Origin of the sequence: Anabaena azotica SJ-1 (assembly GCF_047275885.1) — a bacterium.
GTDB lineage: Bacteria > Cyanobacteriota > Cyanobacteriia > Cyanobacteriales > Nostocaceae > Trichormus_B > Trichormus_B azotica_A.
In genome coordinates this window covers 2,824,732-2,940,074 of the sequence record NZ_CP178454.1, presented here as the reverse complement: position 1 = coordinate 2,940,074, position 115,343 = coordinate 2,824,732, and the positions used below count along the sequence as shown (strand labels likewise).

Sequence of the window (115,343 nt, the reverse complement as noted above, 5' to 3'; positions counted from 1 at the left end):
CCGCCCAGACGCAGAGAGTGCAGAGAGAAGAAGGTCAAGGGAAGAGATAATTTGACAATCTCCTTTTACTTCCTTGGCGCTTGCTGTTTTCTTCGCCTCATGCGCGGATAGGTAGGTGTAAAAAATCCCAGTCAGCAAAAAATGGCTGAAATCTCATCTAGACAAGGTTTTCCAGGCTTTTATTTGGTTCATCCATCCGCGCACCTTACACAGCAAGGGTTTCAGCTATTTTCACCCTTGACAGAATTTCTGAAATGGACTATTATGAGACCATCCGCGCAACCGCACCTTGAAAACTACATATATATAGGTTTTCAGCCTCCCACAGTTGAAATTTCAAATAATCCCTATTAGGGATTGAAACATTATATAAGGGTAAAGAGTTAAGGAGTTCGAGAGTTGAAATTTCAAATAATCCCTATTAGGGATTGAAACGTTGTAACCAGCTTGACACTATGGTTTACCATGAGTTGAAATTTCAAATAATCCCTATTAGGGATTGAAACGCAAGATTGGTTTGGACCCAATCCGCGACACACCAGGTTGAAATTTCAAATAATCCCTATTAGGGATTGAAACGGCATGGGTAGCCAACCTAACAGGATCTAAGCAGCGTTGAAGTTGAAATTTCAAATAATCCCTATTAGGGATTGAAACACCATGCTGCACAGCCCCGGAGATATTCAAGAGTTGAAATTTCAAATAATCCCTATTAGGGATTGAAACTTAAGACTAAAAGGGAAAGGACTAAAGAAAGCTCGTTGAAATTTCAAATAATCCCTATTAGGGATTGAAACAGCAGCAACTTAACCATTTCCTGGGTACGCCGGAGTTGAAATTTCAAATAATCCCTATTAGGGATTGAAACAGCCCGTGCTAAAAGTGCGGCTATAAAAGATATTATTTCATGTTGAAATTTCAAATAATCCCTATTAGGGATTGAAACTCTATCTATCACCCAGTTGATATCATCTACAGTTACTCGTTGAAATTTCAAATAATCCCTATTAGGGATTGAAACCACAATGAATGCGGGTACATTAGCGGGATAACTGTTGCTGGTTGAAATTTCAAATAATCCCTATTAGGGATTGAAACCTTGCATTAGTGCCATCACCCTTGAGAAATAAAACTACAGTTGAAATTTCAAATAATCCCTATTAGGGATTGAAACATTGAAATATGTTGGCACCGTCGCCAACCAAAGTAATCAAGTTGAAATTTCAAATAATCCCTATTAGGGATTGAAACAGAAAACGTCAACACCCTGATAGGAGTGTTAGCAGGGCTGAGTTGAAATTTCAAATAATCCCTATTAGGGATTGAAACTACCGTGACCTTGAGGAAGAATCAACCGAAAAAGGGTTGAAATTTCAAATAATCCCTATTAGGGATTGAAACAATAGTTTTCTCTGTTTGGAAGTCTTGTAAAGTCGTTGAAATTTCAAATAATCCCTATTAGGGATTGAAACCTATGGTGGCTGGCTAAGAAGGATTCAACTTCCTGTTGAAATTTCAAATAATCCCTATTAGGGATTGAAACATCAACCTATTCACTGGAGATTACTGATTATGCGGAGTTGAAATTTCAAATAATCCCTATTAGGGATTGAAACTTAGAACCAAACCAGGATGATATTTCAACCCAAAAGTTGAAATTTCAAATAATCCCTATTAGGGATTGAAACGCGTTCCCCTAAACCCCAATAAACGAGAATATTTATTTTTCGTTGAAATTTCAAATAATCCCTATTAGGGATTGAAACAACTGGTAGAGGTGAGAAGATAGACCGTATAGAGTCACATAGCTAGTTGAAATTTCAAATAATCCCTATTAGGGATTGAAACGAAGCAAATCACGACATCATTAACAAACAATTGGAGTTGAAATTTCAAATAATCCCTATTAGGGATTGAAACTTCCCCGCTGTCCCTTCCTAGTCCCGGCGATGATTTCGTTGAAATTTCAAATAATCCCTATTAGGGATTGAAACACCAAACTACTAAGACATGAACTTATAGAGAGAAGTTGAAATTTCAAATAATCCCTATTAGGGATTGAAACCTTTTTAAAAACCCAATAGCGGGGAATGCTTTTCTCTGACTCAAGTTGAAATTTCAAATAATCCCTATTAGGGATTGAAACAGGTATTCAACTGCCAGAATAGATATCGTGTATGGTTGAAATTTCAAATAATCCCTATTAGGGATTGAAACTCACCCCTGCCGCTTCTACTGCTGGCGCTTTGGTTGTTGAAATTTCAAATAATCCCTATTAGGGATTGAAACTCTAGCTATTTTTGATTTTGGTTTATCATCTTCATCCGCTTGTTGAAATTTCAAATAATCCCTATTAGGGATTGAAACTTCAACAGCGATTTGACCGCTGTTCAAGCTTTTGGGGGTTGAAATTTCAAATAATCCCTATTAGGGATTGAAACGTCTAATCGCTGCCTCTGACATTCTTAATTCATTCGTTGAAATTTCAAATAATCCCTATTAGGGATTGAAACACCAGATGTTTTCTAATCCGGTCTTTACCCATTTTGTTGAAATTTCAAATAATCCCTATTAGGGATTGAAACGTAAATCTCAAGCATTTTAGCTTTAAAAGCTATACTACAAACTAGATACAGCCAAATTATTATACTAATTCAATAAAAGAATGCGACAGATGCGTAGGTTGGGTTGAACAAAGTGAAACCCAACATCCACAAAGTTTTGAAGTGTTGGGTTTCGTCCCTCAACCCAACCTACATCTGTAAAAATCATTTTTCAAATTGGTATTATTTACCAGAAAATCTTCTGCAATTTGTTGTATTTGTTGGCGGTTAATTTTACCTTGGGCGTTATAGGGTAAGTTTTCTAAGGGAATCCAATATTTTGGAATTTTGAATTTACTTAGCTGATTTTTGAGTTGAGTTTCAATTTCCAAAGCAGATGTATTTGGATGTTTAGGAATATAAATAGCTGTTAATGCTTGTCCCCAATATTTATCAGGTATACCAATTACACAAACATCAATAATCAGGTTTGTTTTTCTGATCGCCGATTCTATTTCTGCTGGATAAATATTTTCACCACCTGTAATAATTTTGTTGCTGCTGCGTCCAATAATATGTAAATATCCCTCTGGATCTAAAAAACCAATATCATCAACTGAGAAATTACCTGGATTTTTCCAAAGTTGGGGATAGTAACCTAAAGCCAATGATTTAGCTTGAATATGGAGATTTCCTGTTAAATTATCAATGGTGATTTGGGCATGGGGAAGAATATGACCACTGTTAATTTTACCATGTAGAAAATCATCAGGTTTCAGAGTCGCAATTTGAGAAGCCGTTTCTGTCATTCCGTAGGTAGGTGCTAACCTGATCTGATAAAATTTCGCTTTTTCTAACAGTTCATCCCATGCCGGCGCACCTCCTAAAAGCACAGTTTGAAATTGAGATAACCACTGGGTTAATGGGGGATTTTGCAGCAATCTTTGTAACTGGGTAGGAACTAAAGATATAAAAAAATCTGAAACATTTATATTTAGTAATTGATAAGATTCTATTTCTTTAAATGGAGTAATAACTAATTTACCACCAGTAATAAAGCTTCTCATGAATTGCATTAAACCACTAACATGATATAGGGGTAAAATACAAAATGAATTAACTGTATTTAACTGAAAATATTCTGTAAATCCTTGCACAGATGCCATTAATGTTTCCCAGGTGTGAATAGCAAATTTAATCTTACCCGAAGAACCACCTGTAGGAATCATAATAGCATTGGTAATTGGTAATGGGTAATTGGTAATTGATGGTTGTAAATTAATATTATCCAGTCCCCAAACTATATCTGGTTGAACTAAATCCAAAACTTGTTCCCATTCATCTTTTCCCCAATCGGGATTACATAAAAAAACTGGACATTTAGCAGCACAAGCAGCGATGAAACTGGCTAGGAATCGCACTGGTTCACGTTCAGCTAAAATTATTTTTGGTGGTTTTTCCTGTGTTGATAATTGGGATAATTGTAAATATATTTCTGTGGCTATTTTGTAAAAATCTTGGCTATTTTTACTAATTAACCAATCGTGATTTTTAAGTTGTTCTAAATATTTTAATGGTTGTTCCATAAACTTTTCAGCCAGTTTGAGTCTTTCTCTGTAAAAAAGTGATTGATGCCAAAACCAACAGCGCGGTTATTTTGAGATAATTCTGCTGCTAATTTTAGTGCTGCTTCTCTACCAATTGCAGTTTCAAATACAGATGAAAATACGACATCAATTTGATGCTGTTGACAAAACTTTCTTAACTGTGATGGTGAACCAACTATACCAGGTTTAATCACAAAAATTCCTGGCCAACCTTGTTTATAACAGTCTTCAAGTTGTTGTAATGTGGCTACAGATTCATCTAAAGCGATTTTTGTATGATAAGCATTACTTAATTCCAGCATTTCTGAAAATTTATCAACAGATAGAGGTTGTTCGATAAATTCAATTCTATTGTTTAGAGTTTCGCAAATTTTTAACCATAATTTAGCTGATTCATAGCTAAGTCCACCGTTAGCATCTAAACGCAGTTTTGCTGATTTGGGTAATTTCTGAATCAGTGAATTGAAAATTTTTATTTCTTTGGATATTTCATCAACTCCAATTTTCCATTTAAATGTTTGATATCCTTGTCTCCATAAAGTTTTCCATTGGTCTAAAGCTGCTTTTCCTGCTGGTAATAAGCCGCTATAGGTAAGATTTTGGTAGTTTATAGATTCGTGGGTTTCTGCTAAATTTTCTAATGCTGATTCAAATCCAAATTGACAAGCTGGTAATTTATCTGGAATATCGAAAATTATTTCTGGTGTAATTTCTGCTGGTAGTTGATTACAAAAATCTAAAGCTTGTTGTAGGGTTTCAGAACCAAACCAATGAATGGGTGAAATTTCACCCCAACTAACTTTACCTGTAGTATCTACAAGTCTGATAATTACACTTTCACGAATTTCCCAAATTCCATGATTGGTAATTACAGGACGAGTGAATTTTTTGTTAAGAGGACGATAGGAAAATTGATAAACCATTAACCCAGCATAAATCCTGTTCCCAATAATAAGCAACTCCAAAAATGTACAGCAACGGCAATGAATTTACAGTTACTGACTTTATCTGGTATATCATGATTTTCTAAAACATGACGACATAATTTGAATGCAAATGGTAAACTTACCCAACTTAATAGCGTCCAAATTGGGAAAATTCCTAATCCAACTAACAACAAATTTAAGGGGTAAATACTAGCTGTAAACCAAACTAGGACTTGTGCGCCTTTTTGTGTACCTAAGCGAACAATAGGCGATCGCTTTCCTGCCGCTATGTCATCCTTAACTTGGTGGAAGTGTGAGCAAAATAAAACTAAGCTGGTGACAATACCGACAATCACAGAAGCTGCTAAATTGGTGATAGACCAAGTTTGAGTTTGACTGTAGTAAGCTGCTGTCATTCCCAAGGGTCCAAACGCAAAAAAACAGAGAATTTCGCCCAAACCCTGGTATCCTAGACGGAAGGGAGGTCCTTGGTACATATAGCCCAAACCGCAGCATAGCAAAATTATACCAATTACAGTCGGGTCTTTTTGCAAAAGAGCGATCGCAATTATCCCCAACAAACCCGAACCTAAACACAAATTTCCTAACCAAAACATCAACTGCTTGTTACCAGTTAAATTCACCAGCGAGTGATGTTTATTTTTATCAATCCCTGTTTCTGCATCAAAAACATCATTACTGATATTTTCCCAAGCCAGAATTAAAATCGCCGCAGTCATAAAAACTGCAAATATTACGCCATTAAAAATTTTAGTTTCTGCAAAAGCTACCGCTGAACCTACCCATATAGGCATAATAGCAACACTATACATCGGCGGTTTAATAGCCGCCATCCATAATTTGTTTTTGGGGATTGATATCTGATTTGTAGTCATCAGTCGTGATGAGTTAAATTACAAAAAATTTACTTATCAATTAGATTTTATAGTTTAGTGAGACATTTAGCAGTGGTGAATTGCCAAAAAATGCTAATTTTGTGATTGCTGGTTTACCTCATGGTCATAAAACTTGGCTTGACATTTTGCAGCCACCAAACAGCATCAGTTCTGGGAAACCCCCGAACCAAGCAAATTTGAGGCTGGTTAATTGGCCACTGAATATGTTACCTATAGAAATACGACCACAACTTATTACGCTTTAGGAAGATAACTTAAAAAAAATTAACTTACACATCCATGACAATTTCACCATGTCGCAGCCGTTTCTTTGTAGACTATAAAGATTTGCATCAATTGCTGTTAACAGTTCAAGAAAAGTGCTGTGAAAGTCATAGCCAGCAAATTGTTAGTATTTCTCTACAAATTGACTTCATTGATCCTTTAGTTGTATTGGATAAATTTTCCCAAGCTAATACATTAAATTTTTACTTTGAAAATAAAAGTAAAGGTGAAGCTATTGCCGCCATTGATGCTGTAACCAAATTAGAAATTACTGGTAAAAACAGGTTTAGTAAAACCGAGGATTTTATCAAAAATTGCCTCAAAAATGTCATCAACTTTGGTAATACAAATCAACCATTTGCAGGAACACACTTTTTTTGTTGTTTCAGTTTTTTTGATCAGCATTACCAAGCAGATTATCCATTTCCAGCCGCTACTATTTTTCTACCTAAATTACAAGTAGCTGTCAAAAATTCATCCTGCACCTTAGTGGTGAATAATTTGATTCATGCCGATATTAATATTCAAACCATATTACGAGAATTACAAAACCAAGTTAAAACTCTCCAATCTTTAACAGATTACTCTCCCAGCATGGAAATTTCTCCATCTAACTTTATCAAAAATAAGATTACCAATTCCCACACTTTTAAACATTCAGTATCATCAGCTTTAGAAAAAATTGCCTCTAATCATTTAAGAAAAATTGTTTTAGCAGATGCCTTAGATGTCAGATCATATAATTCTTTTAACTTATTCAAATCTTTAAATAATTTGCGACAATTACATCCTAATTGTTATGTGTTTTCTACCAGCAATGGTAAAGGACAAAATTTTATTGGTGCTAGTCCAGAACGCTTAATTAGTATTCAAGAACAGCAATTAATTACCGATGCTTTAGCCGGTTCAGCACCCAGAGGAAAAACACCCAATGAAGATGCATCTAATGCCAACAATTTAGTTAATAGCAACAAAGAAAAACACGAACATTCCCTAGTCATTGATTTTATCACTCAACGTCTATCACAATTAGGTTTATTTCCGCAAATTTTAGCCCCACGTCTGCGACAATTATCTAATATTCAGCACTTATGGACACCAATTACAGCTGTAGTCCCTGTTAACATCCATCCTTTAAAAATCGTCGCCCAATTACATCCTACACCAGCGGTTGCAGGTGCAGCCAGAGATGTTGCTTGTGCAGAAATTCGCCGTTATGAAAATTTTGAAAGGGGTTTATATGCTGCACCCCTGGGTTGGGTAGATGGAAAGGGAAACTGTGAGTTTATTGTGGGGATTCGTTCAGCCTTAATTGATGGCGATCGCGCTAGACTATATGCAGGTGCTGGTATCGTCGCCGGTTCTGACCCTGATAAGGAGTTTGCGGAAGTACAACTGAAACTGCAAGCATTACTCAAAGCCTTAGTTTGAAGGAATATTTATGGAAACTTACAAACAACAGGTCATAGAATTTTACAATGCCAGAACCAATTATGATCACGAAGAAAATACTCAGCACCCACGGGAAGCCAACTTATTACTTGAATATGTACCAATTCAACCAAGACAAAAAATCTTAGATATTGCCACTGGAACAGGTTTAGTTGCTATTCCCGCAGCTAAAAAAGTCGGTTCCCAAGGCCATGTAATTGGTGTAGATATGTGTCCAGGAATGCTACATCAAGCCAGAGAAAAAATTGCAGCCCAAAACTTAGAGAATATAGAATTAATAGCCGCAGATGTAGAAGAGATCAGTTTTAGTGAAGATAGTTTTGATGTGATTTTTTGTTGTTCAGCAATTGCACTATTGACTGATATTCCGGCAATTTTGCAAAAGTGCTATCACTACCTCAAACCAGGAGGATATATGGCATTTACTTGTCCTCCAGAAACCGCTTATTTAGCATCTGTTTATATAGCTACTTTGACTAAAACTTTTGGTATTTCTTTACCACATCTTCTATCTACTCTTGGTACTCCTGAAAAATGCCAGAGTTTGCTAAAACAAGTCGGTTTTAAAGACATTGAAATAGCAGTTGAACCACGGGGAAGATATCATAATTTACAAAATCATCAATTATCTTGGCCGTTGATTAATTTAAGTTTTAAAGGTAATTCATTATTACCACAACCATCACCAGAGAAATTAGAGGAGTTACAACTAGCATTCACATCAGAAGTTGAAAAAATAACCACTGATAAAGGTGTTTGGGAGGATACAACAACCTTCTTTGTTCGCGCTAGAAAATGAATTATTGTTTCCATCCCCTTGCGGGGAAGTTGGTTTGTAAAGGAGGTGGCAAAAATGCTGCCCCCACCACTCAATCTAGTTTCCATCCCCTTGCGGGGAAGTTGGTTTGTAAAGGAAGCAAGGGAAGCTGTAGTATCAATCTGTTGGGTTTCCATCCCCTTGCGGGGAAGTTGGTTTGTAAAGAAGGTTCTCGTTGGCCCTTTTGATCGGGAGTCAGATGCAATGTTTCCATCCCCTTGCGGGGAAGTTAGTTTGTAAAGGAGTGACAGTGACTGCCATTGGAGTAAGTGACTTAGAGTTTCCATCCCCTTGCGGGGAAGTTAGTTTGTAAAGCCCCCAAAGGTAATCTGAATCCACCCCTTGGATTCAGTTTCCATCCCCTTGCGGGGAAGTTAGTTTGTAAAGGCCAACTCTAAACACACCTCCAAAAAGGCCTTCTAAAGTGTTTCCATCCCCTTGCGGGGAAGTTAGTTTGTAAAGCCTCTAAAGATCACAAGATCTTTACCAACTTTTCAAAATAGTTTCCATCCCCTTGCGGGGAAGTTAGTTTGTAAAGAGCTCATCGTACAGTCCCTAAAGGATGGGACCTTGGGTTTCCATCCCCTTGCGGGGAAGTTAGTTTGTAAAGGAATCTTTGAGGCAACAAGGTCTCATAATGTTTAGTTTCCATCCCCTTGCGGGGAAGTTAGTTTGTAAAGAGTTCACTTCTAGAAACCTTACAGAGCAAGGGTTTCAGATACCCAAATCGACACCACTTTTTTTATTGAGAAAAAACAGTGCTTATTGAGAAAAAACTGACTACTTTAACAGTCGAAACCCTTACTACAAAAGCAATCGACACCAGTCAACGAAGTTATGCGGTTTTCAAGGTTCTGACGAGTGGTGTCGATGACCTCGACACATTCCATACACATACAGCAAATCACCATAAATGTCAAGTTTTTGACAGATTACGAGCCACTTTTATAGGCAATACTCCAAGTCAGGAGAATAAAGGCTTTTTTAGTCAAATTTGATGATTTTGATAAAATCTCACTTCTGGACTATTCTTCATTTCATCAGCATTCTGACTCCTGACTCCTGACTCCTGACTCCTGACTCCTGACTTCTGACTCCTGACTCCTGACTCCTGACTCCTGACTCCTGACTCCTGACTCCTGACTCCTGATTTCTTACAAATTTTCTAACCAACGAATTACATCAGCTTGATTAGAAAAATCTAAAATTGCTTCTGCTAAACTTTCTAATTGAGTTGTAGACAACTGATTAATTCTCTCTTCAGTCTCAGCATCAACCGCACCAAAGCGACGAGAAAGTAAACGGAGAATTAACAACACCTCTCCTTCCTGTTTACCTTCCTGTTTACCTTCCAGCTTTCCTTTTTGCAGAATATCTTGATAAATCACAGATTCTTGCATAATTTCCTCTCGAAATAGTTGTCGAATTACGTCCTTTTCAAACCGCAAACCCGCTAGAAGCTGTACACAGGTTGAGATATTGACTCGTTCCTGGTTTTCTTCGATCATATCTAACTGGTCTGCGACTTGCTTTAACAAAGTATTTGGTGAATCGGTTTTTGCTAATGTCGCTAATGGTAAAAGACCAGGATTTGTCAACAATGGTGCGGGATCTTCTTCCCACAACTGATGATAACGATGATAAATCACGGATAAACAGACAAAATCTTACCAGAAATTTATCATTGCTATTTTCTTGAAAATTATTCCAAATCTCGATGGGTAAATGATTTCGCGTTTGCACCGGTGTAGGTTTTCACAATATGACCATCACCACACATTTGATATTTATATGTCACTAAACCCTCTAAACCTACAGGTCCGCGAGGTGGCATTTGTTGGGTACTAATTCCCACTTCTGCACCAAAACCATAACGGAAACCATCAGCAAAACGAGTAGAACAATTATGATAAACTCCCGCTGCATTTACTAAAGCTTGAAACGTTTCTGCTGCTACTAAATCTTCTGTCACAATTGCTTCTGTGTGCCGAGAACCATAATTATCAATATGGTAAATTGCCGCTTCTAAAAAATCAACAATTTTAATTGCTAAAATCAAATCGCTGTATTCTGTTTCCCAATCTGTTTCTGTTGCTAAACCAATATTAGGTAAAATTTCTAAAGTGCGTTCATCACCTCTTAATTCTACATTCTGTGCGGCTAAAGCTTCAGCAACTTTTGGTAAAAACTCAGACGCAATGCTGTTGTGAACTAATAAGGTTTCAATGGCGTTACAAGCTGCTGGATATTGAGTTTTAGAATCAACTGTAATATTAATTGCTTTCTCAATATCAGCTGCTTTGTCTACATAAAGATGACAAATTCCATCAGCATGACCAAGTACAGGAATACGGGTATTTTCTTGTACAAACCTAACAAAAGAATTTGAACCTCTGGGAATAATTAAATCTACATATTTATCTAATTGCAAAAGTTCAAAAATTTCTTCTCTGGTTGTTAGTAATTGTACCGCATCGGGGTTAACAGCCGTTTGAGATAATCCTTGTTTAATGGCTTTAACTATGGCTTCACAAGAACGTAAAGCTTCTTTTCCACCTTTGAGAATTACACCATTACCTGATTTGATTGCTAAGGAAACTATTTGAATTGCGGCTTCTGGTCTAGCTTCAAAAATGATTCCTAAAACACCTAAAGGACAGGTGATGCGTTTGAGAATTAAACCAGTATCAATTTCTCGGTGAATTTGCACCTTACCCACAGGGTCATCTAATTTACCCACATCACGCACACCTGCGATCGCATCCCTTAATTTATGTTCATCTAACTGCAACCGTTTGTACAGAGGCTTGGCAATGCCTTCAGCCACAGCAGCTTGACAATCAGCCACATTTGCTGTCAATATTTCCTCTTGAGCAGATTCTAACGCCAGAGCGATCGCATCAATAGCTTGATTTTTCTCCTCAGTGGAAAGCAAAGCTAACTTACTAGCCGCTAAACGAGTTTGTTGGGCAATCTGAACTAACGGAAAAACAGCTTGCAAAGTAGTCATAACAAAAATAGCGTTAATTATAACAACCAAAACCAATATAGAATACTAAAATCCTATCTATACCAATTTTTGCACAGATGAGGTAATGGTGATTAATTTTGGTTTTTGATTACCTTACCAGGACTGGTAAAAGAAATTCCTTGCTGAGAATCAGTACCAATCATAATCGCTTCTACTATCGGTTCAGAAACTTTTGTTGCGGCTACCCACTCGACAATAAAGTTTGCACCTAAACCACCACTGGTATCATTTTTATTAATAAAAAAATCTGTTGAAGCCAGCGCATCAAGTTGGATAGGATTCTTTAAATATTGTTTCACTAATTTCCCATCTGAGTCATAGTAGCGTACAGAAGTAATGATCAGAGGCTTTGCCAAATCTGTATTACGAATACTCAGTGTTGCTGCTAAATTAAAAATCCCCTGTTGATTATGATGATAAATATGGGAATAAACGGGTACATAAATGGTTTGACCCATTGCTATCTGGAAATTTTGATCTAAAGTCACAGTTTTTGGGGATGAGATCCCTCGATTAGTATGAGGTAGTGACTTACTTGGAATCTCTGTTAATTTACAAGACGTAAGCAAAATCACTACAACTACTAAATAAATGTGTGGATACAACTTTAGCAAGTGGTGACGCATAAGGGATTTAAGGTGAAGAAAAGGATATAGGAAAAAACGTAATTCTGACTTCTGCCTCCTAAACTCCCTTTTCTTTAACTTTTACAAAATTCTGATGACGAATCCGAGATTATTGGGTATTCATGGAATAAAATAACACCCTTTTGTTCAGGGATATCATCATGTCATTGCAATCGGGCTTAGATGCCTTTCAACAGGGGCGCTATCAAGACGCAGTATATCTTCTAGAGGAATTTTCCGAAAATTCTTTTGAACTCAATTCTCTAGATTATCTAACAGCCCAAATGTGGCTGATGAAAGCTTATCAAAAAACAGGCGAAACCGAACAAGCCAAAATTCTGTGGCAAAAGTTAATTAATAGTGACAATCAACAGGTGCGAGAATGGGCAGAACAAGACCGTCCATTTTTCTCATCAGTCCCCAAATCCAAAGCGGGACGTGCAGTAACAACAGGTGTCAGCTTGGCTATGGCAGGTGTAGGAGGTAGTTTAGCCCTAGCATCTGGTGTTACCATCGCCTTACTATTTGGCATGGTTTTTGTTTTAGGTTTAAGCGTAGTATTAATTTACAATAGTAGCGATCCTTTAACCGGTTTAGCGATCGCAATTGGTATTACCCTAATATTCAATCTAGCAGCATTTTTCCTCTCACCCTTCCTGATGGACTTAAGCCAAAGCTGGCTTTACCAAACTCGTTGGGTAAATTTAGCAGACATTGAAAACCTCAGCCCAGAATCAGGGAAAATAATTCGCCAAGTCTGTCAACAAAAAAATATCACAACACCCAGACTAGGAATAATAGACGACCAAAACCCCACCGCTTTTACTTATGGTTCTTTACCTAACAGCGCCCGGTTAGTCGTCAGCCAAGGACTTTTCACCTATTTAGACGATGATGAAGTTGCAACCGTCTACGCCCACGAACTAGGTCACATCGTCCATTGGGACTTTGCTGTCATGACCGTAGCTTCTACCTTAGTGCAGATTTGCTACCTAGTTTACAGCACCGCCAGAAGATTTACCCGTGGTGGTGGAGACAGCAAAATCAAAGATGCTTTGCAAACAGCCAGTATGGTTGCTTACATCTTTTACATCATCGGTACTTACCTACTTTTATATCTCTCTCGCACCAGAGAATACTTTGCCGACCACTTTGCAGCGGAAACCACAGGCAACCCCAACGGACTTTCTCGCGCCTTAGTCAAAATCGCCTATGGCATAGTTGAAGAAGGTTCACGTTCCCAAGAACCCAGCCGCTTAATTGAAGGAACTCGCGCTTTAGGCATTTATGACCCCAAAGCCGCAGCTTCCACAGGTACAGCCTACCGCATCTCCTCCGACCCGCAAAAAATCGGTCGCGTCTTTTTATGGGATATGTTCAACCCTTGGGGTTGGTGGATGGAATTAAACTCAACCCATCCTCTCACAGGTAAACGAGTCCGCGCCCTCAGTACCTACGCTGAACAACTAGGTTTACCCACAGAATTTGACATGGGAAAAGTCATGGGTGAAGGTAAAACCTTAAATAAAAGCAAACTTTATGGCAACTTCTTTTTAGATGTCGTCCTTTATGGTGCAGAAACCATCGGTTTCGTCCTGGGTTTAATTATCGGCCTATTCATGTTGTCCACTTCCAACAACCCAGGCTTACTGCTAGGTGCGCCATTCATTGGTTTAGGAATCGGAATTTTAATCAAAGCTTTTGTCATGTTCCCCGACTATTCCAAAGCAGTACCCACTGACATTCTCACCTTAATGTCAGACCCCTATGCTAGTCCTTTACGGGGACAACCAGCCATCTTAGAAGGGGAATTAATTGGTCGTGGTAACTCCGGCTATAAATTTGGTTCTGACCTCAAACTGCAAGACTCCAGCGGAATGCTTTATTTACATTACGCCTCCCGTTTTGGACCCATTGGTAATTTCTTGTTTGGTATGAAACGGGTAGAAGGCTTGATAGGTCAACAAGTGAAAACTGCTGGTTGGTTTCGTCGCGGCATTATGCCTTGGATGGATTTAATTCAATTAGCAGGTGAAAATGGCACAGTTGTCAATAGCTATCATCGCTTTTGGTCATTTATACTCAGTGGCGGATCTATTATGCTGGGAGTGGTATTGATTGGATTTCTGAACGGCAAATAATCTGCTGTCCAAGCATTTCTAATTTATCCAAGCTGTGTTTTTTTTATTCCCCACGTCTATCGTGGGGTTTCTTTTTTTGGGTTTGCGGGTAAATGCACCAGATTTGATCAAGGTTTCATGCAGAGACGCTACCCTTATTCCCTTATTCTCAAAGAAGTCGGAAATATTGCTTTTCCCATTTGTATCTGTATGGGTTGTTTGGGTGCAAAAGCACATCAGATTTTGTGATCAGGTGAAAATCGAAAAATATATGCTCAAAAACTCCTTAGTCAATCAAACCTCTACAGTTGTCTTTATTGATTCCTCTATTTACGACTACAAAACTCTACATACAGGAGTTGTTGAGGGAGTAAAAGCGGTCATTCTTCCCTTAAATAAAGATGGTATTGAGAAAATTAGTGAATTTTTACAACGAAATCCCCAAATTAGCACAATACATATCGTTTCCCACGGTTCACCGGGATGTTTGTATTTAGGCAATAGTCAACTGAATTTAGACAATATCAGTAAATATGCTGCTTTATTACAGCGTTGGCAAAGCAAAAGTATCTTACTCTATGGTTGTAACGTTGCTGCGGGGGATGCAGGGGAAGAATTTATTAGCAAGTTATATGAGATTACCAACGCAACCATTAGCGCAACCGCAACAAAAACTGGAAATGCAGCTTTAGGGGGAAATTGGGAGTTAGAGGTGACATTCCCCGTTACAGAGAAAATCAAATCTCTACCTCTCCCTAACCCTCTCCTACAAGGAGAGGGAACAGAAACAGATGTGATGATGAACATTCCCCATTCCAGCAACAAAAGTTTTTCCGCTTCCCTCCCCTCAAGAGGGGAGGGTAAGGGAGGGGTAGGGAAGGGGTTTAGGGGGTTAGGTTCTGTTTTTCGTGCAGACACCCTCAACACCTATCAGGGAGTATTTGCACCCACTCTCGTCGGCAATTATGATACGAATGGCTATGCTTATGATGTGGAAATAGTCGGCAACTACGCTTATGTTGCTGATTATTATTCAGGACTCTCTATCATCAATATGAGCAACCCAGCCGCTCCCACTCTCATTGGTAATTATGATACGAATGGCTTGGCTTTGGATCTGGCAATAGTAGGCAACTACGCTTATGTTGCTAATTCTTTTTCAGGACTCTCTATCATCAATATCAGCAACCCAGCCGCACCAACACTCGTCGGCAATTATTATAGGAATGACTCTGTTGGAGGTGTACAAATAGTAGGTAACTACGCTTATTTAGCTTGTCAGTCTTCAGGACTCTCTATCATCAATATCAGCGACCCAGCCGCTCCCACTCTCGTCGGTAATTATGATACGAATGGCTTGGCTTTGGATCTGGAAATAGTAGGCAACTACGCTTATGTGGCTGATTATGATTCAGGACTCTCTATCATCAATATCAGCAACCCAGCCGCTCCCACCCTCATCGGTAATTATGATACGAATGGCTATGCTTATGATGTGAAAATAGTAGGCAACTACGCTTATGTGGCTGATTATGATTCAGGACTCTCTATCATCAATATCAGCAACCCAGCCGCTCCCACCCTCATCGGTAATTATGATACGAATGGCTTGGCTTTGGGTCTGGCGATAGTAGGCAACTACGCTTATGTTGCTGATGGGCAATCAGGACTCTCTATCATCAATATCAGCAACCCAGCCGCTCCCACCCTCATCGGTAATTATGATACGAATGGCTTGGCTTTGGGTCTGGCGATAGTAGGCAACTACGCTTATGTTGCTGATGGGCTATCAGGACTGCAAATCATCAATATCAGCAACCCATATACACTCACTCTTATTGGTAATTATGATACGAATGGCTATGCTTTGGGTGTGGAAATAGTAGGCAACTACGCTTATGTGGCTGATGGGCTATCAGGACTCTCTATCATCAATATCAGCAACCCAGCCGCTCCCACTCTCATTGGTAATTATGATACGAATGGCTATGCTTGGGATGTGGAAATAGTAGGTAACTACGCCTATGTAGCTGATGAGGTTTCAGGACTATCTATCATCAATATCAGCAACCCAGCCGCACCCACTCTCATCGGTAATTATGATACGAATGGCTTGGCTTTCGATGTGGAAATAGTCGGCAACTACGCTTATGTAGCTGATGACTATCGAGGACTATCTATCATCAATATCAGCAACCCAACCGCACCCACTCTCATCGGTAATTATGATACGAATGGCTATGCTTTCGATGTGGAAATAGCAGGTAACTACGCTTATATAGCTGATGAGTCTTCAGGACTATCTATCATCAATATCAGCAACCCAGCCGCACCCACTCTCATCGGTAATTATGATACGAATGGCTTGGCTTTGGATCTGGAAATAGTCGGCAATTACGCTTATGTAGCTGATTATGATAAGGGACTCTCTATCATCAACATCAGCAACCCAGCCGCACCAACCCTCGTCGGCAATTATGATACGAATGGCGATGCTCAGGATGTGAAAATAGTAGGCAACTACGCTTATGTAGCTGATGGTTATTCAGGACTCTCTATCATCAACATCAGCAACCCAGCCGCTCCCACTCTCGTCGGTAATTATGATACTTCTGGCTATGCTTATGATGTAGAAATATTAGGCAACTACGCTTATGTGGCTGATTTTGACGGTGGCTTAAAGATTATTGACGTGAGTGAGTTTACTGTTAACGCCATCACAGGTACAGCAGCTAACGAAAACTTCACTACCACACCCCAAACAGATATCATAGATGCTCAAGGTGGCAACGACACCATCACCAGCACCTTTGCTAACCTGCAACAAAATGACACACTCTATGGTGGTACAGGCACGGATACCCTGATCATTACCGCTGGAACAGCAACCGATAATATTCTCATTGATATCGGCAACATTACCAATCAATTAAATATCCCCGGTACAACCATCACCGAATTTGAACGCTTTGATTTAAGTGCATTTGCTGGTACAGTCAGCATTTCCGGTACTGCTGCGAACGATTGGATTAAAACTGGTGCAGGAGAAGATGATTTATTTGGTGGAGATGGTAATGATTACCTGAACGGAGGAACAGGTGCAGATTTATTAGGTGGTGGTGCTGGCAATGATACTTATGTGGTAGATAATGTTGGTGATGTCATTGCCGAATTTTTAAATCAAGGTATTGATACTGTTGAATCTTCCATCACTTGGACATTAAAAGCCAATTTAGAAAACCTGACCTTGATAGGTACTGCCAATATTAACGGTACAGGTAATACCTTAAATAATATCCTCATTGGTAATAGTGCTAATAATGTCCTCAATGGTAAAGCTGGTGCAGATTCCATGACTGGTGGTGCTGGTAACGATTCCTACCATGTGGATAATGTCGGAGATAGCATCACTGATGCCTCTGGTACTGATACAGTTTTAAGCACTCTTAGTTATACATTAGGGACGACATTGGAAAATCTGACCTTACAAGGTACATCTGCAATTAATGGTACTGGTAACGCCCTGATTAATAAGATCACAGGTAACACCGCAGCTAATACTCTCATTGGTGGTGATGGTGCAGATACCCTAGATGGTAAAGCCGGTGCTGATACTTTCACGGGTGGACTTGGTAACGATAAACTCAGCTTGGGTTTAAATGACGGTGCTGTAGATATCGTTAATTATGCCTCTGGAGATGGTGCAGATACCATTACTCAGTTTGTCCGTGGTGTCGGTGGTGATAAAATCCAGTTTACAGGCATTGGCATTACTAATATTGATGTGGTGACATCTGGTAGTAATACTTTACTACGCATTAGTGATGGGACTATTGGTAATTCTGGTTTTGGAACTGGTCAGTTATTAGCTACTTTATCGGGTACATCTGGTTTTATTGCTGCTGATGTGAATGTCAACCTATTAGGTGCTAATTTCTTGTTCAGTTAATTGGTGGTTAATGATTTTGGTGGGTGGCGCTGTTGTTAACCCACCCTAATGTTAGCCTGACGCAAAAAGAGTAAGAGTAGGATTGACATCGGGTTGTAGATGTGCTATACTGATTTCGATAAGGAAGAACTATCTTGCAATCTAAAATTGAAGAAATGATTGTTTCATCTGTCTGCAAACCTCACGCTATTAGCTAGATGAAGTTTGCAAAGTAGATTAACTGTGCATGACGGCATCTAAGAGTAATCCACCACCAAACCGCACGGTATCTGTACAAGGTAGACCTGTTTGAGTTATGGTTTGAGCGATCGCATCCTTAGCCCCAGATTCATCTAACTCCCTAGTATTTAAAGCTATCCCCACCACCGGAACTTTAGCAAAAGCACCCGCAGCACTAGCTACCATTTCATACATCTTAATGACTTCTGGTAGCGGTGGAATGGGAACATGAGGATTATTACGGTTATGAGTTTGTCCGGCTTGATGAACTAAGATCAAATGGGTTGGTTGAGAACCACGAATCAACGGTAAAGTTGCAGTTGAACCAGGATGCAACAGAGAACCTTGTCCTTCAATTTGCAGAATATCGTAGTGTTTACCAAAACGCATTACCAACTGTTCCACCGCACCAGCAGCAAAGTCTACCCGCACCGCATCTAAAGCAACTCCATCTCCTTCTAACATCAAACCAGTTTGACCGGTGGCTAAAAATTTAGAACGCCAACCGCGCAACTTAGCCGCCCAATGTAATTCTAAACTAGTAGACATCTTGCCAATAGCCATATCCGTTCCCACCGTCAACACTCGACGACAGGGAAGAGTCCGCGCTAACCCGGAAGCAACTTCTAAATTAGGTGGTTCTTTGCGGACATCCCAAATTAACTGTCCTGGTTTCAATAGTGCATTTAAATCTGGGATATTAGCCAAAGGTGTATGTAAACCATTAACTAAAGACATTCCCCCCTTCAGCGCATCCTGAATATCTGGCCAATAATTATCTGGTATGATTCCACCTTTGGGGGCTATACCAATTACTAAAACTTCCGGTTTATACTGTAAAGCTGCGGCTACAGAGGCGACAACGGGAACATCGCGCTTGATACCTGTTAATTCTGGTACAGATTTACCTACAGATTCCCGATCTATAACTGCAACAACTGGGGCTTCACTGTAGCGTAAAATTGATAATCCTGTTTTCCCCTGAGTCCCACTCAGTCCTTCATGCAGTAGAATTGCTATCTTTTTATTAAGGGGCAGACGCACTATATTGTACTCCCAAACCAGGTAAATCGTTAGGTAAAACTCGTCCTGCTTTTACTGATGCACCGCTAAATGGATCATCAATTAAATTCAGGTGACTATCTAAGTCTAAATAATCAGCTAAAGGTGCAAGTTGTGCAGCTGCTGTATTAGCTAGAGAACTATCAGAATAACAGCCAAACATCACTTTTAAATCATGCGCTTTGGCTGTATGTACCATTCGCAAGGCTTCACTTAAACCCCCAGATTTCATCAATTTAATATTAACCCCATCTACATAATCAGCTAATTGGGGAATATCAGCACTGGTAAAGCAACTTTCATCAACAAAGATTGGTAAAGGTGAATGTTCTTTTAAGGTGGCTAAATGGGTTTCTTGACCTCTTGGTAATGGCTGTTCTATATACTGTATACCCAAATCTGCTAACCACAGGGACATGGCGATCGCATCTGCTAAACTCCAACCCCCGTTAGCATCAACAAATAAATCAATTTCTGGTGCTGTGTCTCGCACCGCTAACAGCATTTTTCTGTCTGCTTCTATCCCCTCGGTTGAACCTAATTTCACCTTCAACAGACGTACATCCATATATTCTAACCAGTCTCGTGTCCGAGTTGCTGCACCTGCTGGGGTATTAATGCCAATTGTCACCGAAGTTGGTGCGATCGCATTTCTATCCAGTCCCCAAAGTTGCCATAGAGGTAAACCCACACTTTTACCCATCCAATCATACAGCGCCATATCTAACGCCGCCCTAGCTGCGGAAGGTATTTGATATTGTCTTAAAACAGCCTCAATTTCCTGACGTTGCCAAGGGTGGAATGATTCTAACACAGGGGCTATTTTTTGCAATGCTGTGGTCATTATATCCGTAGTTTGACGGTGATTACCAACACCAAAGGGAGATGCTTCTCCCCATCCTTCTATGTCATTTTCAATAATTTTTACACAAATATTTGTTGTCTGTGCTGTTGTTCCTCTACTAATTGTTAAGGGAAATCGTTTATTGACTGTAAATAGATTGACTAGTATTTTCATGTTAAATGTTTATGCTCACCCAAAGGCGCTGCAAGAAGAATGAAAATGTTATAATTTTAGCTTGTTTAATGTCTATTATAACTAAAAAATGAATAATTTACATAAATGGAAAATTTTAAGTTCTCAAATGTTAATAGATCATCCTTTATGTCAGGTGAGACAAGATGAAATAGAGTTACCTAATGGTAAAGTTATAGATGACTATTTTGTCAATATTAAACCAGATATTGCTTTAATTTTACCTATTACTAATAATCAAGAAATTGTCTTTGTCCGTCAGTACAGACACGCTGTAGGTGAGTTTTTTATTGAACTTCCCGCAGGACGTTTTAATGCTGATGAAGAAGGTGCAGAAGCCGCAGCATTGAGGGAGTTAAGGGAAGAAACTGGTTATATGGCTGGAAATGTGCAGAAAATTGGCACTCTTTATGATAAACCCAGTAAAGACACTAATCAAATTCATTTGTTTCTCGCTGAAAATGTGGTGAAGGTTGGAGAACAGGAAAATCTTGATGTGACTGAAGAAATTGAAGTTATTTTAATTCCTATAAATGCAGTTTTTGATAAAATTATTCAAGGAGAAATTTCTGTTGCCGGAACTGTAGCGGCACTGTTTTTGGGTTTGCGTTTGAGAGGAGTTTTTTAAACGCAGAGGAACGCGGAGGTAACGCAGAGTATATGGAGGATTTAGAAATGGATGAGTTTATGCAAGCGGCTATTTTTGAGGCTAAACAGGGTAGAAATGAAGGGGGAATTCCTATCGGTTCTGTTTTGGTGAAGGATGGGAAAGTGATCGGGAGAGGACACAATAAACGGGTGCAAGATGGTGATCCTGTCACCCATGCGGAAATTGATTGTTTAAGAAATGCTGGGAGAATTGGTAGTTATCAAGGTACTACATTATATTCTACTTTGATGCCTTGTTATTTATGTGCCGGTGCAGTGGTGCAGTTTGGCATTAAAAAAGTCATTGCAGGAGAATCAAGAACCTTTCCCGGTGCAAAGGATTTTATGGTTTCTCATGGTGTAGAAGTAATTGATTTAAACCTCGATGAATGCGAACAAATGATGAATGAATTTATTACAGAAAAACCAGAATTATGGAATGAAGATATAGGAGTTTAAAGGAGTCAGGAGTCAGGAGTCAGGAGTCAGGAGAAATTTCTCGTTCCCAGTCTCCGACTGGGAATGCTATCATAGAGTCTCTGACTCTAATTTTAATAAAGGCAGAGCCTTTAATCATCCATTCCCATACAGAGTATGGGAACGAGTAAAACGAGTAAACCTTTTTTCCCTATTCCCTATTCTCTGTTAAAAACTTTTCTAAAGTAATTCTATCAGGTAAAGAACTCTGCGCTCCTGGTTTTGTGGTTGATAAAGCCCCTGTTGCTGCACCCCAAATCACAGCTTCACACAAAGGAAGTTTATGAAAAAGTGCTGCTGCTAAACCACCATTAAAAGCATCACCAGCCGCAACTGTATCAACTGCATGAACTGAAAAAGCTGGTATGAAGAAAGCTGCTTCCGCAGTGGCACAATAAACACCTTTTGCACCTAATTTGATAACTGCACATTTTACTCCTCTTTCTAATAAAACTGCTGCTGCTTTAGCTGCGGTTTCTTCTCCATTTACTGGAAATCCTACTAATTGACTAGCTTCTATCTCATTGGGTGTGATAATATCAATTAGTGGGTAAAGTTCATCTGGTAAGTTCGTTTGTGCTGGTGCAGGATCAAGAATAATATTAATATCTAAATCTTTCGCGGCTTTAGCGGCTGCAACGACGGCTGTAAGAGGAATTTCTAACTGTAAAAGTAGGGTTGTTGCGGTTGGTAATAAATCAGATAATCTCTTGACATCTTCTTGATTAACTTGCCCATTTGCACCTGGAATCACAATGATATGATTTTCTCCCATATTATCTACGGTGATGACAGCAACTCCAGAACTGACACTTTCATCAATTAGGATATTCTCAGTTTGTACACCAGATATTTGTAAATTTTTGATTAGTTCTGTACCAAAGTTATCATTACCAACACGCCCTATCATTTGAGTAGGAATTCCTAATTTTGCTAATGCTACTGCTTGGTTTGCACCTTTTCCTCCTGGAGTTGTAAAAAAGCTTTCTCCTAGCAATGTTTCACCAGCAACTGGTAAGCGAGAGGTAGTTGCTACTAAGTCTATATTGATGCTACCAAATACAATAATACTCATATATAGCAAGGTGACAGGTGACAGGTGACAGGTGACAGTGGTAAAAGTCTTTGAGTGTCTAAGTCTTAGTTTTGGTTAGTGTCCTAACCGCTTTGTCTAAGTCCATAGAAATCATATATTATCGAGCGTTGTGATTATTTTAGTCCCCTTGCGGGGATTAGTAGTTCAGAAACTTAAGTATTTGAACTTAGATATATTCGTGGCAATAACGAGTTTCAGTCCCCTTGCGGGGATTAGTAGTTTAGAAACCCTGCCATCTGAAACCAAGTCTACGAACAGACTCTAGACAGGATTTTGGCAGACCTCTGAAAAAACCTCATTTCAGGCTTTGGATCAACTGCCATCTGAAACATTGGAAACGCTCAAACTATTCAGTTATCAAGGTTCTGGCGATTTGGCAGGTCTCCAGGGTTTTTGCCCTCGCTTTGCTTTGCCAAAATCATATTGTTTTAAGATTAAAATTTGATACCTTACCTGTCAAGACAAATTCAGTTAAGAATCATCAAGGAACAATTTACGTTTTTATTCTTATTTTTGCTGAAACTGGTTCAATAACCAAGTGCAAACTTCAGATTGGCTCATTTCACGACTACGGTGTAAAGCTTCCTCTAAAACGGCAATGATCAATCCAGGTAATACTTGTGATTCTTGAATACGTTTACTACCTTGGTCTACCATAGTATATGCGATGATTTGGGCATTTTGTACATCTACCACCCAGTATTCAGCCACGCCTAATTCTTCGTAAAGACTGCGCTTTGTACCCAAGTCATCCAGCAAGGATGTTTTAGCAATCTCAATAACTAAATCTGGTGCTGGATAACGATCTAGGTTGACGATTCCTGTACCAGTGGGGATAATTTGGGCGCGTTCTTGGAGATAATACGCTACATCAGGCTGACAGTCTTGAATACCAGTTTTACGAAAAGTCGTGGTGTCTAAACCTGTTGCGAGAATACCTTTAAGTGTGGCAAATAGAGTTACAGCAACAATAATTACTACATGGTCTTTCCCATGATCAAAACTAACTGGTGCCATTTCCAGCCTCATGTGTCCTTTGTAGTAGTAACTTTTTCCGTTCTTGTTGAGCAAGTTGGTGATTATCTGCTCATACTCGTTCCAAGAAGTGTAAATCCATGTATCTGTGGGTAACTGGGTTTGTAACTCAATCATTTTCTCACCCTCCCGCCAAAAGGCAAACTTGATGGTGGGCAATGCCCACCCGACAGGTTAATATTTACCTGTGAATACCCGTTCTGCTGGCCCAGTCATGTAAATTCGTTGGTCTATTTCTGACCATTCAATTTCTAGGGAACCACCTGGTAATTCTATCGTGGCTGTGCGATCGCACTTATCATTCAAAACTCCAGCTACTAACACAGCACAAGCACCAGTACCGCAAGCTAAAGTGATTCCTGCTCCCCGTTCCCATACCCGCATTTTCAAGTAATTACGGTTGACAATTTCGATGAATTCTGTATTAATTCTTTGGGGGAAAGCGGGATGATGTTCAAATTTGGGTCCGATGGTTTCTAGGGGAATAGCTGCTACATTTTCGACAAAGGTGATGCAGTGAGGGTTTCCCATGCTGACACAGGTAACATTCCAAGTTGTGTCTGCGACTTCTAAAGGGACATTAATTACTTTGCTGTCAGCAGGTGCCAAAGTGGTGGGAATTTCTTGTGCTAGTAACCGGGGTAAACCCATATCTACTTTAACTTGACCATCATCTGTGAGTTGAGGTGTAATCACACCTGCTAAAGTATGAATACGATAATAGTCTTTAGTACGAGATATACCTTCTAACTCAGTTAAAAATGCTGCTAAACAACGAATGCCGTTACCACACATTTCTGGTTCTGAACCATCGGAATTAAAAATCCGCATTGTGTAGTCAGTATCTTTTTGTCCCGGTAATGCGAAAATGACACCATCAGCCCCAATACCAAAATGGCGATCGCACCACTTCACAGCTTGCTCTGGTGTTATAACTGGTGTCAATGAAGAACGGTTATCAATGAGGATAAAATCATTACCTAAACCGTGATACTTAGTAAATTCTATTGCCATTTTTTCCTAGATGAATTATCAAAGATAAGTTACTACTGATTTAAACATTGTCCAACAGGATTGGTGATTGGTAATTGGTGATTGGTAATTGGTAATTGGTAATTGTCACCTGTCACCTGTCATCTGTCACCTGTCACCTGTCACCTGTCACTTTTCACCTATCACCTGTCACCTATTCCCTATTCCCTATTTCCTAAGAAAAATGGCAGCAACTCAATTTGATACGACCTTACCTAGCATTCGACAAGTGCAGAATTGGATTAAACAAAAAGCCACGATTGAAATAAAATTGGTGACTGGCGATTTAATCATAGGTAGGACTTTTTGGCAAGATCACAATTGTCTATGTATTGTAGATGCTAACAATGAACAAATGATTATTTGGAAAACAGCGATCGCCTATATGAAATTTAGCAGTGAAGGAGTAGTAGAAAGGGGATTAGTCCCACGAGATGCTAATGTCGAAGCTGCCCATTTCGATTCTTAAGGATTTGGAGGAACAGGGGAGCAGGGGAGCGGAGGAGCAGAGGAGCAGGGGAGCAGGGGAGAGGGGGAAAGATTAATTCTTTCTTTTTTCTTCTTCCTGCTGAACTCCTGAACTCCTGAACTCCTGACTCCTGACTCCTGACTCCTGACTCCTAAACTTCTGCCTTTTCATCTGCAATGATGGGAATTGCTAGAGGCAGTCCACAGGAAGCGGTAAACAATTGTTGGAGTTGATTCAGGATGGAAAAGCTACCACACAGTAGGACTTGATCACCCATTTTTAACTCCATCTGTCCATGAGGAAAACGGATAAACTTGCCATCTCGCCGAATAGCCTGTACTTTAATTCCATACTTTTCATTAGTGGTTAAATCTGCCAAATTTTTACCCAACATAGGGCAATTAGCTTGGACTGTTACCCACTGACAAGCGTTACTTTCTCCTGGAACTGCTGCGTTTCCTTGAGCAAACTCAGCTAACGCGGCTAATTCTTCACTTGCACCGACAACTAACAAGCGATCGCCTGTTTCTAGTTTAATTTGACTATTGGGATAATCAATCTCTTCCCCATTAGCGCGACGAATAGCCATTAAACTGACCCCAATCAGATAGCGCATATCCGCTTCTTCCAAGGTCATGCCAATTAATGGAGAATCAGTCGGTAAGTCATACCAACGACGATTTAAATCGCGGGTTGCTTGTTGTAAATGCTGGGAAACCTCCAAAGCAGAACGTTCAGGACGCAAATCTAAATAATGGTCTTTGCGAATTTCCTGCATTTTCTGTTGTACCACCTCTGGGGATAATCCCACATCTGTAAGTAAATAGGTGGCCATTTCCAGACTAGCTTCAAATTCTGGTTGTACAACTTCCCTAGCACCCAGTTGATAAAGCAATTCAATATTTTTATCTTGGGTAGCGCGGACAACCAAATCTAATTCCGGTGATAATTCCAAAGCGCGTTTCAGGCATAGACGAATACTAGCAGGATCTGGAAGTGCGATCGCCATCCCCTTAGCATGATTCACACCAGCAGTCTCCAACACATGAAAACTCACCCCATTTCCATAAACATAAGGTATTCCCGCATCCCGTAATTGCTGAATTCTACTTTCTGACTGATCAATCACCACCACAGGTAACTGGTTTTGCTGCAACAATCGCACTAAATTCTTACCAATGCGACCATAACCACAAACCACAATATGGTCTTTCCGAGGTAAATCTTCCGCAAAATCACGCGCTTGTTCTTCCACCAAATACGGTTTTAACCAAGGCATCGACTCAGCAAAATTAAATAAAAATGGTACCAACCGCAACACAAAGGGAGTCAACATCAAAGTTACAGCGGTAGTCCCCAAAATTAACAAATATATCCGTCGCGAAACCAACCCCAAAGCCTGACCTTCACTAGCCAGTACAAAGGAAAACTCCCCAATTTGCGCCAATCCTAACCCAGCAATCAAAGCTGTTTTCAACGGATAGCGGAATAACTTCACCAGCGGAGTGATGATTAAAAATTTACCGACAAAAACCAAAGCCACCAAACCGAGAATCAATTCTAGGTTGTTCCACAAAAACACCGGGTCAATTAACATCCCAATGGCAGCGAAGAACAAACTAGCAAAGATATCTCGCAAAGGTTCCACAATCGTCAGGGTTTCGTCTGCATACTCCACTTCCGAAATCATCAACCCCGCGACAAACGCCCCCATTTCGATAGAAAGACCTAAATATTCAGTTAGCAGGGCAATACACAAACATAAAGTCACCACCCCTAACAAAAATAACTCCCGGCTTTCCGTGCTTGCCAGCAGTCGCAACAAAGGCGGAATTAACCAAATACCCGCCACCACCGCACCCGCAGCAAATAAACCAATGCGTACCAAAGCCGTCAACACTGCGACACCAATGACTTCTCCTGGTTCATGCAGTGCTGGTAATACAGCCAGCATTAATCCCAGTGCTAAATCCTGGACTACCAAAATCCCCAGCATCACTTGGCCGTGCGGTGTTTCTGTTTCATTGCGTTCCATCAAGCATTTGAGAACCACAGCTGTGGAAGACAAAGACAGAATACAACCCAAAAATACACCCTTAGCAGGTAAAGCTCCCCAAGCACCAGTTAAGCCACACACCACAACGGTAATGAGAATGGTGAGAAGGATTTGTAGTCCTCCACCACCCAAGGCTATAGCTTTCACCTTCTTCAGTTCTGCTAGGGAAAATTCCACACCCAAAGCGAACAGCAAAAAGGCTACTCCAAACTGCGCCAAGGTTTCTACTTGGACGACTTCTTTAATTAATCCCAGTCCCGCAGGACCAACAACCATGCCACCAATTAGATAACCGAGTAAAACAGGTTGTTTTAACAATGCGGCCAGCAGTCCACCACAGGCAGCGACAGCAAAAACCGAAACCAAATCGACAATTAACCGGAAATCCTCTTGCACCAGCTTTAATAAGAAATATAAAGACCTTTATTAAACCAGCATACAAACTTTTCTCTCTTTCAGGACAGGAGTAGAGTTATTCTACGTTATTTCTCAATTGCTTGAGCGATCGCTAACCCAAATCTAGTTTACCCAGTACGATGCGATCGCTTTGTCGTCAAGGATAAATAAGTCAAAATTCCCATATTTGATTAATTTAAATTTTCCACTAAAGAGCGATATAAGTTGATGACGTGACTATCAGCCAAACTATAATAAACATTTCGACCTTCTCGACGATAGCTGACTAAACGCATAGCTTTCAATAACCGTAACTGATGACAAACTGCTGATTCGCTCATTTTGGTTAATGCAGCTAGATCGCAAACACACAATTCACTAGAAGCCAAAGCTGATACTAAGCGTATACGGTTTGTATCTGCTAACACACCAAAAATTTCCGCCATTTGTTGTGCTTTATCTGTCGGTAAAATTTGTGCCTGAGATGAGCGTACATTATCTAGATGCACCAAATGAGTATCACAGATAGGAGTATCAGAACTTGGAATTAAGTCTAAGTCCTGCTTTTTTTTGTGCTTATTCATAGCGAGTTTTACTTAGCAATGGTTATCAATCTCAATCATACCTAAAATGATAACCATTGTACAGTTGAATAGTTGTTCAATTGTTGTATTAGAATATTGGCAGTTAAGATTCTCAAGCTGCTGTCAGTAACCCAGCCCTAAAGGGACTGGGCTTGCAAGAGTAATCAAGTAAGCCGTACTGACCAGACCACCCTGAGTTTACTCTCACGGTAGCCGTTATTTGAGTCACGACACCCTGTGGATGCGTAGCTAGTCCCCTGCTCTGTCGCTTGTGATTAAACAGTTCTAAGGTCACTGGAACAGTATTGCAAGCCTAACAAGCTCTGATAACTGGTCAAAGCTAACATTACCCCAGAAATGGGAGGCTTTTCGGAGCAATACATTATGCGTACAGAGTTGGAAAATTTGAATCGGTAATTGTCCCGTTGAAAGTACATCACAAAAGTACCCCGAATTTTCCGACTCCAAGGCGGTAATAAAAAAATATTCAAAGCGGTTAAAACCGCTTGAGTCGCTTCCCTCTCAGCACTAATACCAATTCCATAAAAGAATGCGACAGATGCGTAGGTTGGGTTGAACAAAGTGAAACCCAACGTTTACAAGGTTTTAGAGTGTTGGGTTTCGTACCTCAACCCAACCTACATCTGTAACAATCATTTTTTAAATTGGTATAAAGTGACTGATTTTCCCACTTACCGCGAGGTCTTATGACTCAAACTCCTTCCCTCAAAACCCAAACTTTGCAAGTTGGCGGTATGGACTGCGGAAGCTGCGCCAAGACAATTGAAGTCGCTTTGCAACAGTTACATGGTGTGACAGAAGCAACGGTAAACTTTACAACTGCTCAGGCTAGGGTTTCTTATGATTCAGAGGTATTGAGTGAAAAGAGTATCTATAACCAAATTAAAGGTTTGGGTTATACGATAGAGCAAAGTTATGAGGGGCAATCCCATCAGCATACTCATTCCTGTGGTGATGAAAACGACCATGACCACCAAAATCATGATCATAACTATGAGCATTCTCAGCCAATAAACAAGTCTAAACAAAAATCCGACCTCACCAGCTGGAGATTCTGGATTGAAAATCGTCGGGGACAGAGTGTGATACTTGCAGGTATAGGCTTAGTTTTAGGTTTACTTACTCAGTATTTAGTGCTACCCATCTGGATTGCACGAGCTTTTTATGGCATTGGTATAGTAATTGCTGGTTATCCGATCGCACGGGCTGGTTTGTTTGAGTTGCGCTTACGTCGTGCGGATATGAATCTGCTCATGACTATTTCGGTGGTTGGGGCAATGATTTTAGGGGACTGGCTGGAAGGGGGGCTGGTTGTCTTTTTGTTCTCTTTAGGCACAACATTGCAAGTTTTTACCTTTGGTCGTACCCGCAACGCCATTCGCTCACTGATGGATTTGACTCCACCTACTGCTACAGTGAAGCGCGGGAATCAGGAATTTACAGTTCCCGTAGAAACTATTCAGCCAGGTGAAATTTTGACGATTCGACCAGGAGGGCGAGTAGCGTTGGATGGTGTGGTGGTTTCTGGTAATAGTGCCATTGACCAATCTCCAATTACAGGAGAATCAATTCCAGAAGATAAAGCCGTTGGGGATACTGTCTTTGCCGGCACGTTAAATCAGACAGGTTTTTTAGAAATTAAAGCTACGCACACTTATAATGATACAACCGTAGCCAAAATTATTAATTTGGTGGAACAAGCTCAAGAAAGCCGCGCACCTTCACAGCAGTGGGTGGATAAGTTTGCAGAGATATACACCCCGATAGTAATTTTAGCAGCGATCGCCATTGCCCTCATTCCGCCCTTGGCTTTTGCTCAACCGTTTAACGTCTGGCTTTACCGCGCACTGGTCATGCTAGTAATTGCTTGTCCCTGTGCCTTAGTCATTTCTACCCCGGTTTCAATTGTCAGCGCCATTGGTGCTGCAACTCGACGAGGCGTTTTATTTAAAGGGGGTAATGCACTGGAAACAGCGGGACATCTAACTACCCTGGCTTTTGATAAAACTGGCACAATTACCCAAGGGCTACCCATTGTGCAGCAGGTTTATGACTTGGGGAAAGTAAGTGCAGATATGGTATTAGAGATTGCCGCTTCCTTAGAACAACAGTCTGAACATCCCCTAGCAAAAGCTATTGTAGCAAAGGCTCAAGATTTGGGGCTAGAGTTAGTAACGCCTCTAGATTTTACCGCATTCCCTGGTAAAGGGATTCAGGCAAACTTTGGTGAGCAGCGCGTTGTGGGGGTTCCCCCCGTTGTAGCGACTGCGAACCCGGAGGGTGCGATATTATATTTGGTTGGTAATCGGCGGTTGTTTTCAGATCAAGGTATTTGCTTGGCTGATGAAGCCGAATCTTTGTTAACTGAAATTGAACAACTTGGTCACATTCCGGTGTTAGTAGGGACGAACAGAGAGTTATTAGGAGCGATCGCACTCTCTGATGGTATCCGATTGGAAGCAACAGAAGCCCTACATCAGTTAAAGCGAGTTGGACTGAAACGGTTGGTGATGTTGACAGGAGATCGTACTGTTGTGGCCAAGCAAATTGCCCAACAAGTGGGAATTACAGAGTATCAGGCAGAATTGTTACCTGAAGATAAACTGCAAGCAATTCAACAGTTGCGTCGTCATGGGGTAGTAGGTATGGTTGGAGATGGCATTAACGATGCACCTGCTTTAGCTACAGCAGATATTAGTTTTGCTGTAGGTGGAATTGATATCGCTTTGGAGACAGCGGATGTGGTGCTGGTAGGTGGTGACTTGAGACAGCTTGCTTATGCAGTAGATTTAAGCCAACGTACTGTATCAGTGATTCAACAGAATGTGGCTTTTTCTTTGATAACTAAGGCTTTATTTTTGCTATTGGGGACGTTTGGGTTTGTTGGTTTAGCGATCGCCGTCTTAGCTGATACAGGAACTTCTCTGCTAGTGACTGCAAATGGAATGCGGCTGTTTAAAACCAAAACTTTAAAACCAAAACGTCTGTCGTCTATTCCATCAATAACTGCTTGACACTTCCCAGACTAAAACCAAGGGGATTCTTGGCTCAATCACCAAAAATTACGCCCGAAAAGTCTTTGAGTCCAAAATGTGCTGTTTGCCATTATAAGCGATCGCTTACTTGCCTTTATAGCATTTTTCAATGGCATGATCACTCCTCTGTTACCTGACATTTCTCACCAAAAAATTTGCTTGACCACAGCTTTTCTGAGAACGCTTTAAAATTTCCGCACTACAAATACCAGCTTTACCATCTTTGGAATAACAGAAAAAGACCTCTTGTAAAAACCTACCAGAATCAGAACAATAAGGTGCAATGCCGTCAGCGGTAAATTTGCTATTAGCACTGACAAATGAGCTTTTCAAATCTTTAATTGTTGTGCGGAATGGTTTCTCAGGACGATTATAGGCTGTGGGGATAACGAGAGAATATTTTAATTGTTTACTGAGTGCGAGATAATCCGTAGGTTGTTTACCAGAACAAGTACCGTGCTTTTCCCATTCATGATCATAAAGTCTTTCATTGGGAAACAAACCCCGGAATTTCTGTTTTACTAATGCTGGTAATTTTTCAGTTGAACAGTTAGCGGGATAACCTTTCTGGTATTGTGGCCATAGACCATGTAGAACAAAACCATATTTTTTCCCTGGGTTACACTGTTGCGGGTCACGCTTGGCATTTTTGGCACAATAATCAGGAGACCAGGAAAGGGTTAAAACATAAAAATCAAATTTACCTGGTGTTCCAGAACTTTGAGCAGCCGCAACATTAGGTAAAGCTAGGCTGGTTATTAATAGGGAAGATGCGACGACAAATTTCTGAATCTGCATATTAACAACGGGTTGCCTTGAAACAAAAGTGTGCAAATTTACATTACCGCATTTTGGTAACAAAAAAATATTTTTGTAGCTGCTGGTTTTATTGATTCTCCCGCGATGAATAGTTTTCATAGCCAACTAACGGGACTTAGACAAAAAATACCGATGAAATACCCTCAAATTTATATCCTCAAATACCTTGACATCGTTTTGATTGGTTTGTTGCTATATCTGGATTACAGGCGTTTTGAAATCAACACAGCAACGGTTATATTTAATTTTTCAGTGATTTATTGAGGTGGATAAATGCTATCCTTAAATGATATATATGTGAAAATCTCACAAATATGTGATTTAAGTAGGAGGTTGCAATGCTCATAGAGGTTAGTATTGGTAATTACAGATCATTTAAGGATAAAGTTACTTTTAGTATGGTTGCAGCTAATATAGTTGCCAAAGAAAAAGAACTTGATGAAAATAATGTTTTTGCAGTAGATAATGAACTCAAATTACTCAAAAGTGCCGCAATTTATGGTGCTAATGCTAGTGGTAAAAGTAATCTAGCAAAAGCAATAAAGTTTATGAAATGGTTTATGATTAATTCTTCTAAAGAAACTCAAAGTACAGAAAAAATAGGAGTTGAACCATTTGGGTTAAGTACGGAAACAGAAAATCAACCATCTTTTTTTGAAATCGTTTTTATATTGGATGATAAAAAATATAGATATGGTTTTGAAGCTACCCAGGAAAGTATAGTTTCAGAATGGTTGTTTTATGTTCCCAAGACAAGAGAAACTAAACTTTTTGAACGGGTTTATGATGGAAAGACTGATAAAATGGAATATCTATCTAAAACATTCAAAGGTGAAGGTATTCACCCTAAAACCAGACGAAACGCGCTTTTTATTTCTGTAGCTGCTCAATTTAATGTAGCAATAGCTGATCAAATCCTAAATTGGCTTACACACAAGTTAAATATAGTTTCCGGTTTAGAAGATAGAGAACATTTAAATTATACAATTAATTGTTTAACAGAAGGTAATGAAAATCAAACAGAAATTATTCAATTAATTAAAAAATTAGATTTAGGTATTAAGGAAATAAAGTTAGACCAACAAATAGGAATTGATATTGATTCTTTACCTACAGATATACCAATTATAATTAAAGAGTTAATGCTTAAAAGAGAAGCTAAAAAGAAAAAAGCTAGTTCATTGCAAACACTACATCAAAAATTTGATAGTCAAGGCAATTCTATATCTATGGAATTATTTGATTTAGAAGTTCAAGAATCTGAAGGAACTAAAAAAATAGTTGCTATTGCTGGACTTTTAGTAGATACTCTTAAAAACGGCAAAATTTTGATATTTGATGAATTGGACGCGAGACTTCACCCTTTAATCAGTAAAGCAATAGTTGAATTATTTAACTCAAAAGAAACAAATTATAATCATGCACAACTAATATTTATGACTCACGACACCAATCTGCTGAGTAATAAACTCTTTCGTAGAGATCAGATTTGGTTTACGGAGAAAAACAAATATGGTGCAACAGATTTATATTCCCTAGTTGAATATAAAATTAGAAATGATGCTTCCTTTGAAAGTGATTATATCAAAGGCAAATATGGCGCTATTCCTTTTATTGGAAATTTAAGTCAAATAATGGGTGAATCTAATGCCTAGAAAAACTTCACAGAAAGCGTCATCTCGTGGTTATTCAGAAAGAAAAGTTGCGACTAGAGATATCAGAGAAAGATTTTTAATTGTCTGTGAAGGTGACAAAACTGAACCAAATTACTTTAGATGTTTTCGTGTTCCTAAAGATGTGATTGATGTGAGAGGTTTTGGATATAATCCCAGTAAGTTAGTAGAAAAAGCAAAAGAATTAAGTCTTCAAGATGATTATAACCAAATTTGGTGTGTCTTTGATCGAGATGATTGGCCTAAACAGGATTTTAATAATGCTATTGCTAATGCTAGAAGAGAAGGATTTAAAATTGCTTATTCTAATGAAGCCTTTGAATTATGGTATGTCTTGCATTTTGAATTTTTAAATACTGGACTTCCTAGAAAAGATTATATTACTAAATTAGAAAAATGGCTGAAACATAAATATAAAAAGAATAGTGATATAATTTATGAGGAATTAGAGAGTTTCCAAAATACAGCTATCAAACACGCTAAAAATCTCTTGAATCAATATGATCTTCAAAATGCTGAAAGTGATAATCCTTCAACAACTGTACATCAGTTAGTTGCAGAGTTAAATAGATTTGTTAGATAATGCTTGGATATATATTTGTAAATTCTTCCAAAGCCTGAAAACTTCCCACCTGCCAACTGCGCTCAACAGTATCAGGTATTATTTTAATAATATCTACATCCTCAAAATATTGACTTTTTTCAGACTTGATATATTTCCCAACTTGCAACAAGTAAATAGACAACTTCCCACTATCAAAAATCCATAATTCAGGAACTCCAATAGCTTCATAAGCATCAAGAGTTGTTTTTGATGTCACATCAGTTTCTATAGCTAAATCTGGTGGTGGATCATCAGGTTGTAAACGCCGTTTACCTATCATTTGTTGATAATTTTTAATATAAAAACAAGCATCTGGTTCAACTCCTGCTGTACCTTGTTTTTTATAAGTTGTTGAACCAAAAGGTTGATATTTAATTCCTTTTGCTTTCAATAATATTTTTACAATATCTGAAATTAAATCTCTGGGAATTTCATGTTCAGGTAGAGGAACCATAATTTCTAAATTACCTTGACTATAAGCAATTCTGGAATTTCTTTTTTCTCCTAATTCTTTTAAAATCGCTTCAAATTCATCCCAGCTAACATCGGGAATAGTAACTTTACTACCGGGTGTTAGTTGTATTTGACTAACGGGTTTAAAAACGGGAATAGCTACACTCATATAATAGGGATAATAGGAATTTTAGATTACTCATCAAGTATCTATTATAACAAATCTTTTAAATCTATTCTAATTTCCGTTTCACTGTCAATACCTGGGTGACAAGAACACTTAATTTTGATTTTATCTTCCTTATTTAAAATTGTTTCACAAGTTAAGATGCCTGATTTATTATCATTTTTGATAATTTCTAACAATTGACTATCATTATTTTCTTCTAATTTCTTCCTCGCAGAAAATGTTCTATAAAATAAAATTCCTTTAAAATCTATATATATTTCTTTTTCATGGAAACCTTGTTTGGGATTTAAGTGATTATTCAAAACAAGTAGCATATATACTCTAGACATTGCACAACTAAACTTTTCCTCAATATTTGGTAACTCCTCATTGTCTATACTAGACTTTAACTCAATTAACAAAATATTCAATCTATAGCTACTATCATACTTTTGTAAGACTAAAATAGCGCATTCTGTAGTTTTGCGGTCATTTTCTATACCACGTATACGTTTTTCTAAGTCAATTTTCCAGATTCTTTCTACTGTTGACTTTGCATCAACATAATTTAATCCTTGAATAAATACCTTCTTCAATTTTGCATCTTTATTTTTTTCTTTAATTTCAATAATTTCATCTTCAGCTATGGATTTTTCTTGAATGAATTCTTCATCTGATAAAGCTTTATGAACTTCATCTCTCAAATCAAGCAAATCTCGTTTATGAGGGTTATTTAAAAAATATTTACTCTTATTACTTTTACTCATCATCACCCTCTTCTTCCTGAACATAAATATAATCAGTTAGAATACGAAGTGACTTATCTAAGTTATTTTCGACTTCTCTAAAGTTCCTAAAATAAATACCATAGTTACGACTTTCATAGTCTATAATTTTATCACCTGTGAAGAAATAAACACCGACTTTTTCTTTTGCTATAGATACAGATGAATCAACATAGTACAATTTATTATCTTCGATAATTTTTTCTACATTAACTCCATGTTGATTTTTCAGAACATCCAGATATATATAGTTATTAATAGCATTAGCTAAAATTGAACTATGGGTTGTGATTAATACTTTATTTCTGGTTTCGTTTTGGATAAACTGTATCAAGATATTTAATAATTTAATCTGATTTTCAGGATGTAAATTAACTTCTGGTTCATCTATCATTAAAAAATTATTTTTTTCTTCTGCCCAATATTTTAGATATAAATAAAGAAGTGTTAATTGATTAACAGATGAAGATGCTAAATACATCGGCAAAGGTTCATCAATAGAATTAATTTGAAAATAAAATTCCCCTGGACCAATTCCTTCTCTACGACTAACTTTTATCTCACCCCCAAGAATTTCTTCTAGTTGTTGGACAAGATGTATATATTTTTTTTCAATGTTATACTCATCAATATTAAGAAGTTTTTCAAAGACTTTATTTATAGGTTCAGTATATGGTCGTTTGAAAACATCTAAATCTTCAAAATCAGATAAGTTAATTTCCCCTTTATTACGAATATTGTCAAGTAAATCAAAAATTTTCTTGCGATCTTGTTCACTTTTTTTTCTTTCAATATCAATAACATATAGGTAGAATATAGGAAAGAAAATTCTACTAGCTGGTAAGAAAAAAGTCTTATGCTCATGTTTCAACATTACTGTAATGATTGTCGCAATTAGAATAAATTTTTTTTCTTCAAGGAAATTTCTATCCAAGAATATTTTAGGAATTATTTCTTTAATAGTATCTGGCAATTGTTTTTCTTCAAATTTATATATCAAATCACCTTTTTCTTTTTTGATTTCTATATACTCTAGTGTATTTTCTTCTTCATGTTGTATCTTTACAGATGATTTAATTTCTCGTTCTTTTAATTCAGATATTTGATAATCAAAATCAATAACAATATTATTCAGTAATTGTGATTGTTTATCTATATTAAATATTTGTTTTTTTGTTTCTTCTTGCAAAAACAAACTATATCTATCCAAAATTTGTCCTACTAACTCAGAAGTAACTTCGACTTGATTTACATTTTCTACTATTTTAGTATCAATAATTTCTACATTTTTACGTGCAAATTTATGGATTATATCTTGATTAAAAATCGCCCATAATAATTGAGCAACATAACTTTTACCACTGTTATTTCTACCAACAAATACAAAAAAATCCTTATCTAAATCAATGGCTTGAGTATTATTTTTAATAGGTCCCAAATTTTTGATGATCAATTTCATATAAGTTCACCTCTAAACTAATATACTCATAGCTCAAGTCTAACAAAAATTAGGGTGGGCAATGCCCACCAAAACCTACTAAACCTTAAACTTCTCAGTGATCCGCTTCATTGCTTCTTCCACATTTTCCCGACTGTTAAACGCAGAAATGCGGAAATAACCTTCACCCGCAGCACCAAAACCAGAACCAGGAGTTCCCACAACGTTGACGGTTTGCAATAATTTATCGAAAAATTCCCAACTGGTTAAATTATTAGGTGTTTTCACCCATACATAGGGAGCATTGACTCCACCGTAAACTGATAAACCTGCGTTGGTGAGTTGTTCACGGATAATTTTGGCGTTTTCTAGGTAGAAACTTACCAAAGCTTTGATTTGTGCTTGTCCTGCTTCTGAATAAACTGCTTCTGCACCACGTTGTACGATGTAGGAAACACCGTTAAATTTGGTAGATTGACGACGGTTCCAGAGTTTCCACAGTTCGACATCAGAACCATCTGCGGCTTTTGCGGTGAGGTTTTTGGGAACGACGGTTAACGCGCAACGAGTTCCGGTGAAACCTGCGTTTTTGGAGAAGGAACGAAATTCGATCGCACAATCTCTAGCACCTTCAATTTCATAGATAGAATGGGGTAGGGTAGGATCGGTGATGTAGGCTTCGTATGCAGCATCAAAGAAAATAATTGATCCGTTGGCTTTGGCGTAATTTACCCACGCTTGTAAATGTTCCTTGGTTGCGATCGCACCTGTGGGATTATTGGGAAAGCAGAGATAAATTAAGTCAACTTTTTGGGTAGGAATTTCGGCTGTGAAGTTGTTGTCGGCGGTGACAGGTAAATAAACTAAACCCGCAAATTCACCTTTTTCATTGGCTTCACCAGTGTTACCTGCCATGACGTTAGTATCCACATAAACGGGATATACAGGGTCGGTAACAGCGATAACGTTATTTTTGCCAAAAATTTCTAAAATGTTTCCTGTATCGCATTTAGAACCGTCAGAAATGAAGATCTCATCGGCTTCTATAGCTGCGCCCCGTGCTTGGAAATCTTGGACGGCGATTTTTTCCCGTAACCAAGCATAACCTTGTTCTGGGCCATATCCTTTGAAAGTTGAGCGATCGCCCATTTCTTCTACTGCTTTAATCATTGCAGTCCGGCAAGCTTCTGGCAAGGGTTCGGTAACATCACCGATACCTAAGCGGATGATTTTCGCATCTGGGTTAGCTTGAGCAAAAGCATTTACCCGTCTTGCAATTTCGGGAAATAAATAACCCGCTTTTAGTTTCAGGTAGTTGTCGTTAACAGTAGCCATCGTAGTTTATGAAGAAACGCATTAAAATAGCTTACTTGACATCCTTGAAACCAGGGAATAAATTAAGAGTCTAAAAGCTAAAGTCGGTTAAAATCGACTATTTAACCTGATGATGATCAGAGTGCGTTTTAACGCACTTGAGCTATTAGCCCGGAAATGAATTTCCGAGTGAGAGAGGTTTGGAAAGGGTCAAAAAAATCAGCCGCTACAGGTATTAATCCTATAGCGACCTTATCATTATTATTAGACTACACTATTTAACAGTGTTGCTAAATTTTGTGGCGTATTAGTTGTTAGCAAAATTGCGACGACGACGAGCCATTGCCATGCCACTAGCTACTAAACCTAGACCAAACATGGTAGCAGGTTCGGGAACTTTTGTACCTCCACCACCACCATTTGTACCACCAAAGGATGGTTCAGTTAAATTTGTACCGTATTGGAAGCGAATGTTACTAATTTTTGTAACATCAAAATTAGATGGTAAACCAGATAACACAAATGTAGCAAAGTCTTTTACATAAGGATTGGTCGTGATTGCGTTATTAGCGCCACTACCATAGCCACTGATGATACCGTAAGCAGGACTACCTGTACCTCCAGCACTATTGAAAAGACCTAAACCGGTGCTGCTAAGACCATACTTTTGGGTGACACCACCACTTGGTAAAGTGACATTTGGTAATTTCCATTGTGCTGGAGAGGGAGAGAGAAGATTAAAATTATTGGTAACTGATCCATTATTAATAATGTTACCAACTGCTGAATCCAAGTTGAAGCTTATAGGTGAACCATCATAGTCCCAGAAAACCGTTGTTAGAACGTCAGATGGGGCTAAAGCACCGGGACCTTTATTTTCCAGCTTGATTGTTAACTTACCAGCATTAACAGCATCATCAAATGTTACTGATGCTCCCAGTGGATTATTACTACCAGAATAGGTATTTGTTCCAGCCCCGGTAAAAGTAATAGAAGCTGCCTTAGCTTGAGGAGCTTGTAATGCTACAGTTAAAGCTACTGCCGAGGCTACTGATAAGTAACTTACTAACTTTTGTGTGTACTGTTTGGTCATTGGTAAGAAGCTCTTTTTGTATTTTTGTCTAAAGTTTGATAGATTACAATGTCTAAAATCTCTAGAGGTTTATGGAAGATTGAGTTGTTTTGCATATTTTTTTACAGCTTATAGGGAATTTCCCCAATCTCCAATAAGCAACCTAGTATTTTCACTATGTCTTTAAAGAAAGTGCGCCAATTTAAAGTAGAGATGAAGAAACTAACAGTATTTTCCATGATAACTACTTAATCTGCACATCTGCTCTATGGTGCTGATAGATTACTGGTAATATCAGTATTTTCCGTTTTTTTGATTTTCATCTCATCTTGTTTTGATATGGTGCTTCAAGATATTAACACTGCCCGAATTTCAATTATTATTCCAACGCTCAACGAAGCGAATAATATTCAAGCCGCAATTAACAGCACTCAACCCAGTCATAATGTAGAAGTAATAGTTGTTGATGGTGGCTCAAACGATAATACAGCAGTATTAGCCCAATCATTAGGTGTAACTGTTATTTCTTCTGTTCCCGGTCGCGCTGTACAAATGAATACAGGTGCAGCAATAGCTAGTGGAGATATTTTGGTATTTCTCCATGCTGACACCCGCTTACCTGCGGGATTTGATGCCATGATTCGCACTGCATTACAACCTGCGGGGATTATTGCTGGTGCTTTTGTATTGCGGATAGATTCACCGCATTGGGGGTTACGGTTGGTCGAATGGGGAGTAAAATGGCGATCGCACCTTTACCAATTACCCTACGGTGATCAAGCTATTTTTTTAACCAAATCAGCATTTAACGAAGTTGGCAATTTTCCCCAAATGCCTATCATGGAAGACTTTGTACTAATTAATAAATTAAAATATCTAGATAAAATTACCATTTTGGATGTTCCTGTAACCACATCACCACGAAGATGGTTAAAAAAAGGAATTTTCAGGACTACCATCCTCAACCAAATCATCATCATTGCCTATTTACTTGGTGTTTCACCAGAACGCATTTGTAAATGGTATCGTCGAGAAAAATTCAGCAGAATTTAAGCTATTTCTCATTTAAATTCCCTATTGTGGCAGATAATAAATAAATAATCGGTAAAAATTAGCTTAACTCCATCATGCCACAGCACAAATCCCGATTAAAGAGAAAACTCCAGCTATTACTGCTAGCTTTCCTCATTGCGACGCTGATAATTATTGCCCAATTTGTGAACATTCAAGAATTTTTGCAACTCTCAATTATTTGGGTACAAAATCTGGGTATCTGGGGACCAATTGCATTTATTATTCTCTATAATTTGGCAACTTTGCTATTTATTCCTGGTTCATTATTAACCTTAAAAGGCGGTTGCTTATTTGGTTTATTTTGGGGTTCTGTATATGTATTAATTGCTGCTCTTATGGGATCTATTTTAGCTTTTATGATTGGACGTTATTTGTCACGTGATTGGATTTGTCAACAGCTTGACAAACATCCTAAATTCCAAGCTATTGATCAGGCTGTCGCCAAAGAAGGATGGAAAATTGTTTTATTAACTCGTCTTTCTCCAATCTTTCCTTTCAACTTATTAAATTATGCTTTTGGTGTGACACAAGTTACCCTCAAAGATTATATACTAGGTTCTATTGGCATCATTCCTGGTTCTGTCATGTACGTTTATATGGGTTCTTTAGCCAATAATATAGCAATAATTAAAATCCCTCATCAACCAGCCAGTCCAGAAATGCAAATTGGTCAATGGATGATACAAGCAGTTGGACTAATAGCCACAATTACCGTCACCGTTTATGTTACTAGAATTGCTCAAAAAGCACTCCAACAAAGTATTCTAGCCGTAGAAAGTAAGCAAAATGCAACTTCTTCCAATCATCTATTTTGAATAATTAAAATTAATTAATTAAAATCAATCAAAAAAAATTAGCATCCCCAAAAAAGCAAAAATTACACAACTAATTCAAAAATCCTTCTTCTCTCTCTTTCCTTCGCGTGAACGCGGTTTAATTATCATAAATTTAAAACTATGAATTATCACTTAAAAATTAGAACCTTATACAAACTTCTCAAACTGACCGCCTTAACTACTTTTACATTATTGATAATTGGCTTATTATATCCAGATATAACCTTAGCACAGCCATCTATCAATACATCTACCTTTAATCCTCAAGGAATTTTAAGAAATGCTTTGCAGTGGATTGATAGTTTAGGTACCATTGGAGCAATAGCCTTTATTGCTATTTATATTATTGCTACCATCGCCTTTTTACCAGGATCGATTTTAACTTTAGGTGCGGGAGCGGTTTTTGGCGTAGTTTGGGGTTCTATTTATGTATTTATTGGTGCAACTCTCGGTGCTACAGCAGCATTTTTAGTAGGACGTTATGTAGCTAGAGGATGGGTTTCTCAGAAAATTGCAGACAACAAAAAATTCGCGGCTATCGACCAAGCAGTAGGAAAAGAAGGATTAAAAATAGTTTTATTAACGCGACTTTCTCCCATCTTTCCTTTTAATTTATTAAACTATGCTTTGGGAATTACTGGTGTTTCTCTCAAAGATTATTTTATTGGTTCAGTAGGAATGATTCCCGGAACAATTATGTATGTTTACATCGGTTCTTTAGCAGGAAATTTAGCACTGATTGGTACAGAATCTCAACCGACAAATCCCACTCTCACATGGATAATCAGAATAGTTGGGTTTATAGCTACCGTTGCAGTTACAATTTATGTAACTCGGATAGCCAAGAAAGCTTTAGATGAGGAAGTATCATAAAATCATTCATAATTCGTGATTTCTTGCGGATGATTTCCAAGAAAATGTTAAATATAGAACTGACAAAATATTGCTAAAGCTGTATCTCTTGTAAAGAGAACATCCTGAATATTTTAACTAAAGACTGTCAAAAATCTAGTTTATACTTGAGAATACAGAGGTAATACTAATGTCTAATTTAGAATTTGAGAGAATCACAGTTCTACCAATGGATGAATATAATCAAAGGCTGGTAGCTAATGTTCATCCTGAAAATTGGGTGAATCCTCAACCTGCTGATTGTTATGATTTAGTAGTCATTGGTGCGGGTACAGCAGGATTAGTTGTAGCAGCGGGTGCGGCGGGTTTAGATTTGGGTTTAAAAGTAGCATTAATTGAAAAAAATCTCATGGGTGGAGATTGTTTAAATGTTGGTTGTATACCATCTAAATCTCTGATTCGGTCTGCGCGTGTAATTGGTGAAATATGGAAAGCCAAGGATTTAGGCGTGCATATTTCCCAACTTATTAATGTAGATTTCGCTACAGTAATGTCCAGATTACGACGAATTAGAGCAGGTATTAGTCATCATGATTCCGCAGCCAGATTTAAAAATTTAGGAGTTGATGTTTTTTTAGGTAACGGTAAATTTGCTAGTAAAAATACTATAGATGTTGATGGTCAAATCCTCAAGTTTAAAAAAGCTGTGATTGCAACTGGTGCAAGAGCAATTAAACCAGAAATTCGTGGTCTTGAAACAGCGGGTTATTTAACTAATGAAAACGTTTTTTCTTTAATCCAAAAACCGGAAAAATTGGCGGTTATTGGTGGTGGTCCCATTGGTTGTGAATTAGCACAAGCCTTCCGACGCTTGGGCTGTGAGGTGACATTATTTCATAATAGTTCACACATCCTCAATAAAGAAGATAGGGAAGCAGCGGATATTTTGCAACGAGTTTTTACTGATGAAGGTATTCGCTTGGTGCTGAATTGTCAGTTAGAAGAAGTTGTGACAGTGACGGAAGGAAAACGACTTTATTTTTCATCTCATGGTAATCGAGATTCGGTGACTGTAAATGAAATTTTAATAGGTGCAGGACGTGCGCCAAATGTGGAAGGTTTGAATTTAGAAGCGGTGGGTGTGGAGTATGACCAGAAAGTGGGTGTGAAGGTGAATGATTATCTACAAACTACCAACTCTAATATATATGCAGCGGGTGATATCTGCATGAATTGGAAATTTACCCATGCAGCTGATGCGGCGGCGAGGATAGTCATTAAAAATACACTGTTTTCTCCGTTTGGTTTGGGACGTTCTCAACTAAGTAGTCTAGTGATGCCTTGGGTAACATATACTGACCCAGAAATTGCTCATGTGGGGATGTATGCAGATGAGGCGGAAAAGTTGGGAATTGAGATAGAAACGATTAAAATTGATTTTAATAATGTAGATCGTGCGATCGCAGATAGTCAAGAAGCAGGATTTTTGAAGATTCACCACAAAAAAGGATCAGATGAAATTATCGGTGCAACAATTGTTGCTAGTCATGCAGGTGAGATGATTTCGGAAATTACTACAGCCATTGTGAATAAAATTGGTTTAAGTGAATTAAGTAGTGTCATTCATCCTTACCCAACTCAAGCCGAAGCCATTAAAAAAGCAGCGGACGCTTATCGACGCACACTACTAACACCAAAAACTAAAAAACTTTTGAAATTTATAACAAAATTATCCTAATTACGTAAGTATTCAGGATAGAGAATACTCCAAGTCAGGAGAATAAAGGCTTTTTTAGTCAACTTTGATGATTTTGATAAAGTCTCACTTCTGGACTATTCTTCATTTCATAAGCATTCTGACTCCTGACTTCTGACTCCTGACTCCTGACTCCTGACTCCTGACTCCTGACTCCTCCTTTTTAAAGTTCTGATGCTGTATCAGGAGCAATAATTTCTCCTGTCCCCATTGTCAAAATCATATCCTGGTCGGTAATCAATTCGCTGAGTTCTTTAACTTTTAAATTCATGGTTTCACAAGCTTGACGTAACTCTTGAGCAAACGTTTTAATATCATCACCATAGCCGCATTGAGAAGCAGCCATTTTAATTCCCTGTTTGGCATTTGCTCTAGCACAATCTACTAATTCTGTACCATGCAATTGTGTTGGGGATACCATAGATGTAGTTATTATTGATAATACTTTCTTCCCTAGATAGATTATCAATCATCATCAATTAACTCATCCCTCTAATGGAGGAAAAGAGATACCGTAGTTTGTGTAGTTAGGAGGTACAACATCTAAATTCAAACCTATACACAAAGCCAGTTTTATTCCTGAATTCTAACTCCTGACTCCTGATAGCGTGGCGTAAGCCATATTCTGCTGTAAGAGGTTTATATCCTCAAAAAATCAACCGTTGACTATTTCACCACCATTAGGATGTAAAACTTGACCAGACATATAGGAAGAGTCATCAGAAGCTAAAAATACAAAACTTGGTGCTACTTCTTCCGGTTGTCCGGCTCTTCCCATTGGTACTTGCGAACCAAAACTTTCTACTTTTTCTTCTGGAAAAGTTGAGGGAATTAAAGGTGTCCAAATTGGCCCTGGTGCTACAGCATTGACACGAATTCCCTTGGAAACTAGATTTTGTGAAAGGGAACGAGTAAAGGCTACAATTGCACCTTTAGTAGAAGAATAATCTAATAACTGAGCATTGCCTTTATAAGCTGTGACTGATGTTGTATTGATGATAGAACTTCCTTCATGCAGATGCTTCATCGCTGCTTTAATCAGGAAAAACATCGAAAAAATATTAGTTCTAAAAGTCCGTTCTAATTGCTCTTGGCTAATATCTTCAATGTTGTTTTTAGGGTGTTGTTCAGCCGCATTATTTACGAGAATATCAAGTTTACCAAACTCACCTACAGTTTGTTCTACCGCTCGTTGACAAAACTTTTCGTCAGTAATATCACCTACAATAGATAGTGCCTTGCGTCCCTGCTGTGCAACTAAATTTGTGGTTTCCTTTGCATCTTGATGTTCTTGCAGATAAACTATTGCTACATCTGCACCTTCTTTAGCAAATGCGATCGCCACAGCACGGCCAATACCACTATCTCCACCTGTAATTAAGGCGATTTTATCTTTTAATTTACCACTACCCCGATATTGTTCATTTTCTGCTTGGGGTTTTGGTTTCATCTCAGACTCCAAACCAGGTGCTTCCTGTGTTTGTGGTGGTTGTAATGTTTTTTTTGCTGGCATAATTAATAATTCACCCCAAATTTGAGTATTGTAAATCTCATGCTCAATCATCTATCAGCAATTATTAAAAATAAACCTTGGATAGAGAATTTCGACCCAAGGTTTACTTTCTGCTTTCGCTCCCAATTAATTCTTTGCAAGTGCAGACTTTTCGCCCCCGGATATTTGCAAAACGCGCTCATTTATGGCAAATGGGCGCGACTTTCTAAGCTTCCTCCTCACATCTCACACGCTCTTAATCCAACCACTGAAAACAAGTACACAACTCTCTGTTGATGCAGGATTTTTCCTTAGCATCTGCTCTCAATTTAGCTATAATTATGGTGTTATTTATCGTTCTCTAGAGATAAACAAATAATAAGTTTTTTCATTCTTTGGAAATAGCAATTTTAAGTTTTAATTTATAGATTTTGAAAGATGAATTATCCAATATATAAAAATCCTATATAAAAGCGTTTCATATCTATTTATAATTTGTAATTGCAAGACATAAATTTACAAAAAGATACATAACAAATCTCCATCTCAAGTCTTTCTTAGGATATACCTAAGATAAGATGAGGAATAATTGGGGTCTAGTGAGGGTATGGGATATGGTGACAATAAATATTTCCGAACTAGAGCAGATTGATCAGTTTCGCAGTTTACAATCAACTTTACGCGATCGCTGGAAAACTAGTGAGTTATTTGACAACAGCGAAGCAGATATTTTAATTATCCCTTCTTTGAGTATTGACCAGCGGGAACTACAAAAAATTGAAGGATGCGAACATTATGAAGAAAGATTACTATTTTCTTTGATGCGGTTACGGAATCCCCGCAATAGGTTAATTTATGTAACTTCAATGCCACTTCATCCCAGCATTATTGATTATTATTTACAACTATTACCTGGAATACCATTTTCCCATGCCCGTCATCGCTTATTATTACTTTCTACCTATGATGCTTCCCTTAAACCCCTCAGTCAAAAGATTTTAGAACGTCCTCGTTTATTAGAAAGAATTCGTCAAGCTTTGCGATTAGATAAAGCTTTTATGGCTTGTTATAATTCCACATTTTGGGAAGCAGAACTATCACTAAAATTGGGTGTACCCTTATATGCTGCTGCACCAGATTTACAGATTTGGGGGACAAAAAGTGGTAGTCGGCAAATTTTTGCTCAAAGTGGAGTCCCTCTTCCAGATGGTAGCGAACTAGTTTGGAATTCCGCAGATTTAGCCACAGCAGCGGCTGATTTATGGGAACGTCAACCGACTTTACAACGGATGGTTGTGAAACTAAACGAGGGAATTTCTGGAGAAGGGAATGCACTTTTGGATCTCCGTCCGTTGACAGATGTTGCTCCAGGCCAAAGTTCTCATGCTCAAAGAGTAGCAGCAATTAGCGATCGCTTCTCAAATATGCGCTTTCAAGCCACACAAGAAACCTGGACGAATTTTTCCCAACGCATCCCAGAATTAGGTGCAATAGTAGAATCTTATATTGAAGGTGAAATCAAATTTTCTCCCAGTGTCCAAGGACGCATAACACCAGATGGAGAAGTAGAAATTCTCTCCACCCATGATCAAATTCTCGGAGGTCCAGACGGACAAATTTATCTTGGTTGTCGCTTTCCTGCTGATGAAAGTTATCGAGTGCAATTACAGCAATTAGGTTTAAAAGTAGGTAAAAAGCTGGCAGAAAAAGGAACATTAGAAAGATTTGGTGTAGATTTTGTCACCGTTGATCAAGGTGATGGTAAATGGGATATTCAAGCAATTGAAATTAACCTCCGCAAAGGTGGTACAACTCACCCATTCATGACCTTGAAATTATTAACCAACGGACGCTATGATCTTCCCACCGGTTTATTCTACAGTCAGCAAGGAAAACCTAAATATTACGTCGCTACAGACAACTTACAAAAAGACCGCTATCGGGGATTATTACCCAACGATTTAATGGATATTATCGCCCATCATAGATTACATTTTGATAGCGGAACTGAAACAGGGACAGTATTTCATCTGATGGGTTGCCTTTCTCAGTTTGGTAAATTGGGATTAACAAGTATTGGTAATTCTCCCCAACAAGCAGAAGATATTTATAACAAAGTTGTCCAAGTTCTTGATCAAGAAACCGGAGGCGAACATAATAATTATACTCTGTTTTCCGATTATGCTTTTCCCATTGCTGGAGATACATCTGGTTATTAATAGATTGTCATTTTTCAGTTATCAGTAATCAGTCAGTTAAGCTAATGAGTATTCCATGTTTCTCTAATAAATTTTTTGAATGGGCGAATATTGCTGATCATCGCCCTGAACAACGTACCATCTAATCATTAGATGTAATAGCATTGAGATATGTCGTCATGGCATGATTATCAGTTAAACTACCTTTATTAATAGTAAACGCAATATTTCCCCCAATGTGTTCAAACTCTTCCAGCAAATCTGCCTCAATACCACCCAAAATTATTCTCAATAAATTCAGTTTTCTTTGTACATCTTTGATATTACTGTCTGTGATTTCAAGAGTTGCAAAAGGTATATTTGTCACCAAATCTTCAGTATTAGCAATGCGCCAAGCTTTGATTTTTGCTAATCTATAGGCTTGAGCAAAGATGATATTTCCAGTACGTGGACTAGCAAATGTGTATAATTCTGGTTGTATATCAGGAAAATTGGTAATTACGTCAGGAACGCAAAGATTCGCCAAAGCTGAACCTAAACTATGTCCAGTCACATAAATCTTTGTAGAACGAGAAACATTTTTTAAATCATTGAGAATAGTTGGTGCAATAGCCCGATAAATTTGCGAAAAACCACGAGTTGTTTTTCCCCAACCTTTGAGGTAGTCCACTTGTTTTAGTTGAGCATCTCTTAACCATTCCAATGGTGTTTCAGTTCCCCGAAAGACTATATAAAAATTATTGCCTTTAGTGGCAGTAAACCCAAAAGGTACAGTATTTTTCTTGTAAGTAAAACAGAGAATTTTTTTATCTTCGGTGTAATAAAATTGGCTTTTAAGACTGTATGGTTCATCAAGTTTCCATTCTTCTTGTTTGGTATAGTCTTCATACTGGGTGTAAGCTTGCGCGACTAAATTACCCAGTTCTTTAGCAAGATCAAGATTAAATTCTGGAGGAAAATACATCAAAACTACTCCTGTTAGTGTTAAAGACGAGTATCACAGCAATCTCATAGCTGACTGTGTAATCACTTCCTCATTTCCAGAAAATAGTTTAAATTGTTACCTCACTGTTAGTAATTACTTCTACAAAAATCTTTAAATAAAATAAGTGCTTACTTACAAACCTTAGCAAGAATTACACCTAACTGGACACTGAGAATTCCCAGAATGGCACTACCAAGCCAATAACCAGTTGCAGTTAATAAATTGCCACTACGCATTAAAGCAAGAGACTCTAAACCGTAAGTGGAAAAAGTCGTATATGCACCTAAAAAACCGGTTGCAACCATCAACCGTAATTCTGGCGGAATAATTGCTACCTTCTCCACAGCCCAAGTAGAGAAGAATCCCATTGCTAAACAACCGCTGAGATTAATGAAAAAAGTTCCATAGGGAAAATTGACACCAAATCTTTGAGCAAACCACAATGTTAAATAATAACGACTTAAAGCACCTGCGATCGCACCCAAGCTAATAGCTAATGATTGACGCAGATTGGGATCTTGTAACATATTAAAGATTTGATTGGTGAATCAGGTGATAAATTATCCCCGGAATTCTCACGTTTTCAGCGATACCATAATCTAAATTAAAATCTTTATTCCAGGAGAACACAAGATTGGATTAAAGCTAATACTCTATATATGAAGTTAGCCATTATATCATATATTTTGCTCAAAATAACTATATTAACGGAACAGGATACTTTTTGATAATATAGATAGAGAAATCATCCTGTGTTAACGAAACCGATAATAATGACTAACATTGCCAGAGCGGGAAGATATGTAGAGCAACCTGGAAAATATAAAGCGTTTATACCTAATCCACTCCCTCCAGTGCCTGAAATTAATATAGATCAGGAGATGTGGCAAATACTATCTCAAGCAGATTTAGCATTAGGTCGTTTAGATGGTTCCACAGATGCCTTACCTAACCCAGATTTATTTGTATTTATGTATGTTCGTAAAGAAGCTGTTCTTTCTAGTCAAATTGAAGGTACACAAGCTTCACTAATGGATGTTTTAGAGTTTGAAGCTAAAGCAATAGAACCAGATAATCCTCAAGATGTGGCTGAAGTCGTTAACTACATTGCAGCTGTTAACTATGGTCTTGAAAGGCTGGTGGAGTTACCTGTATCTTTAAGGCTCATTCGGGAAATTCACAAAAAGTTAATGAATGGAGTTAGGGGATCTGAGAGAGATCCAGGAGAATTTCGCCGTACTCAAAATTGGATTGGGTCTGGAGGTTGTTCTTTAAATAATGCTACTTATGTTCCCCCTCCTCCTTATGAAATGAACCAATCACTAGACAATTTAGAAAAATTCCTCCACGATTCCACACCAATACCTGCTTTAATTAAAATTGGGTTAGCTCATGCCCAGTTTGAAACAATTCATCCTTTTCTTGATGGTAATGGCAGAACAGGTCGGTTACTAATAACTTTTCTGCTGTGTGAACAAAATATACTAAAACGACCATTATTGTACATCTCTTACTATTTCAAGAAACATCGTACTGAATACTATGACCGTCTTCAAGCTGTGAGAGATAGTGGTAACTGGGAAGGTTGGCTTAAATTCTTTTTATGTGGAGTTTGTGAAGTAGCTCAAGAAGCATCTGCAACTGCTCGCAAAATAGTTAGCATGAAAGAAGAACATCGACAGTTAGTGCTAAATAAAATGGGGCGTAAATCAGGAAATGCCATAACTTTACTAGAAAGTCTTTATTTCAGACCAATTGTTTCTGTAGAAAATGTTCAGGAAATAATTCAATTATCATATCCCAATGCAAACACATTAATTAAGGAAATGTGTGACTTAGGTTTGCTACAAGAAATAACAGGACAAAAGCGTAATCGAGCCTTTGCTTATAAACCATTTTTAGACGTTTTTAAGGAATCTTAAATACATAAATTAGCAGCTAAACTCTATTGTATTTTTACAAATTTAGCGTGAAATCCGTACCCCCTAGATAGGTTTTCATCACTGTACCTCAAAGTTGAACTCGATACAATCAAAACATGGTTAAAGAATGCTGTTATCTACCAAAAGTAAAACAAATTAACACAGCATTAACAGGAGATAACTATGGGAAACCAAATGAAAACCGCTGCTTTATTAGCCGCACTGAGTGGTTTGTTAATTGCAATTAGTTATTGGGTAATTGGTGGTACTAGCGGCTTAATCGTCGGCATTGGATTAGCGGCATTTACAAACCTATTTTCTTGGTATCAATCTGATAAAATTGCCTTGGCAGTTTATAACGCCCAACCTGTTAGTGAAGCCCAAGCACCGGCGCTTTATCGCATCGTAGAAAGACTGTCAGCCCGTGCCAATATTCCCATGCCTGGAGTGTACATTGTTCCTGGACAAACTGCCAATGCTTTTGCGACAGGAAGAGATCCAGAACACGCGGCGGTTGCGGTTACTGAAGGTATTTTAAACATATTACCAGAGGAAGAATTAGAAGGCGTAATTGCTCACGAACTCACCCATATTATTAATCGTGATACCTTAACTCAAGCTGTTGCGGCTACTGTCGCCGGTGCGATTTCTTTCCTTGCACAAATGTTGAGTTACAGCCTGTGGTTTGGTGGTGGTTCTAGAGATAATGAAAGAGGTGGTAATCCTTTAGGAGTGCTGGTGACAGTCATGCTTGCACCCATAGCCGCGACAATTATTCAGTTAGCAATTTCCCGCACTAGAGAATTTTCTGCTGATGCTGGTGCAGCTAAATTAACAGGTAATCCCCGTGCTTTAGCTAGGGCTTTACAAAGATTAGAAGCTACTGCAAGACAAATGCCTTTAAATGCTAATCCAGCTTTTGAACCATTGTTAATTATTCATCCCATTTCTGGACAGTTTTTAGGTAATTTGTTCTCCAGTCACCCTGCAACTGAGATGCGTGTGGAAGCATTACTAAAACTAGAAAGAGAATTGGCAAGTAATTATTAATTTGAACCATAGATCCCCCTAAATCCCCCTTCAAAAGGGGGACTTTGAACAATTTGAATAATTTCTCCCCCCTTTCTAAGGGGGGCAGGGGGGGATCTAAACATTTATATATTCAACTAAAAATTGGTTGCAAATCTAAAATAAAACCTGGTAATACATCTTCTCCAGATAAAGTTTTAGGAGATTGTAAAACCTCTACTTCTTGATTTTGGCGATAAATTTCAACTTGTTTATCTTTAGGATTAATCAACCAACCTAAACGCAAACCATTATTAATATACTCACGCATCTTCGCTTGCGTATCTTCTAAATCATCACTTTCAGAAACTAACTCAATTACAAAATCAGGACATAAAGGCAGAAACTTTTTTCTTTGTTCTGGTGTCAGTGCATTCCATCTTTCTATTTTTATCCAAGACACATCAGGGGAACGAGTACCACCATTAGGTAATTTAAAACCTGTGGAAGAATCAAAAGCTTTTCCTAAATTATTTTTACGATTCCAAAACCAAACTTGTCCACTTAATTCTAAGTTTCTCTCTCCCGTTTCTCCCCCCGTTGGTGACATAACAATTAATTCCCCTTCCAAGGATAATTCTAAACGCAAATCTTTATTAGCATCTACTATTTCCACAAATTCATTATCTGTGAATTTTAATGATTTTGGTATTTGTACAGTTACAGAAGTCATGATTCATACCTCGTGACTATAACATTATATTTTGATCCTCCTAAACCCCCTTAAAAAGGGGAATTAAAATTCTCGTTCCTAGTCTCTGACTGGGAATGTTCTCTAGGAGGTTCTACCTCCCATCATATCCCTATTTGGGATATTCTAAAAGATAGACAAAAAGACAATCTACATTATCTAATTTAGTCTTACTTTCAATACTAGTCACCCTGTAACTGAAATACCTGTGGAAGCATTGCTAAAAATAGAACGAGAATTAGCAGGTAGTTATTAATTAATCTGCACAAAAAATCCCCGATTTCTTCAGGAAGTCGGGGATATGAACATTTTAACATTGACATATTTAACTAAAAATCGGTTGTAAATCTAAAATAAAACCTGGTAAAACATCCTCTCCAGATAAATTTGTAGGAGATTGTAAAACCTCTAATTCTTGATTTTGGCGATAAATTTCTACTTGTTTATCTTTAGGATTAATTAACCAACCTAACCGCAAACCATTATTAATATATTCTTGCATCTTCGCTTGCGTATCTGCTAAATCATCACTTTCAGAAACTAACTCAATTACAAAATCAGGACACAAAGGTAGAAACTTTTTTCTTTGTTCTGGTGTGAGTGCATTCCATCTTTCTATTTTGATCCAAGATACATCAGGGGAACGAGTACCACCATTAGGTAATTTAAAACCTGTGGAAGAATCAAAAGCTTTTCCTAAACCTTTTTGGCGATTCCAAAATCCTAAATCCAGACACATTTCAAAATTGCGATTTCCCGTTTCTCCCCCAGTCGGTGACATAACAATTAATTCTCCTTCCAAGGATAATTCCAAACGCAAATCTTTATTAGCATCTACTATTTCCACAAATTCATCATCTGTGAATTTTAATGATTTTGGTATTTGTACAGTTACAGAAGTCATGATTCATACCTCGTGACTATAACATTATATTTTGATCCCCCCTAAACCCCTTAAAAAGGGTGGCAACGGAATTAAAATCCTCGTTCCCAGTCAGAGACTGGGAATGTTCTCTAGGAGGTTCTACCTCCCATCATATCGACATTTTTAACCTAAACCCAAAAATCCAGAAATTTTGGCGATCGCTCTCTTCTGTTACAACTACAGTGTATTTTACCTGGCGCGAGATGCGATCGCTCTCTTGTGTTACAACTACAGTGTATTTTACCTGATGCGAGATGCGATCGCATCTTAATCTTATGAAAAACTAGGAATTTCTGGGTTAGGTTCTGATATAGGAATATTAATCTGCTGTTCTTCTTGATTTATTTGAGTTTTTTTAGCAGCACTAATCATAGATAATAATTTAGGTAAAACCAAACAAACAACAGTATTGAACAGCGTTAAAAGTACACCATCTCTTAAACTCATAGATATTCTTCCTTCTTGAAAATTGATTTGTAATATTAGTTTTTAGTATGGACTAAAACGGTTGTCTTGGTATAACTGTTAGTTTTTGAATTTCTTTTATTAGATATAAGTTAACTAAATACATGATTAATATTTATTTATATAAAGATATATAAAGTTAAATAACTTAAACTTCTTTATCAACATCATAAAAGTGAGCAAAATAGAAGGGTAAAAGGTGAATAGTAAACCTCTTACCCTGATTGTGATTAATTTCTCCATCAAAAATATCAAATTTGCCTGCTATCAATGTCAATATTCCCTTCAATTAGGGGAACATTTAGGACAAAAATGAGGACTAAATTTACAGAAATGGCGGCCAGTCAAAGCATAAGCTGTACAATAGGGAAAACTAGTAATTTCTATGCTGGCTTTTTGCAACCGAGAATCCACAGATAATGACTTAGGAAGATTGGCTTGAGGAGGCAAAAGCATAGATAAAAGCCTGGGCAATGCTAGACAAGCAGCGGCATTAATGACCGTCATGAATAAAGCATCCATTAAACCTATAGGGAATCACCTCCTTGAGAAATTATCGCAGAACAATTAATTCGTAATTTAAGAGTGTAGAGATTCCTTATTTTTAGTCAGAATTCAGAATCAACAATGCTTGTAGCTATTGAAGTGATGAAAAATAAAAAACGGCTATGATTGAGATTCTCGTTTTGACAAGCATTCTGATTTCTGATTGCTGATATCTTGCTGTTACTAGATTTCTGGGTTTACGCCTTAGATAATTACGAATTAAAAATTCTCCATTATTTGTCCATTGAGTAACAGGCTTTGCAAAATGCACAGAACAGCAATCAAGCTGAATCATTTCATTTTGTTTAGATAAAACCAGTTTAACATAAAGTTTTGTAAATATGGGCGTGATAATTGCGCTATTGTTATACACAGTAGCCAAGGTGCATATTAAATACTGTTTTAGCAAAAACAATCCATTTCCTACTCAATCATTGCGTTATGACAACAATACAACAACCAACCGCTTCTTTTTTATCTAACGTCACCGAGCAAGAATACCGGGAATTACAGCGTTTGGTAGATTATACCAATGTAGATTCGCTGCCAGAAATTTGGCCGTTAGCTGCCAAAAAGTTTGGCAATACTGTTGCCCTCCATAACCCCCATGCTAAACCAGAAGTTAAGATTACTTATAGTCAATTAGCAGGTCAAATCCAACGATTTGCAGCAGGCTTGCAGTCATTAGGAATGAATATGGGTGACAGTGAAACACTCAACGTTGGAGAACGCATTTCCCTAATTGCTGATAACAGTCCGCGCTGGTTTATTGCTGACCAAGGTATTATGACTGCTGGGGCTGTGAACGCAGTACGTAGCGCCCAGGCCGAACGAGAAGAACTATTATTTATTATTGCTAATAGCGGTAGTACGGTGCTGGTGCTTGAAGATATCAAAACATTCCAGAAACTAGAGAAGGGTCTGAAGGACTTGCCTGTTAAACTGGTTATTCTTCTTTCTGATGAAACACCGCCAACAGCAGAAAATTTGCAAGTGGTGAACTTTTCCCAGTTACTAGAAATTGGCAGCAACCACACCTTAGCAGCAATCAAACAAAGCCGTGATAGCTTGGCAACCTTAATTTATACATCTGGTACTACTGGTAAGCCCAAAGGTGTAATGCTTTCCCATAGCAACTTGTTACACCAAGTTACAACCTTGGGAACAGTAGTGCAACCCCAAGCTGGAGATGTAGTTCTGAGTATTTTACCGACTTGGCACAGTTATGAACGGAGTGGAGAGTATTTCTTGCTTTCTCAAGGTTGTACTCAAGTGTATACAAACTTACGCTCTGTCAAAGATGATTTAAAAAAGTTTAAACCTAATTATATGATTGCTGTACCCAGATTGTGGGAATCAATATATGAAGGAGTGCAAAAGCAGTTTCGTTCCCAGCCTGAGAAAAAACAACAGTTGATTAAATTTTTATTGGATATGAGTCAGAAATATATCCAAGCGAGGAGGATTGCGGAAGGATTGAGTTTAGATCATATTCATGCCTCAGCTGTTGAGCGATTAGGAGCAAAAATACTAGAATTAGCTTTGTTGCCATTCCAATTACTGGGAGAAAAATTAGTTTATGCCAAAGTACGGGAAGCTACAGGTGGCAAAATCAAGCAGGTAATTAGTGGTGGTGGTGCGCTTCCCCGACATATAGATAACTTTTTTGAAATAATTGGTGTAGAAATTTTACAGGGCTATGGCTTGACGGAAACCTCCCCAGTTACAAATGCCCGTCGTCCTTGGCGAAATTTGCGCGGATCATCTGGGCAACCAATTCCGGGAACAGAAGTTAAGATAGTTAGTCCTGAGACTCGTCAGCCACTACCGGTAGGAGAACGTGGTTTGGTGTTACTCAAAGGTCCACAAATTATGCAGGGCTATTATCAAAATCCAGAAGCGACAAAAAAAGTTATAGATGCGGAAGGTTGGTTTGATAGTGGTGATTTGGGCTGGGTGACACCCAAAAACGACTTGGTGCTAACTGGTAGGGCAAAGGATACGATTGTTTTAACCAATGGGGAGAACATCGAACCGCAACCGATAGAAGACGCTTGTTTGCGATCGCCCTACATTGATCAAATCATGTTAGTGGGACAAGACCAGCGCAGCATTGGAGCATTAATTGTTCCCAATTTTGAAGCCTTGGAAAAATGGGCAGCAAACCAGAATGATAATATTACTGCCTCCAGCGGTCAAAAAATTGACTTAGAGAGTAAAATGATCCAGGATTTATTTCGGCAAGAATTGAATCGGGAGGTAAAAAACCGTCCCGGTTATCGAGCCGATGACCGAATTGGCCCATTCCAATTGATTATCGAACCCTTTTCCATTGAAAATGGCATGATGACACAAACTCTAAAAATCCGTCGTCACGTCGTCACGGAACAGTATCACGATATTATTGACGGAATGTTTGCCAAATAATTCCATCTGCAAACTATACAAAGTGAACGCGAAATTTTTATGGATGTCTCCAACCCTCAATTGCTTTTAAAACGTGGTGTTAACGTTAAAGTCATCGTTACTCCCCTCTGGAAAGATGAAGTGCAACAGCAACTACAAGCTCAGATTAATCAACTTGATCAGCAACTGCAACAACTAGATGTAGAAGGACAAAGGGCAATTTCCGCAATTCAAAAACAAAGTTTACAACCACCAGGACCCCAGACTCTCCAACAAATTGACAATATCCAACTTCAGGTTAATCAAAAGAAAAGTGAATTTTTAGAACAAAAAAATCAATTGCTGCAAAATCTCCAGCAAGTGCAGTTTCTAGAGTTAGATCAAGAAGTTAACCAATTTCAAATGGAAGGCTTTTTTCGAGTAGAACCAGGAGACAACTTGATTAGCAAAATGCAAGTTGAAGTAGTTTTACGTGATGGTATTGTCGAAGAAATTCGCGGTGATATCTAGAATTTGAAGGGAACAGGGAACAGGGAACAGGGGAGATGGGGAGGATGGGGGAGATGGGGGAAATATTTTCTTGTTATCCTCTTGAACTTCTAAACTCCTGAACTCCTGAACTTCTGAACTTCTGATAGCGAAGCGTGGCGTAAGCCATACTTCTGCCTAATTACAGTTGGTGCTAAATTTATTTTGGGTTGGACTTTTAGAGAAACATTGTACTTGGAATCCAGCCCAGATAATTTCCCAGACTGGGGGAGAACTGACTAAGAGCGATCGCCCAAAGCGGCTCATTTCTACTCGGTATTTAATCGCACCTACAGAATGATTTTTCGCTGGCTTGGTTTGAATAATCGTGACTAAAGCTTGATTCGGTTGGGGATATGCCACCACTACCTGGGGTTTTCCTGGCACTGATGTCACTTCATCCAGGAGATTCAAAGCCAGGTTTGCAGGATTACTGCCTTGGAGAACAGAATTAATACTGTTTAAAGGAATAGTTTTATAATGGGAACGATCAGGGTAAGCGAGCAGTTCTGAAGATTCCTGTTCTATAGATAACAGTTGCTGTTGTCCATTGGCAGTCCCAGTAATTAATGCCCGTGGTTGATGCTGGATCATATACACTCCAGCAGCAGTGGCAAAAACGCTGAAGATCAAAATTAAAAAGAATTTCAACTTTGCCGACATAGTAATAGTATTAAAGGGGAATTTGAAACAGGTTAAGCACCAATTTTGAGCTTTAAATTCAATTTTCGCCCCAAGCCACTGCTAATAAGCAAATTTTGTGTGTGAAGAAGTGGTGAGGAGCATGATTATATATTGACACCCATTGTGGGTTTAAGTTCCAAAGGCAGGAGAATTTTGGATTTGAGATTTTGGACTAATTGACCCCACACCCCACAGCCTACACAGGAACTACCAAAAAATCCTCATGCCAGGATACAATTCGATCTGGCAACAACTGTTAAATTCCATAAAATTATTGATTCTGAAACCACCATTATGAGCATTCATGAAGTATTTATGCCGGCGCTGAGTTCCACCATGACAGAGGGAAAGATTGTCTCTTGGGTAAAATCGCCAGGGGATAAAGTGGAAAAAGGCGAAACAGTGGTGGTTGTTGAGTCGGATAAGGCTGATATGGATGTGGAATCTTTCTATGAGGGATTTCTAGCCCATATTATAGTACAAGCTGGTGAAACAGCCCCAATTGGCGCTGCGATCGCTTACGTAGCAGAAACAGAAGCGGAAATCGAAGCTGCTAAGGCTATGGCTGGTGGAGGTAGTGTAGTGGCTGAAACACCCGCACCTGTACCCGTGGCGGCAGCCGCAGCCGTAGCCACACCTGCTACAGCCTCTCAAAATGGTTCTAACCATCGGGAAGAACGGTTAGTAGTGTCACCCCGCGCTCGCAAGTTAGCAAAAGAACTCCGGGTTGATTTAAATAACCTCAAAGGTAGTGGTCCTTATGGTCGCATTGTGGCCGAAGATGTGGAAGCTGCTGTTGGTAAAGTTCAGCCACCCACTACCCCTGCTGTCACTCCAACTCAACCGACACCACCTGTTATTTCAGCCGCACCCCCAGCACCTGCAAAACCAGCCGCTGTCACTGCACCAGTTGTTAGCAGTGCCGTTCCTGGTCAAGTAGTACCATTAACTACTCTGCAAAATGCAGTGGTACGTAATATGGTGACAAGTCTATCTGTACCTATATTCCATGTTGGTTACACAATTACCACTGATGGATTAGATAAACTTTACAAGCAAATTAAATCTAAAGGTGTGACAATGACGGCGCTATTGGCCAAAGCTGTAGCGGTGACATTGCAAAAACACCCATTACTCAATGCCAGCTATTCAGACCAAGGAATTGTGTATCATCCCAATATCAATATTTCTGTAGCTGTAGCGATGGATGATGGCGGTTTGATTACACCAGTATTGCAGAAAGCAGATCAAGTAGATATCTATTCTCTATCTCGTAATTGGAAATCTTTGGTAGACAGGGCTAGAGCAAAACAACTACAACCAGAAGAGTATAACAGCGGTACTTTTACCCTTTCTAACCTGGGGATGTTTGGTGTAGATACATTTGATGCGATTTTACCACCTGGACAAGGTTCAATTTTAGCGATCGCCGCAGCCCGTCCGCAAGTTGTAGCCACCTCAGATGGTTTATTTGGTGTACGTCAACAAATGAAAGTTAATATTACCTGTGATCACCGCATTATTTACGGCGCTCATGCGGCAGCATTTTTGCAAGATTTAGCGAAATTGATTGAAACCAATCCTCAATCTTTAACACTTTAACGTCACAGTTTTAAAACTCAATAAATATAGCAGTTGCCAAAATCATTAAAAGTAGCTTAAATTCTTCAATCCTGAACAGCTTACGCCACTTTGGGCGATGATACGAGAGTTTTAAAAAGCTAACTGCTATATTAATTTGCAACTTGGAGTTTTTTAAATTCCAAGTTTTTTTTTAATTTCATTAAATCAAATTAAATCCCCAACATTAAATGTTTTTCCTGTGACTGTTACTGTGTCAGTTGGTGTTAATTTCCGTCCCCGTCTAGTTTCAACTGTGCCATTAACTTTGACATCACCATCAAGAATCATCAGTTTAGCCTGACCGCCAGTTGAGGCTATACCTAATAACTTTAAAAACTGATCTAGTTTAATCATCTTTTATTTACAGGTCTAAAATTAGCAGCATAGTTGAAAAAATTGTTGAGTTTATACACATTTGTGTATAAGTTTAGATGCTATGTTCAACGCGGCTAAGACGTTCTGAGTAACTTTTCATGACTTGTATAGCAAACATCGGTGTTTCTTGAATAACAAAGAGAAAACTGTATTCATCAATAAAAGCAAGTTTGCAATTAGTTTTGGCGATTGCAGTATAGGTTCTCTGTTTTATTCCTACGAGTACACCTGCACCAAAAACCTCACCTGCTTGTATTGTTTCTACAACTTTGTCATTAACTAATATCTCCACTTCTCCTTCGAGAATACCATACATAAAATCACCAGACTGTCCTTCTTCAAAGATGATTTCACCTGATGAAAATGCTTTCGGGTCTGGTTGTTTCTGAAAAATGCTGATTGTTGCTACAGGACTTAACATAAAAGTGTCACCAGCGATAAATGGGTATGGGTAATAGTCAGAGCCGAGAAAAGTATACTATTTTTCTCAGCATTAATTCTATTTTCCCCAACAAATAATAGTCCTGTATCCTAGTTAAATTGTCACTTAGCCGTATCCAGTCCGGCTAATTACTGTTTAGCAATCATTATTTGTTATTAGCTAAAAAATGCAAAGGTGGGCATTGCCCACCCTAATTTAACCTTTAACGCAAAGCACTTGTTTGAGTGTAGCCACAACTTCTACTAAATCAGCTTGATTTTCCATTACCTGTTCAATGGGTTTATAAGCACCAGGAATTTCATCCAAAACTCCCGTATCTTTACGGCATTCTACACCCTGTGTTTGTTCAATTAAATCATCAAGAGTATAGACATTTTTTGCTTTATTTCTTGACATTAATCGCCCTGCGCCGTGGGAGCAGGAACAAAAGCTATGAGCATTACCTTTGCCTTTAACAATGAAAGATTTTGCTCCCATTGAACCAGGAATAATACCATAATCTTCTGTTTGAGCGCGGACTGCTCCTTTACGAGTTACATATACATCTTCGCCAAAATGTACTTCTTTTTCGGCGTAATTGTGATGACAATTTACCTCTAATAAAGGTTTAGTAACTTTTCCTCCTGTGAGATGTTTTTCGACGATTTTTTTAAATCGTGCCATCATGACATCACGGTTAAAGTGTGCGTAATTTTGCGCCCATTGTAAATCTTTCCAGTATGCTTGGAATTCTGGTGTACCAGCAACAAAGTAAGCTAAATCTGGATCAGGTAATTTTTCACCTGCCATTTTTGCTAATTCTTTGGCTGTATTAATATGACATTGTGCTAGCTTATTTCCAATGTTGCGAGAACCGGAATGCAACATCAGCCAAACTTGGTTCTCTGTATCGAGACAAACTTCGATAAAATGATTTCCTCCCCCCAGAGAACCCATTTGTTTCATGGCTTTGCTTTCTAAGTCTTGCACACCACGATGCAAGTTAGAAAAATCGCGCCATTTTTGCCAGTTGGTAACTGATTTTTCTACATCTTTGTTTTCATTGAATCCTGTGGGAATTGCTGCTTCAATATCTAGGCGAATTTTCTTTAGTTTGCCTTCTAATTGTTCAGCAGTAAATTGTGTTTTAATGGCACTCATACCGCAACCAATGTCTACGCCCACAGCCGCCGGAATAATCGCATCTTTGGTAGCAATAACTGAACCAACTAATGCGCCTTTTCCTAAGTGAACATCGGGCATTAAGGCAACGTGCTTAAATACAAATGGCAGAGATGCAACATTCTTGGCCATTTTGGTTTCATCTGAGGCTAAGGGATGATTTGCCCAAGATAAAACGGGTGATGGAGTGTTAATTCCTAATTGTTCGTAGGGCATAATACAAAGTTAAAATTTAAGGGGAAAAATTCAAAAAGCTAATTTTGATTTGATGGTAAGTCAGCAAAAGAAATTACATTTTTCATGGTATTTTTAGATTTAAAATCTACTATATTACATATATATTACATAAATAGCTTATCTGTCAATAGATAAAAAATTGAGTGTTACATTGTTGGCACAAGTGTGGATATGTTAGAAAAGAGAGTCAGAAATAAAAAAGCGTAGCTATATCCCATTGTGGGTATTAGTCAATTTATCCTGTATTTATCTGTGATAATGTGATTAGGGGTGTAATCGACATCAAGATGCACCAAAATAGATCATAATAATTGGTGAGGATGTGGGTTCACCAGTTTGTGGCATGAGTTTAAAGGCAGTTTTGTTTGATTTCAATGGTGTCATCATTAAAGATGAGCCAATCCATCTACAGCTGATAGATGAGATTCTGTTGCAGGAAAATATGCAGCCGCAAAAGTTGCAGGAACGTCAAATTTGTCTGGGTAGGAGCGATCGCACTTGTTTTCAAGACCTGCTGAAAAATCGTGGTAGAGTGGTGACAGAAGAGTATTTAAGCCAGTTGCTCAACCGCAAAGCTCAAGCTTATGTGTCAAAAATCGCACAACTGGAAAAGCTGCCTTTGTACTCTGGGATAGAAGACTTAATTTTTCAGGTGCGATCGCAAAGTCTTAAACTAGGGTTAGTTAGTGGTGCTTTGCGTCAAGAAATAGACTTGGTGCTAGAACGCGCTAAATTAACTGAATATTTTCAGATCATTGTCGCTGGGGATGATATTAATACCAGCAAACCCCAACCAGAAGGTTATCTGCTGGCTGTGGAACGACTTAATCAAGTTTATCCAGATTTAAATTTACAATCCCATGAATGTTTAGCCATTGAAGATACACCTGCGGGTATTCAAGCAGCCAAACGCGCTCAAATGCAAGTTGTCGGTGTAGCTAATACTTACCCCTTCCATATTATGCAACGTCAAGCCAACTGGACTGTGGATTATTTGATTGATTTAGAATTGGAACGGGTACAGGAAGTTTATTTGCAAAAAGACTTAAAATCTGACGTTGCTGAATCAGAAAAGAAATAATGAAAGCAGAGTATTTACAATAATAATTTTAAAGAATATTTGAAAAAATTGCTAATAGTTCTTCTCTAGATGAATCGAGGTTTGATTTACTTACAAAATATGCTGGATTTGGTTTGACTTGCAACCTATACCATACCAGCTTGAAAAATCTGATTAGCAGTAAGATTTAATTCAGGAAAATTTGGGGAGATAATGCGCTCATGATCTCGAAACTTAGTAATTTGATATTCTCCATCAACCAAGTTACAAATAGATATAGTTGGTTGTTTAGGATTACCGATAAAATTACGTCCACCCAAAGCTGCATAATCTACAATCCAATATTCAGGAATTCCCATTTCTTCATAATCAGCATATTTCAAGTAGTAATCATCACGCCAATTAGTTGAGACAATTTCAATCACCAAAGGTATTGATGCACCTAAACTAAGAATGGATTGTTTTTTCCATAATTGTTCATTGGCTAAATTTGCACGGTTTAGCACCAACACATCTGGAAAATAACCAGAATCTTTACCATTAGGTCTAACTATAGCTTGGTTGGGGATAACATAAGGCAGGTCTAATCTGTCAATTGTAGCACTGAGCTTGATGGTCAAAAACCCTTTAACTTCTTCATGATCTCCTACTGGTTGTGCCATTTCTATAATATTCCCATGATGTAATTCGTAACGTACCCCGGAATTTTCATGTAGCCAATCAACAAATTCCTCGAAGGTAACAACATTAGCTAAAGCTTGGGTCATGGCTTTTGAGAATTACGTATCATAAAAATAATAGCTCTAAATTAAGTGATTTGACAAATTTGATTTCGGAAATATACGTAGAGTGAGAATTATTTATCACAACGTGGTGATGATGGACTATGGTTGCCCTAAAATAGTAGTTTGTCAGTAAGCATTCAGCCGTCAGCCGTCAGCTATGTACCTGAAATTTGGAAATACAAAGAATGAAAAGAAACAGAAGCATATAAAATTTCTAATTAAACCGTCTGAATCCTTGCTATTGGCTGATTACTGATAGCTGAATACTGACTAAAAAACTGAAAATACTCATAATTCATTACTAATGTTATCTGTACTTGATTCAATCAATCCTTGGGTAGTAGGTGTAGGACTAAACGCAATCTTGTTGGGAATAGTGGCGATTATTCCCAAAAAATTGCTCACTCCGGCGGGTATCTTCCATGCTTGGTTATTGGGTGTAATTATTTGGGGAACATTAGGCTGGACAGGATATCTAGTGGTAGTGTTTTATTTCATTGTGGGTTCTGGGGTAACGCGCATTGGAATGGCACAAAAGGAAGCAGCGGGAATTGCGGAAAAACGTTCTGGTGCTAGGGGTCCAGAAAACGTTTGGGGTTCGGCGTTAGTTGCGGCTTTGTGTGCTGTGGGAGTATTGTTTTTACCTGAGTGGAAGTTTTTGCTGTATTTAGGCTATGTAGCGAGTTTTAGTACCAAATTATCGGATACAACAGCCAGTGAAGTGGGTAAAGCCTATGGAAAGCGTACTTTTTTGATTACCACACTGCAACCTGTGGCTAGAGGTACAGAAGGGGCAGTAAGCTTAGAAGGGACTTTAGCAGGTATTGTGGGATCAGTAGCGATCGCACTGGTGGCTTGGGGTGTAAACTTAATTGATATCTTAGGAATTGTTTGGTGTGTAATCGCCGCATTTATAGCTACTAATTTAGAAAGTGTAATTGGTGCAACATTACAATCTAAATATACTTGGCTTACCAACGAGGTTGTAAACATCTTCAATACACTCATTGGGGCTATTTCAGCCATTATTTTGGCTTTCATCTGGCAAAGTATATTTGTTTAAAACTTTACTGAAAACTAAAATCTCTTAACAGCAAATCTGCTGTTTTTTTTATATATATTGCATCATAATATACGAACAGTGCGGTAATAACCTACACTTGCTATTAATGGTTTTTATCTAAATTTTATAATTATTTATATAATTATTTATTTTTCGCCTATCTAATTCATAGAATCTTTATTATTATGAACCATAATTTCCTGCGGTTTTATCTATTATTTAATGGAAAACTTGTATAGATTTTTAGCGTTTTCCTCATATTTATTTCATGGAATCTTCATCATTTTTTACAATCAATGACGAACAAATCGACCTTTATCAAGTAATTCAGTATTTACAAGTATCTGGTAAACTGAATCAGTTTATTAGTGATGTTCTGCGTCAGTACGTCTTGGAACAAGAACTAGAAACCAGAAATGATATCGAGATTAGTACGGCATTAATTGAACAAGCAATAATTGATTATCGCTTAAAAAACCAACTCACAGATCCTGAACAATTTCAAGAATGGTTAAAAAACAATGGTAGTGATTACGCTACATTTCATGCTTCAGTTACATTTAGCTTCAAATTAGAAAAACTAAAAGCATTAATTGTAGAACCAAAACTACCAGAATACTTTATTGAACGCAAGATTTATTTAGATAGAGTGGTACTCTCTCGGATTATGGTTGATAACCGAGAACTAGCGGAAGAACTACACACTCAAATTGAAGAAGGTGGCAGTTTTGAACAACTAGCAAAAGAGTATTCATTAGCAGATGAGCGAATTTTTAACGGGATGATGGGTCCAATTAGTCGCGGTAGTTTACCGGATATGTTGCGGGCGGCTGTGGATGCTGCAACTCCTGGAAAATTGATAGGACCAATTGAACTAGAAGGGAGTTTCAGTTTGTTTAGATTAGAAAACATTCTGCCAGCATCTTTAGATAATACTCAATTCAAACAATCACTACAAAATGAGTTATTTGAAAAATGGCTAGGGGAGAAAATTCAAAACCTGACAGTCAAATTACAAGTGAGCTAAATATTCTGAATAATCAATCACAAGTAAATGTGCTAGATACTCTACCCTGGAATCAGCCTCCATTATGCTGGTTAACTCCTGAACAACAAATCCGATTAAAGAATCAGTCAGAAATTCATCAATATAAACTTGGAGAAAAAATTTGGTCAACAGAAACAGGAGAATATCAATTTTTTATTGTTACTGGTAAAGTTCGTTTACGGGATGAAATGAGTAAACCTGTAGCGACTTTACAAGAGGGCGATTGGTTTGGTGATTGTCAGCCAATATTCACTGATTGTAAAGCGGTAGCCGCTAGTAAGGAAGTAGTAACTGTGTGTTGGAATTCATCACTTTGGGCGAAGTTTTCTAACCCTCAAATTGATGAATTTTGGAATGTAAAAGATGAAAAAATAGGTGACAGGGAACAGGGAACAGGTGACAGAGGGGAGAAAGTAGAAAGAGAAATTTTTTCTTCATCTACTACATCTTCTTCACCTTCTGAACTGTCACCTGTCACCTCTCACCTGTCACCTTCATATCCTTTCATCACAAGTGGTAATACTGCGGCTGCTTGTTTAGTCATGGTGGCACAATATTTAAATAATGCTGTGCAACTGGAATGGGTGCAACGTCAATTGCGGGGACAACGCCCCAAAAATGTGATAGAAACGGCAGAAAAGTTAGGGTTAGTTTTGCGAGGTTTGCAGGTAAATTGGGATGAATTACGACAGTTATCATTTCCAGCCTTATTACTGTGGAAATCCGAATCTGTTAGTAGTTGGGTTGTAGCTTATGGGATGAAAGGTAATAGTTTAATTATTGCCAATCCTCTGAATTTTGAATGTGAATATTTAACCCAATCGGTAGTAGAGGCTGGTTGGGATGGTAAATTATGGCAAGCGGAATTAATTTCCAAACAAGAAAAATTTAATCTTTCTTGGTTCACTCCCGCAGTTTGGAAATATCGGGTATTGTTGGGTGAGGTATTGCTGGCTTCCTTTACTTTACAGTTGTTAGGTTTAACGACACCGCTGATTACCCAAGTCATAATTGACAAGGTGATGGTACAGGAGAGTTTAGCCACTCTTGATGTGATGGCGATCGCACTATTGTTAGTCGCTATATTTGAATCTATCCTGGGTATGCTGCGGCTATTTATCTTTACCCACACAGCACGGCGTTTAGATTTGAGTTTATCAGCCCAACTTTTTCGCCATTTAATGCGTTTACCCCTGGCTTATTTTGAGTCTAGGAGAGTGGGAGATACAATAGCCAGAGTTCAGGAATTAGAACAAATTCGCCAATTTCTCACGGGTACAGCCTTAACGGTTATTCTCGATAGCATCTTTGCTGTGGTGTATCTGGGATTGATGTTTTATTACAACATTCCCTTGACATTTGTAGCCTTGGCTGTGTTACCATTATTTGCGACTTTAACAATTGTTGCTACACCAATTTTGCGAACTTGGCTAAATGAAACCTTTAACCGCAGTGCTGACAGTCAATCATTTTTAGTAGAGACAGTCACAGGTATTCATTCAGTCAAAGCCCATGCAGCAGAACCAGTAGCAAGAGAACGATGGGAAGGCTTATTTGCTCGCTTTATCCGCACTGGTTTTAAAGCTTCTACAACTTCAAATATTAGCAGTAATATAGGTGATTTTCTTACCAATTTTTCGACATTGCTAATACTTTGGTTTGGGGCAAAATTAGTTATTGACCATCAACTTACAGTGGGTCAATTAATCGCCTTTCAAATGTTATCGGGGAGAGTCACAGGACCCCTATTACGTCTAGTACAGTTGTGGCAAAATCTCCAACAGGTGCTATTATCGGTAGACCGTATTGGCGATATTCTCAACGCTGCACCAGAAGCGGAAGCAGGAACAGGTTTAGTATTACCACCGCTTAAAGGTGAAGTTAAGTTTGATCAAGTTTTCTTTCGCTACAGTCCCAATACCGAACCCGTATTGAAGGGAATTTCTTTTGATGTTGAACCAGGACAGTTTGTAGGAATTGTAGGACGTAGTGGTTCTGGTAAAAGTACCCTTTCCAAACTTTTACAACGCCTTTATCAAATTGAATCAGGACGCATACTTATTGATGGTTTTGATCTCAAAAGTTCTGATTTAGCATCTTTACGTCAACAAATTGGCGTGGTTCTCCAAGAAGACTTTTTATTTAATGGTTCTATCTTGGAAAACATCAGTTTAGGAAATCCAGATATTACCGCCGAAGAAGTTGTAGAAGCGGCAAGATTAGCCGTAGCACATGATTTTATCAGTCAATTACCTTACGGTTACGAAAGCAATGTTGGTGAAAGAGGTACAGCTTTATCTGGTGGTCAAAGACAAAGAATAGCTTTAGCAAGGTTGTTTCTTTCTTCAGCACCAATTTTAATTTTAGATGAAGCAACCAGCGCCTTAGATAGTGAAACAGAACAGCAAGTTTTACAAAATTTGCAAAAAGTTTCAGCTAATCGTACCGTGTTTTTAATTGCTCACCGTTTTGCACCTTTAAAACGCGCAGATTTAATATTAGTCATGGAAAAAGGTATCATTGCTGAACGGGGTACACACGCCGGATTATTGCAACAAAAAGGTTTGTACTGGTCACTTTATCAACGACAACAGGCGAATATTTAAGTAGAAGACGTTCATTGTCTCTAACTCCCCAGATCCCCGACTTCTTAAAGAAGTTGGGGATCTATTTTATTTTCTATATCGAAAAAAAGTGACGTTGTATAAGAAAATAATAGGAACAACCTCACTTGCTAAAAGTTTTACAAATGACGACCAGAAAAATTTTAACTGGACTGGATTCAAAAACTTACGAACACCCTTTTGACCAGCAAGCTTTGGGTTCTTTACAAAAAATGCCGGGTATATCACCAATACTCAAAAAAATTAATGAATATGGTATTGATCGTCTTTTAAGATTACAAAGTCTTGGTAGTGAAATCAGAGTGACAAATCGTAATTTTCCTAAATTATATCAAGCACTGGTAGAAACTTGCGAAATTCTTGATGTTTCTCCTTTGCCTGAATTATATTTGTTTCGCGGTACAGGTTATATTCAAACTTATGTTGTGGGAGTAGAAAAACCTATAATTGGTGTAAACTTAGAAGCTATGGAATGGCTAAATGCAGAGGAATTACTGTATGTTTTTGGATATGAAATTGCTCGGATTAAGAGTAAACATATCACGTACCATCAAATGGCAATTGTGATGCCTGCTTTAAAAATTTTATTGAGTAGCACCACCTTGGGAATTGGTGGTTTAGTTGCTAGTGGAATTGAATTAGGTTTGTATAATTGGGTCATGATGGCCAGATTAACTGCTGATCGTGCGGGTCTGTTGGCGTGTCAAGATATGAATATTGCGACAACTACTTTGATGAAACTTGCTGGTTTACCTGAAGAATATTTAACTGATAATGTAATTGAAGATTTTGTAATTCAGTCCCGTGAATTTGCGTCCAATAATTTTGATAATCTGGATCAGGTGACAAAAATATTAAGCTATTCCGAATCTAAACTGTCTTGGATAGTCATGAGAACTGGGGAATTATTAAAATGGTATGATTCAGGTGAATATGATCATGTGCTTGAAGGAAATGAAAATTTAAAAACTTCAGAAGACATAGAAAATAATAATTCAGAAAAAGAAGGTTGGAATTTTATGTCTTCTTGGTAAGCTATTAAACATTTAAGTTGCACATTGAGGGGGCAGGGGAGCAGGGGAGAGGGGGAGGAGGATTCACGGTTTTTCCCTAAAATTAAAAATTACGAATAACCAATTCCCTATTCGCTTTAAAGTCATAACTATCAAAATGAGGGATTATGTTCATAATCCCAGCATTTATCATTACGCCAACTTTTACCTTTTTGCTGACATTTGTCTTGGTCTTTAATACCAGGAATTGAGGTAGGGTGAATAGTGTTTAAGCTGGATGTAACATAAGACATCATGAAAGAACCTGTATAGAAACCACAAAATATTAAAGTTCCAAAAAAAAACGTAAAGCTGACATACTTAACAGCAGATAAAACAGAGAAGTTGAGTTTTTTACTATGGCTGGGCAAACGCATATATTTCCTCAGTGTGGTGTTGTTGGTAGATAACACCCTGGGAATGTTTACGGGCTGATTAATTTGATTTGTAGAATTTATTTATGGCAGAAAAGAGGAGTTATTTCTGTTATCTGGTAACTCTGTTAATCTCTTTGGGGATTTAAAAATTAAAGATTAAAGATAATCAGTGGGGTCTTAAACCTGCCACTGATTTAAATTCAGGAGTCAGGAGTTATCATAAAGGGGTATTGAGGTTAAATACTTCTAAAATTTGTCGGCAAATTTGTTTAAGTTTTTCGCCAACATCAGGGGAAGGTAGAGATTCACCTAAAAAATTCCATTGGTCTACGGTTGAAAGTTGCCATACTTGGCCACGATGGTCAAATCCTGATACTTCAATACCAATGGCTCGCCGAGATTTGTTGATAGAATCTTGATAAAAACGGATTTGAATTAAAATGCTGCGGCTGCGCCAAGATTTGCTAATTCCGGGAAAGTGAAACCCGATGTCTATGGATTCTGGATCTATTAGTTCCCTGGTTTCTGGGTCATTTTGCCATGGTTTAAGATCCGATTTGGCATCAGGAAACTCAAATTTGAACAAATTTACCACGGTAGCAATCTTGCTGGCCAGTTCAAGGTTTGTTGCCTGTTCAGCTGCATTCACGTCAAAATTCTCCTAATCGTGCATCGGCCTGTGGGGGATGTGAAAACAGAAAAACCGCCAAAAGGCTTATCTTATTAGTGTTTCAGCTTATCAAGAAGATTGGAAATTTAGCAAGAGTGAATGAAGATTTCCTCACATTTTCTTGAGTAATTATACTTAAAAAATGTCTCTAAGCACTAAAAACTCTGCCTTTTGACTGGGGAGACAAAAATTTTTTTGGTGGAGTTTAGCGAATTTTCGACAAAAACCTTTGTTGACTGGAACGATAAATTACAATAACAACTGTAAAGCTGCAAACAAACAGTAAATTAATTTTCGTTTATGGTGCGTCAACGCTCTTTTTTGTCACTGATTCTTGTACTATTGACCACATTCCTAATCAGCTGTGGCAATCCTAGTGTTGCTACTGCACCTCCATCTTACACATCTGCTCAATTGGTGAAAATTCAGGAATATGTTCCTGGTATTCAGGTGGTGCGCGATCGCTCAACAGAACTGGAAAACCTGATTCAAAGCGGTGAATGGATCAAGGTGGGTAATTTTATTCATGGACCAATGACGGAAGCTAGGCTAAATATGACTTATGTCATCCCCAACCTAGTACCCCAAGATCAACCCAAAGCCAGACAAATAACAAAGGATTTATTGGGTCATCTGGTGAAAATTGACCAAGCAGCTGGTGTGGGTAACACTGAGCGGGCGTTAAAAAACTACAATAATGTTTTTGTCGATTTTGACAAATTCCTACAATTGATTCCCAAAGAAGGTGACAGTTGACAGGTTACAGGGAATAGGGAATAGGGAATAGGTGACAGGTGACAGGTGACAGGTGACAGAAGGCAAAAGGCAAAAGGTAATAGATTATTCTCCTCTGCTCCTCTGCTCCTCTGCTCCTCTGCTCCTCTGCTCCCCTGCCCCTCTGCCCCTCTTACCTACTCTGAGTCATGAGTCACAAAACGCTAGGGTAATGGAGTGATAGGGTGAAGGGGTAAACTCTTCATTCTTCATTCCTCACTGTTCACAAAAGTCATGAATGTAGTAATTATCGGTTGTGGTGTAGTTGGGGCGGCGATCGCCTATCAACTCAGTCAAGTCAAAGGTCTAAATATCACTGTTTTTGACCAAAATCAACCTGCACAAGCTTCAACAGGTGCTGCTCTCGGTGTTTTAATGGGCGTAATTAGCCATAAAATCAAGGGTAAAGCTTGGCAAATGCGCCAAGAAAGCATTAAACGTTATGAAACCTTGATTCCTGAACTAGAAGGGATTACAGGGCGCAAAATCCCTTGTAACCGTCAGGGAATTGTGATGCTGTTGTCGGAAGACTCGGAACACCCTTTAGCCAGTGGTGTGGAAGCGATGACAGAATGGGAACAGTTACGGGAAGTTCGCAAATCTCAAGGTTGGCAATTAGCAGTTTGGGACAAAGATAAACTTCAAAAATTTTGTCCACAAATTAATCATCCCACTATTATTGGTGCTGTCTACTCTCCCCAAGACCGTCAACTCAATCCTACTGCTTTAACATTAGCGTTGGTAGATGCGGCTCAACGCAATGGCGTAAAATTTAAATTTGGTGTAACTGTCAACAATAAACAAGCTCCTTCATCTCAAATAATACAGATATCACCAAATGTAAGTGAGCAACTTAAGTCTATTGAAACTTCAGAAGGTACAGTTAACGCTGACTGGTTCATTGTTGCTGCTGGCTTGGGTTCAACTGCCCTGACTACACAATTAAATCGCAAGGTGCATATCCGTCCGGTTTTGGGGCAAGCTTTATATCTAAGTTTAGGAAGAGTTTTAGGAAATCCTGATTTTCAGCCTGTGATTACTGGTAATGATATTCATCTTGTGCCTATGGGCAGTGGTGATTATTGGGTGGGTGCAACGGTGGAATTTCCCAATGATGCCGATGAGATATCTGCAAAGAAAGAATTGCTGGAATCTTTACAAAAACAAGCGATCGCATTTTGCCCAGATTTAGCCGCAGCTAAAGTTGTCCGCACTTGGTCTGGTTTACGTCCCCGTCCCGAAAATCGCCCAGCACCAGTTATTGATAAACTTTCTGGTTTTAGTAATGTTGTCTTAGCTACAGGTCACTATCGCAACGGTGTTTTACTCGCACCAGCCACAGCTTTAGCAGTGCAGAATATGATCATTTCTCAAGGTTCTTAGTATTAGGTTACAGGTTGCAGGTTACAGATTGATTAATCCATTTTTCAATTCTTATTTAATCCTGTAAATCCTTAAATCCTGAACGGTTACTTTATTCCTTAATTTTGACTTTTGACTTCCCGCAGGGTGTCCTGATTCTGACAAATAATATTTGATTAAATATTTTATGATAGTCCTTCCTTATCAAGATGCAGTATATCAGCTTTTCGGGCGGAAGTCAATAGATTTCTCTCTTATAATGGGATATTTTTCATATATTCAACTTGTCACCAATGGGATGTGGGTGTTGGTTGAATGGGTAGGGATTTAGCAGTGCTAAACCCGTACTGATACATCCTAGCAATGTGCTACCTGCATTAATAATCAAGTTCATCAGGATTAACGCCTAATTGACGCAACCTTTGAGCTAGTATTTCCGCTTTTCTTTGTGCTTGAGTTGCTTCTTGTTCAGCAACAATAGCTCTTTCTTTAGCAGCAGCAGTTGCTTCCATAGCAGCGGCAACTTCTTCTGTAGGTTCAGGAATTAATTCTCCATCAAGAGTAAACCACCTTAACCACAACTTAGAAATACCACGAAATGAACCTTGCCATAATCCTAAACTTAAACCTAATTCTGGCATTGGTAAAAGTCCGTCAATTAAATTCATTGGTTCATAATGACCACCAACTAAATGAAATGCGCGGAGTTCATTGGTATAACGACTAAAAACAATGTAGTAAGGAATCCGCAAAATGCGTTCATAAACTTCCCATTTTGTGGGAGGTTTATCTTTTTGACTTTGCTTGTTACCTAAATCTTCATCTTCTGTGCCAGGAGATAATAATTCCACTACCACAAAAGGATTTACTGGTTCTTGCCAAGTCACATAACTTAAACGTAAATCGTGACCTTTGTATAACCTAGAAACACCAACTACACCAAACCAATCTGGCCGTTTATACCATAAAGGATGCTCAAGATCGTAGTAAAGATTTAAGTCAGCAGCACTATAAACCAATTCTGGAAGCCAGTTTATAGGTTGAAAAGTTAGGTATAAAAGTAATGGTTGTAAAAAATGAAATTCGTCTGGCAAACCTGGTTCCTCTGGGTTCTCACTAGGTAAATCATACATTGTGGGTAGACTCTCCCAAGGAGGAAGGGGAGGATCTGATTGAGAAGTTAGGGGAGGGGATAAAGTCATAGATAAGTCATAGATAAATTAATAGATGAAATATCTGTTCAATCACTTAAAAACACAATTTCTTTATTTAATCCTGTAAATCCTCAAATTCTGAACATCATTTATTTCTTAATTTTGACTTCCCGAAGGGTGTCCAGGATATCCTGATTCTGACCAAAAATATTTAAATAATTTATGATAGTTCTTCCTTATCAAGATTTAGCATATCAGGTTTTCGGATAGAAGTCAACGGGAATCTCTCTTATAATGCGAGATTTTTTGTAAAAATTCTCTTCCCCATTTATAGGATGATAAAAGAGAATTCAGTAATTAAGGCATCTGTGCGGTGCTGTTGCATTTTCAGGATAGGAAAATAGAGTGGCAATTCAAGAACATAAAATAACAGTAAATTCATTAGAATGGTTTTATCGGGAAGCTGAACCGATTGGTCAAAGTGACTTATTACCAGTGGTATTGCTACACGGCATAGTTTCCCAAAGTTATAGCTGGAGAAATATTATACCAGCATTGGCGGCACAAGGAACAAGAGCGATCGCACCAGATTGGATTGGTTATGGCTTTTCTGGTAAACCGGAAAAACAGGATTTTGCTTACACTTCCGACGCATTTATCAAGGCTTTAGATGATTTCATTCAAGCCATAAAAATAGAACGTTTTTCCTTAGTTGTGCAAGGATATTTAGGTTCAGTTGGTTTACAATATGCCTTGCGTCATCCTGACAAAATAGCCAACATAGCGATTTTAAATACTCCCATTTCCACATCTGCTAAACTACCTTGGAAAATTCAACAAATGGGTTTACCATTAGCAGGTGAAGTCATGACTCAAGACCCATTATTAGTGGATAGAACCTTAGAAGGTGGTTGTCGCTATCGCATCGAAGATAAAGATTTAGATATTTATAGAAAACCTTTTTTGAAAAGTTCTTCATCCGGTCGCAGTCTGCTTTGGACAATTAGAAATTTACAACTTGACAAAGCGATGACAGAAATAGAAACAGGATTTAAAGAATGGCAGAAACCAATTTTATTACAATGGGGAATGATTGACCCTTGGTTATCTGTAGATATGGCTGAAAGTTTTGTGAAATCTGTACCTGATGTTGACATAATCAAACTGAATAATGTGGGACATTATCCCCAAGAACATTATCATGAGGTGATTTTACAAGACCTGTTACCCTTTGTGCGTCGTAATAGCAGGTGACAGGTGACAGGTGACAGGTGACAGGTGACAGAAATAATTGATATCTCGTTCCCATACAAAATATGGGAATGAATTCAATAAAGCACTAACTTCTATTAAATCAGATGCAAAGCTTCTATAGAAGCATTCCCATCTGGAAACTAGGAACGAGATATCTAGCAGGTGACAGGGAACAAGTGAAAAAAATGAACAGTCTTTTATTATCTGGGTTTTGTTATTAGTTGATGTTTTAAGCGTCTTGTCCATTGCTATGAAAATAGAACAATAATAGTCTGTTTATGATGCAGCAATCAATTTTGATAGCTTTGAAATTAACAAGTTTAACTTGGAGTTTTGTTGGTATAACCATATTGTCAGAACCTGTGATGTCTGGTGAACCAATTATTGATAGAAATTGCCGATTTCATGAGAGAAAAAGAGAAACTTTTAAAAATATCACACCTCAAAATAGAGGAATTATCTGGTTGACTAAGCAATTTAAAATCAACAATCAACGCTACTATTTACAAGTGTTGAAATTTCCTGATTCTACAGGAGTTTTTTGTATGGGAATTGCTAATAAAGACCTCCCAAAAAAATTAATAAACTCGGAACTTATTCAAAATAAGCTGATTGAAAAAGTTGAACAAGATACTAATCAACCAAGCGATTATATAGTGACGGTTAAAGGAAGTAAAAATAAAAATATTTTAAGAACTATCTATAGATTAAACCTGAGTAACCCCCAGCAGCCAAAATTAACCCCAATACTGAGAGTATACAAACGTTAAAGCTTTGTTACAAAAATTCACAATTTTTAACCTAATCTGTATCCTTGTCAACAATTGCCGTAACCTGATAATAAGAGTAAATGCAATCATCTGTAAATTGATTAAGGTAGGTTAGGATTCATGGCTTATTCATGGTTTAAAGCCTTTCACATTATCGGCTTTGTGGTTTGGTTTGCAGGGTTATTTTACCTAGTGCGTTTGTTTATCTACCATGTCGAAGCGAACCAAGAACCAGAACCAGCAAAAACGATACTGAAAAACCAGTATCAAATTATGGAAAAGCGTCTCTACCATATTATCACCATTCCCGGAATGATAGTCACGGTAGCGATGGCCATTGGTATTATTTCCACCAACCCAGACTTGTTAAAAGAAACTTGGTTACATTTTAAATTAGGGTTTGTGGGTATCTTACTTATCTATCATCATTATTGTGGTAGGTTGATGAAACAGTTAGCCGCAGATGAATGTAAGTGGAGTGGACAACATTTGCGGGCTTTAAATGAAGCACCGACATTGTTGTTAGTTGTAATTGTGATGTTGGCTATTTTCAAGAATAATCTACCCACAGATATTACAGCTTGGCTAATTTTTGGTTTGGTGATTTTCATGGCTGTGAGTATTCAGATGTATGCCAAAATCCGCAGACGGAATAAAGAGAAGATGATGGCAGAAATGAATCAAGTTAATCAAATCCCTCAAGCACAAAGTTAGTAGAAAGCAGGGGACACAGGAGACTGTATTTTGTAGGATGGGTAGAGCAAATGCAAAACCCATCAAATAAATATTGTTTGTTGAGTTTTGATGTTCATAAATAACCCACCAGCAACTTATCTTTCTAACCGCAGAATAAACCAATATCTTTATAACTTTGCTGTCTTGCGCTGTTGCTTAACCCAACATACAATTTTCTCAATACCAAAAGCATTGCTATTATCAGGGAGTCTCAACTGCAATGACAAAGCAATTATTTAACAACCGTGTGGCTGTGCTTGCAACCATGCACCATAAAGAAAAGGTAATTGCGCCATTATTAGAGCAGGAATTGGGAATTAAAGTTATTATACCACAAGATTTAGATACAGATGCTTTTGGTACATTTACTAGGGATATTAAACGCCCAGATGCACAAATTGCTACTGCGAAACTAAAAGCTGTGAAGGCTTTAGAAATAGCAGGGGAAACTATATCTATAGCTAGTGAAGGTAGTTTTGCGCCTCATCCCGGTTTTCCTTATATTTATGCTAATAGAGAAGTTGTTGTTTTTTTAGATATAGAAAACGAATTAGAAATTATTGGCGAAGTATTTTCCACTGATACAAACTTTAATCATCAGGTTGTTAATAATTTACAAGCTGCCGAAGAATTTGCTGTCAAAGTTGGGTTTCCTGAACATGGTTTAGTGATTTGGTTTGAAAATTCAAATTCTCAAAGTCCAGAAATTATTAAAGGTATTACTACAAAAGAACGATTACAAGAATCTGTCAATTTGGCTTTAAATAATGCCGTAGATGGAAAGCTGCATATAGAAACAGATATGCGGGCGCTTTATAATCCGACGCGGATGAAGAATATAGAGAAAGCTACCCAAGATTTGCTGAATAAAATTAATAGTTACTGTCCTCAATGTTCTACACCTGGGTTCAGTATAGCTGAAAAAATCAAAGGTTTACCCTGTGAAATTTGTCATCAACCTACTTTTTTGACTATGGCGGTAATTTATGAATGTCGAAAATGTAATTTTAGGGAAAAAAAGTTATATCCTGAAGGTAAAAGGTTTGCAGATACTGGACTATGTAACTATTGTAATCCTTAGATAAAAAAGAGAATTCTACAATTGATAATTGATTTAATAAAGCCCCCTCTTGAACGGTTAATGACAAGAGGAGGTTTGGAGCTAAAGTCCGGTAGGGTAATCGGGCTATTTAATATTTAATATTGATTAGCTATTTCTCCAGTCCTCCTTTAGGTAGATAAATTTTTAGCTATTATTATATGTTGGTATAATTGAATAAAAAAAAATCCCTCGATTTCAAATATCAACGAGAGATTGTGGTATTAAAGTTCGTCAGGTGATCGGAATATTTAATTATTTAGTATTTATTGTATGTATGTTGATTCCTCCATTAGATAGATAAATAATTCTTAACCAGTTGAAAATCGTATATTAAACTACTTAAGATAAATTTGATGGAAAATAAAGGACAATTTTTAAGATAAAATTGCGTATAAGTTGATATTTTTATTCTAGAGAAAATTTTTAGGTTGATTGACTTGACACAGAGTTTGACAGTAGTAAAATCTTGTACCATGAACACACTTCAGCAGACTGTATGCTAGTGTGAATTGTTACCAATAATAGATTAAGATGAGGGTTCTATCCTATCAGCCCATTCCGGGTTAGGATTGTAGGTTAGCAACGCTTTGATTAAATATCAATATTGAGTTTTTAAGATTTTATGGACAAAAGTCCACCAGATGGCAGTAGTATCCTCCTCAACGCTTAGGCGAGATTGTCTCCCAGCGTGGGGGAGACATTAGGAGATGTTGATTATGCTCACACAAGATGTTCGCAATTTGTTGGATATTGCCGACTTAAATCAATTGAAATGTGATTTAAATCGTTTGCAACCGGTAGATGTAGGAGAGTATATTTCGGAATTGCCTGAAAAACAAAGGGCGATCGCATTTCGGGTACTGAATAAAACTCAGGCCATAGATGTGTTTGAGTATTTACCCACAGAAATACAGGAAGAACTGATTCACTCTCTCCACGATGTCCAGGTGGTGCAACTGGTGGAGGAAATGAGTCCTGATGAAAGGGCAGAATTGTTTGATGAGTTACCAGCAGGGGTAGTCAAACGGCTATTACAACAACTTAGTAACGAACAAAGACAAGCTACTGCAACGATTCTTGGCTATCCTGAAGGGACTGCTGGGAGGGTAATGACTACGGAATATGTCCGGTTGAGACGGGGATTAACTGTGGGTGAAGCTTTAAGTAAAATCCGCTTGCAAGATGAAGATAAGGAAACAATTTACTATGCGTATGTTACAGATGATAATCGCACTTTAGTGAGTGTTGTGTCTTTGCGGCAGCTATTATTTACTTTTCCCGAAGTTTTAATTAAAGATATTGCCAGTTCCCACGTTGTCAAAGTGAGAACAGAAACCTCACAGGAAGAGGTGGCCAGAATTATGCAACGTTATGATTTAATTGCGATTCCTGTAGTTGACAGAGAAGATCGATTAGTGGGAATTATTACTATTGATGATGTCATTGACATTTTAGAAGAAGAAGCCACAGAAGATATTCAAAAATTGGCAGGTGTAAGTGGTGATGAAGAAGCTTTATCTCCTCCTTTGGTAACGATTCGCAAACGCTTGCCATGGTTGTTAGCGATTATGGGATTATATATTGGTGCTGCTAGTGCGATCGCACCTTTTCAACAAGTAATTGCTGCTGTACCAGTTCTAGCCGTAATTATGCCCATATTTTCTAACACAGGTGGAACTGTGGGTATTCAAGCCTTAACCGTGACTATTCGTAGTTTAGGTGTAGGTGAAGTCACACCCGAAGATACATTAAAAATCCTCCGCAAAGAACTTTTAGCCGGATTAGGTACAGCTATTGCGTTATGTATAACTATGATGTTACTTTCCTTAATTTGGGCTAAACCCCAAGAACGGTGGGTAGCATTAATTGCAGGAACAGTGATGGCAACTAATACAATGGTTGCTGTCACCCTGGGAACTTTATTACCAATGGGTCTAAAAAGGTTAAAGCTAGATCCTGCATTGGTGAGTGGTCCATTAGTGACAACAATGTTAGATACCATTGGCTTTTTAACCTTCCTCAGTATGATTTCCATTGCTTTAAAGGTATTCCACTTCCAAGCTTAATAAGTGAGTAATTGGTGATTAGCAATTATGAATTTCTCCTTATTACTGATTCACAATTACATAAAATCGGAAATCTCAAATTCAAAGTCTTTATGTCTACTACCACCTGGACTCGTCATCATATTTTAACACTCGCTGATTTCACAACTAGCGAATATAACGCTGTTTTACAGACCGCTGCTTCATTTCAAGAAGTATTATCACGCCGAACCAAAAAAGTCCCAACTCTACAGGGACAAGTGGTAGCAAACTTATTTTTTGAACCTTCAACGCGCACCCGTAGTAGTTTTGAGATAGCTGCTAAACGCTTAAGTGCAGACACATTAAATTTTGCTGCGGCTACATCTTCCATGACCAAGGGAGAAACCATTCTGGATACAGCAAAGACCTATTTAGCCATGGGAACAGATATTATGGTAATTCGCCATAAAGAAGCAGGAGTACCCCATGCGATCGCCCAAGAAATGGATCGTTTAGGTGTAAAAGTCAGCGTCCTCAACGCAGGTGATGGACAACATGAACATCCATCCCAAGGATTACTAGATTTATTTACAATTTGTAGTCTAATTGACCATGAAAAACCTAGAATAGAACTATTACAAGGCAAAAAAATTGCCATTGTTGGCGATATTCTTCATTCTCGCGTAGCCCGTTCTAATATTTGGAGTTTAATTGCCAGTGGTGCAGAAGTACATCTAGCCGCACCTCCCACATTACTACCTAAATTTTTTGCTGAATATTTAGGATGCACAGAAAACTCTCAGCGTTTATTTACCCATTGGCAACTAGAACCAGCCTTAGAAAACGCCGATTTTGTCATGACATTGCGTTTACAAAAAGAACGTATGACAGCGCATCTATTACCCAGCTTAAGAGAATATCATCAACTATTTGGCATTACCCGCAGCAAACTGAAATTATGTAAACCCAACGTTAAAGTTTTGCATCCAGGCCCCGTGAATCGGGGTGTAGAAATTAGTTCTGATTTAATGGATGATCCCGAATTTAGCTTAATTCAATCTCAAGTAACAAGTGGTGTCGCTGTACGAATGGCACTTTTGTATTTCATTGGTAGTGGAAGGGCTTAATATGGATCCCATAATTGCTGATAAAATTCGAGGAGTTTTATTTGGTCAAGCCATTGGTGACGCACTGGGATTTGGAACAGAGTTTCTATCTCGTTCTGAAGTAAAATTTACATACCCTCATGGATTAACAGAATACTCACAAATTAGATATTTTTCGAGAATTACTAATAAATTTGAACAACTTGAAGATTGGAGATGGCAACCAGGAGACTGGACTGATGATACAGACCAAATGCTTTGTATTCTTGATAGTTTATTAACCCATCAACAAGTTGATATTCAAGATATTGCCACTCGGTTTCAAAATTGGGCAATCACAGATGGTTTTGGAATTGGTGGTACAGTTTATAAAATTGTCAATGATCCAGAATTTTTATTAGCTCCTCATCGGATAGCAGAAGAATATTGGGAGTCTAAAAATCGCCAAACAGCAGCCAATGGTGGAGTAATGCGAACTTCAGTATTAGGTATTTGGGAATATTTTAACCAAGAAAAAGTTCGTATTAACGCTGAGAATATATGCAAAATTACCCATGCTGACCCCAGGTGTATAGGTTCTTGTATAGCAGTCTCTTTAGCAATTAGTCACCTACTACAAAGTGTAGAAGATATAAATTTATTGGTTGACCAAATAGAATATGATGTCAAGTCATTCCATCCAGAAATAGAGGATTATTTTGCAAAAGCTAAAGCAGATTCCTTAGATTATTTAGACTTAGACGAAGGCTTGAATGCTAACGAGAGTTATAGTTTAAGTTACACATTAAAAACTTTGGGTGCTGGTTTTTGGGCTTTACTTCATGCTGCCAATTTTAGAGAAGGTATTACCGCCATTATTCAAGAAGGAGGAGATGCAGATACAAATGCTGCTGTCGCAGGTGCGCTGCTAGGGGCAAGATTTGGTTATCAAGAAATTGAGTCTAATTTGATAGAGGGATTAATTTACAAACAGGAGTTAGAAGCAAGAGCCAAAGATTTAATTAAACTCATTGATATAACAATTCTCAACTCAACCAGATAATTACAGCATTTTCACTGAGATTTCATCCCCATACTTAAGGGTTATTACGGTTAAACACAAAAAGTGAAGAAGGGTGTTGATTTAATCAAAAAAATTTTATTTACTCCCTACACCCTAATACCGCAAGGCAAAGCTAAAAATCTTATGGAATAAAGTTTTCGTCTATTTTAAATGATTGCTCTATTTACGCCAGACTGTACTAATCTTAGTAAGAAAAAAAGAAAAGATCCTTAACCTGATAAACATCACACCGATTGAAAAATTTTCTATTATTCACCGAAAAGTATTACAGCCAGATGAAAATCAGCTTCTCCCATTATTACTGAACCAAAATAAAACTTTTGTTACCCAATGGAATGCAAATCCAGCTATAATTTATTTCTAGCTGATACATTTCCCGGAGACCTACTGATGAACTCTCTATCTAGCCTTGATGAAGTAGCCCAAGATTTAGAACAAGATCCAAACTCCAAACGCATTAAAAAATTAATATTCTGTGCTTGTAAAAATATTTGGGCAAATGATCAAGAAATGCTAGATAGATATACATTCAAAGAATTAATTCAAGAATTATGCAGCTTAAATCCAAATAGAGAATACTTAAATTATACTTTATCTCAAATTGTCAACAGCCTTAATAAACCAGCCGAATATGCTATCATTGCTAGTATTATTTTGAATAAAATAGATAAATTATATCTGGCAATTAGTAAACCTACAGAAACCATCTTCAATCAATCTGATCAACAGGAATCCACAGAAATTATATCACATCAACCTCAGCAACAAATATCATCCAATAACAATTACATAGACCAATCAATCAACTATCAAATCAAATATGAATATAATCAATTTGATTTACGACAAAATATTATGGCATATACCAACCCTCTGAGGGCTAAAATTGTTATATTCTCTGCACTATATCATAGATTTACTTTTAAAACAGAAGACTGGTTAAAACTCCGAGCCATAGAACTGGATAGTTTATTAGAGAAATTATTTGATTCTTGTTCAACAATCATAGAACTTGAATTGAAAATAAATAACAGTGTAATTTCTTTAGGAAATCAAGATGAAAATGCTCAAACAGCCAGTACAATTATCCGATTCATGAAAAGCTTTTATAGCAATGTTTCAAACACTGCAAAGCAATATCAACAAATTAATAGCTATTCATTTCCAGGAACTCAATCATTGATTAATGATCTTCATCAACCCACACTGACTGATATGGATGATATATATGAAAATGATGTAGATGATAATAATAATACCTGTCAACTGATATTACCACCTACACCAGATATGCTCAAGAAAAAAACTAATGACACTTTCTGATCATTGTTCAGCATGGATTTTTAGAAAAATTATAGTAATTACAAACAGAAAAATATGGATGCCAATGAACTTCTAAAACGGTATGCAGATGGAGAAACAAAATTTACCGAAGCCAACTTAAATGGCGTAAATCTTTTTGATGCAGACTTGATTGGCATAACCTTGAATAAAGCCGATTTGAGTAATGCAATCCTAATTTTTACCTATCTAAGTCGGGCAATTCTGAATAAAGCAAATCTGATTTCTACAAACCTTAGTGGTGCAAACTTAAATCAGGCTAGTTTAATCAGTGCCAATTTGCATGATGCCGATTTGCATGGAGCAAGTTTACAAGGTACAGATTTGCGTAATGCCAATTTAACATTAGCAGATATGCTAGATGCTAACTTAATGAATGCGGATTTGCGTGGTGCCGATTTAAGCGGTGCTAACCTCACAGGTGCGTGCTTGCGTGGTGCTAACCTGCGGGAAGAAAAGAGGATTTACTGTGCCATTCTCCGCGGTACTAAACTACATAAAGCTGACTTGCGGGGTGCTGATTTGACTGGTGCAGATTTATCTAAAGTTGATTTAAGTGGTGCTAACTTAAGCGAGTCAAGCTTGCGGGGTGCTGATTTGCATGGTGCTAATCTGAGTGGAGCAATTTTATACAATGCGTCTTTAAGCGATACTAATTTGAGTGGTGCTAATCTTAACGGTGCTAATTTAATGAATGCTAGGTTGGAAAGATCAAACCTCAGTGAAGCCGAACTTATAGATACTAATTTACAAGGTGCAATTATGGCAGATACTAAACTAACTAGAGCCAATATGAGTAGAGCAAATTTGAGTTCTGCCCGGTTAAGTAGAGCAGATTTAAGTAGGGCTAACCTACGGGAAGCTAACCTTACAGAAGCAGATTTAGTAGATGCTTATCTTGCTAGAACCAACTTAACTAATGCTAATTTAAGTAATGCAAATTTGATCAGAGCAGAAATTAGTAGTGCAAATTTGATGGATACAAATTTGAGTGGTGCAGTAATGCCTGATGGCACAGTTCACTATTAACGTGGTAATGGGTAATTGGTGGGCATTGCCCACCAACAGCTTATCTTTACTCTCCAGTAATAGAAAGTTCACTCACCCAAACTCTAGGACAAACTCCTCCTGGTGTTAATTCTGCTTCTTTCTCTACATAAACAATTGATTTCAAAACTTCCAAGAAATCACCAGCTACTGTTGCCGATTCGATACTAATTCTCTGACCTTTGTTAACTAACCAACCATCAAAAGGCAAAGAAAACGAACCTTGTAAAGCCTTAACACCCGCATGGAGAGCTTGTAAATCATCAATTAAAATCACATTTTCCGCAGTTTCTAAGCTTAATTCTTGTTCAGGTGTACCTGCGGCAAAAACATGATAAAAATTTGGACCCACGCTCACCTTAGCACCAATACTTGCATTACCTGTAGGTTGGGCATTTAACCTTTTAGCTGTTCCCGCACTATGGAGAAAACTGGTTAAAACGCCTTTTTCTATTAACTTTACCTGACGGGTAGGAGTACCTTCACCATCAAAACTTTCTGCACCAATATTAGCGGGATGTAGGGCATCATCATAAACGGAAAGTAAGGGTGAAGCAATTTCTTTACCGATATCATCAGCCTTGGATAAACTTTGATTATCAAGAATACTTTGGGCATTAAATAAGTTAGAAAATGCACCCAATAAACTCAAGAAAGCTTCAGCAGAGAAAACTACTCGATATTTACCAGTTTTGATTTTTTCATAATTCAAATGGCTGATAGTTTTATCGGCAGTTTCTTTGACACAACCAGCAATATCTAAATCAGCTAAATTTTCTTTAATTCGATAAGCACCAGCACTGCGAGGTTTTTTACCTTCTTCTTCAGTTTTGCTATAAAGATAGACGGAAGCTAGGGAATGAGACTCTGTTCTTAAAGCACCTTCACTGTTGAGATAAAAGCGGTCAATATCTCTTTGTGCCAAACCATTATAAGGAACTCCTTTAATGGCAGGATGAGCCGCTAATAGTTCTTTTTCTGCTACTAATAGTTTTTCAATCAGTTCAGAAACAGGTGCTTGAGGGGCTTTTTCTTTGGTGGTTTTTTCGATGGGAATAGTCGCTTCTGGACTAAATTCTGGGACATTTTCTTTTACACCAAAAAAACTTGCTTCGTAAGCAGTTTGTAAAGCTAATTCTAATCCTTTGGGATCTACATCTGTGGTGCTAGTGACACCCATTGTATTTTCTTCATTCCAAACCCGAACTGTGACACCGGAACGATTTGAAGCTTTTACTTGTTTGGGTTCCCCTTGGTCAACTTGAACGCTGGTGTCGTCTACTGTTGAACCGTAAATATCAAATTTTTGAATGCCTAATTTGGCGGCATTTTGTTGGGCGTAAGTTGCGATTTCTTGGATGTTAGACATGATTCAATTAATTTCTGATTTTTGACCGCAGATGGACGCAGATAAACGCAGATGATATGAATGGTTTATCTGTGTGCATCTGATGATTTTTATTTGTTGTTTTTATCGTCCACCAACTGTAATGGAATCAACCTTAATATGAGGTTGTCCAACTGTGGTGTAAATGCTGCCGCTGACTGAACCACAAAAACCGGGAGCTAATTCTAAATCTTGGGAACACATGGAAATTTTGTTCATAATTTCCTTGGCTTCACCGATGAGGGTAGCGCCTTTTAGTGGTTTGGTAAGTTTGCCATTTTCTATTAAGTAAGCTTCGTCAACGCTAAAGTTAAATTGACCTGTTGCACCGACACTACCACCACCCATTTTTTTGCAATAAATACCTTTATCAATGGAGGCAAATAAGTCTTCGTTGCTGTAGTTGCCTGTATCAATATAGGTATTTCGCATCCGACTGGCAGCTGCAAAGGAGTAATTTTGACGGCGACCGCTGCCTGTTCTGGGGTGTCCGGTGCGGACTGAACCGGTTCTGTCAGCTAGGAAGTTTTTGAGAATGCCTTTTTCAATTAATAATGTTCTTTGGGCTGGCATTCCTTCGTCATCCATATCAATTGTTCCGAAGGCATTATCAGTGCGTCCTTCATCCCATGCTGTTAAACTTTCATGGGCGATTTTTTCGCCTTTTTTATCCGCAAATGGTGTGGTTTGGCGTTCAATTTGGGTAGTTTCTAACAGGTGTCCGCAGGCTTCATGGAAAATGACACCACCAAAATGATTGGCCATAATAATGGGGTAGGTTCCTGATTCTACGTAATCTGCATAAAGCATTTTACCTGCGGATTCGGCGATTTGTTCGGATGCCTGTTGATAATCCCAAGTTCTCAGGAAGTTAGCATCACTGGTGTTACCTGCACGTTCACCTATGGAGGCGCGGTTAGCACCGTCAGCGCAAAGAATATTAAAGCCGACGGACTGGGTGAGGCGGATATCACGGGCAAATGTGCCATCACTGGCAGCAACTAAGACTTCTTGCCAGTCACGGAAATAGGTAGCACGGCGAGATTGGACGTGAGTAGCTTTTTTGTGGAGTTGGGCAGTACCATCAAGGAGGATTTCTCCCATTTCGCGGATAGAACTGCACAGAGGTAGCCAGCCATCTTTACCACGTTTGGTGGCGTAGTCTCTAAGTAATTCTAGGTTGATTTCGGGTATGAAAGCACTCGGTCCGGGTAGTTGTAATCCCAGGATGGAAAGACCTTTTTCTAAAGCTGCTTTTAAACCGGCAAATGTCAGGTTATTGGTGCTAACGTAACAGTCAGCCTTGCCTCGAAATACTCTCACTCCTGCACCTGTGGCTAAACTAGGTGAAATACTGGTGATGATTTCGTCTTCTGCCAAGCAGCTAATGTGGTTACGACGTTCTAAAAAGAATTCGATAAAGTCTGCACCTGCAGCACGTCCCAGCCCTAAAAGGGTTGCCAGGGGTGCTTCCCAAGTTTCATCAAATCGTTCTGTGGTTGATGAATATTGTAGACTGGGTAGTTGGTTTGAGAGAAGTAAGGTATTTGTAAGCATGAATAGCCTCGTCTGCTGGCGTGATTCAGATATCTGACCGAAGAGATCCTGGTGACATCAGTCTAACAAATCCATGAAAACGAGTGTTGGCATGGAGATAGTAGGGTTTTCCGCCATGTTTTCAAGATGTTATTATTTACTCAATACATAGAAATAGTTGACTTTTAAAAATACCATAAGATTGTATAATTTATTTTCTAGATGTTTCCAGAGATGTTGTTTTGCTGTTGTTATTGACTAAATATATCAATTGTACGAAAAAATAATTAAGGTGAACTGTTAAACATTAAATGATAATAATTCATTTTTTAATAATCAATATAGGATATTTGTATGTCACTATTTAAACCTGAAGATTGCTTGATTTTAGTTGTAGATGATGTGAAATTAAATCTCCAAATTGTTGCCAAGATTTTAGATAATGTGGGCTATGAATACACATTTGCTTCTAATGGTTATCAAGCCTTGGAACGAGTGCAATCTGCTCGCCCAGATTTAATTTTATTAGATTTAATGATGCCAGAAATGGATGGTTTGGAAGTATGTGAAAAAATTCAAGCTAATCCAGAGTTGTCAGAAATTCCAATTATATTTATATCTGCTAGTCAGGAGCAAGAGCATTTACTTCAAGCTTTTCAAAAGGGAGCGGTTGATTATGTTGCTAAACCGTTTCATACTGCGGAACTTTTGGCTCGTGTGAGAATGCACTTGGAGTTAAAATATTCACGGCAAAAATTGAAAAATTTATTGCAGGAACAAGTAGAATTAGTCAAACAATTAGAAACTTTAGCTAATACTGACCCCTTAACTGGTGTGTGGAATCGTCGTTATCTGCTGATGATAGCCGAGGAAGAAATAAAGCGCAGTCAGCTACATAATATTTCTTTTGCTGTACTTTTAATAGATATTGACCATTTTAAGAAAATTAATGATACTTATGGGCATAGTATAGGGGATGATGTAATTATTTTTATGACTAAAACTGTTCTCAATCATTTGCGGAGTACAGATTGTTTTGGTAGGTTTGGTGGTGAAGAGTTTGTGGCGTTATTGCCAGAAACAGATATGGATGAAGCCATGATCATGGCTGAAGGTATCAGAGAAAATATTAAAAACCAATATATTACTTTTGAAGAGCAAAAAGTATCAATCACAATCAGTATTGGTGTTTCCAGTTATAGGACGGGAGATAAAAATATTGATAGTATTCTTCAACGAGCCGACCGGGCGCTTTATCAAGCGAAACATGAAGGGCGTAACCGGGTGATATCATGTCCCTGGGAATAGATGTGATGCTTTTAAGTTGTACAAATGGTATTTCCCTGATTTTTGATTTTTCGTGCCTACTTAATAATAGACTTGTCCATTATTTAGCAATCTATCTAAAAGAGATCGTAAACTAAAGATAAAATTGTAAAATCAATCAATAAGTTAGTGACAAGGAATAGAAGATGCTGGAACTATATCAGTGGGAACTATCTCAATATTCAGAGAAAGTGCGTCTAATCCTTGATTATAAAGGTTTGGAGTATCGTAAAATTGAAGTTACGCCGGGGATTGGACAAGTTGAATTGTTTCGTTTGACTGGCCAAAAACAAGTTCCTGTGTTGAAGGATGGCCATAGATATATTGTAGATTCTACAGAAATAGCTAAGTATTTAGACTCAGAATATCCTGAAAACCCACTATTTCCAAAAGATCCAAAAAAACGTGCTGCGGCTTTATTGATGGAAGATTGGGCGGATGAGTCTATAGGTGTTAAGGGTAGAAAAGCTCTATTTGCGGCAATTAGTCAAGATCAAAATTTCCGCAAGTCTTTATTACCTGTTTCGACACCAGATATTCTCAAAAGTATGGTTGAAGGTGTCCCTGCTGATTTTCTGAATGTGTTGGGTTTGGGAGTTGGTTTTAGTCCTGATGTCATTAATTCGGCGATCGCTAGTTTAAAACAAGATTTGGAAATCCTGACGGAATTATTATCAGATAGTCCTTATCTGTTGGGAGATGAACCAACAATAGCTGATTTAGCAGTGGCTGGATTGTCGATATTGTTGAAATTTCCACAAGGGCCTTATTTAGATTTACCAGAGTCTCTCAGAGGTAAAGGGTTGCCTATTTTAGCGGATAATCCTGATTATGAACCATTTTTCACCTGGCGCGATCGCCTTTACGCCCAATTTAGAAAACCCTTATCAGGTCAACCTCCGGCTGGAAATGCACCAACTTCGATTCAAATTGATTAATTTAGGTGATAGATGATAGGTGACAGGTGACAGGTGACAGGTGACAGAAAGAAATTTACCAATTACCAATTACCTGTTCCCTGTTAAGAGTTCCCTCTTCTCTGACAAATAAAATGAATTCAGGACAACCATTAGGTTCAGTTATTGAAGGTTCCCTCACTGGGGGTTTAGAAGTGAGATTACACCCGGATATTTCTGTAGAAGATATGCGGGTGGGTAAATTTCTGGTGGTACAAGGGGTGCGATCGCGCTTTTTCTGTATGCTGACAGATGTATCATTAGGTGCAGCAAACGCGCGAATTATTGCTAACCCTCCCGGTTGGGAAGATACATTTTTGCGAGAAGTTTTAGCCGGAAGTGGTACTTACGGGATGATCAACCTCTCACCAATGTTGATGTTTACCCCAGAATCCAATGAATCTTTCTCCTCCACCAACGGTAAATCACTCAATCCCTTTATTCCATCTACCAATGGTTTAGCATCATTTAAACCCCAAACCAGCACGACGATGGAATTGCTACCTGTAAAAACCATTCCTAGTCACTTTAGCCAAGTGTATGAAGCCAGTGAAGAAGATTTCCGCAAAGTATTTGGCTGGGAAGATGACCCCCACAGAAAAAACTTCTCCATCGGTAAACCCTTAGATATGGATGTGCCGATTTGTATAGATTTAAATCGGTTTGTGGAACGGAGTAATGGCGTTTTTGGTAAATCTGGAACTGGGAAATCTTTCCTGACTCGCTTACTTTTAGCTGGTGTAATTCGCAAAAGTGCGGCTGTTAACTTGATATTTGATATGCACTCAGAATATGGCTGGGAAGCAGTCGCAGAAGGTAAAGAAGTTAACACCGTCAAAGGTTTAAAACAATTATTTCCCGGTCAAGTCGAAGTATACACCCTTGACCCCGAATCAACAAAGCGTAGGGGTGTAAGAGATGCTCAAGAAATATATCTTAGCTATGAACAAGTAGAAGTAGAAGATATTAAACTATGTGGTAGAGAATTAGGACTTTCAGATGCAGCTTTAGATAACGCCAATATCCTCTGCAATGAATTGGGCAAATCTTGGATTACTCAATTGTTCAATATGACAGGTGAGGATATTAAGCTTTTTTGCGATGACAAGCCAGGACATCCAGGTTCAATTACTTCTTTACAACGCAAGCTACTACGTTTAGATAGTTTGAAATATATGCGGGCGGTGAGTCCCCTCAACTATATTAATAAAATTTTACAATCTTTAGAAGCTGGGAAAAATGTGGTTGTGGAATTTGGTTCCCAATCAAATATGCTCTCTTATATGTTGGTGACTAATATGATCACCAGACGCATTCACGAGCATTATGTCAAAAGAGCAGATAGATTTCTGCAAAGTAAAAATCCTCTAGATCGGCCAACACCATTAATGATTACAATTGAGGAAGCACACCGCTTTCTTGACCCAGCCGTGGTACAAAGTACAATTTTTGGAACTATAGCTAGAGAACTGCGGAAATATTTCGTAACACTTTTGGTAGTTGATCAACGTCCGTCGGGGATAGATAATGAAGTTATGTCCCAAATTGGTACTCGCATCACGGCTTTGCTTAACGACGAAAAAGATATTGATGCAATTTTTACAGGTGTATCTGGTGCAGGAGCTTTGCGTTCAGTCTTGGCTAAGTTAGATTCCAAGCAACAAGCGTTAATATTAGGTCATGCTGTTCCTATGCCAGTGGTTGTGCGTACCCGTCCTTATGATTCAACTTTTTATAGGGAAATTGGCGATCAAGTTTGGGAAGAAAAGTCAGATGCTGAAGTTTTTGCAGCCGCAGAACTAGCCAAAGCCGACTTAGGTTTTTAGTGATAGTTGATAGTTGATAGTTGATAGTTGATAGTTGACAGGGTTACATTCTCTTTGAACTACTGAACTGCTGAACTACTAACTACTGACTCCTGACTCCTGACTCCTGACTCCTGACTCCTGACTCCTGACTCCTGACTCCTGACTCCTGACTCCTGACTCCTGACTCCTGACTCCTGACTCCTGACAAATTACCATTTCGTGACATCCCTCCATCAGGGAAGCCTCACAAGTTCGGTTATCCGGCTACTTGTAAGCAACAGAAGAGGGGTTTTTCGCGTCACTATAAAAATAGTCAGCGTTTTTAAGGAACTTCAAAATCAGCTTTAACAGACAGCACACTTTGGTTTATAATAGAAAGATTTATCTGCTTCTCTTTACTATCTGCCAAACTTGCCGTACCATTGAAAAGTAATACTCATACTGACTTCGTGTTTTACAGTTGCTGTCAGCGACTGAAGGAAAGAAGAATTCTTGAAAACAAACCAGTGTGCTTCTAAGATTTTCCAAAATTGAGGAAGGGTAGGGAAACCCATCCCAGGCTAATACCGTCTTGACAACAGCTAGATTAATTAATTGCTTATTGTAGCTCACCTCTGTCGAGTGATGTTTATGCCACCCTTTTCCATTTACTCTAGTTGAGAAAAAATTCTTTGTGTTTAGGGAGTAGAGGATAACGCACCAATGCCTACTGTTAACACGCAAACTGAAAACCTGAATACCAAATTCACGGCTGATATGGTGCGAACCTATCTGCGAGAAATTGGTCGTGTACCACTGCTAACCCGTGAACAAGAGATTGTGTATGGGAAGCAGGTACAGCAAATGATGACGCTGTTGGATGCTAAAGAAGTTTTAGCAAAAAAACTAGACCATGAACCTAGTTTACCAGAATGGGCTGCCCATGTTAACCAATCGGAAACGGAAGTTAAGCATACGGTAGCGCAAGGTAAGCGAGCCAAGCAAAAAATGATTGAAGCGAATTTGCGTTTGGTTGTAGCTATTGCTAAAAAATATCAAAAGCGGAATATGGAATTTCTGGATTTAATCCAGGAAGGAACATTGGGATTAGAAAGAGGTGTGGAGAAATTTGACCCAATGCGGGGTTATAAGTTCTCGACCTATGCGTACTGGTGGATTCGTCAAGCGATTACAAGAGCGATCGCTCAACAAGGCCGAACAATCCGCTTACCAATCCATATTACCGAAAAGCTGAACAAAATTAAAAAAGTGCAGCGAGAGTTGGCGCAAAAGTTGGGAAGGTCTCCTTCACCTACAGAAATCGCCAAAGAACTGGAATTAGAACCTGCTCAGATTCGTGAATATCTGAACATGGCGCGTCAACCAGTATCCTTAGATGTGCGGGTTGGTGATAACCAAGATACCGAACTCCAAGAAATGCTGGAAGATGATGGACCATCGCCAGAATATTACACTACCCAGGAATTCTTGCGCCAAGACCTGAATAACCTGTTAGCAGAACTAACACCCCAACAGCGTGAAGTTTTAGCATTGCGCTTTGGCTTGGAAGATGGTAATGAAATGTCCTTAGCGAAAGTTGGTGAACGTTTAAACCTCAGCCGTGAGCGAGTTCGTCAACTGGAACATCAAGCTCTTGCTCATTTACGTCGCCGTCGCGCCAATGTTAAAGAATACGTCGCCAGCTAAAAGTATAGACAAGCACCCGCTTGTCCGTAATAAATACATATCACTTTTAGCGGTTCGCCTCCTGAATTCAGGGGGCTATTTTTTTGTTAGTTGTCAGTTGTTATAGCAGGAGGCAGGAGGCAGAGGGCAGGAGGCAGGAGGCAGAGGGCAGGAGGCAGGAGGGAAAGCCTTGTTATATCTAGGTTTCAAGAATTCATAATGTCCTAATTATCCTGGCTACAGCTATATATCATGTCTGTTTGAATAGTTATCAGAAAAGTTGTATTTTTAAAGTAATCTATTGTTAAAAGTGAAAATATACTCTTTTTATGAATCAACCTAATTTTCAACGTGCTAATACTTTTAAAGCTGCTTATAATGCTTGTACTTTAGAACCATTAGAAGGTGAAGAAATAGAAAAATACTATGTTGATTTATCAGCAGTACGTAAAACCTCAGCAGTTGATGGTGTAAGTACAATTTTAGACTTTCAAGAACCAGCAAATTTCAGCACTATTTTATTTACTGGTCATCGTGGTTCTGGTAAAAGTACAGAATTAAAACGTATTCAAAAACTCTGGAAAGAAAATTATCATGTGATTTATTTAGAAGTAAATGAAGAAACAGATATTAACGACGCTAATTATACGGATTTATATTTAATTGTGATCAAACAAGTTGAGTTTGCTTTACGTAAATTAGGCTTAAATTTTGATCAAAGATTATTAAATAGTTTTGAAGCCTGGTTTAAAGAAATTACTAAAGAAAATGAAGAAAGTGTAGAAAAATCTGTCAGTGTAGAATCAGAAGCAAGTTTAGAAGGTGGTGCGCCATTTATTGCTAAATTAATGGTGAAATTATTGGCACAAATAAAAGGTTCTGATAAGCAGAAAACCACAATTCGCCAAACCTTAGAAAAAGATATATCCCGTCTCAAAGCAGATATTAATTTATTACTAGATGATGCTTATGTTAAATTGCGAAAAAAATACCCAGACTATAAAGGATTGTTGATTATTTTTGATAACTTAGATCGCATTCCTCCTAGAGTAGCAGATCATTTATTTTTTGATTATGCGGCACAATTACAAGAACTTCATTGTACAATTATTTATACAGTTCCTATCTCTGTTTTGTGTTCGCCCAAAAATCCCCTATCTTTGTTTAATGGTAATCCTCACATTGTTCCAATGGTGAATATATACCAATTAGACCGAAATATTTACAATTTAGACTATAACCAACCAGGACTAGATGCAATAGCGAGTTTAGTAGAAAAACGGGTAGATATTGATGCTGTGTTTAATTCCCGTGCAGAATTGCTAGAATTAGCTAAAGCCAGTGGTGGCCATGTGCGTCAACTTATGCAAATGATGAGATCAGCTTGTCAAACAGCCAGCACTAAAAAGCATCCTAAAATTTTGGCAGAAGATATTATTTATGCTGTGAAACAACAACAATTTAGCTTTGAAAGATTTATTCCCAATGACCATTATCCATTGTTAGCGCAAGTTTGTATTAATAAAGATGTAAGTAAAGATGATATTGGACAGTTAATGTTGTTTAATACTTCGGTTTTAGAATACAACGGTGATAACCGATGGAATTATCCTAACCCAGTGGTAATGCAAAATGAATTCTTCAAACAAGCACTGGCAGAAATTACAACCTGATTTTAACGTTGAATTGGGGCAATTTATCGCTCTGAATGAAGATATTTTTGCGGAATTGTTAACCTTTATCGACTTTTCTGAAAAATTAACTTTAGGATTTATTGAAATTAATTTTCCTCCTGATGCAGAGTTATTAATCGAAGCTTTAAAAATAAATTCTCAATGTGAAGAGATTCAATTTGTAATACTCAAATTTGCTGATCCTAATTTACGCTTTTTACGCGATGAAATTGTCAAAGAATTACCAAAAATTGAGAAACAAGCCAATAAAAAGTTAGTATTAATAATTCAAGGTTTAGAAAAATCAATAGGTCTTTCTGGAGAATATCCACCAGTTTTACAAGATTTGAATTTTGTAAGGGATGCTTATAAAAAAACAGTACCCCATCCTATATTATTTATTTTACCAGATTACGCTATTAACAGATTAGCTAAATTTGCCCCTGACTTTTGGGCTTGGCGTTCTGGTGTGTTTAGATTTAAAACTTTAGAAACAACCAGAGAAAATGCCATTGCTCAAACTTTGGAATCTGAAATAAAAATTGATAGAGTAGAACCACAGGAAAAACAAGAAAGGATTGAGATTTTACAACGTTTATTAATGGAATATAAACCTACCTGTGAAGAAGTAAATGATGGCAATTTACGCAGGTATAGTAATATTTTATTAGAATTGGGAACAGCTTATATTAGTCAGCATCAACCGGAAATAGCAAGGAAATATTTAGCGGAAGCTTTACAAATTGCAGAAAAATTAGCAGATGGAAATTCTAAAAGTTGGGTTTTAAATAAAATTGGTGATGCTTATAGTGAGGAAAGGAAGTTTGAAACAGCAATTAATTATTATCAACAGGGTTTAGATATTGCCAAAGAACTAAAAAATAGTAATGGTGAAGGTTATGCTTTATTTAAATTAGGTAATGCTTATTTGGATTTACGGCGGTTCTCAGAAGCTAGAGAATATTATCAACAGTGTTTAAAAATTGGTGAAGAATTGAGCAATCGCTTTTCTCAAGCTATTACCTACCACAATTTGGGAAGTGTAGCCCAGGAATTGCGAGAATATGCCCAAGCACGGGAATTTTATCAACAAGCTTTAGCTATTTTTATTGAATATGGCGATCGCTATAAACAAGCCAGAACTTACCACAATTTGGGAAGTGTAGCCCAGGAATTGCGAGAATATGCCCAAGCACGGGAATTTTATCAACAAGCTTTAGCTATTTTTATTGAATATGGCGATCGCTATGAACAAGCCAGAACTTACCACCAGTTGGGAATTGTAGCCCAGGAATTGCGAGAATATGCCCAAGCACGGGAATTTTATCAACAAGCTTTAGCTATTTTTATTGAATATGGCGATCGCTTTTCTCAAGCTAGTACCTACCACAATTTGGGAAGTGTAGCCCAGGAATTGCGAGAATATGCCCAAGCACGGGAATTTTATCAACAAGCTTTAGCTATCAAAATTGAATATGGCGATCGCTTTTCTCAAGCTGGAACTTACCACGAGTTGGGAAGAGTAGCCCAAAATTTGCGAGAATATGTCCAAGCGCGGGAATTTTATGAGCAAGCTTTAGCTATCAAAATTGAATATGGCGATCGCTTTTCTCAAGCTGGAACCTACCACAATTTGGGATATGTAGCCCAGGAAATGCGAGAATATGCCCAAGCACGGGAATTTTATCAACAAGCTTTAGCTATCAAAATTGAATATGGCGATCGCTTTTCTCAAGCCTTAACTTACCACTGTTTAGGAACACTTGCAAAAGCACAGGAAGATTATCAAGAGGCGAGGGTAAATTTACAAACAGCGTTAGATATATATATTGAATATAAAGATGAATATTGGGCAAATATTGCGAAGAAGATTTTAGAGAGATTACCAGAGTGATGTAATTTTGGCTTTTAAATTACTGTTATCTTGGATAATACAGTGAGTGAAACAATATTCAAAGGTAATGAGTGAGTGACAAACACAGACAACTTTCCTTATGACTTGACTGTTCATGCCCAACAAGTCATTACCGCAAGAGAAATTCAACTAGAATGGGTAGCACGGGTATTAGCAGAACCCCAGAAAACAGAACCAGATCGGGAAGATCCAGAATTACGTCACGCTTTAGCTCGCATTCCTGAAAATGGTAATAGAGTATTGCGTGTTGTGTACAATGAAAATAAAGAACCTTGGCGAATTATCACTGTTTATTTTGACCGCACCCAAAGGAATAAATTATGAAAGTACATATTGATGAAGAAGCTGATGCTCTCTATTTGCGTCTGGATGAATCAAAAATTATTGAATCTGAAGAAGTTTATCCAGGAATTGTACTTGATTTTAATGAACAAAATCAGGTTATAGGTATTGAAGTTTTACAGTTATCAAGTAGAATAAATTTGACAACAAAAAATATAAAAGTTGAAATTTCTCAATCATAAATCATCACTCCTTCTATAATTTCTGTAAAATTATCTTCCTAATTCTCTAGCTTCCCTGATTGATAAATTACCTAATGAAATTCCCGATTGTAATTCCTTGAGTTTCGCTTTGATTTCTAATAATTCCTGTTGACTATTTCCTGTCGAAGTTTCCATTAATTCAGGCGTATTTTTATCTATAGACTGAGAATGAATCTGAATTTGCTGCAACATTAAATCTGCTTTACACTGAATTATGTCTTCCGCAAATAATTTAACTTCTTCTGTTTTTCTTACTGTTAAATGTTGTAAAATTGACTTTACCTCAGCTTGTAAAGAATGCCCATGCTTTTGAGCGCGAGATTTTAGCCACTCGATAATATTTGGATCTAAGTCATCTAAAATAATTGGATTCATAAGCATTGAGTTCTGCGAGGGAGTGAAAACCTGTGAGGACGGGGAAACCCCGCCCCTACATCATAAATTATTTGGCTGGGGGTAAAGTTCCGCTACTAGTAGTCGGTGGTTCTGTATAATCGCAAAAGATATTTACCCCTATTTTGAGGATATACAAAACTATAACGGTTGCGATCGCCGGATCAAGGGGTAAACCGTTGGCTGAGGCTAAACTCACTAAGGAAACTATCGCACCTGTCAGCAAAGGTGAACTACCGGGATTTTTCGTATATTCCTTGATTTGACCACGAAACCCGTCATCGCCGCAAAGTTCATTTCGCAGGTTTTTCAGGGTGATATCCAACAAAGATTTACCTTCCCCCATGATGACTTGACCATTTTTTTCTCGCCATAAATCTTGAAAAGCTGTTTCCATATTGCCATTGTGCTTTTCTAAATGATCCATTGCTTCCAGTCCGGGGGTATAGTCGGGCATTAATTCCCGCATGGCTTGGATTTCGCTGCTAATGAGTTGCATAACTGATTCAGGCTTTTTACTGAGGGGTGTGAAAATTAACTACATTTCAGAGATTAGCATTTCACTTTCCCCTTAATTTTCCCTGTTCTCGTCCGAAATTCCCAGGTTTGCTGTTGTAGTTAATCATTAGATAGAGATTACCAAGGTTTAAATCAAAAATGTGTATCACATTTGAAGAACAAATCAAGTGATCATGATCAACAATTTACCTCTGTTTACCCCTTGAGAAATTTATAAACAAAATGTCAAACTCAAAATATCCCACATATTAAATGAGAATTTGAAAAATATTTTTACCATCCCCTAAAAGAGTGAATTTTTTAGGTGCAGCCAGAAAATTTCCAACAATGATATTGTGAGATTCTCAATAAAAAATATAGAAAAACTCCAGTTTTCCACTGTTTTTTACTCCCGATTATATATAAAACCTTTGAGGGAATCACGAAGTATCAGTGTTTAGTTAAGATTTAAGCGAATTGCAGGTAAGTAGTTAATTTTATTACAGGAGAAATCAGGTGCTTAACAATATTTCTAAATTCATTCCCTCTCATCAGTTAACATTTCCTGTTATTGGACTACTTGTTACTAGTGGGATTTTAGGATTGAGTGTAATTGGTAATCAGACGAAAATTAACTTAAAATCTACAGCTATTGCAGCAGATTTACCAAGTCATACTAACCAGATTCAAGGTAGACATGAAAATGTTGTTCTGCCGAATCAGAACGGTATTAGAGATCCACAAAATCAAGTGCAATTCAATAGTCTTGCTGCTAACAATTTATCATCTCCATCTGTCACCATAAATACTCCAACTATTCCTACAACAATTCCCACAAAGACAAGACAATTACAAGGCACATCACCAGTAAATTTCCCTGAAAAAGATGGAATTTACCTTTATGGTCAGTCCTCAGCACCAAACCAGCTAGGACAAGGTTATATTGTCTTTCAAAAACATGAAGGTAAGGTAATTGGTGCATTGTATATGCCCAGTTCTGAGTTTAGCTGTTTTCAAGGTACGCTTGCTAAGTCGGGAGAATTGGCTATGACGGTAACTAGTTCTCCGGGTGAAGCTGGTTTAACTCAGGTTTCAACAGCTAGTAGAATACCCAGATTGAATGATGAAAATGCTATCACTTACGCCCATTCCATAGCACTGCAAGACTATCATCAGTTAAATTCTGTCAGTGCTAATGATCAACAAATTTTACAGGCTTGTAGTCAAGATTTAAGCGGTGCTGGTCAGTAGTTTAATACTCAATTCCCGCTTGGGCTTTAATCCCTTGATCTCGAAAAGGATGCTTAATTAAGGTCATTTCTGTGACTAAATCTGCTTTTTCAATTAAAGCTGGTGGTGCGCCTCTACCTGTGAGAATTACGTGCTTATCTGGTGGTTTTTGGGCTAAACCTGCTAATACTTGTTCAACTTCTAAGTAACCTAGTTTGAGTGCAATGTTGATTTCGTCCAATAGTACGAGTTTAAAATCTGGGTTGCGGATAAATTCTAATGATTTATCCCAAGCCGCACTGGCTTTATCTAAATCGCGATCGCGATCTTGAGTTTCCCAGGTAAAGCCTTCACCCATTGCATGAAATTCTAGTTGGTCTGGCCAATGGCTGAAAACCCGCTTCTCTGAAGGTTCCCAAGCGCCTTTGATGAATTGAACGATCGCTACTTTATATCCATGACCAAGCGATCGCATTACCATTCCTAACGCCGCAGTAGTTTTCCCCTTACCATGTCCTGTATTGACGATAATTAAACCTTTTTCCGGTATGGCTTTAGCTATGCGTTGATCTTGGACTTCCTTACGTCGCTGCATTTTTTGGCGATACTGTTCATCATTCAGAGATGATGACGATGACATAACCTCATCTATCAAACGCGAAAGTTCTTGATCAGAATTTAATTCTTCTGGGGTGTCGTTTTTCATCTATATATTTTATCCAGCAACAACTTTTACAAATCAAAATTTACCTGGATCGGGAATTTATACAATTAATTACTTCTTGTTTATTAGTGATTTTATTATCAAGACAAAGAAAAATATGTTATTAATTATAACATTATTTCTACTGGCAAAGAAATAAATTAATCTTTTGTTGACATTTTAATATAAAAAACTGTAATTCTCACAAACATAGAGACGTTAAACGCCCAGAAAATCAATCAGCGAATTTAACTAAAGGGTTAACAATGCTTTAACCCTTATCTGGAGAGGCTTTTAATAAAGCTATAATTTGCCCAAACAGGTAATTATTGTGATTTTTAACCAAGATGCTAACCTTGTGTATCAAGAAGACTTGAAACAATTGCTGAAAAGCTAGATAACATTAGATGCGGGGTATTTACCATTTATTTGAAAGTGAGCAAAAATGTCAAAACTGCAAAGTAAGAAAATTGCACCTATACCCATGTCAGCCGATATTGGTGTGGTTGATTTGATTAATAACTACTTCACCGCTTACAACTCAGCCCGGTTGCGAGAAGCTTGTCAACTGCTGAGTCAGGATATCTTTCAACCAGGTGTAACAGTCGGGGTTAGCCTTTCCGGGGCGATGACACCAGCGGGTTTTGGAGTTTCCGCCCTTGCACCTTTAATTCGTCATGGTTTTATTGACTGGATGATTAGCACTGGTGCAAATCTTTACCATGATATGCACTATGGTTTAGGTTTTGAATTGTTTGCGGGTAGTCCGTTTTTAGATGATGTCAAATTACGGGAGGAAGGAACAATCAGAATTTATGACATTATCTTTGGCTATGATGTGCTGTTAGAAACTGACGCTTTTATCCGTAAAGTTTTGCAAGCTGAACCGTTTCAAAAACGCATGGGAACGGCTGAATTTCATTATTTGCTAGGTAAGTATGTGCGGGAAGTAGAAAAGCAATTAGGTGTGCAGCATTCCTGTTTATTAGCTACAGCTTATGAATGTGGCGTACCTATTTATACTTCTTCTCCTGGTGATAGTTCCATTGGGATGAATGTGGCGGCTTTGGCTTTAGAAGGTTCAAAGTTGGTGATTGATCCGTCTATTGATGTCAATGAAACAGCGGCTATTGTCTATGGGGCGAGAGAAAACGATGGTACAAGTGCAGCCGTAATTCTCGGTGGTGGTAGTCCTAAGAACTTTTTATTACAAACACAACCGCAGCTTCACGAGGTTCTAGGATTGGAAGAAAGAGGACATGATTTCTTTGTCCAGTTTACCGACGCGCGTCCAGATACAGGTGGTTTATCGGGTGCGACTCCAGCGGAAGCGGTGAGTTGGGGTAAAGTTGACCCCGATGAGTTACCTAACACAATTGTTTGTTATACAGATAGTACAATTGCGCTGCCTTTGGTAACAGCTTATGTGTTGAATCAATGCGAATTTCGTCCGTTAAAGCGTTTGTATGATAGACGGGAAGCATTGTTAGAGACTTTGCAAAAAGATTACCTTGCGGCTAAAGACAAGCCAGTTGTTAAGGAAGAAGCTGCTGAGGAAGTAGCTACTTATCCTTGCGGTACGCCTGTTAAACGTTAGGGTTTTAGTATAATATTGTGGGCTGGTGGGCGATCGCTTTTCACGGTGTATCGCCCCTATATTTGTTCATCCAATGTCTATTTACTACTTTGCTGTTTGATTGCTTGTTTCACCACTTCGATATCTAACTCAAGTATACGAGCAATTTGTTCTACAGTTAGCCCTTCATTTAACAGTCTAGGAATGGTTTCTAACTTCGTTTCTTCTTTTACTTCTTGATAAAATCGAGTTTGCTGCCATTCTGTTAATCCAAACATTGCTTCTAACTCCTGACGGCTATAGGATGAGAATTTGTAAACCAGCATTCTTTCTACTAATTCTAAAAGATCATTTCCAATGACACCAGCAAACCCGTCTGGGAATAAATTCTGTTAAAACGGACTAAAACTGTATATTATTTTCAATAAATATTCAACCAATTGCATTTACCAACAATATGGACTTTAATCAAATTCTCAATAGAGGTATTTATCTCTACAAATCACAAAAATATATTGAAGCTCTTGATTGTTTCAATCAAATAATTTCTCAAGATCCAAATAGTTATCAAGCTTATCACTACCGGGGTTTAATCCGTAGGAAACAAAGAGATGATCAAGGTGCAATTGCTGAGTTACAAAAAGCTAATACACTCATTGCTGATGGAGAATATACAAATATCTTTCAAAAAATGCAGGATTTAATTGGCAAAGATTATCCCCATCATTCAAATAATGAAAATAATGATAGTGCTGACTTTATTTATATTGAATACGGGGGTACTTGGTACATAGAAAAAGAAATATATGAATGGATATCCGCAGACTTAAATAAATTGGAGAGTTTCCTTTCTAAAAGATTAAAAAAAATTGATTTACTGCGAAAAAAGTATAGCCAAAATTCCCAGTTTAATCAGCAGAAATTAGAAAGTAAAAACTTACCCATATATAATTCCTATGAAGAAATTGCTCAAGCCATGGGAATTAGTATTAAAGGTTTACGCTTTCTGGCTTTTTCTCGCAAATATTATCATTATAATCGGTTTCAAATACCTAAAAAACCTAGTGGATATCGGCAAATTTCCGCCCCCAAAAAATTATTAAAAAAAGCTCAAAATTGGATATTGCATAATATTTTAGAACAAATAAAATTACATGATGCTGCTCACGGGTTCTGTTTACAACGTTCAATAGTGACCAATGCACAGATTCATGTAGGTAAAGAAGTCATTATTAATATGGATCTCAAAGATTTTTTTCCTTCAATTTCTTATAAACGAGTTAAGGGACTTTTTAAATCCTTTGGATATTCAGAAATAGCCTCAACAATTTTTGCTTTGATTTGCACTGAACCAAAAATTAAAGAAGTGGAAATAAACGGAGTAAATAATTATATATTATCATGGACAGATCGTTATTTACCCCAAGGCGCACCAAGTAGTCCAGCAATTACCAATATTCTTTGTCGCAGGTTGGATAGAAGATTAACTTTTATGGCTAAAGAATATGGTTTTGATTATACTCGCTATGCTGATGATTTAACTTTTTCTGCTGCTGGTGAGAGTCTTGTGAATATCAATAATATTCTCAAACTTACTAATTTGATTGTTAAAAAAGAAGACTTTGAAATTAATGAAAATAAAACTAGGGTAGTTCGCAATTATCGCAGACAGGAAGTAACAGGTATCATCGTTAATGAAAAACTGAATATTTCCAGAGATAAAATTAAAACTTTTCGTGCTGTTCTTTATAAAATTGAAAAAGATGGACTGCAAAATTATACTTGGGGAAAGTCCCAGGATATTATGGCAGCTATTGAAGGGTTTGCTAATTTTGTGGTAATGGTAAATCCAGAAAAAGGTGCTAAATTTATAGAGCAGATCAAACGAATTAAAGAAAAATATTTACGTAAACGTGAAAAATCTGTATTGGTTCATCAAGAGTTTATGACTCAATCTCATATTGTTAAACAAATTAATTATAAACTCAAAGAATTGAAATTTAATAAAACTAAAAAACGCCAACATTTACAGGAAAATTATCATAAACTTTCTTTGCAACAATTAACAGAAGAAGAACTATTAGAATTTTTACATTACTTAACAAACTGGCAACCAGAAAAATTTTGTTTTAGTAACACAGATGATCCTGTTCCTTTCTAAAACACTTGTTTTTTATACCTTCAATGTTTTATACTTTAATCATCACGCGCCATTATCAACAGGTAAAACAGCCTTGCATTTGGGCGGTGGAGCGCCGCCCTTTGTGTTTAAGCTAATTCTTGTTCACCTGGCTATCGCCGTTCGGTGAGCAAGTATGTGCTTTACCATAATCAAAGCTTACTGTTTACGTCGGTGTAAACTATTATGAGTTTTTATGGACGCTACGCGCTATAGGGATTTTTCCTTTCCTTTGGGCTTTGGGCTTACGAAGGGGCAACCTAATAACAATGTCGCGTGATATTTTTTATATATACTTGCGTTAACTAGCAATAAAATATGTATATTTATGTACAGAAGGCAATTGAAAAAATAAAAAAATATTTTCCCCCATTAATAAAAAATACCAACACCTGAAGAATTAGAATATCCTGCTGATTTTTTTGATAAAACTGCTGGAAAATGGGAAGGTGATTTTTTAGTTTGATTTAATGAATTCTAAACTTACCCTATCTTCACCATAATTAGCGACTAAAACAAATTGAAAAAGAAGATAATGGGTATGTTTCCCTTTGTCCAGAATCAGATATTGTTAGTCAGGGAGACAGCATTGAGGAAGCAAAAGATAATTTAAAAGAAGCAATTGAAGCTGGTAATGGGTAATTGATAATAAAACCCTAATTTTAATCCTCTTAATCCTTAAATCCTGGCAATCCTGTTCGCGTAGCGTGGCGTAGCCATTTCTGACAGTTTCCTTAACCATACAAAAAACACCCATCCAGTTATTTTTCTGAATGGGCATTAATTCAAAAAAACTACAATTTAATTATCAAACATTCCCATAAACAGGAACTGCTGCACCTCTAATATCCTTAGCAGCTTCCGAAGCTAAAAAACAAATAACCTCAGCAATAGATTCAGGTTTTACCCACTTATATGCGTTGTCTGCACCCATAGCTTCCCGGTTGCTGGGAGTATCAATGATACCAGGAAGGACGGTATTTGCAGTGATATTAGTTCCTTTGGTTTCATCGGCTATAGCCTTTGTTAATGAGATCACACCAGCCTTAGCCGCAGAATAAGCCGCTAATTGTCCCGCAGGTTCTACACCCGCACGAGAACCGACGGTGACAATGCGTCCATAGCCATTTTCTAACATACTTTTAAGGCTATATTTGCAAGCCAAAAAAGTTGTATTCAGATTTAATTCTAACTCACGCTTCCAATCGTAAAAGCTGTATTCATGAGTTTTCCCCATTGAAAAACCGCCCACTAAATGAATTAAAACATCTACTCTTATCATCCGACTGATCAGTTTATCTACCGATGCTTCATCTTCCAAATTAGCAGGAATAAATTTAATTCTGGCAATATCCGCAGGTGATAGAATCCCTTTGAGACGTTCTACATCTTTAGGACTACGATAGGGAATTGTTACTTCAGCACCTTGGGCTAAAACTGCGGGTGTCACACCTAAACCTAGTCCACCAGTACCACCAGTGAGTAAAACTTGTTTACCTTTCATGAAAGATGCACTCTTTTGATCTTCATAATTAAAGATAGCGCGATCGCCTGAAGTTTAAGTTATCGAAACAATCGGGTCTAGAACCTGGCCTTTTAAGGTGAAAAAAAGTTTTTGGCGCTGAGTATAAATCCCCGTTACAAAAACGGCCTTCTGCCTCCTGCCTTCATTATGGATATCTTTTACTACCTGCACCCACCACACCAATTTTGTGACGATAAGACAGTTCAGCACCAAACCACCCGGTAAGGCTGGTTAAAGTTCCCACAATCAGGGATAGGATGAAACCCCAGGGTAGTATGTGTGACTCAGCATCACGCCAACGTAGGAAAAAATTGAGGGCTGTGAAAACCAAAATAGAAATATTCAGAATTAAATGCGTCCAACCTGCGGTACGTTTGCGGACTCGTTCAATTTGTAAAAAATCGCTCATGCCAATTACGGAAGCAATAATACCAGTCACTAAACCTAGTCCTATTAACCACACAGAAGCCCTAGCCCAGAAAAAATCCCGTGTTAACCAGTAGCCAAAGTCACTACCTAAAGCTGCGGCTAAAAAGGCGATAGGAAAGATTACACTTAGAGGGTGTAGAGGATGACCTGCGATCGCAACTGTGCTGGGTACACCACTATCTAGATACTCTCTATCGTCGCTTTCAATAACTGGTGGGAGATGGGGAAATGGCGTGGAATTTGGTTCTGTAGTTTCCATTTTTTCACATCCTCTTATTATGCAGTAGGAATTTGATCAACATCAGCCTCAGCTTGTAAGGTTAATTTGCCTTTTTCTAACTCTAATTTATAGACTCTTAGACTCATTCCTTCTAAATCAAAATTGCTCAAATTCAAAATTTCACCTGTTTCTGCTATCAAAGCTTGTGTTAATTCTGGTGAAATTTCTTGACTTTCCCCATACTCAACATTTTGTAGAGAAATATTTTTACCATTAGCACTAATACAAGGAACTGCGGAAAAGCCGACTTGTTTAATTTCACCAGTTCCTCTTAATAATATGCTGGCATTGAGGACAACTTTACCCTCACCAGGTAGATGAAAATCTATGTGTTGGGGCGTAATTGCTGTTTCTTGACCATTGACAGTGATTTGATGATTTTGCAATTTATCCCGCACATACTCTGAATTAAAAGCTCGATTAATATCCGCTTCTGTTAAAATGACTTGGGCTTTACCTATCGTTGGTTTTGTCAGTTCAATTTTCCCAAAAGCAACACTGAGAGGATTAATAGCAACGCTGGTAATTTGCATTTCTAATTCTGTCATACGGAGGTCTTTTTGCATGACCAATCCTTCACCAGAAATCTGTACTTTTTCAATTTCGCCCTGAATCAGTTTGAGTGGTTCAGTTTTAATGCTGACTTCTAAGTTTTCTACTTCATCCAATTGGCTAGATAATCCTATTTCAGCAGCTTTATTCAGTGCTTTTTCTCCTATGTCTGGTATTTCTGACATTATGAGTTAATTTGTTAACTATCTTTCTTTGAGTCAATTTAGAAAATTAACCATAATAATTTATCTATCCAAAGAGAGATAAGAACATAAAAATCCTTATAACTTCAAGTAGAACTTAACATAATTAACAGCTATTTTATAGCTATTTTTGTGTAAATTATTTCGGTTTTTATATCCTGAGTTATGAAAGTAATCGTTCAAAAGAAAGATGCAAATTATCTAATGATTATGCGAACCTGGGATTGGTAATAAATACGATTACTTTGGCTAGGAGAACTCAGAATGGTTGTAACTTTAGATGATACCAAAAGAAACGCTATAGCAGTAAAATTGGCAGACATGAAATTACTGCAACAGTTGCTTATTGATAATGAAGAAAGATTTTTGAGAGAATGTACAGATGGAGAAATTGCTGATAGTCTCCGCAGAATGCTAGATGATGATCGCAAAAATATAGGCATTCTTGATACTATAGTGGTTCAATATGGCATCCGCAAAGATGCAGATTCAACTGCACAAGACGTAGCGCAAACAGTTCGCCAATTCATGGAAGGTAATCAATTAACTTTCTTTGAAAAAGTATTTCAACATGAGTTGTTGAAACATCAACAAGTAATGAATGGTTTGACAATTCATAAAGCTGCACAGAAAGTTGGTGCTGATGTCATGGCTGCAATTGGCCCTTTAAATACGATCAATTTTGAAAACCGCGCTCATCAAGAACAACTGAAAGGAATTTTAGAAATTTTGGGTGTGCGGGAATTGACTGGACAAGATGCAGACCAAGGAATTTGGTCTAGAGTTCAAGATGCGATCGCAGCAATTAGTGGTGCTGTGGGTAGTGCTGTTACCCAAACTTCTGATAAACAGGATATGAATATCCAAGATGTTCTGCGTATGGATCACAATAAAGTAAATATCTTGTTTACAGAATTACTACAAAGCGATAACCCTCAAAAAATTCAAGAATATTTTGGACAAATCTTTAAGGATCTCAGCGCCCATGCAGGTGCGGAAGAGGAAGTTGTTTATCCTAGAGTACGTCCTTTTTACGGTGAAGAGAATACTCAAGAATTATATAATGAACAAGCTCGCTGGGGTCCAGCACTTGAGCAATTGAGAACTATTAGCCCTTCTGCACCTGAATTCAAAGACAGAATGAGAAGGTTATGGGATGAAATTGGCGACCATATTCGTCAAGAAGAAAGCACAATGTTTGCCGCTATTCGCAACAATATGAGTAGTCAAGAAGCTGAGGAATTAGCTACTCAATTCAAAGCCGCTAAAGGCAGAATTCAAGAACGAATGGGAGGAACTAGAACAGAAGCAAGGGTATAGTACCGCTTTGCGGAAGTCAAAAGTCAAAAGTCAAAAGTCAAAAGTCAAAAGTAATATGGAGTAACCTTTTTAGCGATTGAGAATGGTAGGTTTATTTACGCCAACCTGTACTAGAACTTTTGCGATCGCTCAATAATTCCCAACAATTCTCGTTCCTATACTCTGTATGGGAATGAATTTCAAAAGGCTCTGCTTTTAATAATACCAGAGGCAGAGCCTCTATAATAGCATTCCCAGTCAAAGACTGGGAACGAGATAACTAAACCGGATTGCTTTTTTCTCTAATTTACTTAATCCCTAACATCCGATTAACTTGTTCTGATTGTAATGGTTTACGTTCTATATTCTGAAAACATTCAACTTTTTGCAGGTATGTAGATGCAGTTTTAAAATTACTGAGATTGAGTAAAACCATATCTTCATACACAGAATCTTGAGGAATTTTAATATCTAAAACTAATTCTTCTAGTTTATTTTGTTCAATCGCAAATTTAAGATATTTTAAAAATACTTCTCGTTTCTTAGAACGCACAGTTAATAAATACCAATTATTATTAATAGGTTGTGCTGATGATTCTAGAGATTCTATTGGTGGCATAATATAGATAAAGTTTTTGTTGTTCTGAAAAGTTTTCAATTTATCTGATAAATTGTCTTGATTAATAGCAGTCAAAACCAGTTTGGTTGAATTTACTATTAATCAACACATTATAGCAGGAATTGTTTATAAATCCAGCGATAGCAAATGTTACAACCTAGCTATCTTCTCCAATCGCAATAAAATTAAAAGCTGATTTTTCTTGGGTCACTACCAGTTCTGGAGAATTTGTACTTGATTGTTGTTTAATGCCCAAATCCCAAATAGCAATTTTAAATTTGTTAGGAGTTATTTCTTTAACAATGATTTGATTATCAGCACCCCAATCTTTCAAGGTTGCTACTACGGTAGGAGGTTCAACAAAAGGTTGTGAAAAAGTGATTAAATAAATTCCTGTTTCTGTTGATTCAACATCAAATCCTGATCCGGTTTGTTTTGTTCCGTCGTCATTAACTGTGCCGTAAATAATTTTTTGTGCCATGTTTTTCACCTGGAGATAATTTATTGCAGTAGATGGCGTTAGAGTCAAGCAATAACGCAACCTCTACAACATCACATATTTGTAAATAAATTGTCAACGCATAAAATTAATTAATATTTCTGTTGTTGACGCTGAATGTGCAGCAAGCGTATTACAATCACACCTGATTACAACTCAATGCAGAAAAAGGCATTTATTTTATTTGCCAATATTTGTAAGCCGCATAAGCCAAGGTCACAACCCCGGTAATAATTGCAGATTCATCAACTTCAAATTGGGGATGATGTAAAGGATGATTAATAGTGCGATCTTCGTAGCCTACACCCAAACGAAACATCGAACCGGGAGCGTGTTCTAAATACACGGAAAAATCTTCAGCCCCAAGGGAAGGTTCTGGTAAAACTTGAATGCGATCGCTACTCCAAGCTTCTTCTGCGGATGATTGTAATAATTGTGTCAGCGCATAGTCATTTTGTACACTAGGCACGCCTTGACGATAATTAACTTCATATTTTGCACCATAGGAATTGCAAACATTAGCGACAATATTTTCAATCCAACTTGGTAATTGATTGCGGGTTTCTGGATGGAGCGATCGCACCGTACCTAATAACTGTACTTGATCAGCAATTATATTTGGCGCTCTACCACCATGAATCTTACCAATACTCAACACCACCGGACGCAAAGGATTTTGAGTACGGCTAATAGCTTGTTGCAACGAAGTAATAACTTGACAAGCAATCCAAATCGCATCAATGGCTTCATGGGGACGCGCACCATGTCCAGATTCACCAATAATCATAATCTCCAAATCATCTGCTGCCGCTGTCAACGCCCCATAACGAATCCCAACACAACCAGCAGGGATAGAAGGAAAAACATGAACACCTAAAATTGCAGCAACATTATTCATCGCCCCATCTTTCACCATCCAGCTTGCACCTTGGGCAATTTCTTCAGCTGGCTGAAACAAAAACCTGATTTTACCCCCCAACTCCTGTGCAACTTGGGAAAGTACCATCGCCGTACCTAACCCTACCGTAGTGTGAACATCATGGCCACAAGCGTGCATCACCCCAACATTTCGAGAAGCATATTCCAAACCGCTACGTTCTTGAATTGGCAAAGCATCCATATCCGTGCGAATTGCCAACACCGTCTCATTGTTCTGAGTTCCTTGTAATTCACCAATCACACCAGTTTTACCAACCCCCTCTACCACGTGCAAACCACTAGAAGACAACACACCAGCAACAAAAGCAGCCGTTTGATACTCTTGTCCGCTGAGTTCTGGGTGAGAGTGAATATGGCGGCGAATCTCCACTAGGCGGGGCGCTAGGTTGGCAGCTAAGTCTTTAATCCGGGTCAGCATGGAATTAATTGTAGTTGATAAGTCTTGTTCCCATCATAGATAAGTGTTAATTGGGAAAATGCTCTCCCCTGACGGAAACAAGGGCTTTGGTTTACCTCCCTATTGGGGCAATTGTGAAGAAGATATAAAATTCCTGAAAATTATAATCGCAAGACTAGCCAAAGCCAAATAAATGATATAAAATTTATTTTAGTTGACTATACCGAAAGAATTATAGACTACCAAATATGTGGTCCCCCTGGCTTAAAGAAAAAAATAGCCGGGGGGATCTTGTTTTCAGGAATATTTTCATGGTAGTTCTGCGTAAGTTCTTAAATTGAAACATTGTTGACTTGACAATTTACGTAAAATCATATATTTTTTTGGATAGGCTGCGTTCAATTTATCGACGCACCCCGCCCGAACCTTGAAAACTGCATAACTTCGTCCAGGTGTGTCGATAGCTTGCACCATAAGGATTTCAAGCTGCAAAATTGATCAGTTTTTGAATTTTTTTTCCTCTTTTTCAGAGGTGTGTCGATTTGGGTATCTGAAACCCTTACTGAGTAATATCTCTAGAAGTGAACTCTTTCCAAAACCACTTCCCCGCAAGGGGATGGAAACGCATCCACTCCACCATAACCGATAGCGTTATAGAAACTTTCCAAAACCACTTCCCCGCAAGGGGATGGAAACTTTAAATATTCGTATACGAAACGAATAAACTCAATAGACTTTCCAAAACTACTTCCCCGCAAGGGGTTACAGATGTGTAGGTTTTGTTTAACTTTGTTCAACCCAACGTATACAAAATTTTGGGTTGTTGGGTTTCGTTCCTCAACCCAACCTACAGTTCACTTTTTAAATTACGAATTATCTCCATCCTAACCAGCGCAAACAAGGGACAATCACGTAATAACTCAGCCCTAAAGAAAGACTAATTAAAACACCAATAAAACCAAAAAAAGCAAGAGGTATAAATAACTCTAAAAAATTTGGTTTATCGGAAAAATGGATAAAGGAAATTTTTAACCCTAGATGTATTAAAGCTGCCACAATATTGGCACTACCAAAGGCAGCTACAAAAGCGTAAGCTAGGTAATGGGTACGAAGACCTAAACCCAAGGTTAGCAGGGAAATCGACACCAACATCCATGCAACTAAACCCTCAGCACTATCGTGTGGTTTAATGAATTGCCAAATAATCCAACCTAAACTATAGCCAATTAAACCCATGAAAGCTGATACTAAAAATCGTCGCTTTTGACCAAAACTTCCAGAGAGGGTAATTCCCCAAGCCGTTCCCAAACCAGCAACGGCATAGACTATAATTTCCTTTGCTGAAGTAGGTTGAGAGTTTTGAATTAATTCGGGTAATTGAAGAGAAATAAATTCTGCAATAAAAGCGCCTAATTTGGTTTGATAAGCCAAAATAAAACCAGCGATAGTCCCCAAACTCGCACCCATTCCGCCTAAAATCATCGCCCAAATTGTTGCTAGACAAGCTAGAAGGAATTTAAAAATAGCCTGAACTGTGGATAGGGTTGTATTACCAACTGCTAGGGTAAATTGGGTGACAGTTTGGATGATGGTGTTTTTTAATTGGGTAAATAACCCTGGTTTTGATTCTGCGGGAACAATTTTCAGTAAACGTTTTTGAATAATAGCTGCATGGGCTGGACGCGATCGCACATCCGTCTGTATCATTTCATCTAGTAAATCAGCCAGACGTGGATTAACACTGCACCGATTTCGCCAGCGTAATTCCCCAGTAATGGGATCTTCCAACTGTTGGGGATACTTACCTGTAAGTAATTCAATTATTGTCCGTCCCAAGGCATAAAAATCAGCTGCAGGTCCCACATTACCACCAATCATTTGTTCTGGTGGACTATACCCAGAAGAAAATAATCGAGTGGAAGGAGAATGGGATCTTAATATTGCCCCACTAAATTGTTTAGCACCACCAAAATCAATTAACACCAATTGTTCTGCTTGCAGCGGTGCAGTAGGTGAAGGATTACGCAACATTAAATTAGAAGGTTTAATATCCCGATGAATAATTTGGCGTTTATGCAACTCCTGTAAAATCTTCACAGCTTGTGCAAACCAATTCAGCACCAAATCCTCTGGACATCCTTGGGGATAATTTCTCCGAATCTCTTCTAAATTATGGCCATCAATTTTTTCCATCACCAGACAAGCCAACTGGTGTGGTTTAGGAACAGTCAAATTGATTTGAAAATACCCGTCAGCATCAACTTTGGGAACACCAGGATGATGGAAACTACTTAAAACCTCCGCTTCCTGAATAAATAATTCCAAAGCTTTGGAAGAATCTTCCACCAACACTTTCAGCACTTTTTCAGTTTGGTTTTTTTCATCCCAAACCGTGTAAATTTGGGCAAAACCTCCTGAACCCAAAGGCTCAATCGGGTAATAGCGGTCTAACAACTGTAGCGGTGCGCCACAGCTATTGCAAAATTTGTTTCCCCAAGGTTGGGGATAAGGACGTTGACAGTTAGGATTTATGCAGTGAACCGCACTCTGATTTATCTGGGACAAAACCACGAAAATACAAAGGCTGGATCGATTTTAGCGTCTATTTTGCTTTTTGCACTTCATAGAACCCAGAAATGCTGCTCAAATGGCTAGAAGGTGAAAATAGGAGGTGAAAGCTACCCCATGAGCATTCCAGTCCAAAACTAGGAAAAAGGCAATCACCAACCATTGGGTTAGATGATGTTAGATTGGCTACGCCAGCAATTGCTGTTTGACCCCAGAATCCCCACGCCTTTAGACTGGGGAGTATGTCAAAAACTCTTTCTAATTCTCTTTATCAATTAGATTTTCTAATGTTTGTCGCAAAGATGGAAACTCATCAATTATTAAAGATAGTTGCTCCATATCAAAAGTATCTAACTTGGTTTCTACAGAATTAGCGTATTCAACCAATAACTGACAGTGATACTCCTGTCCCCAAGTTTCTAAACGCTGACAAAATTTCTTTATTTCCCGTATTTTTAAAGTTTTACGTAAACTATTCCATCCCATTTCTTCTTCCTGTAATTTGATTAATAATTCTGGTAAATTAATTGAAATATTTAAGAATTCTGGTTCTTGATTATGGGTAGTAAATTTATCTAATTGCTGTGATGATTCAACATTAATCAAAATATGTAAATGCTTTTTGAGTTCTTGAACAAGTTTAATACAGCTAATAGGTTTAGATAAAAACCCCTGACAAATTTTCGCAAGTTCATCTTTCTCTTGAGATTGAGATGAAGCCGTGAGAATAACGATAGGAATATCTTTAGTTTTTTCATCTTGTTTTAGATGTTGTGCTGTTTCTTTCCCATCCATCTGAGGCATTCTCAAATCTAACAAAATTAAATTGGGATGATGTGATTGAGCGAAATTAATCGCTTGCTGTCCATTTTCTACCAGCACAACTTGATGATGAGTGTTATGAAAATATCCCTGAATTAATTCTCGATTTGATGCCACATCATCTACAATTAAAATTGTACTGGTTACAAACTGGTTTAAATCATCATTTTGGTATGATTCCGGGACTATTTCTATCGAACTATTTGCAGGAGAAATTGCTGGAAAAACAAAAGTAAAAATACTACCTTTTCCTAATTCACTTTTGAGTGTGATGATTCCACCCATCATATTCATTAATCGCTTGGTGATTGCTAGTCCTAAACCTGTACCACCATATTTGCGATTGCTTTGGCTGGAACTTTGAACAAACGCCTCAAAAATACCTTGTTGCTGCTCACGGGCAATGCCAATACCTGTATCTTCAACAGCAATTTCTAACCAAACTTTTTCTTCTGAGTCTGTAAAATAAAGATGAGCGCGGATAGTTATTTCAATGTATCCTCTTTCTGTGAATTTTAAAGCATTGCCGACAACGTTAAAAAGGATTTGGCGCAACCGGACTTCATCAATGTAAATAGTTTGAGGGACTGTATCTTCAATGATTGAACGCAGGATTAAATTTTTATCACTTGTATTTGGGCTAAATATTTGTAAAATTTCTGCAATTAGTTCTCTTAAATCAACAGGTTCATAGTGAAGTGCTAATTTACCTGATTCAATTTTAGACAAATCAAGAATATCATTCATCAATGCTAGTAAAGTTTTGCCACTGGAGGTAATGGCTTGAATATAAGAGTCTATATGAGGTTCTATAGCTTCAGATTGCAATAAATTTGCAAAACCAAGAATGGCATTCATGGGTGTACGAATTTCGTGACTCATATTAGCTAGAAATTCGCTTTTGGCTTGGTTAGCACTTTCAGCTTGCCGTTTCGCTTCTTCTAATGCCAAATTTTTCAGCGTTAGTTCTTCTCGTCTAGTAGTTTCTTTTTCTAGTAAAGCGGCTTGAGCTAGTGCAATTCCCACTTGAGCAGCTACGGCTTCTAATAGTTCAATTTCATCACAAGTCCATTCTCGAATTTGCTGATCCTGGGAAGCTGGGTCACTGATACATTGATGTATTCCTATGCAGCCATTGGGTTGTCCTTGGTAGGAAGTACGAACAGCTAACATTGATTTGATTTGCAATGCGTGGCACAGTTCAAGCACAGGTTGAAATAATGGTTCAGTATAAACATCTGAAATCACTATTGCCTGATCTTGAGCTAACACTGCTTCAACATGAGGATTGTTGGTAATAGGAATTTTTATATTTTTGATGGATTTGTAATTTCCATTCAAGTATTCTGCAACTAAAGGGAGAATAGGTTCTGGTTGAGCAAGATATGTATGAATT

Annotated in this window: 97 protein-coding genes, 1 pseudogene and 2 CRISPR repeat arrays (2 of these 100 only partly in view); of the genes and pseudogenes, 49 read left to right on the top strand and 49 right to left on the bottom strand. The window is 37.9% G+C overall.

Annotation, left to right across the window (positions count from 1 at the left end):
* On the top strand, window positions 1-55 hold the end of the coding sequence (locus ACLLO5_RS12885; RefSeq protein ID WP_413175859.1) for an acyl-CoA thioesterase. It extends 395 nt beyond the left edge of the window; the window shows 55 of its 450 coding nt (coding positions 396-450); its start codon lies beyond the left edge, outside the window; it ends in the stop codon at window positions 53-55.
* Between the two features lie 272 nt (window positions 56-327).
* A CRISPR array of direct repeats spans window positions 328-2,585; the repeat unit is 37 nt; unit sequence GTTGAAATTTCAAATAATCCCTATTAGGGATTGAAAC.
* A gap of 158 nt (window positions 2,586-2,743) precedes the next feature.
* Here ACLLO5_RS12885 and ACLLO5_RS12880 read toward each other — a convergent pair.
* Genes ACLLO5_RS12880 through menA form a run of 3 tightly spaced genes read right to left on the bottom strand, consistent with a single transcriptional unit; the run spans window position 2,744 to window position 5,972 of the window.
* A complete protein-coding gene (locus ACLLO5_RS12880) occupies window positions 2,744-4,129 on the bottom strand; it encodes a 2-succinylbenzoate--CoA ligase (RefSeq protein WP_413175858.1) in 1,386 nt (461 codons plus the stop codon).
* Window positions 4,114-5,073 (bottom strand): o-succinylbenzoate synthase, encoded by a 960-nt coding sequence (locus tag ACLLO5_RS12875; protein ID WP_413175857.1) that lies wholly within the window; start codon window positions 5,071-5,073, stop codon window positions 4,114-4,116. Before ACLLO5_RS12875 ends, ACLLO5_RS12880 begins: the two co-directional genes overlap by 16 nt.
* The gene (menA, locus tag ACLLO5_RS12870) at window positions 5,073-5,972 is read right to left on the bottom strand and encodes a 2-carboxy-1,4-naphthoquinone phytyltransferase (protein ID WP_413175856.1); all 900 of its coding nucleotides are present in this window, start codon (window positions 5,970-5,972) and stop codon (window positions 5,073-5,075) included. Before menA ends, ACLLO5_RS12875 begins: the two co-directional genes overlap by 1 nt.
* A 300-nt stretch (window positions 5,973-6,272) precedes the next feature.
* Here menA and ACLLO5_RS12865 point away from each other — a divergent pair, with 300 nt between their 5' ends.
* Both ACLLO5_RS12865 and ACLLO5_RS12860 read left to right on the top strand, forming a co-directional pair.
* Window positions 6,273-7,688, top strand: coding sequence for an isochorismate synthase (locus ACLLO5_RS12865; RefSeq protein ID WP_413175855.1), 1,416 nt, complete (start codon window positions 6,273-6,275; stop codon window positions 7,686-7,688).
* A gap of 10 nt (window positions 7,689-7,698) precedes the next feature.
* Entirely contained in the window at window positions 7,699-8,508 is an 810-nt protein-coding gene (locus ACLLO5_RS12860) for a class I SAM-dependent methyltransferase (protein ID WP_413175853.1), read from the top strand.
* 6 nt (window positions 8,509-8,514) lie between these two features.
* Window positions 8,515-9,206: direct repeats of the CRISPR family, unit length 36 nt; unit sequence GTTTCCATCCCCTTGCGGGGAAGTTAGTTTGTAAAG.
* A gap of 474 nt (window positions 9,207-9,680) precedes the next feature.
* On the opposite strand, the gene ACLLO5_RS12855 is transcribed toward ACLLO5_RS12860, so the two are convergent.
* The 3 genes from ACLLO5_RS12855 to ACLLO5_RS12845 form a co-directional block, all read right to left on the bottom strand.
* Window positions 9,681-10,175 carry an Rpn family recombination-promoting nuclease/putative transposase gene (locus ACLLO5_RS12855; RefSeq protein ID WP_413175852.1) on the bottom strand — a complete coding sequence of 165 codons (495 nt, stop codon included), beginning with the start codon at window positions 10,173-10,175 and terminating at the stop codon, window positions 9,681-9,683.
* Between the two features lie 53 nt (window positions 10,176-10,228).
* Window positions 10,229-11,536: a glutamate-5-semialdehyde dehydrogenase gene (locus ACLLO5_RS12850; protein WP_413175851.1), complete on the bottom strand. Its 1,308-nt coding sequence runs from the start codon at window positions 11,534-11,536 to the stop codon at window positions 10,229-10,231.
* Window positions 11,537-11,628: 92 nt separating this feature from the next.
* Complete coding sequence (locus tag ACLLO5_RS12845; RefSeq protein WP_413175850.1) at window positions 11,629-12,183, bottom strand: DUF3124 domain-containing protein; 555 nt, start codon at window positions 12,181-12,183, stop codon at window positions 11,629-11,631.
* Window positions 12,184-12,344: 161 nt separating this feature from the next.
* Here ACLLO5_RS12845 and ACLLO5_RS12840 point away from each other — a divergent pair, with 161 nt between their 5' ends.
* Both ACLLO5_RS12840 and ACLLO5_RS12835 read left to right on the top strand, forming a co-directional pair.
* Window positions 12,345-14,324 carry a M48 family metalloprotease gene (locus ACLLO5_RS12840; RefSeq protein WP_413175849.1) on the top strand — a complete coding sequence of 660 codons (1,980 nt, stop codon included), beginning with the start codon at window positions 12,345-12,347 and terminating at the stop codon, window positions 14,322-14,324.
* A gap of 250 nt (window positions 14,325-14,574) precedes the next feature.
* The gene (locus ACLLO5_RS12835; RefSeq protein ID WP_413175848.1) at window positions 14,575-18,252 is read left to right on the top strand and encodes a DUF4347 domain-containing protein; all 3,678 of its coding nucleotides are present in this window, start codon (window positions 14,575-14,577) and stop codon (window positions 18,250-18,252) included.
* 216 nt (window positions 18,253-18,468) lie between these two features.
* On the opposite strand, the gene ACLLO5_RS12830 is transcribed toward ACLLO5_RS12835, so the two are convergent.
* Both ACLLO5_RS12830 and ACLLO5_RS12825 read right to left on the bottom strand, forming a co-directional pair.
* Window positions 18,469-19,515: a DUF1611 domain-containing protein gene (locus tag ACLLO5_RS12830; RefSeq protein WP_413175847.1), complete on the bottom strand. Its 1,047-nt coding sequence runs from the start codon at window positions 19,513-19,515 to the stop codon at window positions 18,469-18,471.
* A complete protein-coding gene (locus tag ACLLO5_RS12825; RefSeq protein ID WP_413175846.1) occupies window positions 19,499-20,551 on the bottom strand; it encodes a dipeptide epimerase in 1,053 nt (350 codons plus the stop codon). Before ACLLO5_RS12825 ends, ACLLO5_RS12830 begins: the two co-directional genes overlap by 17 nt.
* 88 nt (window positions 20,552-20,639) lie before the next feature.
* Here ACLLO5_RS12825 and ACLLO5_RS12820 point away from each other — a divergent pair, with 88 nt between their 5' ends.
* A complete protein-coding gene (locus ACLLO5_RS12820) occupies window positions 20,640-21,197 on the top strand; it encodes an NUDIX hydrolase (protein ID WP_413175845.1) in 558 nt (185 codons plus the stop codon).
* A gap of 47 nt (window positions 21,198-21,244) precedes the next feature.
* Window positions 21,245-21,676 carry a nucleoside deaminase gene (locus ACLLO5_RS12815; protein WP_413176077.1) on the top strand — a complete coding sequence of 144 codons (432 nt, stop codon included), beginning with the start codon at window positions 21,245-21,247 and terminating at the stop codon, window positions 21,674-21,676.
* Between the two features lie 169 nt (window positions 21,677-21,845).
* Here the strand turns inward: ACLLO5_RS12815 and rbsK are convergent, their stop codons facing one another.
* The 3 genes from rbsK to dapF all read right to left on the bottom strand — a co-directional run bounded on the left by rbsK (window position 21,846) and on the right by dapF (window position 24,839).
* The gene (gene rbsK, locus ACLLO5_RS12810) at window positions 21,846-22,769 is read right to left on the bottom strand and encodes a ribokinase (RefSeq protein WP_413175844.1); all 924 of its coding nucleotides are present in this window, start codon (window positions 22,767-22,769) and stop codon (window positions 21,846-21,848) included.
* Window positions 22,770-23,297: 528 nt separating this feature from the next.
* Complete coding sequence (locus tag ACLLO5_RS12805; RefSeq protein ID WP_413175843.1) at window positions 23,298-23,942, bottom strand: Uma2 family endonuclease; 645 nt, start codon at window positions 23,940-23,942, stop codon at window positions 23,298-23,300.
* 57 nt (window positions 23,943-23,999) lie between these two features.
* Entirely contained in the window at window positions 24,000-24,839 is an 840-nt protein-coding gene (gene dapF / locus ACLLO5_RS12800; RefSeq protein ID WP_413175841.1) for a diaminopimelate epimerase, read from the bottom strand.
* Between the two features lie 202 nt (window positions 24,840-25,041).
* Between dapF and ACLLO5_RS12795 the strand changes: the two genes are divergently transcribed.
* On the top strand, window positions 25,042-25,326 hold the full coding sequence (locus ACLLO5_RS12795; RefSeq protein ID WP_413175840.1) for an Hfq-related RNA-binding protein: 285 nt from the start codon (window positions 25,042-25,044) through the stop codon (window positions 25,324-25,326).
* A gap of 151 nt (window positions 25,327-25,477) precedes the next feature.
* Here ACLLO5_RS12795 and ACLLO5_RS12790 read toward each other — a convergent pair whose 3' ends face one another.
* On the bottom strand, window positions 25,478-27,778 hold the full coding sequence (locus ACLLO5_RS12790) for a cation:proton antiporter (RefSeq protein ID WP_413175839.1): 2,301 nt from the start codon (window positions 27,776-27,778) through the stop codon (window positions 25,478-25,480).
* 191 nt (window positions 27,779-27,969) lie between these two features.
* Window positions 27,970-28,362, bottom strand: coding sequence for an ArsR/SmtB family transcription factor (locus tag ACLLO5_RS12785; protein WP_413175838.1), 393 nt, complete (start codon window positions 28,360-28,362; stop codon window positions 27,970-27,972).
* A 707-nt stretch (window positions 28,363-29,069) separates the two neighbouring features.
* Here ACLLO5_RS12785 and ACLLO5_RS12780 point away from each other — a divergent pair.
* Window positions 29,070-31,397 (top strand): heavy metal translocating P-type ATPase, encoded by a 2,328-nt coding sequence (locus ACLLO5_RS12780; protein WP_413175837.1) that lies wholly within the window; start codon window positions 29,070-29,072, stop codon window positions 31,395-31,397.
* Between the two features lie 150 nt (window positions 31,398-31,547).
* On the opposite strand, the gene ACLLO5_RS12775 is transcribed toward ACLLO5_RS12780, so the two are convergent.
* Window positions 31,548-32,216: a ribonuclease T2 family protein gene (locus tag ACLLO5_RS12775; RefSeq protein ID WP_413175836.1), complete on the bottom strand. Its 669-nt coding sequence runs from the start codon at window positions 32,214-32,216 to the stop codon at window positions 31,548-31,550.
* 359 nt (window positions 32,217-32,575) lie between these two features.
* On the opposite strand from ACLLO5_RS12775, the gene ACLLO5_RS12770 reads away from it, so the two are divergent.
* Both ACLLO5_RS12770 and ACLLO5_RS12765 read left to right on the top strand, forming a co-directional pair.
* Window positions 32,576-33,892 (top strand): AAA family ATPase, encoded by a 1,317-nt coding sequence (locus tag ACLLO5_RS12770; RefSeq protein WP_413175835.1) that lies wholly within the window; start codon window positions 32,576-32,578, stop codon window positions 33,890-33,892.
* Complete coding sequence (locus tag ACLLO5_RS12765) at window positions 33,885-34,493, top strand: RloB family protein (protein WP_413175834.1); 609 nt, start codon at window positions 33,885-33,887, stop codon at window positions 34,491-34,493. The genes ACLLO5_RS12770 and ACLLO5_RS12765 overlap by 8 nt, the downstream gene beginning before the upstream one ends.
* Here the strand turns inward: ACLLO5_RS12765 and ACLLO5_RS12760 are convergent.
* The 5 genes from ACLLO5_RS12760 to ACLLO5_RS12740 all read right to left on the bottom strand — a co-directional run bounded on the left by ACLLO5_RS12760 (window position 34,486) and on the right by ACLLO5_RS12740 (window position 39,766).
* Window positions 34,486-35,136 carry a Uma2 family endonuclease gene (locus tag ACLLO5_RS12760; RefSeq protein WP_413175833.1) on the bottom strand — a complete coding sequence of 217 codons (651 nt, stop codon included), beginning with the start codon at window positions 35,134-35,136 and terminating at the stop codon, window positions 34,486-34,488. The genes ACLLO5_RS12765 and ACLLO5_RS12760 overlap by 8 nt on opposite strands.
* 44 nt (window positions 35,137-35,180) lie before the next feature.
* Entirely contained in the window at window positions 35,181-35,906 is a 726-nt protein-coding gene (locus tag ACLLO5_RS12755) for a hypothetical protein (RefSeq protein ID WP_413175832.1), read from the bottom strand.
* Window positions 35,896-37,380: an AAA family ATPase gene (locus tag ACLLO5_RS12750; protein WP_413175831.1), complete on the bottom strand. Its 1,485-nt coding sequence runs from the start codon at window positions 37,378-37,380 to the stop codon at window positions 35,896-35,898. Before ACLLO5_RS12750 ends, ACLLO5_RS12755 begins: the two co-directional genes overlap by 11 nt.
* A 78-nt stretch (window positions 37,381-37,458) precedes the next feature.
* Window positions 37,459-38,694 (bottom strand): LL-diaminopimelate aminotransferase, encoded by a 1,236-nt coding sequence (locus ACLLO5_RS12745; protein ID WP_413175830.1) that lies wholly within the window; start codon window positions 38,692-38,694, stop codon window positions 37,459-37,461.
* A 286-nt stretch (window positions 38,695-38,980) separates the two neighbouring features.
* Window positions 38,981-39,766 carry a PEP-CTERM sorting domain-containing protein gene (locus ACLLO5_RS12740; RefSeq protein WP_413175829.1) on the bottom strand — a complete coding sequence of 262 codons (786 nt, stop codon included), beginning with the start codon at window positions 39,764-39,766 and terminating at the stop codon, window positions 38,981-38,983.
* A 318-nt stretch (window positions 39,767-40,084) separates the two neighbouring features.
* On the opposite strand from ACLLO5_RS12740, the gene ACLLO5_RS12735 reads away from it, so the two are divergent.
* The 4 genes from ACLLO5_RS12735 (at window position 40,085) to ACLLO5_RS12720 (ending at window position 44,245) form a co-directional block, all read left to right on the top strand.
* The gene (locus ACLLO5_RS12735) at window positions 40,085-40,798 is read left to right on the top strand and encodes a TIGR04283 family arsenosugar biosynthesis glycosyltransferase (protein WP_413175828.1); all 714 of its coding nucleotides are present in this window, start codon (window positions 40,085-40,087) and stop codon (window positions 40,796-40,798) included.
* A gap of 74 nt (window positions 40,799-40,872) precedes the next feature.
* Window positions 40,873-41,634 (top strand): TVP38/TMEM64 family protein, encoded by a 762-nt coding sequence (locus tag ACLLO5_RS12730; protein ID WP_413175827.1) that lies wholly within the window; start codon window positions 40,873-40,875, stop codon window positions 41,632-41,634.
* A 141-nt stretch (window positions 41,635-41,775) separates the two neighbouring features.
* Window positions 41,776-42,528, top strand: a complete 753-nt coding sequence (locus ACLLO5_RS12725; protein WP_413175826.1) for a TVP38/TMEM64 family protein — start codon at window positions 41,776-41,778, stop codon at window positions 42,526-42,528.
* Window positions 42,529-42,697: 169 nt separating this feature from the next.
* Window positions 42,698-44,245 (top strand): mercuric reductase, encoded by a 1,548-nt coding sequence (locus tag ACLLO5_RS12720; RefSeq protein ID WP_413175825.1) that lies wholly within the window; start codon window positions 42,698-42,700, stop codon window positions 44,243-44,245.
* Window positions 44,246-44,426: 181 nt separating this feature from the next.
* On the opposite strand, the gene ACLLO5_RS12715 is transcribed toward ACLLO5_RS12720, so the two are convergent.
* The gene (locus tag ACLLO5_RS12715; protein WP_413175824.1) at window positions 44,427-44,684 is read right to left on the bottom strand and encodes a hypothetical protein; all 258 of its coding nucleotides are present in this window, start codon (window positions 44,682-44,684) and stop codon (window positions 44,427-44,429) included.
* Window positions 44,685-44,918: 234 nt separating this feature from the next.
* Window positions 44,919-45,776, bottom strand: a complete 858-nt coding sequence (locus ACLLO5_RS12710; protein WP_413175823.1) for an SDR family oxidoreductase — start codon at window positions 45,774-45,776, stop codon at window positions 44,919-44,921.
* Between the two features lie 593 nt (window positions 45,777-46,369).
* Here ACLLO5_RS12710 and ACLLO5_RS12705 point away from each other — a divergent pair.
* A complete protein-coding gene (locus ACLLO5_RS12705; RefSeq protein ID WP_413175822.1) occupies window positions 46,370-47,974 on the top strand; it encodes a peptide ligase PGM1-related protein in 1,605 nt (534 codons plus the stop codon).
* A 121-nt stretch (window positions 47,975-48,095) separates the two neighbouring features.
* Here the strand turns inward: ACLLO5_RS12705 and ACLLO5_RS12700 are convergent, their stop codons facing one another.
* Together ACLLO5_RS12700 and crcB are read right to left on the bottom strand one after the other, a co-directional pair.
* Window positions 48,096-48,917 (bottom strand): lipase family protein, encoded by an 822-nt coding sequence (locus ACLLO5_RS12700; protein WP_413175821.1) that lies wholly within the window; start codon window positions 48,915-48,917, stop codon window positions 48,096-48,098.
* A 149-nt stretch (window positions 48,918-49,066) separates the two neighbouring features.
* A complete protein-coding gene (crcB, locus tag ACLLO5_RS12695; protein ID WP_413175819.1) occupies window positions 49,067-49,465 on the bottom strand; it encodes a fluoride efflux transporter CrcB in 399 nt (132 codons plus the stop codon).
* Between the two features lie 246 nt (window positions 49,466-49,711).
* Here crcB and ACLLO5_RS12690 point away from each other — a divergent pair, with 246 nt between their 5' ends.
* Both ACLLO5_RS12690 and ACLLO5_RS12685 read left to right on the top strand, forming a co-directional pair.
* Window positions 49,712-50,860, top strand: a complete 1,149-nt coding sequence (locus ACLLO5_RS12690; RefSeq protein ID WP_413175818.1) for a Fic family protein — start codon at window positions 49,712-49,714, stop codon at window positions 50,858-50,860.
* A gap of 183 nt (window positions 50,861-51,043) precedes the next feature.
* Window positions 51,044-51,910, top strand: coding sequence for a zinc metalloprotease HtpX (locus ACLLO5_RS12685; RefSeq protein WP_413175817.1), 867 nt, complete (start codon window positions 51,044-51,046; stop codon window positions 51,908-51,910).
* 112 nt (window positions 51,911-52,022) lie between these two features.
* On the opposite strand, the gene ACLLO5_RS12680 is transcribed toward ACLLO5_RS12685, so the two are convergent.
* The 4 genes from ACLLO5_RS12680 to ACLLO5_RS12665 all read right to left on the bottom strand — a co-directional run bounded on the left by ACLLO5_RS12680 (window position 52,023) and on the right by ACLLO5_RS12665 (window position 54,531).
* Window positions 52,023-52,601 (bottom strand): Uma2 family endonuclease, encoded by a 579-nt coding sequence (locus ACLLO5_RS12680; protein ID WP_413175815.1) that lies wholly within the window; start codon window positions 52,599-52,601, stop codon window positions 52,023-52,025.
* 343 nt (window positions 52,602-52,944) lie between these two features.
* Window positions 52,945-53,523, bottom strand: a complete 579-nt coding sequence (locus ACLLO5_RS12675; protein ID WP_413175814.1) for a Uma2 family endonuclease — start codon at window positions 53,521-53,523, stop codon at window positions 52,945-52,947.
* Window positions 53,524-53,817: 294 nt separating this feature from the next.
* Window positions 53,818-53,991: a hypothetical protein gene (locus tag ACLLO5_RS12670; RefSeq protein ID WP_413175813.1), complete on the bottom strand. Its 174-nt coding sequence runs from the start codon at window positions 53,989-53,991 to the stop codon at window positions 53,818-53,820.
* A gap of 303 nt (window positions 53,992-54,294) precedes the next feature.
* Window positions 54,295-54,531, bottom strand: coding sequence for a hypothetical protein (locus tag ACLLO5_RS12665; protein WP_413175812.1), 237 nt, complete (start codon window positions 54,529-54,531; stop codon window positions 54,295-54,297).
* Window positions 54,532-54,996: 465 nt separating this feature from the next.
* Here ACLLO5_RS12665 and ACLLO5_RS12660 point away from each other — a divergent pair, with 465 nt between their 5' ends.
* Both ACLLO5_RS12660 and ACLLO5_RS12655 read left to right on the top strand, forming a co-directional pair.
* The gene (locus ACLLO5_RS12660) at window positions 54,997-56,982 is read left to right on the top strand and encodes an AMP-dependent synthetase/ligase (RefSeq protein WP_413175811.1); all 1,986 of its coding nucleotides are present in this window, start codon (window positions 54,997-54,999) and stop codon (window positions 56,980-56,982) included.
* Between the two features lie 39 nt (window positions 56,983-57,021).
* The gene (locus ACLLO5_RS12655; RefSeq protein WP_413175810.1) at window positions 57,022-57,471 is read left to right on the top strand and encodes a YlqD family protein; all 450 of its coding nucleotides are present in this window, start codon (window positions 57,022-57,024) and stop codon (window positions 57,469-57,471) included.
* A gap of 156 nt (window positions 57,472-57,627) precedes the next feature.
* Here the strand turns inward: ACLLO5_RS12655 and ACLLO5_RS12650 are convergent, their stop codons facing one another.
* Complete coding sequence (locus ACLLO5_RS12650) at window positions 57,628-58,152, bottom strand: hypothetical protein (RefSeq protein ID WP_413175809.1); 525 nt, start codon at window positions 58,150-58,152, stop codon at window positions 57,628-57,630.
* A gap of 315 nt (window positions 58,153-58,467) precedes the next feature.
* Here ACLLO5_RS12650 and ACLLO5_RS12645 point away from each other — a divergent pair, with 315 nt between their 5' ends.
* The gene (locus ACLLO5_RS12645; protein ID WP_413175808.1) at window positions 58,468-59,775 is read left to right on the top strand and encodes a dihydrolipoamide acetyltransferase family protein; all 1,308 of its coding nucleotides are present in this window, start codon (window positions 58,468-58,470) and stop codon (window positions 59,773-59,775) included.
* Window positions 59,776-59,961: 186 nt separating this feature from the next.
* Here ACLLO5_RS12645 and ACLLO5_RS12640 read toward each other — a convergent pair whose 3' ends face one another.
* The 3 genes from ACLLO5_RS12640 to ACLLO5_RS12630 all read right to left on the bottom strand — a co-directional run bounded on the left by ACLLO5_RS12640 (window position 59,962) and on the right by ACLLO5_RS12630 (window position 61,990).
* A complete protein-coding gene (locus tag ACLLO5_RS12640; RefSeq protein ID WP_413175807.1) occupies window positions 59,962-60,150 on the bottom strand; it encodes an RNA-binding S4 domain-containing protein in 189 nt (62 codons plus the stop codon).
* Window positions 60,151-60,223: 73 nt separating this feature from the next.
* On the bottom strand, window positions 60,224-60,592 hold the full coding sequence (locus tag ACLLO5_RS12635; RefSeq protein ID WP_413175806.1) for a cyclic nucleotide-binding domain-containing protein: 369 nt from the start codon (window positions 60,590-60,592) through the stop codon (window positions 60,224-60,226).
* Window positions 60,593-60,808: 216 nt separating this feature from the next.
* Window positions 60,809-61,990: an RtcB family protein gene (locus ACLLO5_RS12630; RefSeq protein ID WP_413175804.1), complete on the bottom strand. Its 1,182-nt coding sequence runs from the start codon at window positions 61,988-61,990 to the stop codon at window positions 60,809-60,811.
* A 364-nt stretch (window positions 61,991-62,354) separates the two neighbouring features.
* On the opposite strand from ACLLO5_RS12630, the gene ACLLO5_RS12625 reads away from it, so the two are divergent.
* Window positions 62,355-63,092 carry an HAD family hydrolase gene (locus ACLLO5_RS12625; protein WP_413175803.1) on the top strand — a complete coding sequence of 246 codons (738 nt, stop codon included), beginning with the start codon at window positions 62,355-62,357 and terminating at the stop codon, window positions 63,090-63,092.
* A 125-nt stretch (window positions 63,093-63,217) separates the two neighbouring features.
* On the opposite strand, the gene ACLLO5_RS12620 is transcribed toward ACLLO5_RS12625, so the two are convergent.
* Window positions 63,218-63,838 carry a Uma2 family endonuclease gene (locus ACLLO5_RS12620; RefSeq protein WP_413175802.1) on the bottom strand — a complete coding sequence of 207 codons (621 nt, stop codon included), beginning with the start codon at window positions 63,836-63,838 and terminating at the stop codon, window positions 63,218-63,220.
* 322 nt (window positions 63,839-64,160) lie between these two features.
* Here ACLLO5_RS12620 and ACLLO5_RS12615 point away from each other — a divergent pair, with 322 nt between their 5' ends.
* The 4 genes from ACLLO5_RS12615 (at window position 64,161) to ACLLO5_RS12600 (ending at window position 69,625) form a co-directional block, all read left to right on the top strand.
* On the top strand, window positions 64,161-64,919 hold the full coding sequence (locus ACLLO5_RS12615; RefSeq protein WP_413175801.1) for a TIGR00297 family protein: 759 nt from the start codon (window positions 64,161-64,163) through the stop codon (window positions 64,917-64,919).
* A gap of 268 nt (window positions 64,920-65,187) precedes the next feature.
* A complete protein-coding gene (locus tag ACLLO5_RS12610; protein WP_413175800.1) occupies window positions 65,188-65,946 on the top strand; it encodes a peptidylprolyl isomerase in 759 nt (252 codons plus the stop codon).
* Window positions 65,895-68,573: a type I secretion system permease/ATPase gene (locus ACLLO5_RS12605; RefSeq protein WP_413175799.1), complete on the top strand. Its 2,679-nt coding sequence runs from the start codon at window positions 65,895-65,897 to the stop codon at window positions 68,571-68,573. The genes ACLLO5_RS12610 and ACLLO5_RS12605 overlap by 52 nt, the downstream gene beginning before the upstream one ends.
* Before the next feature lie 143 nt (window positions 68,574-68,716).
* Entirely contained in the window at window positions 68,717-69,625 is a 909-nt protein-coding gene (locus tag ACLLO5_RS12600; protein WP_413175798.1) for a M48 family metallopeptidase, read from the top strand.
* A 131-nt stretch (window positions 69,626-69,756) separates the two neighbouring features.
* Here ACLLO5_RS12600 and ACLLO5_RS12595 read toward each other — a convergent pair whose 3' ends face one another.
* Together ACLLO5_RS12595 and ACLLO5_RS12590 are read right to left on the bottom strand one after the other, a co-directional pair.
* A complete protein-coding gene (locus ACLLO5_RS12595) occupies window positions 69,757-70,020 on the bottom strand; it encodes a hypothetical protein (RefSeq protein ID WP_413175797.1) in 264 nt (87 codons plus the stop codon).
* Window positions 70,021-70,237: 217 nt separating this feature from the next.
* On the bottom strand, window positions 70,238-70,669 hold the full coding sequence (locus ACLLO5_RS12590; protein WP_413175796.1) for a hypothetical protein: 432 nt from the start codon (window positions 70,667-70,669) through the stop codon (window positions 70,238-70,240).
* 321 nt (window positions 70,670-70,990) lie between these two features.
* Between ACLLO5_RS12590 and psbQ the strand changes: the two genes are divergently transcribed.
* The gene (gene psbQ / locus ACLLO5_RS12585) at window positions 70,991-71,446 is read left to right on the top strand and encodes a photosystem II protein PsbQ (protein WP_413175795.1); all 456 of its coding nucleotides are present in this window, start codon (window positions 70,991-70,993) and stop codon (window positions 71,444-71,446) included.
* 252 nt (window positions 71,447-71,698) lie between these two features.
* Window positions 71,699-72,847 carry an NAD(P)/FAD-dependent oxidoreductase gene (locus ACLLO5_RS12580; RefSeq protein WP_413175793.1) on the top strand — a complete coding sequence of 383 codons (1,149 nt, stop codon included), beginning with the start codon at window positions 71,699-71,701 and terminating at the stop codon, window positions 72,845-72,847.
* A gap of 356 nt (window positions 72,848-73,203) precedes the next feature.
* Here ACLLO5_RS12580 and ACLLO5_RS12575 read toward each other — a convergent pair whose 3' ends face one another.
* Window positions 73,204-74,028, bottom strand: coding sequence for a Uma2 family endonuclease (locus ACLLO5_RS12575; protein WP_413175792.1), 825 nt, complete (start codon window positions 74,026-74,028; stop codon window positions 73,204-73,206).
* 357 nt (window positions 74,029-74,385) lie between these two features.
* On the opposite strand from ACLLO5_RS12575, the gene ACLLO5_RS12570 reads away from it, so the two are divergent.
* From ACLLO5_RS12570 to ACLLO5_RS12530, 9 genes are all read left to right on the top strand, one after another.
* Window positions 74,386-75,234, top strand: a complete 849-nt coding sequence (locus ACLLO5_RS12570; protein WP_413175791.1) for an alpha/beta fold hydrolase — start codon at window positions 74,386-74,388, stop codon at window positions 75,232-75,234.
* A 365-nt stretch (window positions 75,235-75,599) separates the two neighbouring features.
* A complete protein-coding gene (locus ACLLO5_RS12565; protein ID WP_413175790.1) occupies window positions 75,600-76,004 on the top strand; it encodes a hypothetical protein in 405 nt (134 codons plus the stop codon).
* A 120-nt stretch (window positions 76,005-76,124) separates the two neighbouring features.
* Window positions 76,125-76,718 carry a protoporphyrinogen oxidase HemJ gene (gene hemJ / locus ACLLO5_RS12560; protein WP_413175789.1) on the top strand — a complete coding sequence of 198 codons (594 nt, stop codon included), beginning with the start codon at window positions 76,125-76,127 and terminating at the stop codon, window positions 76,716-76,718.
* A gap of 241 nt (window positions 76,719-76,959) precedes the next feature.
* On the top strand, window positions 76,960-77,820 hold the full coding sequence (locus ACLLO5_RS12555; protein WP_413175788.1) for a DUF6671 family protein: 861 nt from the start codon (window positions 76,960-76,962) through the stop codon (window positions 77,818-77,820).
* Window positions 77,821-78,557: 737 nt separating this feature from the next.
* Complete coding sequence (mgtE, locus tag ACLLO5_RS12550) at window positions 78,558-79,907, top strand: magnesium transporter (protein ID WP_413175787.1); 1,350 nt, start codon at window positions 78,558-78,560, stop codon at window positions 79,905-79,907.
* A 92-nt stretch (window positions 79,908-79,999) separates the two neighbouring features.
* Window positions 80,000-80,995, top strand: a complete 996-nt coding sequence (locus tag ACLLO5_RS12545) for an aspartate carbamoyltransferase catalytic subunit (RefSeq protein WP_413175786.1) — start codon at window positions 80,000-80,002, stop codon at window positions 80,993-80,995.
* Between the two features lies 1 nt (window position 80,996).
* Window positions 80,997-82,016 carry an ADP-ribosylglycohydrolase family protein gene (locus tag ACLLO5_RS12540; protein WP_413175785.1) on the top strand — a complete coding sequence of 340 codons (1,020 nt, stop codon included), beginning with the start codon at window positions 80,997-80,999 and terminating at the stop codon, window positions 82,014-82,016.
* Window positions 82,017-82,427: 411 nt separating this feature from the next.
* Window positions 82,428-83,360 carry a hypothetical protein gene (locus tag ACLLO5_RS12535; protein WP_413175784.1) on the top strand — a complete coding sequence of 311 codons (933 nt, stop codon included), beginning with the start codon at window positions 82,428-82,430 and terminating at the stop codon, window positions 83,358-83,360.
* Window positions 83,361-83,414: 54 nt separating this feature from the next.
* Window positions 83,415-84,407, top strand: a complete 993-nt coding sequence (locus ACLLO5_RS12530) for a pentapeptide repeat-containing protein (RefSeq protein ID WP_413175783.1) — start codon at window positions 83,415-83,417, stop codon at window positions 84,405-84,407.
* 46 nt (window positions 84,408-84,453) lie between these two features.
* Here the strand turns inward: ACLLO5_RS12530 and ACLLO5_RS12525 are convergent, their stop codons facing one another.
* Both ACLLO5_RS12525 and ACLLO5_RS12520 read right to left on the bottom strand, forming a co-directional pair.
* On the bottom strand, window positions 84,454-85,794 hold the full coding sequence (locus tag ACLLO5_RS12525) for a TldD/PmbA family protein (RefSeq protein ID WP_413175782.1): 1,341 nt from the start codon (window positions 85,792-85,794) through the stop codon (window positions 84,454-84,456).
* Window positions 85,795-85,896: 102 nt separating this feature from the next.
* Window positions 85,897-87,369: a TldD/PmbA family protein gene (locus tag ACLLO5_RS12520; RefSeq protein WP_413175781.1), complete on the bottom strand. Its 1,473-nt coding sequence runs from the start codon at window positions 87,367-87,369 to the stop codon at window positions 85,897-85,899.
* A gap of 333 nt (window positions 87,370-87,702) precedes the next feature.
* On the opposite strand from ACLLO5_RS12520, the gene ACLLO5_RS12515 reads away from it, so the two are divergent.
* The 8 genes from ACLLO5_RS12515 to ACLLO5_RS12480 all read left to right on the top strand — a co-directional run bounded on the left by ACLLO5_RS12515 (window position 87,703) and on the right by ACLLO5_RS12480 (window position 97,215).
* The gene (locus ACLLO5_RS12515) at window positions 87,703-88,656 is read left to right on the top strand and encodes a diguanylate cyclase (protein ID WP_413175780.1); all 954 of its coding nucleotides are present in this window, start codon (window positions 87,703-87,705) and stop codon (window positions 88,654-88,656) included.
* A 164-nt stretch (window positions 88,657-88,820) separates the two neighbouring features.
* Window positions 88,821-89,612 carry a glutathione S-transferase family protein gene (locus ACLLO5_RS12510; protein WP_413175779.1) on the top strand — a complete coding sequence of 264 codons (792 nt, stop codon included), beginning with the start codon at window positions 88,821-88,823 and terminating at the stop codon, window positions 89,610-89,612.
* A gap of 113 nt (window positions 89,613-89,725) precedes the next feature.
* Complete coding sequence (locus ACLLO5_RS12505; RefSeq protein WP_413175778.1) at window positions 89,726-91,456, top strand: helicase HerA domain-containing protein; 1,731 nt, start codon at window positions 89,726-89,728, stop codon at window positions 91,454-91,456.
* A 684-nt stretch (window positions 91,457-92,140) separates the two neighbouring features.
* Window positions 92,141-93,124: an RNA polymerase sigma factor, RpoD/SigA family gene (locus ACLLO5_RS12500; RefSeq protein WP_413175777.1), complete on the top strand. Its 984-nt coding sequence runs from the start codon at window positions 92,141-92,143 to the stop codon at window positions 93,122-93,124.
* A 308-nt stretch (window positions 93,125-93,432) separates the two neighbouring features.
* Window positions 93,433-94,776 carry a P-loop NTPase fold protein gene (locus ACLLO5_RS12495; RefSeq protein WP_413175776.1) on the top strand — a complete coding sequence of 448 codons (1,344 nt, stop codon included), beginning with the start codon at window positions 93,433-93,435 and terminating at the stop codon, window positions 94,774-94,776.
* Window positions 94,736-96,670, top strand: a complete 1,935-nt coding sequence (locus ACLLO5_RS12490; RefSeq protein ID WP_413175775.1) for a tetratricopeptide repeat protein — start codon at window positions 94,736-94,738, stop codon at window positions 96,668-96,670. Before ACLLO5_RS12495 ends, ACLLO5_RS12490 begins: the two co-directional genes overlap by 41 nt.
* A gap of 75 nt (window positions 96,671-96,745) precedes the next feature.
* A complete protein-coding gene (locus ACLLO5_RS12485; RefSeq protein WP_413175774.1) occupies window positions 96,746-97,015 on the top strand; it encodes a DUF4258 domain-containing protein in 270 nt (89 codons plus the stop codon).
* Window positions 97,012-97,215, top strand: coding sequence for a DUF2283 domain-containing protein (locus ACLLO5_RS12480; RefSeq protein ID WP_413175773.1), 204 nt, complete (start codon window positions 97,012-97,014; stop codon window positions 97,213-97,215). The genes ACLLO5_RS12485 and ACLLO5_RS12480 overlap by 4 nt, the downstream gene beginning before the upstream one ends.
* Window positions 97,216-97,245: 30 nt before the next feature.
* Here the strand turns inward: ACLLO5_RS12480 and ACLLO5_RS12475 are convergent, their stop codons facing one another.
* Both ACLLO5_RS12475 and ACLLO5_RS12470 read right to left on the bottom strand, forming a co-directional pair.
* Window positions 97,246-97,611, bottom strand: coding sequence for a FitA-like ribbon-helix-helix domain-containing protein (locus ACLLO5_RS12475; RefSeq protein WP_413175772.1), 366 nt, complete (start codon window positions 97,609-97,611; stop codon window positions 97,246-97,248).
* Between the two features lie 67 nt (window positions 97,612-97,678).
* Window positions 97,679-98,128: a hypothetical protein gene (locus ACLLO5_RS12470; protein ID WP_413175771.1), complete on the bottom strand. Its 450-nt coding sequence runs from the start codon at window positions 98,126-98,128 to the stop codon at window positions 97,679-97,681.
* 515 nt (window positions 98,129-98,643) lie between these two features.
* Between ACLLO5_RS12470 and ACLLO5_RS12465 the strand changes: the two genes are divergently transcribed.
* On the top strand, window positions 98,644-99,378 hold the full coding sequence (locus ACLLO5_RS12465) for a hypothetical protein (protein ID WP_413175770.1): 735 nt from the start codon (window positions 98,644-98,646) through the stop codon (window positions 99,376-99,378).
* Between the two features lies 1 nt (window position 99,379).
* Here ACLLO5_RS12465 and cobO read toward each other — a convergent pair whose 3' ends face one another.
* Window positions 99,380-100,063 carry a cob(I)yrinic acid a,c-diamide adenosyltransferase gene (gene cobO / locus ACLLO5_RS12460; RefSeq protein WP_413175769.1) on the bottom strand — a complete coding sequence of 228 codons (684 nt, stop codon included), beginning with the start codon at window positions 100,061-100,063 and terminating at the stop codon, window positions 99,380-99,382.
* A gap of 442 nt (window positions 100,064-100,505) precedes the next feature.
* Here cobO and ACLLO5_RS12455 point away from each other — a divergent pair, with 442 nt between their 5' ends.
* On the top strand, window positions 100,506-101,657 hold the full coding sequence (locus ACLLO5_RS12455) for a homospermidine biosynthesis protein (RefSeq protein WP_413175768.1): 1,152 nt from the start codon (window positions 100,506-100,508) through the stop codon (window positions 101,655-101,657).
* A gap of 77 nt (window positions 101,658-101,734) precedes the next feature.
* Here the strand turns inward: ACLLO5_RS12455 and ACLLO5_RS12450 are convergent.
* A pseudogene (locus ACLLO5_RS12450) lies at window positions 101,735-101,983 on the bottom strand (hypothetical protein); the annotation flags it as partial.
* A 110-nt stretch (window positions 101,984-102,093) separates the two neighbouring features.
* Between ACLLO5_RS12450 and ACLLO5_RS12445 the strand changes: the two are divergent.
* A complete protein-coding gene (locus tag ACLLO5_RS12445; RefSeq protein ID WP_413175767.1) occupies window positions 102,094-103,797 on the top strand; it encodes a reverse transcriptase domain-containing protein in 1,704 nt (567 codons plus the stop codon).
* An 826-nt stretch (window positions 103,798-104,623) separates the two neighbouring features.
* Here ACLLO5_RS12445 and fabG read toward each other — a convergent pair.
* From fabG to ACLLO5_RS12430, 3 genes are all read right to left on the bottom strand, one after another.
* A complete protein-coding gene (gene fabG, locus ACLLO5_RS12440) occupies window positions 104,624-105,319 on the bottom strand; it encodes a 3-oxoacyl-ACP reductase FabG (RefSeq protein WP_413175766.1) in 696 nt (231 codons plus the stop codon).
* 166 nt (window positions 105,320-105,485) lie between these two features.
* Window positions 105,486-106,028, bottom strand: coding sequence for a DUF2231 domain-containing protein (locus ACLLO5_RS12435; RefSeq protein WP_413175765.1), 543 nt, complete (start codon window positions 106,026-106,028; stop codon window positions 105,486-105,488).
* Window positions 106,029-106,045: 17 nt separating this feature from the next.
* The gene (locus ACLLO5_RS12430) at window positions 106,046-106,786 is read right to left on the bottom strand and encodes a DUF2993 domain-containing protein (protein WP_413175764.1); all 741 of its coding nucleotides are present in this window, start codon (window positions 106,784-106,786) and stop codon (window positions 106,046-106,048) included.
* Between the two features lie 282 nt (window positions 106,787-107,068).
* Here ACLLO5_RS12430 and ACLLO5_RS12425 point away from each other — a divergent pair, with 282 nt between their 5' ends.
* Window positions 107,069-108,124, top strand: coding sequence for a hemerythrin domain-containing protein (locus ACLLO5_RS12425; protein WP_413175763.1), 1,056 nt, complete (start codon window positions 107,069-107,071; stop codon window positions 108,122-108,124).
* 286 nt (window positions 108,125-108,410) lie between these two features.
* Here the strand turns inward: ACLLO5_RS12425 and ACLLO5_RS12420 are convergent, their stop codons facing one another.
* The 5 genes from ACLLO5_RS12420 to ACLLO5_RS12400 form a co-directional block, all read right to left on the bottom strand.
* Entirely contained in the window at window positions 108,411-108,722 is a 312-nt protein-coding gene (locus tag ACLLO5_RS12420; RefSeq protein WP_413175762.1) for a chromosome segregation ATPase, read from the bottom strand.
* Between the two features lie 157 nt (window positions 108,723-108,879).
* Window positions 108,880-109,203, bottom strand: a complete 324-nt coding sequence (locus ACLLO5_RS12415; RefSeq protein ID WP_413175761.1) for an H-type lectin domain-containing protein — start codon at window positions 109,201-109,203, stop codon at window positions 108,880-108,882.
* A gap of 193 nt (window positions 109,204-109,396) precedes the next feature.
* The gene (locus tag ACLLO5_RS12410) at window positions 109,397-110,578 is read right to left on the bottom strand and encodes a M20 family metallopeptidase (protein WP_413175760.1); all 1,182 of its coding nucleotides are present in this window, start codon (window positions 110,576-110,578) and stop codon (window positions 109,397-109,399) included.
* A gap of 852 nt (window positions 110,579-111,430) precedes the next feature.
* Window positions 111,431-113,128: a protein kinase domain-containing protein gene (locus ACLLO5_RS12405; protein WP_413175759.1), complete on the bottom strand. Its 1,698-nt coding sequence runs from the start codon at window positions 113,126-113,128 to the stop codon at window positions 111,431-111,433.
* 255 nt (window positions 113,129-113,383) lie between these two features.
* Window positions 113,384-115,343, bottom strand: the 3' portion of a protein-coding gene (locus tag ACLLO5_RS12400; RefSeq protein WP_413175758.1) for a PAS domain S-box protein. 3,245 nt of this gene lie beyond the right edge of the window; the window shows 1,960 of its 5,205 coding nt (coding positions 3,246-5,205); its start codon lies beyond the right edge, outside the window — the gene reads right to left on this strand; it ends in the stop codon at window positions 113,384-113,386.

Coding starts and splice junctions, on each gene's coding strand:
- ACLLO5_RS12880 (WP_413175858.1), bottom strand. CDS start 4,129: ATGGAACAACCATTAAAATATTTAGAACAACTTAAAAATCACGATTGG.
- ACLLO5_RS12875 (WP_413175857.1), bottom strand. CDS start 5,073: ATGGTTTATCAATTTTCCTATCGTCCTCTTAACAAAAAATTCACTCGT.
- menA (WP_413175856.1), bottom strand. CDS start 5,972: ATGACTACAAATCAGATATCAATCCCCAAAAACAAATTATGGATGGCG.
- ACLLO5_RS12865 (WP_413175855.1), top strand. CDS start 6,273: ATGACAATTTCACCATGTCGCAGCCGTTTCTTTGTAGACTATAAAGAT.
- ACLLO5_RS12860 (WP_413175853.1), top strand. CDS start 7,699: ATGGAAACTTACAAACAACAGGTCATAGAATTTTACAATGCCAGAACC.
- ACLLO5_RS12850 (WP_413175851.1), bottom strand. CDS start 11,536: ATGACTACTTTGCAAGCTGTTTTTCCGTTAGTTCAGATTGCCCAACAA.
- ACLLO5_RS12845 (WP_413175850.1), bottom strand. CDS start 12,183: ATGCGTCACCACTTGCTAAAGTTGTATCCACACATTTATTTAGTAGTT.
- ACLLO5_RS12840 (WP_413175849.1), top strand. CDS start 12,345: ATGTCATTGCAATCGGGCTTAGATGCCTTTCAACAGGGGCGCTATCAA.
- ACLLO5_RS12835 (WP_413175848.1), top strand. CDS start 14,575: ATGCTCAAAAACTCCTTAGTCAATCAAACCTCTACAGTTGTCTTTATT.
- ACLLO5_RS12825 (WP_413175846.1), bottom strand. CDS start 20,551: ATGAAAATACTAGTCAATCTATTTACAGTCAATAAACGATTTCCCTTA.
- ACLLO5_RS12820 (WP_413175845.1), top strand. CDS start 20,640: ATGAATAATTTACATAAATGGAAAATTTTAAGTTCTCAAATGTTAATA.
- ACLLO5_RS12815 (WP_413176077.1), top strand. CDS start 21,245: ATGGATGAGTTTATGCAAGCGGCTATTTTTGAGGCTAAACAGGGTAGA.
- rbsK (WP_413175844.1), bottom strand. CDS start 22,769: ATGAGTATTATTGTATTTGGTAGCATCAATATAGACTTAGTAGCAACT.
- ACLLO5_RS12805 (WP_413175843.1), bottom strand. CDS start 23,942: ATGATTGAGTTACAAACCCAGTTACCCACAGATACATGGATTTACACT.
- dapF (WP_413175841.1), bottom strand. CDS start 24,839: ATGGCAATAGAATTTACTAAGTATCACGGTTTAGGTAATGATTTTATC.
- ACLLO5_RS12795 (WP_413175840.1), top strand. CDS start 25,042: ATGGCAGCAACTCAATTTGATACGACCTTACCTAGCATTCGACAAGTG.
- ACLLO5_RS12785 (WP_413175838.1), bottom strand. CDS start 28,362: ATGAATAAGCACAAAAAAAAGCAGGACTTAGACTTAATTCCAAGTTCT.
- ACLLO5_RS12780 (WP_413175837.1), top strand. CDS start 29,070: ATGACTCAAACTCCTTCCCTCAAAACCCAAACTTTGCAAGTTGGCGGT.
- ACLLO5_RS12775 (WP_413175836.1), bottom strand. CDS start 32,216: ATGCAGATTCAGAAATTTGTCGTCGCATCTTCCCTATTAATAACCAGC.
- ACLLO5_RS12770 (WP_413175835.1), top strand. CDS start 32,576: ATGCTCATAGAGGTTAGTATTGGTAATTACAGATCATTTAAGGATAAA.
- ACLLO5_RS12765 (WP_413175834.1), top strand. CDS start 33,885: ATGCCTAGAAAAACTTCACAGAAAGCGTCATCTCGTGGTTATTCAGAA.
- ACLLO5_RS12760 (WP_413175833.1), bottom strand. CDS start 35,136: ATGAGTGTAGCTATTCCCGTTTTTAAACCCGTTAGTCAAATACAACTA.
- ACLLO5_RS12755 (WP_413175832.1), bottom strand. CDS start 35,906: ATGATGAGTAAAAGTAATAAGAGTAAATATTTTTTAAATAACCCTCAT.
- ACLLO5_RS12750 (WP_413175831.1), bottom strand. CDS start 37,380: ATGAAATTGATCATCAAAAATTTGGGACCTATTAAAAATAATACTCAA.
- ACLLO5_RS12745 (WP_413175830.1), bottom strand. CDS start 38,694: ATGGCTACTGTTAACGACAACTACCTGAAACTAAAAGCGGGTTATTTA.
- ACLLO5_RS12740 (WP_413175829.1), bottom strand. CDS start 39,766: ATGACCAAACAGTACACACAAAAGTTAGTAAGTTACTTATCAGTAGCC.
- ACLLO5_RS12735 (WP_413175828.1), top strand. CDS start 40,085: ATGGTGCTTCAAGATATTAACACTGCCCGAATTTCAATTATTATTCCA.
- ACLLO5_RS12730 (WP_413175827.1), top strand. CDS start 40,873: ATGCCACAGCACAAATCCCGATTAAAGAGAAAACTCCAGCTATTACTG.
- ACLLO5_RS12725 (WP_413175826.1), top strand. CDS start 41,776: ATGAATTATCACTTAAAAATTAGAACCTTATACAAACTTCTCAAACTG.
- ACLLO5_RS12720 (WP_413175825.1), top strand. CDS start 42,698: ATGTCTAATTTAGAATTTGAGAGAATCACAGTTCTACCAATGGATGAA.
- ACLLO5_RS12715 (WP_413175824.1), bottom strand. CDS start 44,684: ATGGTATCCCCAACACAATTGCATGGTACAGAATTAGTAGATTGTGCT.
- ACLLO5_RS12710 (WP_413175823.1), bottom strand. CDS start 45,776: ATGCCAGCAAAAAAAACATTACAACCACCACAAACACAGGAAGCACCT.
- ACLLO5_RS12705 (WP_413175822.1), top strand. CDS start 46,370: ATGGTGACAATAAATATTTCCGAACTAGAGCAGATTGATCAGTTTCGC.
- ACLLO5_RS12700 (WP_413175821.1), bottom strand. CDS start 48,917: ATGTATTTTCCTCCAGAATTTAATCTTGATCTTGCTAAAGAACTGGGT.
- crcB (WP_413175819.1), bottom strand. CDS start 49,465: ATGTTACAAGATCCCAATCTGCGTCAATCATTAGCTATTAGCTTGGGT.
- ACLLO5_RS12690 (WP_413175818.1), top strand. CDS start 49,712: ATGACTAACATTGCCAGAGCGGGAAGATATGTAGAGCAACCTGGAAAA.
- ACLLO5_RS12685 (WP_413175817.1), top strand. CDS start 51,044: ATGGGAAACCAAATGAAAACCGCTGCTTTATTAGCCGCACTGAGTGGT.
- ACLLO5_RS12680 (WP_413175815.1), bottom strand. CDS start 52,601: ATGACTTCTGTAACTGTACAAATACCAAAATCATTAAAATTCACAGAT.
- ACLLO5_RS12675 (WP_413175814.1), bottom strand. CDS start 53,523: ATGACTTCTGTAACTGTACAAATACCAAAATCATTAAAATTCACAGAT.
- ACLLO5_RS12670 (WP_413175813.1), bottom strand. CDS start 53,991: ATGAGTTTAAGAGATGGTGTACTTTTAACGCTGTTCAATACTGTTGTT.
- ACLLO5_RS12665 (WP_413175812.1), bottom strand. CDS start 54,531: ATGGATGCTTTATTCATGACGGTCATTAATGCCGCTGCTTGTCTAGCA.
- ACLLO5_RS12660 (WP_413175811.1), top strand. CDS start 54,997: ATGACAACAATACAACAACCAACCGCTTCTTTTTTATCTAACGTCACC.
- ACLLO5_RS12655 (WP_413175810.1), top strand. CDS start 57,022: ATGGATGTCTCCAACCCTCAATTGCTTTTAAAACGTGGTGTTAACGTT.
- ACLLO5_RS12650 (WP_413175809.1), bottom strand. CDS start 58,152: ATGTCGGCAAAGTTGAAATTCTTTTTAATTTTGATCTTCAGCGTTTTT.
- ACLLO5_RS12645 (WP_413175808.1), top strand. CDS start 58,468: ATGAGCATTCATGAAGTATTTATGCCGGCGCTGAGTTCCACCATGACA.
- ACLLO5_RS12640 (WP_413175807.1), bottom strand. CDS start 60,150: ATGATTAAACTAGATCAGTTTTTAAAGTTATTAGGTATAGCCTCAACT.
- ACLLO5_RS12635 (WP_413175806.1), bottom strand. CDS start 60,592: ATGTTAAGTCCTGTAGCAACAATCAGCATTTTTCAGAAACAACCAGAC.
- ACLLO5_RS12630 (WP_413175804.1), bottom strand. CDS start 61,990: ATGCCCTACGAACAATTAGGAATTAACACTCCATCACCCGTTTTATCT.
- ACLLO5_RS12625 (WP_413175803.1), top strand. CDS start 62,355: ATGAGTTTAAAGGCAGTTTTGTTTGATTTCAATGGTGTCATCATTAAA.
- ACLLO5_RS12620 (WP_413175802.1), bottom strand. CDS start 63,838: ATGACCCAAGCTTTAGCTAATGTTGTTACCTTCGAGGAATTTGTTGAT.
- ACLLO5_RS12615 (WP_413175801.1), top strand. CDS start 64,161: ATGTTATCTGTACTTGATTCAATCAATCCTTGGGTAGTAGGTGTAGGA.
- ACLLO5_RS12610 (WP_413175800.1), top strand. CDS start 65,188: ATGGAATCTTCATCATTTTTTACAATCAATGACGAACAAATCGACCTT.
- ACLLO5_RS12605 (WP_413175799.1), top strand. CDS start 65,895: ATGGCTAGGGGAGAAAATTCAAAACCTGACAGTCAAATTACAAGTGAG.
- ACLLO5_RS12600 (WP_413175798.1), top strand. CDS start 68,717: ATGACGACCAGAAAAATTTTAACTGGACTGGATTCAAAAACTTACGAA.
- ACLLO5_RS12595 (WP_413175797.1), bottom strand. CDS start 70,020: ATGCGTTTGCCCAGCCATAGTAAAAAACTCAACTTCTCTGTTTTATCT.
- psbQ (WP_413175795.1), top strand. CDS start 70,991: ATGGTGCGTCAACGCTCTTTTTTGTCACTGATTCTTGTACTATTGACC.
- ACLLO5_RS12580 (WP_413175793.1), top strand. CDS start 71,699: ATGAATGTAGTAATTATCGGTTGTGGTGTAGTTGGGGCGGCGATCGCC.
- ACLLO5_RS12575 (WP_413175792.1), bottom strand. CDS start 74,028: ATGACTTTATCCCCTCCCCTAACTTCTCAATCAGATCCTCCCCTTCCT.
- ACLLO5_RS12565 (WP_413175790.1), top strand. CDS start 75,600: ATGTCTGGTGAACCAATTATTGATAGAAATTGCCGATTTCATGAGAGA.
- hemJ (WP_413175789.1), top strand. CDS start 76,125: ATGGCTTATTCATGGTTTAAAGCCTTTCACATTATCGGCTTTGTGGTT.
- ACLLO5_RS12555 (WP_413175788.1), top strand. CDS start 76,960: ATGACAAAGCAATTATTTAACAACCGTGTGGCTGTGCTTGCAACCATG.
- mgtE (WP_413175787.1), top strand. CDS start 78,558: ATGCTCACACAAGATGTTCGCAATTTGTTGGATATTGCCGACTTAAAT.
- ACLLO5_RS12545 (WP_413175786.1), top strand. CDS start 80,000: ATGTCTACTACCACCTGGACTCGTCATCATATTTTAACACTCGCTGAT.
- ACLLO5_RS12540 (WP_413175785.1), top strand. CDS start 80,997: ATGGATCCCATAATTGCTGATAAAATTCGAGGAGTTTTATTTGGTCAA.
- ACLLO5_RS12535 (WP_413175784.1), top strand. CDS start 82,428: ATGAACTCTCTATCTAGCCTTGATGAAGTAGCCCAAGATTTAGAACAA.
- ACLLO5_RS12530 (WP_413175783.1), top strand. CDS start 83,415: ATGGATGCCAATGAACTTCTAAAACGGTATGCAGATGGAGAAACAAAA.
- ACLLO5_RS12525 (WP_413175782.1), bottom strand. CDS start 85,794: ATGTCTAACATCCAAGAAATCGCAACTTACGCCCAACAAAATGCCGCC.
- ACLLO5_RS12520 (WP_413175781.1), bottom strand. CDS start 87,369: ATGCTTACAAATACCTTACTTCTCTCAAACCAACTACCCAGTCTACAA.
- ACLLO5_RS12515 (WP_413175780.1), top strand. CDS start 87,703: ATGTCACTATTTAAACCTGAAGATTGCTTGATTTTAGTTGTAGATGAT.
- ACLLO5_RS12510 (WP_413175779.1), top strand. CDS start 88,821: ATGCTGGAACTATATCAGTGGGAACTATCTCAATATTCAGAGAAAGTG.
- ACLLO5_RS12505 (WP_413175778.1), top strand. CDS start 89,726: ATGAATTCAGGACAACCATTAGGTTCAGTTATTGAAGGTTCCCTCACT.
- ACLLO5_RS12500 (WP_413175777.1), top strand. CDS start 92,141: ATGCCTACTGTTAACACGCAAACTGAAAACCTGAATACCAAATTCACG.
- ACLLO5_RS12495 (WP_413175776.1), top strand. CDS start 93,433: ATGAATCAACCTAATTTTCAACGTGCTAATACTTTTAAAGCTGCTTAT.
- ACLLO5_RS12490 (WP_413175775.1), top strand. CDS start 94,736: ATGAATTCTTCAAACAAGCACTGGCAGAAATTACAACCTGATTTTAAC.
- ACLLO5_RS12480 (WP_413175773.1), top strand. CDS start 97,012: ATGAAAGTACATATTGATGAAGAAGCTGATGCTCTCTATTTGCGTCTG.
- ACLLO5_RS12475 (WP_413175772.1), bottom strand. CDS start 97,611: ATGAATCCAATTATTTTAGATGACTTAGATCCAAATATTATCGAGTGG.
- ACLLO5_RS12470 (WP_413175771.1), bottom strand. CDS start 98,128: ATGCAACTCATTAGCAGCGAAATCCAAGCCATGCGGGAATTAATGCCC.
- cobO (WP_413175769.1), bottom strand. CDS start 100,063: ATGAAAAACGACACCCCAGAAGAATTAAATTCTGATCAAGAACTTTCG.
- ACLLO5_RS12455 (WP_413175768.1), top strand. CDS start 100,506: ATGTCAAAACTGCAAAGTAAGAAAATTGCACCTATACCCATGTCAGCC.
- ACLLO5_RS12445 (WP_413175767.1), top strand. CDS start 102,094: ATGGACTTTAATCAAATTCTCAATAGAGGTATTTATCTCTACAAATCA.
- fabG (WP_413175766.1), bottom strand. CDS start 105,319: ATGAAAGGTAAACAAGTTTTACTCACTGGTGGTACTGGTGGACTAGGT.
- ACLLO5_RS12435 (WP_413175765.1), bottom strand. CDS start 106,028: ATGGAAACTACAGAACCAAATTCCACGCCATTTCCCCATCTCCCACCA.
- ACLLO5_RS12430 (WP_413175764.1), bottom strand. CDS start 106,786: ATGTCAGAAATACCAGACATAGGAGAAAAAGCACTGAATAAAGCTGCT.
- ACLLO5_RS12425 (WP_413175763.1), top strand. CDS start 107,069: ATGGTTGTAACTTTAGATGATACCAAAAGAAACGCTATAGCAGTAAAA.
- ACLLO5_RS12420 (WP_413175762.1), bottom strand. CDS start 108,722: ATGCCACCAATAGAATCTCTAGAATCATCAGCACAACCTATTAATAAT.
- ACLLO5_RS12415 (WP_413175761.1), bottom strand. CDS start 109,203: ATGGCACAAAAAATTATTTACGGCACAGTTAATGACGACGGAACAAAA.
- ACLLO5_RS12410 (WP_413175760.1), bottom strand. CDS start 110,578: ATGCTGACCCGGATTAAAGACTTAGCTGCCAACCTAGCGCCCCGCCTA.